Source organism: Ruegeria sp. HKCCD6157, assembly GCF_013110685.1.
Taxonomy (GTDB): domain Bacteria; phylum Pseudomonadota; class Alphaproteobacteria; order Rhodobacterales; family Rhodobacteraceae; genus Ruegeria.
Genome location: NZ_WVRB01000001.1, coordinates 626,991 through 740,298, shown reverse-complemented (window position 1 = coordinate 740,298; position 113,308 = coordinate 626,991). Strand labels below are relative to the sequence as shown.

The 113,308-nt window shown below is 59.1% G+C and carries 113 protein-coding genes, 2 tRNA genes and 1 other RNA gene (2 of these 116 only partly in view); 58 read left to right on the top strand and 58 right to left on the bottom strand.

The genetic code is table 11. The features are described from left to right. Together GS612_RS03385 and GS612_RS03380 are read right to left on the bottom strand one after the other, a co-directional pair. A protein-coding gene (locus GS612_RS03385) for an ABC transporter ATP-binding protein (RefSeq protein WP_152458702.1) crosses the window boundary here: on the bottom strand, positions 1-59 show its 5' end (the start). The gene continues 628 nt to the left of window position 1, outside the view; the window shows 59 of its 687 coding nt (coding positions 1-59); it begins with the start codon at positions 57-59; its stop codon lies off the left edge, out of view. Beyond that, positions 52-1,347 (bottom strand): lipoprotein-releasing ABC transporter permease subunit, encoded by a 1,296-nt coding sequence (locus GS612_RS03380; RefSeq protein WP_171639080.1) that lies wholly within the window; start codon positions 1,345-1,347, stop codon positions 52-54. Before GS612_RS03380 ends, GS612_RS03385 begins: the two co-directional genes overlap by 8 nt. 18 nt (positions 1,348-1,365) lie before the next feature. Between GS612_RS03380 and GS612_RS03375 the strand changes: the two genes are divergently transcribed. Further along, positions 1,366-1,686: a hypothetical protein gene (locus GS612_RS03375; RefSeq protein WP_171616038.1), complete on the top strand. Its 321-nt coding sequence runs from the start codon at positions 1,366-1,368 to the stop codon at positions 1,684-1,686. A 17-nt stretch (positions 1,687-1,703) separates the two neighbouring features. After that, on the top strand, positions 1,704-2,063 hold the full coding sequence (locus GS612_RS03370) for a hypothetical protein (RefSeq protein WP_152458705.1): 360 nt from the start codon (positions 1,704-1,706) through the stop codon (positions 2,061-2,063). A 116-nt stretch (positions 2,064-2,179) separates the two neighbouring features. Here GS612_RS03370 and proS read toward each other — a convergent pair whose 3' ends face one another. Continuing rightward, positions 2,180-3,520 carry a proline--tRNA ligase gene (gene proS, locus GS612_RS03365; protein WP_152458706.1) on the bottom strand — a complete coding sequence of 447 codons (1,341 nt, stop codon included), beginning with the start codon at positions 3,518-3,520 and terminating at the stop codon, positions 2,180-2,182. 71 nt (positions 3,521-3,591) lie between these two features. Next, complete coding sequence (locus tag GS612_RS03360; RefSeq protein ID WP_171639079.1) at positions 3,592-4,410, bottom strand: methyltransferase domain-containing protein; 819 nt, start codon at positions 4,408-4,410, stop codon at positions 3,592-3,594. A gap of 190 nt (positions 4,411-4,600) precedes the next feature. Between GS612_RS03360 and GS612_RS03355 the strand changes: the two genes are divergently transcribed. From GS612_RS03355 to GS612_RS03335, 5 genes are all read left to right on the top strand, one after another. Further along, on the top strand, positions 4,601-5,965 hold the full coding sequence (locus GS612_RS03355) for an FAD-dependent oxidoreductase (RefSeq protein ID WP_371809277.1): 1,365 nt from the start codon (positions 4,601-4,603) through the stop codon (positions 5,963-5,965). Further along, positions 5,965-6,939 carry an isopenicillin N synthase family oxygenase gene (locus GS612_RS03350; RefSeq protein ID WP_171639078.1) on the top strand — a complete coding sequence of 325 codons (975 nt, stop codon included), beginning with the start codon at positions 5,965-5,967 and terminating at the stop codon, positions 6,937-6,939. Before GS612_RS03355 ends, GS612_RS03350 begins: the two co-directional genes overlap by 1 nt. 89 nt (positions 6,940-7,028) lie before the next feature. Next, positions 7,029-8,102 (top strand): AI-2E family transporter, encoded by a 1,074-nt coding sequence (locus tag GS612_RS03345; RefSeq protein WP_152458709.1) that lies wholly within the window; start codon positions 7,029-7,031, stop codon positions 8,100-8,102. After that, the gene (locus tag GS612_RS03340; protein WP_171639077.1) at positions 8,103-8,792 is read left to right on the top strand and encodes a DnaA ATPase domain-containing protein; all 690 of its coding nucleotides are present in this window, start codon (positions 8,103-8,105) and stop codon (positions 8,790-8,792) included. It abuts the gene before it with no gap. 49 nt (positions 8,793-8,841) lie between these two features. Next, positions 8,842-10,386 (top strand): Ppx/GppA family phosphatase, encoded by a 1,545-nt coding sequence (locus tag GS612_RS03335; RefSeq protein WP_152458711.1) that lies wholly within the window; start codon positions 8,842-8,844, stop codon positions 10,384-10,386. Positions 10,387-10,398: 12 nt separating this feature from the next. Here the strand turns inward: GS612_RS03335 and GS612_RS03330 are convergent, their stop codons facing one another. The 6 genes from GS612_RS03330 to scpA form a co-directional block, all read right to left on the bottom strand. Continuing rightward, a complete protein-coding gene (locus GS612_RS03330; RefSeq protein ID WP_171231225.1) occupies positions 10,399-10,773 on the bottom strand; it encodes a hypothetical protein in 375 nt (124 codons plus the stop codon). A gap of 37 nt (positions 10,774-10,810) precedes the next feature. Continuing rightward, on the bottom strand, positions 10,811-11,812 hold the full coding sequence (locus tag GS612_RS03325) for an endonuclease/exonuclease/phosphatase family protein (protein ID WP_171232005.1): 1,002 nt from the start codon (positions 11,810-11,812) through the stop codon (positions 10,811-10,813). A gap of 4 nt (positions 11,813-11,816) precedes the next feature. Next, entirely contained in the window at positions 11,817-12,497 is a 681-nt protein-coding gene (locus tag GS612_RS03320) for a molecular chaperone DjiA (RefSeq protein WP_171639076.1), read from the bottom strand. 45 nt (positions 12,498-12,542) lie between these two features. Next, positions 12,543-13,031 (bottom strand): GNAT family N-acetyltransferase, encoded by a 489-nt coding sequence (locus GS612_RS03315; protein ID WP_171639075.1) that lies wholly within the window; start codon positions 13,029-13,031, stop codon positions 12,543-12,545. Then, a complete protein-coding gene (locus GS612_RS03310; RefSeq protein WP_171114825.1) occupies positions 13,028-13,630 on the bottom strand; it encodes a VOC family protein in 603 nt (200 codons plus the stop codon). The genes GS612_RS03315 and GS612_RS03310 overlap by 4 nt, the downstream gene beginning before the upstream one ends. A gap of 105 nt (positions 13,631-13,735) precedes the next feature. Beyond that, positions 13,736-15,862 (bottom strand): methylmalonyl-CoA mutase, encoded by a 2,127-nt coding sequence (scpA, locus tag GS612_RS03305; RefSeq protein ID WP_171227859.1) that lies wholly within the window; start codon positions 15,860-15,862, stop codon positions 13,736-13,738. Between the two features lie 168 nt (positions 15,863-16,030). Here scpA and GS612_RS03300 point away from each other — a divergent pair, with 168 nt between their 5' ends. Continuing rightward, complete coding sequence (locus tag GS612_RS03300) at positions 16,031-16,477, top strand: DUF4174 domain-containing protein (protein ID WP_152458718.1); 447 nt, start codon at positions 16,031-16,033, stop codon at positions 16,475-16,477. 76 nt (positions 16,478-16,553) lie between these two features. Here the strand turns inward: GS612_RS03300 and GS612_RS03295 are convergent, their stop codons facing one another. Next, positions 16,554-18,602 (bottom strand): acetyl/propionyl/methylcrotonyl-CoA carboxylase subunit alpha, encoded by a 2,049-nt coding sequence (locus GS612_RS03295; protein ID WP_171639074.1) that lies wholly within the window; start codon positions 18,600-18,602, stop codon positions 16,554-16,556. Between the two features lie 116 nt (positions 18,603-18,718). After that, complete coding sequence (locus GS612_RS03290; protein WP_170343657.1) at positions 18,719-18,922, bottom strand: hypothetical protein; 204 nt, start codon at positions 18,920-18,922, stop codon at positions 18,719-18,721. Between the two features lie 650 nt (positions 18,923-19,572). On the opposite strand from GS612_RS03290, the gene GS612_RS03285 reads away from it, so the two are divergent. Then, the gene (locus GS612_RS03285; protein WP_171639073.1) at positions 19,573-20,724 is read left to right on the top strand and encodes a DcaP family trimeric outer membrane transporter; all 1,152 of its coding nucleotides are present in this window, start codon (positions 19,573-19,575) and stop codon (positions 20,722-20,724) included. 86 nt (positions 20,725-20,810) lie between these two features. Here the strand turns inward: GS612_RS03285 and GS612_RS03280 are convergent, their stop codons facing one another. The 3 genes from GS612_RS03280 to GS612_RS03270 form a co-directional block, all read right to left on the bottom strand. After that, positions 20,811-21,164: a hypothetical protein gene (locus GS612_RS03280; protein WP_171639072.1), complete on the bottom strand. Its 354-nt coding sequence runs from the start codon at positions 21,162-21,164 to the stop codon at positions 20,811-20,813. A gap of 133 nt (positions 21,165-21,297) precedes the next feature. Then, positions 21,298-21,783, bottom strand: a complete 486-nt coding sequence (locus GS612_RS03275; protein WP_171167144.1) for a DUF6497 family protein — start codon at positions 21,781-21,783, stop codon at positions 21,298-21,300. 108 nt (positions 21,784-21,891) lie between these two features. Beyond that, complete coding sequence (locus GS612_RS03270; protein WP_171639071.1) at positions 21,892-23,424, bottom strand: acyl-CoA carboxylase subunit beta; 1,533 nt, start codon at positions 23,422-23,424, stop codon at positions 21,892-21,894. 183 nt (positions 23,425-23,607) lie between these two features. Here GS612_RS03270 and GS612_RS03265 point away from each other — a divergent pair, with 183 nt between their 5' ends. Next, a complete protein-coding gene (locus GS612_RS03265; protein ID WP_171639070.1) occupies positions 23,608-24,813 on the top strand; it encodes a multidrug effflux MFS transporter in 1,206 nt (401 codons plus the stop codon). A 63-nt stretch (positions 24,814-24,876) separates the two neighbouring features. Further along, on the top strand, positions 24,877-26,277 hold the full coding sequence (locus GS612_RS03260; RefSeq protein ID WP_171639069.1) for a short-chain fatty acyl-CoA regulator family protein: 1,401 nt from the start codon (positions 24,877-24,879) through the stop codon (positions 26,275-26,277). A 72-nt stretch (positions 26,278-26,349) separates the two neighbouring features. On the opposite strand, the gene GS612_RS03255 is transcribed toward GS612_RS03260, so the two are convergent. The 7 genes from GS612_RS03255 to GS612_RS03225 form a co-directional block, all read right to left on the bottom strand. Continuing rightward, positions 26,350-26,589 carry a YdcH family protein gene (locus tag GS612_RS03255; protein WP_152458727.1) on the bottom strand — a complete coding sequence of 80 codons (240 nt, stop codon included), beginning with the start codon at positions 26,587-26,589 and terminating at the stop codon, positions 26,350-26,352. A 100-nt stretch (positions 26,590-26,689) separates the two neighbouring features. Then, the gene (locus tag GS612_RS03250) at positions 26,690-27,337 is read right to left on the bottom strand and encodes a thermonuclease family protein (protein WP_171639068.1); all 648 of its coding nucleotides are present in this window, start codon (positions 27,335-27,337) and stop codon (positions 26,690-26,692) included. A gap of 55 nt (positions 27,338-27,392) precedes the next feature. Next, a complete protein-coding gene (gene betA, locus GS612_RS03245) occupies positions 27,393-29,051 on the bottom strand; it encodes a choline dehydrogenase (RefSeq protein WP_152458729.1) in 1,659 nt (552 codons plus the stop codon). 70 nt (positions 29,052-29,121) lie between these two features. Further along, positions 29,122-30,630: a choline-sulfatase gene (gene betC, locus GS612_RS03240; protein WP_171227851.1), complete on the bottom strand. Its 1,509-nt coding sequence runs from the start codon at positions 30,628-30,630 to the stop codon at positions 29,122-29,124. After that, the gene (gene betI, locus GS612_RS03235; protein ID WP_171231213.1) at positions 30,627-31,199 is read right to left on the bottom strand and encodes a transcriptional regulator BetI; all 573 of its coding nucleotides are present in this window, start codon (positions 31,197-31,199) and stop codon (positions 30,627-30,629) included. The genes betC and betI overlap by 4 nt, the downstream gene beginning before the upstream one ends. A gap of 87 nt (positions 31,200-31,286) precedes the next feature. Continuing rightward, a complete protein-coding gene (locus GS612_RS03230; protein ID WP_171639067.1) occupies positions 31,287-32,195 on the bottom strand; it encodes a DMT family transporter in 909 nt (302 codons plus the stop codon). Positions 32,196-32,235: 40 nt separating this feature from the next. Beyond that, positions 32,236-32,835 (bottom strand): LysE/ArgO family amino acid transporter, encoded by a 600-nt coding sequence (locus GS612_RS03225; RefSeq protein WP_171227848.1) that lies wholly within the window; start codon positions 32,833-32,835, stop codon positions 32,236-32,238. An 87-nt stretch (positions 32,836-32,922) separates the two neighbouring features. Between GS612_RS03225 and GS612_RS03220 the strand changes: the two genes are divergently transcribed. Both GS612_RS03220 and GS612_RS03215 read left to right on the top strand, forming a co-directional pair. Beyond that, positions 32,923-33,816 carry a LysR family transcriptional regulator ArgP gene (locus GS612_RS03220; protein ID WP_171639066.1) on the top strand — a complete coding sequence of 298 codons (894 nt, stop codon included), beginning with the start codon at positions 32,923-32,925 and terminating at the stop codon, positions 33,814-33,816. A gap of 26 nt (positions 33,817-33,842) precedes the next feature. Beyond that, positions 33,843-34,532 (top strand): nitroreductase family protein, encoded by a 690-nt coding sequence (locus tag GS612_RS03215; RefSeq protein ID WP_171639065.1) that lies wholly within the window; start codon positions 33,843-33,845, stop codon positions 34,530-34,532. Positions 34,533-34,543: 11 nt separating this feature from the next. Here the strand turns inward: GS612_RS03215 and GS612_RS03210 are convergent, their stop codons facing one another. Both GS612_RS03210 and GS612_RS03205 read right to left on the bottom strand, forming a co-directional pair. Next, positions 34,544-35,821 (bottom strand): permease, encoded by a 1,278-nt coding sequence (locus GS612_RS03210; protein ID WP_171639064.1) that lies wholly within the window; start codon positions 35,819-35,821, stop codon positions 34,544-34,546. A gap of 149 nt (positions 35,822-35,970) precedes the next feature. Continuing rightward, complete coding sequence (locus tag GS612_RS03205; protein WP_171639063.1) at positions 35,971-36,711, bottom strand: YebC/PmpR family DNA-binding transcriptional regulator; 741 nt, start codon at positions 36,709-36,711, stop codon at positions 35,971-35,973. Positions 36,712-36,821: 110 nt separating this feature from the next. On the opposite strand from GS612_RS03205, the gene GS612_RS03200 reads away from it, so the two are divergent. The 4 genes from GS612_RS03200 to GS612_RS03185 all read left to right on the top strand — a co-directional run bounded on the left by GS612_RS03200 (position 36,822) and on the right by GS612_RS03185 (position 41,948). Then, the gene (locus GS612_RS03200) at positions 36,822-38,594 is read left to right on the top strand and encodes an SLC13 family permease (RefSeq protein WP_171639062.1); all 1,773 of its coding nucleotides are present in this window, start codon (positions 36,822-36,824) and stop codon (positions 38,592-38,594) included. 16 nt (positions 38,595-38,610) lie between these two features. Continuing rightward, positions 38,611-39,345 carry a glutamine amidotransferase gene (locus GS612_RS03195; protein WP_171639061.1) on the top strand — a complete coding sequence of 245 codons (735 nt, stop codon included), beginning with the start codon at positions 38,611-38,613 and terminating at the stop codon, positions 39,343-39,345. 73 nt (positions 39,346-39,418) lie between these two features. After that, positions 39,419-40,276, top strand: a complete 858-nt coding sequence (locus GS612_RS03190) for a bile acid:sodium symporter family protein (RefSeq protein WP_152458740.1) — start codon at positions 39,419-39,421, stop codon at positions 40,274-40,276. A gap of 10 nt (positions 40,277-40,286) precedes the next feature. Next, entirely contained in the window at positions 40,287-41,948 is a 1,662-nt protein-coding gene (locus GS612_RS03185; RefSeq protein WP_171639060.1) for an FAD-binding dehydrogenase, read from the top strand. A gap of 13 nt (positions 41,949-41,961) precedes the next feature. Here the strand turns inward: GS612_RS03185 and GS612_RS03180 are convergent, their stop codons facing one another. The 3 genes from GS612_RS03180 to GS612_RS03170 all read right to left on the bottom strand — a co-directional run bounded on the left by GS612_RS03180 (position 41,962) and on the right by GS612_RS03170 (position 45,476). Then, positions 41,962-42,699 (bottom strand): YbaY family lipoprotein, encoded by a 738-nt coding sequence (locus GS612_RS03180; protein WP_253282401.1) that lies wholly within the window; start codon positions 42,697-42,699, stop codon positions 41,962-41,964. Between the two features lie 95 nt (positions 42,700-42,794). Next, a complete protein-coding gene (locus GS612_RS03175) occupies positions 42,795-44,573 on the bottom strand; it encodes an SLC13 family permease (protein WP_171231204.1) in 1,779 nt (592 codons plus the stop codon). Between the two features lie 87 nt (positions 44,574-44,660). Then, positions 44,661-45,476, bottom strand: coding sequence for a TIGR00282 family metallophosphoesterase (locus tag GS612_RS03170; RefSeq protein WP_171329562.1), 816 nt, complete (start codon positions 45,474-45,476; stop codon positions 44,661-44,663). Between the two features lie 133 nt (positions 45,477-45,609). Here GS612_RS03170 and GS612_RS03165 point away from each other — a divergent pair, with 133 nt between their 5' ends. Beyond that, complete coding sequence (locus GS612_RS03165; protein WP_224853568.1) at positions 45,610-45,837, top strand: DUF333 domain-containing protein; 228 nt, start codon at positions 45,610-45,612, stop codon at positions 45,835-45,837. A 3-nt stretch (positions 45,838-45,840) separates the two neighbouring features. Here the strand turns inward: GS612_RS03165 and GS612_RS03160 are convergent, their stop codons facing one another. Both GS612_RS03160 and mgtE read right to left on the bottom strand, forming a co-directional pair. Next, positions 45,841-46,398, bottom strand: a complete 558-nt coding sequence (locus GS612_RS03160) for a 5-formyltetrahydrofolate cyclo-ligase (protein WP_171639059.1) — start codon at positions 46,396-46,398, stop codon at positions 45,841-45,843. After that, on the bottom strand, positions 46,395-47,789 hold the full coding sequence (mgtE, locus tag GS612_RS03155; RefSeq protein WP_171227837.1) for a magnesium transporter: 1,395 nt from the start codon (positions 47,787-47,789) through the stop codon (positions 46,395-46,397). Before mgtE ends, GS612_RS03160 begins: the two co-directional genes overlap by 4 nt. A 135-nt stretch (positions 47,790-47,924) precedes the next feature. Here mgtE and guaD point away from each other — a divergent pair, with 135 nt between their 5' ends. Beyond that, the gene (gene guaD, locus GS612_RS03150) at positions 47,925-49,211 is read left to right on the top strand and encodes a guanine deaminase (protein ID WP_171639058.1); all 1,287 of its coding nucleotides are present in this window, start codon (positions 47,925-47,927) and stop codon (positions 49,209-49,211) included. On the opposite strand, the gene GS612_RS03145 is transcribed toward guaD, so the two are convergent. From GS612_RS03145 to GS612_RS03135, 3 genes are all read right to left on the bottom strand, one after another. Then, complete coding sequence (locus GS612_RS03145) at positions 49,208-50,542, bottom strand: 8-oxoguanine deaminase (protein WP_171639057.1); 1,335 nt, start codon at positions 50,540-50,542, stop codon at positions 49,208-49,210. The genes guaD and GS612_RS03145 overlap by 4 nt on opposite strands. A gap of 114 nt (positions 50,543-50,656) precedes the next feature. Next, positions 50,657-51,448 (bottom strand): histidinol-phosphatase, encoded by a 792-nt coding sequence (gene hisN, locus GS612_RS03140; RefSeq protein ID WP_171329555.1) that lies wholly within the window; start codon positions 51,446-51,448, stop codon positions 50,657-50,659. 40 nt (positions 51,449-51,488) lie between these two features. Beyond that, positions 51,489-51,860 (bottom strand): helix-turn-helix domain-containing protein, encoded by a 372-nt coding sequence (locus GS612_RS03135; protein ID WP_171227834.1) that lies wholly within the window; start codon positions 51,858-51,860, stop codon positions 51,489-51,491. A 339-nt stretch (positions 51,861-52,199) separates the two neighbouring features. Here GS612_RS03135 and GS612_RS03130 point away from each other — a divergent pair, with 339 nt between their 5' ends. Further along, the gene (locus GS612_RS03130; RefSeq protein ID WP_152458750.1) at positions 52,200-53,156 is read left to right on the top strand and encodes an NADPH:quinone oxidoreductase family protein; all 957 of its coding nucleotides are present in this window, start codon (positions 52,200-52,202) and stop codon (positions 53,154-53,156) included. A 6-nt stretch (positions 53,157-53,162) separates the two neighbouring features. Here the strand turns inward: GS612_RS03130 and GS612_RS03125 are convergent, their stop codons facing one another. Continuing rightward, positions 53,163-54,044 carry a LysR family transcriptional regulator gene (locus GS612_RS03125; RefSeq protein ID WP_171231199.1) on the bottom strand — a complete coding sequence of 294 codons (882 nt, stop codon included), beginning with the start codon at positions 54,042-54,044 and terminating at the stop codon, positions 53,163-53,165. A 124-nt stretch (positions 54,045-54,168) separates the two neighbouring features. Here GS612_RS03125 and GS612_RS03120 point away from each other — a divergent pair, with 124 nt between their 5' ends. After that, positions 54,169-54,378, top strand: a complete 210-nt coding sequence (locus tag GS612_RS03120) for a DUF1127 domain-containing protein (protein WP_171114765.1) — start codon at positions 54,169-54,171, stop codon at positions 54,376-54,378. A 184-nt stretch (positions 54,379-54,562) separates the two neighbouring features. Further along, on the top strand, positions 54,563-55,342 hold the full coding sequence (locus GS612_RS03115) for a Bax inhibitor-1/YccA family protein (RefSeq protein ID WP_171114763.1): 780 nt from the start codon (positions 54,563-54,565) through the stop codon (positions 55,340-55,342). Positions 55,343-55,478: 136 nt separating this feature from the next. On the opposite strand, the gene GS612_RS03110 is transcribed toward GS612_RS03115, so the two are convergent. Then, positions 55,479-55,985: a hypothetical protein gene (locus GS612_RS03110; RefSeq protein WP_171114761.1), complete on the bottom strand. Its 507-nt coding sequence runs from the start codon at positions 55,983-55,985 to the stop codon at positions 55,479-55,481. Here GS612_RS03110 and GS612_RS20620 point away from each other — a divergent pair. Beyond that, positions 55,984-56,118 (top strand): hypothetical protein, encoded by a 135-nt coding sequence (locus GS612_RS20620; protein ID WP_256367471.1) that lies wholly within the window; start codon positions 55,984-55,986, stop codon positions 56,116-56,118. The two genes, GS612_RS03110 and GS612_RS20620, sit on opposite strands and share 2 nt — an antisense overlap. 74 nt (positions 56,119-56,192) lie before the next feature. On the opposite strand, the gene rpmG is transcribed toward GS612_RS20620, so the two are convergent. Both rpmG and GS612_RS03100 read right to left on the bottom strand, forming a co-directional pair. Beyond that, on the bottom strand, positions 56,193-56,360 hold the full coding sequence (gene rpmG, locus GS612_RS03105) for a 50S ribosomal protein L33 (protein ID WP_037309480.1): 168 nt from the start codon (positions 56,358-56,360) through the stop codon (positions 56,193-56,195). A 127-nt stretch (positions 56,361-56,487) separates the two neighbouring features. Then, complete coding sequence (locus tag GS612_RS03100) at positions 56,488-57,195, bottom strand: DUF533 domain-containing protein (protein ID WP_171639056.1); 708 nt, start codon at positions 57,193-57,195, stop codon at positions 56,488-56,490. Between the two features lie 278 nt (positions 57,196-57,473). Between GS612_RS03100 and GS612_RS03095 the strand changes: the two genes are divergently transcribed. The 3 genes from GS612_RS03095 (at position 57,474) to GS612_RS03085 (ending at position 59,365) form a co-directional block, all read left to right on the top strand. Further along, positions 57,474-58,109, top strand: coding sequence for a DUF1326 domain-containing protein (locus GS612_RS03095; RefSeq protein WP_171639055.1), 636 nt, complete (start codon positions 57,474-57,476; stop codon positions 58,107-58,109). A 13-nt stretch (positions 58,110-58,122) separates the two neighbouring features. After that, a complete protein-coding gene (locus tag GS612_RS03090) occupies positions 58,123-58,965 on the top strand; it encodes a DUF2182 domain-containing protein (RefSeq protein WP_171639054.1) in 843 nt (280 codons plus the stop codon). Between the two features lie 67 nt (positions 58,966-59,032). Then, positions 59,033-59,365, top strand: a complete 333-nt coding sequence (locus tag GS612_RS03085) for a GYD domain-containing protein (protein ID WP_152458759.1) — start codon at positions 59,033-59,035, stop codon at positions 59,363-59,365. Positions 59,366-59,371: 6 nt separating this feature from the next. On the opposite strand, the gene rnpB is transcribed toward GS612_RS03085, so the two are convergent. The 5 genes from rnpB to gatC form a co-directional block, all read right to left on the bottom strand. Then, an RNA gene (gene rnpB, locus GS612_RS03080) (RNase P RNA component class A) lies at positions 59,372-59,771 on the bottom strand. 124 nt (positions 59,772-59,895) lie between these two features. After that, complete coding sequence (locus GS612_RS03075; RefSeq protein ID WP_253283897.1) at positions 59,896-60,606, bottom strand: N-acetylmuramoyl-L-alanine amidase; 711 nt, start codon at positions 60,604-60,606, stop codon at positions 59,896-59,898. Next, positions 60,557-61,261 (bottom strand): hypothetical protein, encoded by a 705-nt coding sequence (locus GS612_RS03070; protein WP_171639053.1) that lies wholly within the window; start codon positions 61,259-61,261, stop codon positions 60,557-60,559. Before GS612_RS03070 ends, GS612_RS03075 begins: the two co-directional genes overlap by 50 nt. Before the next feature lie 38 nt (positions 61,262-61,299). Further along, positions 61,300-62,787 (bottom strand): Asp-tRNA(Asn)/Glu-tRNA(Gln) amidotransferase subunit GatA, encoded by a 1,488-nt coding sequence (gene gatA, locus GS612_RS03065; RefSeq protein WP_171616090.1) that lies wholly within the window; start codon positions 62,785-62,787, stop codon positions 61,300-61,302. 3 nt (positions 62,788-62,790) lie between these two features. Continuing rightward, entirely contained in the window at positions 62,791-63,078 is a 288-nt protein-coding gene (gene gatC, locus GS612_RS03060; RefSeq protein WP_171092525.1) for an Asp-tRNA(Asn)/Glu-tRNA(Gln) amidotransferase subunit GatC, read from the bottom strand. A 228-nt stretch (positions 63,079-63,306) separates the two neighbouring features. Between gatC and GS612_RS03055 the strand changes: the two genes are divergently transcribed. Beyond that, positions 63,307-63,465, top strand: coding sequence for a hypothetical protein (locus tag GS612_RS03055; protein WP_171167089.1), 159 nt, complete (start codon positions 63,307-63,309; stop codon positions 63,463-63,465). A gap of 156 nt (positions 63,466-63,621) precedes the next feature. Then, entirely contained in the window at positions 63,622-64,185 is a 564-nt protein-coding gene (locus tag GS612_RS03050; protein ID WP_171639052.1) for a DUF4202 domain-containing protein, read from the top strand. A gap of 71 nt (positions 64,186-64,256) precedes the next feature. Here GS612_RS03050 and GS612_RS03045 read toward each other — a convergent pair whose 3' ends face one another. Continuing rightward, a complete protein-coding gene (locus tag GS612_RS03045) occupies positions 64,257-64,928 on the bottom strand; it encodes a ceramidase domain-containing protein (RefSeq protein WP_171639051.1) in 672 nt (223 codons plus the stop codon). Positions 64,929-64,988: 60 nt separating this feature from the next. Between GS612_RS03045 and GS612_RS03040 the strand changes: the two genes are divergently transcribed. Next, positions 64,989-65,681: a metal-dependent hydrolase gene (locus GS612_RS03040; protein ID WP_171639050.1), complete on the top strand. Its 693-nt coding sequence runs from the start codon at positions 64,989-64,991 to the stop codon at positions 65,679-65,681. Positions 65,682-65,696: 15 nt separating this feature from the next. Here the strand turns inward: GS612_RS03040 and GS612_RS03035 are convergent, their stop codons facing one another. After that, entirely contained in the window at positions 65,697-66,161 is a 465-nt protein-coding gene (locus GS612_RS03035) for a nucleoside deaminase (protein ID WP_171639049.1), read from the bottom strand. Between the two features lie 62 nt (positions 66,162-66,223). On the opposite strand from GS612_RS03035, the gene GS612_RS03030 reads away from it, so the two are divergent. The 15 genes from GS612_RS03030 to GS612_RS02960 all read left to right on the top strand — a co-directional run bounded on the left by GS612_RS03030 (position 66,224) and on the right by GS612_RS02960 (position 81,521). Next, a complete protein-coding gene (locus tag GS612_RS03030; protein WP_171639048.1) occupies positions 66,224-67,039 on the top strand; it encodes a pseudouridine synthase in 816 nt (271 codons plus the stop codon). Positions 67,040-67,214: 175 nt separating this feature from the next. Then, a complete protein-coding gene (locus tag GS612_RS03025; protein ID WP_171639047.1) occupies positions 67,215-68,129 on the top strand; it encodes a 5-bromo-4-chloroindolyl phosphate hydrolysis family protein in 915 nt (304 codons plus the stop codon). 29 nt (positions 68,130-68,158) lie between these two features. Continuing rightward, positions 68,159-69,349, top strand: coding sequence for a toxic anion resistance protein (locus tag GS612_RS03020; protein ID WP_171639046.1), 1,191 nt, complete (start codon positions 68,159-68,161; stop codon positions 69,347-69,349). Positions 69,350-69,398: 49 nt separating this feature from the next. Next, on the top strand, positions 69,399-70,319 hold the full coding sequence (locus tag GS612_RS03015) for a DUF2927 domain-containing protein (RefSeq protein ID WP_171639045.1): 921 nt from the start codon (positions 69,399-69,401) through the stop codon (positions 70,317-70,319). Positions 70,320-70,341: 22 nt separating this feature from the next. Next, a complete protein-coding gene (locus tag GS612_RS03010; protein ID WP_171639044.1) occupies positions 70,342-71,490 on the top strand; it encodes an SPFH domain-containing protein in 1,149 nt (382 codons plus the stop codon). Positions 71,491-71,499: 9 nt separating this feature from the next. Further along, positions 71,500-71,817: a CPCC family cysteine-rich protein gene (locus GS612_RS03005; protein WP_171639043.1), complete on the top strand. Its 318-nt coding sequence runs from the start codon at positions 71,500-71,502 to the stop codon at positions 71,815-71,817. A gap of 7 nt (positions 71,818-71,824) precedes the next feature. Then, complete coding sequence (locus GS612_RS03000; protein WP_171639042.1) at positions 71,825-72,940, top strand: TFIIB-type zinc finger domain-containing protein; 1,116 nt, start codon at positions 71,825-71,827, stop codon at positions 72,938-72,940. A gap of 99 nt (positions 72,941-73,039) precedes the next feature. Continuing rightward, positions 73,040-73,708 carry a nitroreductase family protein gene (locus GS612_RS02995; protein WP_171639041.1) on the top strand — a complete coding sequence of 223 codons (669 nt, stop codon included), beginning with the start codon at positions 73,040-73,042 and terminating at the stop codon, positions 73,706-73,708. A gap of 43 nt (positions 73,709-73,751) precedes the next feature. Continuing rightward, the gene (dtd, locus tag GS612_RS02990; protein WP_171639040.1) at positions 73,752-74,189 is read left to right on the top strand and encodes a D-aminoacyl-tRNA deacylase; all 438 of its coding nucleotides are present in this window, start codon (positions 73,752-73,754) and stop codon (positions 74,187-74,189) included. Then, entirely contained in the window at positions 74,189-75,292 is a 1,104-nt protein-coding gene (locus GS612_RS02985) for a DUF4147 domain-containing protein (RefSeq protein WP_171639039.1), read from the top strand. Before dtd ends, GS612_RS02985 begins: the two co-directional genes overlap by 1 nt. A gap of 236 nt (positions 75,293-75,528) precedes the next feature. After that, entirely contained in the window at positions 75,529-77,112 is a 1,584-nt protein-coding gene (locus tag GS612_RS02980) for an ABC transporter substrate-binding protein (RefSeq protein ID WP_171114721.1), read from the top strand. A 15-nt stretch (positions 77,113-77,127) separates the two neighbouring features. Then, positions 77,128-78,084, top strand: coding sequence for an ABC transporter permease (locus GS612_RS02975; RefSeq protein WP_152458791.1), 957 nt, complete (start codon positions 77,128-77,130; stop codon positions 78,082-78,084). Further along, on the top strand, positions 78,081-78,896 hold the full coding sequence (locus GS612_RS02970) for an ABC transporter permease (protein WP_152458793.1): 816 nt from the start codon (positions 78,081-78,083) through the stop codon (positions 78,894-78,896). Before GS612_RS02975 ends, GS612_RS02970 begins: the two co-directional genes overlap by 4 nt. Further along, positions 78,893-80,530: an ABC transporter ATP-binding protein gene (locus GS612_RS02965; RefSeq protein WP_152458795.1), complete on the top strand. Its 1,638-nt coding sequence runs from the start codon at positions 78,893-78,895 to the stop codon at positions 80,528-80,530. Before GS612_RS02970 ends, GS612_RS02965 begins: the two co-directional genes overlap by 4 nt. 154 nt (positions 80,531-80,684) lie before the next feature. Beyond that, the gene (locus tag GS612_RS02960; protein ID WP_171639038.1) at positions 80,685-81,521 is read left to right on the top strand and encodes an alkaline phosphatase family protein; all 837 of its coding nucleotides are present in this window, start codon (positions 80,685-80,687) and stop codon (positions 81,519-81,521) included. Between the two features lie 23 nt (positions 81,522-81,544). Here the strand turns inward: GS612_RS02960 and GS612_RS02955 are convergent, their stop codons facing one another. The 6 genes from GS612_RS02955 to GS612_RS02930 all read right to left on the bottom strand — a co-directional run bounded on the left by GS612_RS02955 (position 81,545) and on the right by GS612_RS02930 (position 88,422). Then, positions 81,545-82,348, bottom strand: coding sequence for a methyltransferase domain-containing protein (locus tag GS612_RS02955; protein ID WP_171639037.1), 804 nt, complete (start codon positions 82,346-82,348; stop codon positions 81,545-81,547). A 98-nt stretch (positions 82,349-82,446) separates the two neighbouring features. Next, complete coding sequence (locus tag GS612_RS02950) at positions 82,447-83,370, bottom strand: alpha/beta hydrolase (RefSeq protein ID WP_171639036.1); 924 nt, start codon at positions 83,368-83,370, stop codon at positions 82,447-82,449. A 12-nt stretch (positions 83,371-83,382) separates the two neighbouring features. Further along, positions 83,383-85,272: an acyl-CoA synthetase gene (locus GS612_RS02945; RefSeq protein ID WP_152458802.1), complete on the bottom strand. Its 1,890-nt coding sequence runs from the start codon at positions 85,270-85,272 to the stop codon at positions 83,383-83,385. 160 nt (positions 85,273-85,432) lie between these two features. After that, the gene (locus GS612_RS02940) at positions 85,433-87,253 is read right to left on the bottom strand and encodes an ABC transporter transmembrane domain-containing protein (protein ID WP_171329516.1); all 1,821 of its coding nucleotides are present in this window, start codon (positions 87,251-87,253) and stop codon (positions 85,433-85,435) included. A 129-nt stretch (positions 87,254-87,382) separates the two neighbouring features. Continuing rightward, positions 87,383-87,456, bottom strand: a tRNA-Gly gene (locus GS612_RS02935). A gap of 93 nt (positions 87,457-87,549) precedes the next feature. Beyond that, the gene (locus GS612_RS02930; RefSeq protein ID WP_171114706.1) at positions 87,550-88,422 is read right to left on the bottom strand and encodes a MurR/RpiR family transcriptional regulator; all 873 of its coding nucleotides are present in this window, start codon (positions 88,420-88,422) and stop codon (positions 87,550-87,552) included. A gap of 103 nt (positions 88,423-88,525) precedes the next feature. Between GS612_RS02930 and GS612_RS02925 the strand changes: the two genes are divergently transcribed. From GS612_RS02925 to GS612_RS02895, 7 genes are all read left to right on the top strand, one after another. Further along, entirely contained in the window at positions 88,526-89,311 is a 786-nt protein-coding gene (locus tag GS612_RS02925) for an N-formylglutamate amidohydrolase (RefSeq protein WP_253286091.1), read from the top strand. Between the two features lie 16 nt (positions 89,312-89,327). Then, the gene (locus GS612_RS02920) at positions 89,328-89,846 is read left to right on the top strand and encodes a TRAP transporter small permease subunit (protein ID WP_152458809.1); all 519 of its coding nucleotides are present in this window, start codon (positions 89,328-89,330) and stop codon (positions 89,844-89,846) included. Next, a complete protein-coding gene (locus GS612_RS02915; RefSeq protein WP_171205339.1) occupies positions 89,846-91,171 on the top strand; it encodes a TRAP transporter large permease subunit in 1,326 nt (441 codons plus the stop codon). The genes GS612_RS02920 and GS612_RS02915 overlap by 1 nt, the downstream gene beginning before the upstream one ends. A gap of 67 nt (positions 91,172-91,238) precedes the next feature. After that, positions 91,239-92,270 (top strand): TRAP transporter substrate-binding protein, encoded by a 1,032-nt coding sequence (locus tag GS612_RS02910; protein WP_171639034.1) that lies wholly within the window; start codon positions 91,239-91,241, stop codon positions 92,268-92,270. A 90-nt stretch (positions 92,271-92,360) separates the two neighbouring features. Beyond that, positions 92,361-93,713: a glutamine synthetase family protein gene (locus GS612_RS02905; protein ID WP_171639033.1), complete on the top strand. Its 1,353-nt coding sequence runs from the start codon at positions 92,361-92,363 to the stop codon at positions 93,711-93,713. A gap of 94 nt (positions 93,714-93,807) precedes the next feature. Further along, positions 93,808-95,190 (top strand): aldehyde dehydrogenase family protein, encoded by a 1,383-nt coding sequence (locus GS612_RS02900; protein WP_171639032.1) that lies wholly within the window; start codon positions 93,808-93,810, stop codon positions 95,188-95,190. A gap of 67 nt (positions 95,191-95,257) precedes the next feature. Further along, complete coding sequence (locus GS612_RS02895; protein ID WP_171639031.1) at positions 95,258-96,403, top strand: iron-containing alcohol dehydrogenase; 1,146 nt, start codon at positions 95,258-95,260, stop codon at positions 96,401-96,403. 60 nt (positions 96,404-96,463) lie between these two features. Here GS612_RS02895 and GS612_RS02890 read toward each other — a convergent pair whose 3' ends face one another. Both GS612_RS02890 and GS612_RS02885 read right to left on the bottom strand, forming a co-directional pair. Further along, on the bottom strand, positions 96,464-97,696 hold the full coding sequence (locus tag GS612_RS02890; RefSeq protein ID WP_171639030.1) for an HlyD family secretion protein: 1,233 nt from the start codon (positions 97,694-97,696) through the stop codon (positions 96,464-96,466). Next, a complete protein-coding gene (locus GS612_RS02885) occupies positions 97,693-98,121 on the bottom strand; it encodes a hypothetical protein (RefSeq protein WP_371809274.1) in 429 nt (142 codons plus the stop codon). The genes GS612_RS02890 and GS612_RS02885 overlap by 4 nt, the downstream gene beginning before the upstream one ends. A 162-nt stretch (positions 98,122-98,283) precedes the next feature. On the opposite strand from GS612_RS02885, the gene GS612_RS02880 reads away from it, so the two are divergent. The 3 genes from GS612_RS02880 to GS612_RS02870 all read left to right on the top strand — a co-directional run bounded on the left by GS612_RS02880 (position 98,284) and on the right by GS612_RS02870 (position 100,415). After that, positions 98,284-99,357: an FAD-binding oxidoreductase gene (locus GS612_RS02880; RefSeq protein WP_171639029.1), complete on the top strand. Its 1,074-nt coding sequence runs from the start codon at positions 98,284-98,286 to the stop codon at positions 99,355-99,357. Next, entirely contained in the window at positions 99,354-100,007 is a 654-nt protein-coding gene (locus GS612_RS02875; RefSeq protein WP_171639028.1) for a DUF938 domain-containing protein, read from the top strand. Before GS612_RS02880 ends, GS612_RS02875 begins: the two co-directional genes overlap by 4 nt. 72 nt (positions 100,008-100,079) lie before the next feature. After that, positions 100,080-100,415 (top strand): carboxymuconolactone decarboxylase family protein, encoded by a 336-nt coding sequence (locus GS612_RS02870; protein WP_171639027.1) that lies wholly within the window; start codon positions 100,080-100,082, stop codon positions 100,413-100,415. Positions 100,416-100,458: 43 nt separating this feature from the next. Here GS612_RS02870 and GS612_RS02865 read toward each other — a convergent pair whose 3' ends face one another. From GS612_RS02865 to GS612_RS02840, 6 genes are all read right to left on the bottom strand, one after another. After that, positions 100,459-102,966 carry an FAD-dependent oxidoreductase gene (locus GS612_RS02865; protein WP_171639026.1) on the bottom strand — a complete coding sequence of 836 codons (2,508 nt, stop codon included), beginning with the start codon at positions 102,964-102,966 and terminating at the stop codon, positions 100,459-100,461. A gap of 142 nt (positions 102,967-103,108) precedes the next feature. Next, on the bottom strand, positions 103,109-103,387 hold the full coding sequence (locus GS612_RS02860; RefSeq protein WP_171205332.1) for a hypothetical protein: 279 nt from the start codon (positions 103,385-103,387) through the stop codon (positions 103,109-103,111). 86 nt (positions 103,388-103,473) lie between these two features. Further along, the gene (locus tag GS612_RS02855) at positions 103,474-104,883 is read right to left on the bottom strand and encodes an FAD-binding oxidoreductase (RefSeq protein WP_152458830.1); all 1,410 of its coding nucleotides are present in this window, start codon (positions 104,881-104,883) and stop codon (positions 103,474-103,476) included. 93 nt (positions 104,884-104,976) lie between these two features. Next, positions 104,977-106,764, bottom strand: a complete 1,788-nt coding sequence (gene ggt / locus GS612_RS02850; protein WP_171639025.1) for a gamma-glutamyltransferase — start codon at positions 106,762-106,764, stop codon at positions 104,977-104,979. 110 nt (positions 106,765-106,874) lie between these two features. Beyond that, positions 106,875-107,264 (bottom strand): GFA family protein, encoded by a 390-nt coding sequence (locus tag GS612_RS02845; RefSeq protein ID WP_171639024.1) that lies wholly within the window; start codon positions 107,262-107,264, stop codon positions 106,875-106,877. A 20-nt stretch (positions 107,265-107,284) separates the two neighbouring features. After that, complete coding sequence (locus GS612_RS02840) at positions 107,285-108,271, bottom strand: D-glycerate dehydrogenase (protein WP_171228333.1); 987 nt, start codon at positions 108,269-108,271, stop codon at positions 107,285-107,287. A 198-nt stretch (positions 108,272-108,469) separates the two neighbouring features. Here GS612_RS02840 and GS612_RS02835 point away from each other — a divergent pair, with 198 nt between their 5' ends. The 4 genes from GS612_RS02835 to GS612_RS02820 all read left to right on the top strand — a co-directional run bounded on the left by GS612_RS02835 (position 108,470) and on the right by GS612_RS02820 (position 112,446). Next, positions 108,470-108,931 carry an SH3 domain-containing protein gene (locus tag GS612_RS02835; RefSeq protein WP_171329796.1) on the top strand — a complete coding sequence of 154 codons (462 nt, stop codon included), beginning with the start codon at positions 108,470-108,472 and terminating at the stop codon, positions 108,929-108,931. Positions 108,932-109,027: 96 nt separating this feature from the next. Next, on the top strand, positions 109,028-110,017 hold the full coding sequence (locus GS612_RS02830) for an NADPH:quinone reductase (protein ID WP_171639023.1): 990 nt from the start codon (positions 109,028-109,030) through the stop codon (positions 110,015-110,017). Between the two features lie 90 nt (positions 110,018-110,107). Beyond that, positions 110,108-110,182, top strand: a tRNA-Gln gene (locus tag GS612_RS02825). Between the two features lie 167 nt (positions 110,183-110,349). Further along, on the top strand, positions 110,350-112,446 hold the full coding sequence (locus GS612_RS02820; RefSeq protein WP_371809273.1) for a DUF6538 domain-containing protein: 2,097 nt from the start codon (positions 110,350-110,352) through the stop codon (positions 112,444-112,446). Between the two features lie 118 nt (positions 112,447-112,564). Here GS612_RS02820 and GS612_RS02815 read toward each other — a convergent pair whose 3' ends face one another. Further along, a protein-coding gene (locus GS612_RS02815; RefSeq protein WP_171639021.1) for a hypothetical protein crosses the window boundary here: on the bottom strand, positions 112,565-113,308 show its final stretch. It continues 1,017 nt past the right edge of the window; 744 of the gene's 1,761 nt are visible here — the last part of the coding sequence; its start codon lies beyond the right edge, outside the window — the gene reads right to left on this strand; the stop codon is at positions 112,565-112,567.

Below are 113,308 nucleotides of genomic sequence, written 5' to 3'. Positions count from 1 at the left end.
GGTTTGCCTTTCAGATAGGTCTTGGTCAGACCTTTCAGACGCAATGTGACATCATTCATAGCGCAACGCCTCGACCGGGTTCAGCCGCGCCGCTCGACGGGCAGGGAAATAGGTGACGACAAAGGACAGACCAAGCGACAGGCCGATCGCCTTGAGCACGTCGCTCAGATGCAGCTCGGCGGGCAAGGCATAGATGCCCCGGATCGACGGATCCCAGACGCCACCGCCCATCACGTAATTCACGAAGGAAAAGATCGGATCGATATAGATCGCAAAAAGGCATCCCAGGATGACCCCCATTGCCGTACCGATCAGTCCGGTAAAAGCGCCGCAGATGAAAAACACACGCAGAACCGACCCTTCGCTCAGGCCAATGGTGCGCAGGATGCCGATATCGCGCCCCTTGTTCTTGACCAGCATGATCAGGCCCGAAACAATATTCATCGCGGCGATCAGAACGAGGATCGAAAGGATGATGAACATCACGTTGTCTTCAACTTCCAACGCCCGCAGGAACCCACCGGATGCATCCTGCCAGGTCCATATCTGGCTGCGCTCGCCCGAGGCCTCGAGAATCGAAATCAGGATCGGGCCCAGGTCTTCGGGGTTGTCCACCATCACTTCGATTTCATCGGCCACACCTTCGCGATTGAAGAAACCCTGCGCCTGCGAAAACGGCATGTAGACGCGCGTGCGGTCGATGTCATAGCGCCCGGCCGAGAACACATAGACAACGCGATAGGCATTCACGCGGGGTGACGTACCAAAGGCGGTTTTGACGCCGTTGGGCGACGTCAACTTGACGACATCCCCGACCGTTGCCCCGATGCTGCGCGCCACGCCTGAACCAATTGCAATGACATCCTCACCCGTCTGGAATTCAGACAAGTCCCCCACAGCCTGCTCTGCCTGGGCAATTCCGGGCAGATAACGCAGATCGTCGGGTCGGATTCCAAACACTTCAACCCCGCTGCTGCGGTCGCGGTTGGTGATCAGCACCTGCCCCTTCACCAAAGGAGCCGCGCGTTGAACACCGGGCACTTGTGCGATCCGGGCCGCGCGCTCTTCGTAGTCGGCGATTGTGCGATCCACCCGCCCCTGCGCGTCAATCTCGCCTGACGAATAGACCGTTACATGCGCGTTGGCGCCCAGGATGGTGCCGACGAATTCGGAACGGAAGCCGGACCGGACCGCCAGTGTCGCGATCAGGGCAAACACTGCCAATGTGATCCCGATCAGAGAAATCCAGGTCATCACACTGACGCCGCCCTCGGCCCTGCGGGCCCGCAGATAACGCCATGCGATTTTCCATTCAAAAGGGGCAAAGGGCGGGGGTGTGTTGGCCATGCCTTCTCCGGGGTGTTCATGTTCGCGGGGACAGTTTCGGCATTTCACCCGATGGTCAAGCCGGTTGTCGCTTTGAACCCGTTCCTCAGCCTGAACGAGCCGAATCAATCCGGTTGCCCAGCACGGCGGCTGGGCCAAACGGATGACTTGGAAATCTGGTGCTACACCATGAGTTGTGAAGCGCATCACAGACAAACCGGTATTGTTTCATGTATGAAGTTAATCATCGCGCTTTGTGAGCTCCTGAATCGAAAAAGCAACAATGGGCGCGAAATTTTATTACTCTTTTTGATTATTTTCAGAAACTTTGTCACCCTGTATGTGGGGGAACACATTTAAGGAGCGGGGGTCGCTCAATGAATTTTCAAATTTCAACCAACGGTGCGGGGGTTATTCCGTCTCGCCAAGCATCAAAAGAACTGGATTGTGAAACAGCGGCGCTGCTGCGTGCGGCCATTCGGCCGATCTTTGCCAGCGCGGCAAGCTGGGGCAATCTGACGGATATTCTGAAAGACAAAGGGTACCGTCTGGTTTTCCGGCAAGGGCGTCTGTGTATCACGGATCGCACTACGGACGCGCGGGTTTGCGGATTGCGGTTTCTAGGTCTTGAGTTTCGCGACCTGGTCAACCGGCTGGGCCGTCCGATCGTGGTCGCACGCGGCGATGGCGCCAACGGAGATATCCTTGCAACGCGCCCGACGGCAGACCAAGACTGACGTCTCAACCGATCGAATTGGTCAGATCACATTTGGTGGCCAAGCCAATCGCATGGCCACCTTCGCGAAATGGATCTGTGTTGCGTGACAGCAAGACCCGTCACCGGTGACGGTGCTCAGGCAATCTGCTGGTAGATTTCAGCAACTTTGGTAACGGCCGCCTCGGGGCTCAGTTCCTCGCTTTCGCCGGTCCGGCGGCAAGTCAGTTCAACGACACCATTCTTCAGGCCACGCGGCCCGACCGTGATCCGCCAGGGCAGACCAATCAGATCCATGGTCGCAAACTTGCCCCCTGCCCGTTCATTGCGGTCATCATAAAGCGGCTCCAGCCCCAAGGCTGTCAGAGCATTGTAGATTTTGTCACAGGCCGCATCCGCTTCTTCATCGCCCTGCTTCAGGTTCACGATGCCGCAATGGAACGGGGTCACGCCCTCGGGCCAGATAATGCCTTTGTCGTCATGGCTGGCCTCAATGATCGCGCCGACCAGGCGGCTGACACCAATCCCGTGACTGCCCATATGCACCGGAACCGGTTTTCCATCCGGGCCCTGCACGGTGGCGCCCAGCGGCTCGGAATACTTCGTGCCGAAGTAGAAGATCTGTCCAACTTCGATACCACGCGCCACGCGGCGGCGTTCTTCGGGGATCTGATTGAACAGCGCCTCGTCATGCGTTTCATCCGTGCGCGCGTATTTCGAGGTGAACTCCTCCAAGATCGCCTGACACTGTTCGCGGCTGTCATAGTCAATCTCACGATCACCAAAGGTCAGATCGGTGACGGCGCTGTCATAGAAGACCTCGGATTCACCCGTGTCAGCCAGCACGAGGAACTCATGGGTGTCATCGCCGCCGATGGGCCCCGAATCCGCGCGCATCGGGATCGCCTGAAGGCCCATACGCTCGTAGGTACGCAGATAGCTGACAAGATGGCGATTATAGGCGTGCAGCGCATCTTCCTTGGTGAGGTCGAAGTTGTAGCCGTCCTTCATATAGAACTCGCGGCCCCGCATCACGCCGAAACGCGGGCGGATTTCGTCGCGGAATTTCCACTGGATCTGATAGAGGGTCAGCGGAAGGTCTTTGTAGCTGTTCACGTGGCCGCGGAAAATATCGGTCACCAGTTCTTCGGCCGTGGGCGTGAACAGCATGTCCCGGTCATGCCGGTCCTTCATGCGCAGCATTTCCTGCCCGTAATCGTCATAGCGGCCGGATTCGCGCCACAAATCCGCCGATTGGATGATGGGCATCTGGATCGCGATGTGACCGGCCCGGGCCTGTTCTTCATGGACAATGTTTTCCAGCTTGCGCAGCACTTTGAAACCCAGCGGCAGCCAGGAATATATCCCGGCAGAAGCCTGCTTGATCATCCCGGCACGCAGCATCAGCCGGTGGCTAACGATCTGGGCCTCGGACGGGTTTTCCTTGAGAACGGGCAGAAAGTAACGGCTGAGGCGCATGAACGATCCTATTTGTCTAGCGAAAGCCCGAATGCTCTACGCGATCCACAAAGGCTAGGCAAGGCGGCGCATCATTCAGGCTTGCGCAGCAAATAGGTGTAATAGTTGCACGAACCAAAGAACGTGCCTTCCCGCGCGGCTGCTTTCTGACCTTCGGCCCATTTCAAGGCGGTCTCGGCGTCGATCGCGCCTGCCTGAATGCACGGGCCGACATAGGCGTCGATCATGTTTCCGAAAAACGAGGTCTGGCCAGCCTCGGCCAGCAATTCCGGGATGAAACCGGCAACTTCCAGCCCCGTCTGCCGGGCCAGGAACGGAAGATGCCGCAGAACGAATGGATTGCCGACAACCGTCTGCAAGATTGCGTCCACCGCCATCGCGTTGGCGTCAGGGTCGCCAGCGCCGATCGTCAACGACGCATAGTCGCCATCGAAAATGGCGATCGTGCCGCCGGGCCGCGTCAGCCGCGCGGCTTCCTCCAGCATCGCCGCCGGGTCCGCCACATGGCTGATCACCGTATGCGCGATGACGATATCAAAGCTGCCTTGGCCGTCACCGGTGTTTCGGGAATCCGCAACCTCGTACCGAATGCGCCCCGCCAACCCCGCGGCATCCGTCTTTTCCATTGCTACCTTGATCAGTTCCGCCGCCAGATCCGACCCGACAATATCGCACTCCGGGCCGACCCGGTCAGCCAGCGCCCGCGTCACGACGCCCGTGCCACAGCCCAGATCGACAATGCGGCGGCACGAGGCCCAGTCGAGCCGGTCGAAATAGCGTTCGCGCATTTTCACGAAATCCGGCATTTCGCCGCGAAACTCCAGACGGTCCGCAACGACGCGAACCGTGTCTTCCCCCTGTTGATCCAGGCTCTGATAGATGTCGGGCATTGCTCCGTCCCCCTAGGCAGGGCGTCAGTATAGCACGTTTCGGCCCGGCACGTCGGCTCTCTGCGCTGGCGGACTGTGAACGCGACGCCCGGCAATGGCGCGGTTGCGACCCAAGGTCAGTCGGGTTTTTGATTGACCCGCCAATTGGGAGTTTCAATTGTGGCGGGAACACAAACACCAGGAGGCGCTGTTGCAGACAATTCAGGAACCCGCCCGGCAGATACCTGTCATCCACCAGACCGATATTCTGGTCGTGGGCTCTGGCCCGGCCGGGTTGGCAGCAGCGCTGGCAGCGGCCCGCGCAGGCGCAGACGTGTCGCTAGTTGACCGGTTCGGCTGTATGGGCGGCAACATCACTGCCGTCGGCGTCGAAGGATTCGCCTGGTACCGGCACGAGCAAACCGTCGAGGCCGGCGGCATCGGGATGGAGTTCGAAACCCGCGCCAAAGAGATGGGCGCGGCGGTGCCCGAAAGCCAGTCGCTCAGCTATGAACTGGACAGCGAAGGGTTCAAGCTGGTGGCGGACAAGCTGGTCGAAGAGGCGGGTGTTCATCCGATGCTGCACCGGCAATTCGTCGCCCCGATAATGGACGGCGACCGGATCACTGGCATCATCACCGAATCCAAGGCCGGGCGCGAGGCGATACTGGCCAAGGTGGTAATCGATGCCACCGGCGACGCCGATGTGGCCCATCGCGCGGGGGCCCCGACGCATAAAACACCTAGGGAGGACATGATGGCGGCCTCTGTCATGTTCCATCTGGCCGGGGTGGACAAGCGCGCCTTTATGGAAGGCGTCAAAGCCGATCCGCAGACCTACAAGGACTGGGGCGGCGGCGGTGAGTGGAACATCGAAACCAGCGGCAAAGAGGACGACATGTTCTCGCCCTTCGTGCACAAGCCCTTCCAGCAGGCCATCGACCAGGGGCTGATCCCGCCGCACCTGAACACCATTGCCGGCACCTGGGGCGCGATGCATGACACGGGCGAGCTGACCTACATGAACCTCATCCACCTGGCCGAGATCGACGGGACCGACCCCGACAGCCTGACACGTGGCGAGATCGAAGGCCGCCGCCAGACCATGCTGGCCATCGAGGCGCTGCGCCGGTTCATGCCGGGATGCGAAAACGCGCGGCTTCGGAATTTCGGGATGACCATCGGTATTCGCGACACCCGCAAGATCGATGCGGTATACAACATGACCGAAAACGACGTCCGCCATCAGGGCCGGTTCGAGGACACGATCGGCATCTATCCCGAATTCATCGACGGCTACGGCATTCTGATCCTGCCGACCACGGGGCGGTACATGCAGGTCCCCTACCGCTCGATGCTGCCCAGGGGCGTCAAGGGCCTGCTGGTCGCTGGGCGGTCGCATGGTGCGGACCGGGTGGCCCATGCCGCCACGCGCAACATGGCCTGCTGCGCCGTCATGGGCCAGGGCGCTGGCATTGCGGCGGCCGTGGCACTGAAAAGCAATCAGGGCCTGGACCAATTGAACCTGGCACCTGTTCACACGGAACTAGAGCGTCAGGGGGTCAGGATTCACTGATGGACAGGATTCCGACAATAGACATCTCGCCGCTGTCCGATCCCGGCAGCGAAGCCTTTGCCGCCACGGTACAAGGCATAATTGAGGCCTGCACAGGAATCGGGTTTCTGTCCATCACCGGGACAGGTGTGTCCCAGCAGACGGTGGATCAGGTCCGTCAGACCACACGAGAGATCTTTGCCATCAATGAAGCCCGCAAATGGGATCAGGCCATCACGCGCGAGAATTACCGCGGTTATATCCCGATGGGTTTTTTCACACCGAATGACGGATCCGGCAAAGCCGACAAATACGAGGGTTACAAGCTGCACCACGAGGTTGCCGCCACCGACCCCGTGCGCAGTGAATGTGCCCTGTACGGCCCAAATCTGTGGCCCGCCGAAGTTCCCCGCGCCAAAGAGGTCATCCTGGACTATTGGCGTCAATTGGATCAGGTCACTGATGTGTTGTTGGGCGCATTGGAATCCGGCCTGAACTTGACCCCTGGCATTTTGCGCGACGCGTTCCGCAACCCGATGACCAATATGACATTGCTGCACTATCCCCCGCAGGCCGCGGAAGAAGCGGGCTATGGCATCCATCCGCACAAGGATACGGACGCACTGACCATCATCGCGCCCGATCCGGTGGGCGGGCTCGAGGTGCAGACCCGCAGCGGCAAGTGGATTTCACCGGACTGCCCACTCGGTGGTTTCGTGGTGAATATCGGCGACATGCTGGAACTTTGGTCAGGCGGGCGATTGAAATCCACGCCACATCGGGTGGTCAACCGGTCGGGCAAGGAACGGTATTCTTTCCCTTATTTCGCCGTACCCCGCCATGACGTCATTGTTGAACCGTTGTTGCACGCCCTGTCCGGTTTCGACCGCCCGGCGGTTCATTGTGAGCACTGGTCGGCAGAAATCTGGCGCACCAACTGGCCCGATGAAGCCGCAGACGAAGACACCCCTGAACTGGGGACGTTGCACGATTGAAACGGGCAAAGCCCCTGCCCATGAAGCGCTTGCATCATGGGCTTTGATGCGCCAAGAACGCCTGCAAGGGCCTGAACAAGGGGATCACGATGGCTTTGCCGGTAAAGGATCAGCTGAGATACTGGGGCGTCGCCGCTGCGGTTTTTGTTTTGATCCTTTGGGCTTTGGGGGATGTCCTGCTGCCCTTCGTCATAGGCGGAGCAATTGCGTATTTCCTTGATCCCGTTGCGGATCGGCTGGAGCGGTTGGGCCTGTCGCGCATCGCAGCCACAGCCATCATCACCGTCATCGGGATTTTGGGGTTTATATTGGCGATCCTGATGGTCGTGCCCGCCCTGATTACTCAATTGCTGGATCTGATCGACGTTCTGCCTGACCTTTTCAAGCAATTGCGCGGGTTCATTGAAAAACAATTCCCGTCGCTGCTGGACCGGGAATCAAACACTCATCAGATGCTGGTGTCCTTCGGTGACATGCTGAAGTCCAAGACCGGGGATGTTCTGCAAACGGTTCTTGCCTCACTCGGGTCCGCGATAAACATTGTTGTCCTTCTGGTGATCGTGCCCGTCGTGGCCGTTTACCTGCTGCTGGACTGGGATCGCATGGTCGCTCGCATCGGAGAGCTCCTGCCGCGTGACCACGCCCCCACCATCAGGCGGCTGGCCGGTGAGATTGACGCCGTGCTGGCCTCTTTCGTACGCGGGATGGGAACGGTCTGCCTGATCCTGGGTACCTACTATGCCGTCGCGCTGATGCTTGCCGGTCTGCAATTCGGCCTGATCGTGGGGTTCATCGCGGGGCTGGTCACGTTCATCCCCTATCTGGGCGCCCTGATCGGAGGCTCGTTGGCCATCGGGCTGGCGCTGTTTCAGTTTTGGGGAGATTGGGCACATGTCGGACTGATCGCGGGGATCTTTGCCATCGGGCAGGTCACCGAGGGGAATTTCCTGACACCCAAACTGGTAGGCAGCTCTGTCGGGCTGCACCCGGTCTGGCTGCTGCTGGCGCTGTCGGTCTTTGGGGCCTTGTTCGGCTTTGTCGGCATGCTGATCGCCGTGCCCGTGGCCGCAGCATTGGGCGTGCTGGCCCGATTTGCCACATCGCTGTACCTGGACAGCCGACTTTATACCGGTCTTGAACGTCAGGATCAGGAAACCGAGTAAATGGCCCGACAACTCAGCTTTGATCTGCCCGCCAAAACTGCGCTCGGGCGAGAGGACTTTTTTGTGTCGCCTGCCAATGCCTTGGCCGTGGCGATGATCTCGGCAACATCCTGGCCGGGAAACAAGCTTGTTCTGACCGGCCCGGCCGGCGCAGGCAAAACCCATCTGGCGCATGTCTGGGCCGCGGAAACCGGCGGGCGCATCATTCAGGCTGCGGATTTGCGGTATGACGATGTGCCGGACCTGGCACGCAGGCCGATTGCCGTCGAAGACGTGCCCATGATCGCCGACGATGCCGACCAGCAGAAAACGCTGTTTCACCTGCACAATCTGGTTCTGGCCGAGGGGAACGCCCTGCTGATGACTGGTCGGCTTGCCCCGAAATTCTGGGAATTGCCACTGGCCGACCTGCAAAGCCGGGTCGAAGGCGCCCATCACGTGGCGCTGGATCCGCCAGACGATGCGTTGCTGGGTGCGGTTCTGGCCAAACTGTTCGTAGATCGGCAGCTGAACCCCGGCCCCGAGGTAATCGCCTATCTGGTCAAACACATGGATCGTCGATTTGAAACTGCGGCCGACGTAGTGGAGCAACTGGATCAATTGGCCCTTATGGAAAAGCGCGACATCACCCGTTCCCTGGCCGTGCGGGTTCTGAACATGAGCCCGTACGAGATCGAGACGGGTGATTGACCCGCACCCGCCAATTTCGCATCCTCACACAGCATTATCTGGAAGACACATGGATCAGACCGCTGCAACCGACATCCCTGATTGGGGGCCTTTCGGAAAGCCACTGTTCGACGAGCCTGGAACCCGGGCATTGTCGCGTGTCGGAGTTGTCGATGTCGGATCCAACTCGGTCCGGATGGTCATCTTTGACGGTGCGGCCCGATCGCCGGCCTATTTCTACAATGAAAAGGTCATGTGCGAATTGGGCGCGGGCCTGTCCGAGACCGGGCGACTGAACCCGCGTGGGCGCGAACGGGCACTGGCGGCGCTGCGACGGTTTCAGAATCTGGCGGTTGATCTGGAATTGCCGGGTTTGCATGTCGTGGCCACGGCAGCTGTGCGCGAGGCCAAGGACGGGCCGGATTTCTGCGATCAAGTCAAGGCAGAGACCGGGCTGCACGTGGAAGTCATCGACGGGGAAGAAGAAGCCCGTTTATCAGCTCAGGGAGTGCTGCTGGGATGGCCTGGAGCCTATGGCCTGATCTGCGACATCGGCGGGTCGTCGATGGAACTGGCCGAGATCGGAGACGGTCAGGTCGGCCGCCGCCTGACTTCGGCCCTCGGGCCGCTGAAACTGCGCGATATCAAGGGCGGACGGCGCGCACGCAAGGCCCATATCAAAAGCACGATGGAACAGCTGCGCGATCAAATGGGTCCGCAGCGGGATCGTCTGTTTCTGGTTGGCGGCAGCTGGCGGGCCTTTGCCCGGCTGGACATGCTGCGGCGGGGCTATCCGCTGAACGTGCTGCATGAATACCGGATGACGACAAAACAGGTTCGTGAAACGATCAAGTTCATTGAAAAGAACGATCATGAAAAGCTGCGCAGCCAGGCCGGTGTATCCAGCTCGCGGATGTCGCTCATCCCCTACGCGATGGATGTTCTGGCCCGGCTGATCCGAACGTTCAAACCGAAGGACATCGCCATATCCAGCTATGGGATCCGTGAGGGATTGCTGTATGAACAAATGTCGCAGGAGTTGCGCGACCGGGACCCGCTGATCGAAGCCAGCCTTTTTTCCGAATCCAAGGATGCCCGCCTGCCCGGATTTGGCCGAAACCTCTATGATTTCGTGATGCCGCTGTTCAAATCAGCGCCCCCCAGCAGCGTTCGACTGATCAAGGCTGCGTGCCTGCTGCACGATGTCAGCTGGCGTGCTCATCCCGATTACCGGGCCGAAGTCTGTTTCGACAACGTCACCCGCGCCAATCTGGGCGGTTTGAAGCATTCCGAACGTGTCTTTATCGGGCTGGCCTTGCAGCACCGGTATCGCAACAAACGCGAAGGCAACCGGTTTGCGCCCCTGTATGATCTGCTGGACGAAAAAGGCCAGAAAGACGCCGAGATTCTGGGCAAGGCCATGCGCTTTGGCGCGATGCTGTGGATGCACAATGACGCCAATATGGGGCGCCTGAAATTCTATCCCAAAAAGCGGGAGTTGGAGCTGTACCTGCCCGAAGCAGCAGCCCCTCTGTTCAGCGAAGTAGCCGAAGCGCGCCTGAATTCACTGGCGAACGCCCTGAAATCCGATACGCGCGTGATCATCAAGGGCTGACCCTCGATCCGATCAGATATCAGTTGCCCCTTCGGGCAATTCTTCACCTTCATTTTCAGGCTCTGGCGGATCCTCGGCCTGTTTCCTGCGGATGATGATATCGCCATTGGGCAAGATCTCGGGCGCTTCATAAGCGCTCCAATCCTTGATCTCGGCCCCCAGCTCGGCCAGTGCGGGGCCCATTTCCCGCAAGAACGACTGCATTGCCGGGCCAAACTCATCCGCAAGGCCCAGCAGATCATCCAGCGCCGGTTCCATTTCCTTGCGCAGACCTTCGAAAAACAGCTCGGCCCCCTGCTCCATCAGGGATTTGCTGTTGTCTTCCTGCGAAAGGGCGGGCGCGGCGATGCCGGCAGTGATCATGCTGATCAGCAAAACGTGTTTCATACCTAGAATATAGCGCCCCAGCCGCAGGCGTGAAAGGTCACAGGTCGATGTCCAGTGTGACCGGGAAATGATCCGACGCCGTCAGCAGCGCCTGTCGCAGGTCCGGTGCGGACCAACAGGCCGCGTCGCGAAACGGATGCCAAATGCGCCAAGCCGGGCGGTATGCACGCAGATCCTGGGTTATCATTATGTAATCCAGAAGAGCCTCGAGAAACCTGCCTTCTTCCGGGCGGGCAAAACGCGCCGTGGAAGGTATCGATCCCGGCCGAAAACCATGAGCCGTCACCGCGTGCGGGTCGAACAAACCTGCCTCCAGCAAAATCTCAACCGAAGAGCGGCCGAACAGATGCTCGAACTCATCCAGCCCGGGGCCGTCGTTCAGGTCTCCCAGCAGAATGACGGGTTCCTGGCTGGCAACGTGCATCTCGACCCGCCTGGCCAGCCAGACCGCCTGCGCCAGTTGCTTGCGGCGGTTGGCAATCGAGATCCGGATCGCCTCATCCCGCGACCCGGCCCCATGCGGAGCCTTGGATTTCAAATGAGCTCCGATCAGCCGGACGTCGTGGCCCGACTGCGTCGTCACCGCCAATTCCATCGGTGGTTTGGAAAACCGCACGACATCCTCGGTCGCATCAATATCCAGATCGATTCTGAACGCACCATCGAACCGGGGGGCCAAGGGGTCGTCGATGTCACCCTTGGGATCATGGCGCACGGTGAGAATGGTCCTGTCGTAGAGCAGCGCCAGCTCTTGATGGGTGTCGTTGGCAAACCCCATCACCGCGTCAGAGATGCGCAGATCGAACGCCTCGGCAAAGGTTTGCAGGGCCCGCACCGTGTTCTGGCGTTTGCCGGTGTTCGGAGCCTCGACAATCAATACCGCATCCGCGTCAATCGCGGTCAGCACTTTTGCAATCGCCTCGACCTGCTGCGCCTTCGTGACATCATGCCGACCGGACCAGGTGTCATCGACGATCAGATTGTCGTTTTGATCAAAAAGATTGGCAAACCATTCGATATTGTAGGTCGCCAGCCGCATCCTGTCAGGCCCGCGCGCCGTTGATCTCATCCCAGGCGCGGTTGATGTCGATCATCTTTTTCTCGGCCAGTCTGATCGCCTCTTCCGGGACACCGCGCGCCATCATGGCGTCCGGGTGCGTTTCGCGAACCAGTTTTCGCCAGACTTTGCGGATATCGGGCAAGGGCATGTCCTGCGGCACGCCCAGAACCGTGTAGGGATCTTTTGGCGCATCCGGCACGAACCGTGCCCGCAATGCTTTGAATTGAGCGTCGGACTGCCCGAAGATCTTGCTCACTTCCTCCAAGAACGCGTTCTCATTGGGGTGGTAGAACCCATCGGCCATGGCGATGTGAAACAGCCCCTCCATCAGGTCGCAAAGCGTGGTGCTGTCTTCGGCAAACATCCGGGCGATCTTGCGGGCATAATCCTGATACCCCGCCACATCCGTACGCGCCATGTTGAAGACCCGCGCAGCGTCTTCTTCGTCTTCGCGCGCGATCTGGAACACATCGCGGAAGGCGGTGACTTCATCTCGTGTCACCTGACCGTCTGCCTTGGCCATTTTTGCGCCCAGGGCAATCACCGCAATCGTGAACGCCACCGATCGTTCCGGCGGTGTTCGCAGCTTTTCAAAAACTGCGGCCAGGCTTTCGCCATGGGCCAGCGCGCTGAGCGCATCGGATATGCGGGTCCAGATCGACATGGGCGTACACTAGCGTCACAATTCGGGACTGTCAGGTGCGACAGATCATTCAGGTGAAAGAATTTTCTGCATCAGCACAAGATCCAGCCATTGACCCCATTTGAACCCTACTTCGGGCATGCGACCAACCTGCGAAAAGCCCAGCGCCGCGTGAAACGCCACGGCACCCGGATTGGCCGAGGAAATGCCAGCGACCAGCACATGCACCCCGTCGGTTCGTGCGGCCGCCTCAAGCGCTTGCATCAAAGCCCGCCCAACGCCTTTTCCGCGCGCATCCGGTGACAGCTGGATCGAGTGTTCGCGCGTCTGCGCGTATCCGGGGCCCGCACGAAACGGGGCATAGGTGGCAAAACCAACAACTTGCCCATCATGTTCGGCGACCAGGAAGCCGGTGCCCCGCGCCGTAATATCCTCGGTGATTTGCGTCGTGCTGCGCTCATCGGTCGTGAAGGTGATCAAGGACTCGCGGATGATCGCATTGGTGATCCTGGCGATTGCGGGCGCATCCGCCGCCATGGCCGGGCGAATGATCATTCCAGCACCCGGACCCCATGAGGTGTCTCGAACTCCGCCCTGAGCGCGGCCGGACCGGTGTCGAACACCACCTGATCCAATGCACCAAGATGTCTGGCCAGCGTCAACGCATCCGGGTGGTACACAACCAAGCGCCGCAGCCGACAGCCGCTGTTTTGCAGCATGTCGGCCGGGTGAAGATCGCCCTGCCATTCGATAAGTGCGGGAAACAGGTTGTCGAACGGCAAGCGCCCGGTTGGTGGAACCGCCATGCGCCACCGCAGCGCGCCCCGGGTCAGATCGATCGGTTGCCCGACACCATCGGGAAACAACGCAAGCGAGGCTTCGATATCCTCGACCCGGCAAATCCAGTTGGTCAGACGCGGGCTACCTTCGAAGCGGTCCAGATCGAACCACCGCGTTCTGCCCGGCGTTTGCGCCTGCGGGTCGATCGCGATCGCCTCCAGATAAAGCCCGTCCCTGAGGCCCAGCAACTTGTTGTACGTCCCGAACGTCTCGTGCTTGCCGCCGGGTTGCAGCGCAACGCCAAGCGCTTGTTCGATATGGGCAGATGCGTCTTCCAGCGTTTCACCCGCGACGGCCAGATGATCCAGTAACATATGCCACCTCCTGCAAGTTTACGGCCAGACCCTTGCGGATCTGGCCGTATGTTTTCGCCAAAGAGGCGCGATCACAAGATGTTTCGACGAAAAACCCGACCTTCGTCAGCCGCGCGCTTCGCTGATCAGGCGCAGGATGTCCTGAGCGGCCTCGGGAATGTTGGTGCCCGGGCCAAAGATGGCCTTGACCCCATGATCATAAAGGAACTGGTAATCCTGCTGCGGGATCACCCCGCCGCAGATCACGATGATGTCCTCGGCCCCGGCTTTTTTCAGCTCTTCCACCAGTTGCGGAGCCAATGTCTTGTGCCCTGCCGCCTGCGAGGAAATACCGACCACATGCACGTCATTGTCCACCGCGTCCTGCGCGGCCTCGGCCGGGGTCTGGAACAAGGGGCCAACGTCTACGTCAAACCCGATATCGGCGAACGCGGTGGCAATCACCTTGGCCCCACGGTCATGACCGTCCTGCCCCATCTTGACCACCAGCAGACGGGGGCGACGGCCTTCGGCCTCGGCGAATTCCTCGATGGATTTCTGGATCGCGGCAAAGCCTTCATCACCCTCATAGGCCGCGCCATAAACGCCGGCCAGGGTTTTCACTTCGGCGCGGTGGCGGCCGAATTCCTTTTCCATTGCCATGCTGATCTCTCCTACGGATGCGCGGGCGCGGGCGGCCTCGACCGCAGCAGCCAGCAGGTTTCCGCCCTCTTGGGCAGCCTTGGTCAAAGCGTCGAGCGCCTGTTGGCAAGCAGCCTCGTCACGGGTTGCACGGATACGTTCCAATCGCGCGACCTGAGCTTCTCGCACGGCCACATTGTCGACGTCCAGAATATCGATCGGATCTTCCTGTTCCTTGCGATATTTGTTAACCCCGACGATCACCTCTTCGCCGCGGTCGATCATGGCCTGGCGGCGCGCGGCGCTTTCCTCGATGCGCAGCTTGGGCATGCCGCTGGCCACGGCCTTGGTCATGCCGCCCATTTCCTCGACCTCTTCCATCAGGGCCCAGGCTTTTTCGATCAGCTCATTGGTCAGGCTTTCGATGTAATAAGACCCCGCCAGCGGGTCGACCACATCGGTCACGCCGGTCTCTTCCTGCAACACTAGCTGCGTGTTCCGGGCGATACGCGCCGAAAAGTCGGTGGGCAGCGCGATCGCTTCGTCCAGCGCATTTGTGTGCAACGATTGGGTCCCGCCCAGAACCGCGCTCATCGCCTCATAGGCGGTGCGGATCACGTTGTTGTAAGGGTCCTGTTCCTGCAACGAAACACCTGACGTCTGGCAGTGGGTGCGCAGCATTTTTGATCGTTCGGATTTCGCGCCGAACTCGGTCATGACCCGGTGCCACAGCGTGCGTGCGGCGCGCAGTTTGGCGATCTCCATGAAAAAGTTCATGCCGATGGCAAAGAAGAACGACAGCCGGCCTGCGAACTTGTCCACGTCCATCCCGGCCTGTGTCGCTGCACGGACATATTCGCGCCCGTCGGCCAGGGTATAGGCCAGCTCCTGCACCAGGTTCGCGCCGGCCTCTTGCATGTGATAGCCCGAGATCGAGATCGAGTTGAACTTGGGCATCTCGTTCGAGGTATACTCGATGATGTCCGAGATGATCCGCATCGAGGGCTCGGGCGGGTAGATATAGGTATTTCGCACCATGAATTCCTTCAGAATGTCGTTCTGAATGGTGCCGGACAGAACCGATTTGTCGTGCCCCTGTTCCTCTCCTGCCACGATGAAGTTCGCCAGAATCGGGATCACCGCGCCGTTCATGGTCATCGAGACCGAGACCTGATCCAACGGAATGCCGTCGAACAGGATTTTCATGTCCTCGACACTGTCGATGGCCACACCGGCCTTGCCCACGTCACCGACGACACGCGGGTGGTCGCTGTCATAGCCGCGGTGGGTGGCCAGATCGAAGGCGACCGAAACACCCTGCTGGCCCGCCGCCAGATTGCGGCGATAGAAGGCGTTGGATTCTTCGGCGGTCGAAAAGCCCGCATACTGACGGATCGTCCACGGACGCCCCGCATACATCGTGGCCTTCACACCGCGTGTAAACGGACCAAAGCCCGGCAGCGACCCCATATGCGGCAAACCGGCGGTGTCTTCCTGCGTATAGAGCGGTTTGACCGCAATGCCTTCCAGCGTCTCTTTGGTCAGGTCGTCCAGCGGACGTCCGCGCAGCTCTTTCTCGGCCAGCGCTTTCCAATCCTTGGTGTCGGTCATTTCGGTTTCCTCTTGTCAATTCGGATGGCGGCAGTCGAAAGCTTCCGCATTGAGGTCTTGCGCTTGGCCGTTTCATTCAGCCGCAAGCGCGACATTTTGAGTGTTTGGTACAAATCGTCGGTCGCAATCGGTGTCACAGAGGCTATATTCGAAGGAACAGGAGGCCACATGACACGCACGCTTGCCTTTGTTTTCTTGGCACTAATCCCGATGTCTGTCTGGGCGGCGGATGGCACGGCGACGACGGATGACAGTTTTGTCCGCCCGGTAGGTGACAGCGAACTCAGCGAGTTTCTTTGGGTCAACCGACCCATCGTGGTCTTTGCCGACACGCCAGCGGACCCGCGGTTCCAGCAACAGATCGACATGCTGCTCGAAGGCGAAGCCGCAATGCGTGAGCGTGACGTGGTGGTTCTGACCGATACCGACCCATCGGCGCGGTCTCCGATCCGGTCACAGCTGCGCCCGCGCGGGTTCCAGATGGTATTCGTCGACAAGGACGGCGTGGTCAAACTGCGCAAACCTTCTCCGTGGAGCGTGCGCGAGATTGGCCGGTCCATCGACAAGACCCCCCTGCGCGAACGCGAAATCCGCGATCGGCGCGAAGGCGGCTGACCGCTTTCGCCACCCCGAAAGACCCCGGCACAGAATGCCGGAGGCTTTGATAGGTATGGCAAAAGCGCGGTCATGATCACTCGAACTCGATGATCACTTCGTCCACGGCGAGGCTGTCGCCGGGGCCAGCATTGATCTTGGCAACGATACCCTTCTTCTCGGCGCGCAGGATGTTTTCCATCTTCATCGCCTCGATGGTGCACAGCGCCTGACCTTCCTGCACCTCTTGCCCCACTTCCACGTCGATCTTCACGACCAGACCGGGCATCGGGCACAGCAGCATTTTCGAGGTGTCGGGCGGCAGTTTTTCAGGCATCAGCCGCGCCAGTTCGGCCTGACGCGGGGTACGTATCTGCACCTTGAGATCCGCGCCGCGGTTACGGATGCGGAACCCGCCCGAGATCTTGCCCACCTTCATGACCAGCGGTGCGTCATCGACCGTCATGACGGCAAGCTGATCACCCGGTGTCCAATCACCCGTCACCCGCATTTCCTGACCGTCGTCAAACCTGATCGTGGCCCCATCCTGATCCGCGTTAACCTTGACAGGCCACTGGATTTCGCGCCCGAAGGAGACAACCCAATCGGTGCCGACCTTGCGTTCGTGATTGTCCATCCGACCCGACACGCGGGTCCGGCGAATTTCTGCGACGCGATGCATGGCTGCGCAGGACGCTGCAATCCGGCGCAGGTCTGCCTCGGCCAGTTCGACGCCCTCGAACCCGTCGGGGTATTCCTCGGCGATGAAGGCCGTGGTCATATCGCCGCTGATGAATTTCGGATGATCCATCACGGCGGACAGGAACGGCAGGTTGTGGCCAATGCCTTCAACCTCGAAACTGTCCAGCGCCACGCGCATCGCCTCGATCGCCTGATCACGGGTCGGAGCCCAAGTACACAGTTTGGCAATCATCGGGTCGTAATACATGCTGATCTCACCGCCCTCGTAGACGCCTGTGTCATTTCGAACAGCAACATCGCCTTCGGGCGCATCCCCCTGCCATTTGCCGTTGGCCAGCATCGGCCCGGATGCCGTCTCCTGAGGTGGGCGATACCGGGTCAGACGGCCAATCGAGGGCAGGAAGCCGCGATACGGATCCTCGGCGTACAGGCGGTTTTCGATCGCCCATCCGGTCAGTGTCACGTCGTCCTGCGTGATCGACAACTTTTCACCCGCAGCCACGCGGATCATCTGTTCGACCAGATCAACGCCGGTGATCAGTTCGGTAACAGGGTGTTCCACCTGCAAACGCGTGTTCATTTCCAGGAAATAGAAGTTCTTTTCACCGTCAACGATGAACTCTACCGTTCCCGCGCTGGAATAGCCCACGGCCTTGGCCAGGGCCACGGCCTGTTCCCCCATGGCTTTGCGTGTTGCTTCGTCCAGAAACGGCGACGGCGCCTCTTCCACGACTTTCTGGTTCCGGCGCTGGATCGAGCATTCGCGCTCGCCCAGGTAGATGCCGTTTCCATGGCTGTCACACAGAACCTGAATTTCGATGTGACGCGGTTGGGTCACGAATTTCTCGATGAAGATCCGATCATCCCCGAACGAGCTTGCGGCTTCGTTCTTTGACGACTGAAAGCCCTCGCGAGCCTCGCCGTCATTCCACGCGATCCGCATGCCCTTACCGCCACCGCCGGCGCTGGCCTTGATCATGACAGGATAGCCGATCTCGTTCGAGATTTTGACCGCCTCATCGGCGTCTTCGATCAGCCCCATGTATCCGGGAACCGTCGACACATTCGCGTCCTGTGCTATTTTCTTCGAGGTGATCTTGTCGCCCATCGCCTCGATCGCGCCTTTCGGGGGGCCGACGAAAACCACGCCTTCGGCTTCCAGCGCCTCGGCAAACTTGGCGTTTTCGGACAGGAAACCGTAACCGGGATGGACCGCCTGCGCGCCGCTCTGGCGGATGGCGTCCATCACCTTGTCGATCACGATATAGGACTGGTTTGCAGGTGGCGGGCCGATATGGATGGCTTCGTCCGCCATCGACACATGCAGCGCGTTCTTGTCCGCGTCCGAGAAAATGGCGACGGTGCCGATACCCATCTTGCGGGCGGTCTTGATAACCCGGCAGGCGATCTCGCCCCGGTTGGCGATCAGGATCTTATTGAACATGGAACGTCCTTTGGCTTGGTGTTCTGGAAACGCAAAACGCCGCCGCAGGGAACAATCCCCACGACGGCGTGATACGCGATGACGGGCGGGACGACACGCGCCCCGCAAAATATGCGTTAGTTACAGGTGTTCTGCGTTTTGCAGTACAGCACGTTGCCCGCCGCGCCGACGGCTGCGCCAAACAACGGGTCCGCGTTGAGGACCGCCGCCCCCACTGCCCCGGCACCTCCGCCGAGGATTGCCTGTTCGCCCGTGGTGTCTCCGCAGGCGGCCAGGCCAGCGCAGGTCGCCGCAGCAAGGATGAAGCGTGAGAATCGCATTGTATCTGCCCTTTTTGGTTTCTTGGTCCTTTTCGGGTCAGATGCGCGAAACACGCCCTGTTATTCAATATCAACGGGTGCGCAGGCGATTTTTGTGCGGGATTTTGCCTTTTTTTGTCCGATACAGGCAAAAAGAAAAACGCGGACAGGACTATGTGGGGAACACAAGCCTGCCCGCGCAAGGAAGGGGTACGGAATAGTAGGTGCATGTGCGGCGCAGGCAAAGTAGAGCCGCACGGCTTAACCAGTTTGCACAGCACAATATTGGCGGCAAACACAGTATTGTTTCCAATCGGGATTTCGGCTGGAATCTGCCCACACCCGGAAATGCCGCGCAACTTCGCGCCGATACCGGTTCGATACTGCTCGGGCGTTTGAGGCCTCTTTGCCGTCACAGTTTCGTGACAGATCAAGCCGCTTTCCGCGCGTTTCGCGGTTGCAGCATCACGACTCTCGGTCAGCGTTGGGCATACAGAACCGCTTTGCGCCAATGCGTTATCCAAGCGGCTCAAGACGTCGTGTTTCAGCGCAGTGAAAAACACACATTTGCTTGAAAAATCAACATCTTCACTTCCCATTCTCGTGATTTCCCAAGGTTTGGACCTCGTGAAACGGTCCGTGTGCACACTCGCACTCAAAGGAATACCCACATGACGAAGACTAGAAAAAAGGCACTCCTGCTTGCTGCCTCTGCGCTCAGTGTGACCAGCACGCTTGCATTTGCCCAGGATGCCCCAACCCAAGCCGAGCTGGATGCCTTGCGCGCCCGGGTCGAGGCGCTGGAATCCGCCAGTGCCGGCCCTGCCAACGGTGACTTCCGCATCGGCAACACCGTTCTGGACGTTTACGGATATGTAAAGGCCGACTTCTTCTACGATTTCGAGTTCGATCAGGGCGACACGGCGTTCGTGAATGTCATCGGGGAACCGTCGGCCGCGACCGATGGCACATTTGGTGCCACCGTCCGCCAATCGCGGATCGGTCTGCGCACCACCACCCCAAGCGGTATCGGCGATATCGGCGGACAACTGGAACTGGATCTGTTCGGTTCCGGCGGAACGGCCGAATTGCGTGTACGCCACGCCAATATCACCATCGGTGACAACTGGTTGATCGGACAGACCTGGACCAACTTCATGCCGCTGGACACCTACCCAACCTCGGTAGAATTCAACGGCCCCGTTGGTATCCCTTTCGCACGGGTTCCGCAGGTTCGCTATACCAACTCTTTCGGAACGAACACGTCCTTCGCCGTTTCGATCGAAGAGAATGTCGGCGGTTCGAATTCGGACGATCCGGTTTTGACCGCATCCGCCGAATACAATGACGGGACTTATGTCGCACGTTTGTCCGGCCTTTATGGCAAGGCGGAATCCGGCAATGTCGAAGTTGATCAGACCGGGTTCACGATATCCGGCTCGGTTCGCCCATGGCAGGGCGGCCTGTTCCAGGTCAACTATGTGAACGGCGAGGCACTCGGCCCTTACCTGATCGGCCTTGGTGATCCCATCGTGAACGGCCAGGCCAATGACGTGGATGGATACACCCTCGAATTCCGGCAGGATCTGAGCCCGAAATGGAATGTTGGCATTGCATACGGCAAAGAAGACTATGACCTGCCGACCTCGACCGGAACCCTGTCGTTTACCGAACTGGAAACGATCCACGTCAACGCTTTTTACAAGGCAACCGAGGATCTGACACTTAGCGCCGAGTACATCTATGGCGAACGGAACGACGCGCCGACCGGCAGAACCTTTGACGGAAACCGCGTTCAGCTGGCCGCTCAGTTGAACTTCTGATGCCGCACACGGATCCTGCCCGGTTTCGGGCAGGGTCATCCCGGAACCGGTCTTGAAGGGCTGATATGCGGCGGCTTGGATCACGATTAGCCTGTCCCGTCGATTACGTCGGGAAAGGACGCACGGGCGGCGTCCACATCGATTACCAGCATTGCGTCATAGCTGGCCGGATCAAAAGGATCTTCCGCCGGGATGACTTCGCGCCCGAAAAGCCAGCTGAGACGTCCGGCATCCAGATTGCCCCGCTCGAACGGCTGATCGCCGAAATGCGCCCAAAGGGCCTCCATGAAGGCGACATCGGCGCGTTTGTCCGCTGGTTTGCGATCCCGGAACCGTTCCCGCCGTGTCAGCGGCGTCACACCCTTGGGATTGGCGCGGCGAATAGTGAACTGAAAATCGGTGCCTGAAAGACGCCCCGGAAACCCGCGATGTTTCAGCATGGCGACACTCCACAGCTTTGTTTTGTAGACAAAAATAGTTCGAACCCGAACTTGGATGGGATCATGTTGCGCACCTCCAAAGCCGCACCGTTGGTCTGAGAAGCTTTGACGTCATGACAGCGTAAGTTCATGGTCAAAGCCCTTCCCAGATACACCGGGACTGCTCCAGCCGGTAGGCTTCAAAATACTGTGTCGCGTCCGGAGCGGTGTCGCCAAATTCCACCGGGCGATCAGACAGGGAAATGACAACTCTGGATGGCTGCAATTCGTGCAGAGCCACATAAGGAACGGCTAGAACCTGGCACAGATGCTCCATATCCTTGGACGCCACGTCATAGCCGATCCGTCCCACTGACGCTCCGATCTTCGGGGCGACAAATCGAAAGCGCACCCAAAGTTCACCGGGGTTGTTGTCCAGCAGGACATCGCTCAGATGCACCGGCTGACCGGACGGCACCGGCAACGAACTGTCTGTCTGGGCAAAAACCGGAGCGCCGAGCGCGCACAAGACCAGACATATGGCACGATCCCGGACCCACCGAAGGCAGGCTCCTCCTTCCGGGATCGCGCGCGCAGTGCTTTTGGCCTGCGCGGTTCTATGTCTGACGGGTCGGATCATTCAACTATTTGTCGCTTTTTGTCAATTCCGCCGCAATTTTGAGCATTTTCGCTAAAAATCGGACTGCCAGTGCCAACAACCGGGGCGGACAACGCCGCCCCGAATGGGTCAAAGCGGAATATTGTCGTGCTTTTTCCAAGGGTTCTTCAGCTGTTTGCCGCGCAAACTGGCAAAGGCCCTGGACACGCGCCGGCGGGTCGAATGCGGCATGATCACCTCGTCGACGAAGCCGCGTTCGGCCGCGACAAAGGGGTTTGCAAACCGATCTTCGTAATCGGCGACATGCTGTGCGGTCTTTTCCGCATCATGCAGATCTGCCCGATGAATAATCTCGGTTGCACCCTTGGCACCCATCACCGCGATTTCGGCTGTCGGCCAGGCATAGTTGAAATCGCCGCGCAGATGTTTGGACGCCATAACAACATAGGCACCGCCATACGCCTTGCGCGTGATCACCGTGACCTTGGGCACGGTCGCCTCGCCATATGCATAAAGCAGCTTTGCGCCGTGCTTGATCACGCCGCTATATTCCTGCTGTGTGCCCGGCAGAAAGCCCGGAACATCGACAAGCGTCAGGATCGGAATTTCGAAACAGTCGCAGAACCGCACGAACCGCGCCGCCTTGCGTGAACTGTCAATATCCAAACATCCCGCCAAAACCATCGGTTGGTTCGCTACGACACCAACGGTCTGACCTTCCAGCCGAATAAAGCCGGTGATGATGTTCTTGGCGAAATCTTCCTGAGTTTCGTAGAAATCGCCTTCATCGGCTATTTTTGTGATGAGTTCCTTCATGTCATAGGGCGTGTTTGGATTGTCCGGAACCAGAGTGTCCAGCGAATCCTCGATCCGGTGAGGGTCATCAAAGAACGGACGCACCGGAGGTTTCTCGCGGTTGTTGAGCGGCAGGAAGTCCACCAGACGGCGCACTTCTGCCAATGCTTCCACATCGTTTTCGAACGCGGCGTCGGCGACCGAGGATTTCTTGGTGTGGGTCGAGGCGCCACCCAGTTCTTCGGCCGTTACAACCTCGTTGGTAACCGTTTTGACCACGTCGGGGCCCGTCACGAACATGTAAGACGTGTCTTTGACCATAAAAATGAAGTCAGTCATCGCGGGGCTGTAAACCGCTCCGCCAGCGCATGGGCCCATGATTACGCTGATCTGCGGAACCACGCCCGAGGCCGTGATGTTGCGCTGAAACACTTCGGCATACCCGGCCAGCGAAGCCACGCCTTCCTGGATTCGTGCACCGCCCGAGTCGTTGATACCGACAATCGGCGCTCCGTTTTGCACCGCCATATCCATGATCTTGCAGATTTTCTGGGCATGCGTCTCGGACAGCGACCCACCAAAGACCGTAAAGTCCTGGCTGAACACATAGACCATGCGGCCGTTGATGGTGCCCCAGCCCGTGACAACGCCATCACCCGCAGGTTTTTGTTTTTCCATTCCGAATTCGGAGCATCGATGACTGACGAACATGTCGAATTCTTCAAAGCTGCCCTCATCCAGCAGCAACTCGATCCGCTCTCGCGCTGTCAGCTTTCCGCGCGCATGCTGGGCATCGATCCGCCTCTGCCCGCCGCCCAGTCGTGCGTCGTTGCGGCGGTTTTCCAACTCGGAAAGGATGTCTTTCATGACGATTATCCCCTGTAAAATTTGCCGGGACCCTACCCCTTTGCGCCTCTCATCCAAAGCTCTTTTCGGCAAATTTGCAAATATTCAGCAACAACAATCTGGATAACTGTAAACTTGCAAAGTCTCTCGTTGAGATAACTGGATGGCTGGCAATCCAGAATTCCATCACTATACATGTGAACCATGCAGTTCAGCTCTCGCGCGGTTCGCCGCACACCACCCACATTGGCGACACTTGTATTGCTCGCGGGCTTGTCTGCGCTGAGCATGAACCTGTTTCTGCCGAGCCTGCCGAACATGGCAGCGTATTTCGGCGCCGATTACAAGGTCATGCAGTTGTCGATCGCGTTGTATCTTCTGGTCAATGCCGTTCTGCAAATCCTCATCGGGCCGCTCGCAGACAAGGCTGGTCGCAGGCCTGTTCTGCTGTGGGGGATCGGCTTGTTCCTGCTGGCCACGCTTGGATGCATCTATGCGCCCAACGTTGAAATCTTTCTGGCGTTCAGAATGTGCCAGGCGGTCGTGGTTGTCGGCATGGTCCTCAGCCGGGCTGCGGTAAGGGATATGTACGATCAGGACCAGGCGGCATCGATGATCGGATACGTGACAATGGGTATGGCCGTTGTCCCGATGATCGGCCCGGCGATTGGCGGGCTGCTGGAGGAAAGCTTTGGCTGGAAAGCGAATTTCTGGCTGCCTTTCGCCCTGGGTGCCTTGACGCTTGCCTTGACCTTCGCGGATTTTGGCGAAACGTCAGCCAAAAGCGGCAAGACCCTTGTTCAGCAGTTCAAGGAATACCCTGAACTTCTGACCTCGCCACGGTTCTGGGGCTATTCACTGTCCTGCGCGTTGTCTTCGGGCACGTTCTTTGCCTATCTCGGTGGTGCGCCCTTTATTGGAACCGAACTGTTCGGATTAAGCGCGGCACAGGTCGGCATATATTTCGGCGCCCCCGCAGTGGGCTATTTTGTTGGCAACTTTCTGAGCGGTCGCTTTTCCGTACAGATTGGCATCAACCGGATGGTGCTGTGGGGCAGCCTGCTGAACGCCTTGGGCGTTGCGCTTTCGGCATCCTTGTTCCTCACAGGTCTGGGCACCGCACTCAGCTTTTTCAGCTTGATGACCTTTGTGGGCGTCGGAAACGGCATGGCCATTCCCAATGCCACCTCCGGCGCATTGTCCGTTCGTCCGCATCTGGCCGCGACCGCCTCGGGGTTGAGCGGCGCAATCATGCTGGGCGGCGGCGCGGGCCTGAGCGCGTTGGCAGGCACCCTGCTGACCCGGGAAACCGGCGCCATGCCCTTGTTCTGGCTGATGCTCACCTCCGCAGTTCTGGCGATTTTCGCAATTGGATCCGTCATTCGGCGAGAGCGTCAATTGGGACTGTAACGCCTTGCCCTGAAAACTTTGCAAAGTTAATCTGCCAAAACAGAAAACTTGCAAAGGCACCTCATGGCCACCCAAAAGCTCTATGCCGGCGCGAAGCTGCGTGAAATGCGCACGCGACTGGCCCTGACACAACGCGAATTCGCTGCGAAACTGGGTGTTTCACTCCCTTACCTGAACCAGATGGAGAACAACAACCGGCCGATCTCGACCACGGTTGTGTTGGCTCTGGCACAAGAATTCGGCATGGATGTCACCGAGCTCAGCACCGGCGACAGCGAGCGACTTGTGTCAGATATGCGCGAAGCTTTGGCCGACCCGGTTTTTGCGGATATTCTGCCGCCACTTGCCGATTTACGCCTGACGGCATCAAACGCCCCGGCATTGGCCCGCGCATTTATCGAGCTGCACAAAACCTACCGGCAAACGCATGAACGCCTCGCCTCACTGGACGAAGCCCTGGGGCGAGAAGACGCCCGAATGCAGGCCAGCCCCTGGGAAGAGGTGCGGGACTTCTTCCATTATTGCGACAACTACATCGACGCCGTGGACCGGGCGGCAGAGCTGTTCGCCAATCGCGCCGAAAACCCGGGCAGTATCCGGCAGGCCGCTTTGAACAGCCTGACTGAGCGTGGCATTCAAGTGATGTTCTCTGACATCGCCCCTTTGCGCACCTATGACGCCGAAAGCAAAATCCTGCGCCTGTCCTCCCGCTCGACTCCACAAACGCAAGTGTTTCAACTGCTGTTGCAGGTCGCATTGATCAGTCAGGACAAGCTGCTGGAAGCGACACTGGATTTTGCCAAGTTCCAAAGCGACGAGGCGCGGTCCATCGCCAAGATCGGCCTTGCCAATTACTTCGCCGGCGCTTCCTTGATGCCCTATTCCGCATTCCTGACCGCCGCTCAGGAAGAGCGCCACGATCTGGAGCTGCTCAGCAACCGGTTCGGCGCATCGATCGAGCAGGTTGCGCATAGACTGTCGACGCTGCAACGCCCCGGTGCAAAAGGTATCCCGTTCTTTTTCGTCCGCGTGGATCAGGCCGGAACGATCACGAAACGGCACTCGGCCACGCGTCTGCAATTTGCACGGTTCGGTGGCGCCTGCCCCCTTTGGAACGTGCATCGGGCCTTTGAAACGCCGGGCCATTTCCTTCGGCAACTGGCAGAAACGCCGGATGGTGTGCGTTACATCTCGCTGGCTCGGGATGTGTCGAAATCAGGTGGTTCATTCGGCGCACCGGTCAGGCGGTACGCAATTGCGCTGGGGTGCGAGGTGCGCCACGCCCCGGCGCTTGTCTATGCCGACAACCTCGACATAAACAACGCCAGCGCTTACGAGCCCATCGGCATTTCCTGCCGCATCTGCGAGCGGCAAAACTGCCATCAGCGTTCAGTCCCGCCGCTGGAACGCCGTCTCAGCATCGACACCCATACGCGCGGCACCCTGCCCTACGAAGTCACCTGATTTCGCATGCCCAAAACTCTACCGGGAGAGCCCCGACCCGGGCCGGGGCAGCGAGCGCCCCGGCACTGGCGTTCAGGCCTTGGACAAAATCGCCCAGATTTCGTCTTTCAGCGCTGCCCGCTTCTTGCGCAAATCAACTTCGGCCAGGTCTTCCATGGGTTCGACGTTGGTTTCAGCCCGATGCACAACGCGATTGACCTCGTGATACTCATCAGCCAGACGGGCAAAATGCGCGTCCGTTTGCTTGAGCTGGCTCATCAGTTCAACCTTGTCCGGAAACTCTTCGGCCAGTTCATGCGGGGTGTGGGACATGTCTGTTCGCTCCTTCATATGTCGTTGCATATCAGTGGTAGAAGCGTGACGCGGCGCCCTCTTTGACGCGGATCAATTTCATACAGGAAAAATTCAGAATTCAGCGCCGCGCAGCACGCCAACCCGCAGCACGTGCTTCGGCAGCAGAGCAGAACCATCGCTCGCCCCTGGCTGCACTGACCCGGGTCTTGGCATAGTACCTCTGGCCCGGTTCGTGAAAGATCCTTTCGCCCTTTGACGAAACATTTCCTTTGATAAGGCATGTTTCAGAGGATTTCGGTTTCTTGCGTGCCCTGTGCACCCAAGGCACCTGTATCTGTGTCTTGTGCAATCCCCTGTTTCCAATCCTCGCGACCTGTTCGGCACCTGCATACGTGTCCGAATATTTGCGGTACGCAAAGGCCAAGCCCTGCTCTACAATCCGGGTGGCGACGTCTTCGCGTTCCACGCTGCACCGAGCAACGATGCGACCGTAGCGATCCCGATCCACCGGAACACAAGTGGTCATCCGTCCCTGAAACTGTTCCCGAACCATATGAGTGGCCCACGTCCCGCATGGCCAGCTTGATCCGTCGGAATCCTGACAGGTCTGATCCAGTTCGGGCGCATCGATACCGTGCAGCCGCACCCGAACACCACCGACATTCCAGGTGTCCGCATCGATTACGTGAACCCGACCTGCAAGTTGCTCTGCGGCATGGGTCAGACCTGGAAGCAGAAGAACAAAGGCTAAACAAATCCTTAACATGCCCCCGATATGCGCGGTATTTCACGCGCATTCAACCGGGGGCCGTTTGGAAAGGTTAACGTTGAGCGGTTGCCCAGTTGGGGTGAATCCACGGACGATCATTGGCCTTCGGCAACGGATCTTTGCCCAAGAGCGAATCCGACACTTTTTCACCCACCATGATAGACGGCGCATTCAGGTTGCCGTTGGTGATCTGCGGAAAGACTGAACTGTCCGCAACGCGCAACCCGTCCACGCCGATGACACGGCCTTGGGGGTCGACTACCGCATTCTTGTCATCCGCGCGCCCCATCCGGCACGTACCGCAGGGGTGATAGGCGCTTTCCGCATGCTCCGCGATAAAGGCGTTCAGTTCTTCTTCCGTTTGGACAGCGGAACCGGGCTGAATTTCCTTGCCCGCAAAGGGCTTGAAGGCGGCTTGCCCAAAGATTTCGCGGGTCAGCCGGATACAGGTGCGGAAATCCTCCCAATCCTTTTCATGGCTCATGTAGTTGAACTTGATCACCGGCGCGTCTGCGGCTTGGGCTGAGCGCAATGTGACCGTCCCGCGTGACGGCGACCGCATCGGGCCGACATGCGCCTGGAACCCGTGCCCCTCGGCGGCGGCCTGCCCATCATAGCGCACGGCAATTGGCAGGAAGTGGTATTGAATGTCGGGATATTCCACGCCCGGTTTCGACCGGATGAACGCCGCGCTTTCGAACTGGTTCGATGCGCCCAATCCCGTTTTGGTAAACAGCCATTGCGCCCCGATCAGGCCCTTGCTGAACAGGTTCCAGTGCTTGTAGAGCGTGATCGGTTGCAGCGACGCCTGTTGGATATAAAGCTCCAGATGGTCCTGCAGGTTGGCACCAACCCCCGGGCGATCCGCCACGACGTCGATCCCATGCTCGGCCAGATGCGCCGCTGGGCCGATACCGGACAACATCAGCAGTTTGGGTGAATTGATCGACGATGCAGCAAGAACGACTTCGCGCCGGGCCTTGATGACCTCTTTCCTACCGCCGCGGATCAGTTCGACCCCTGTGGCGCGGCCGTTTTCCATGACAACCCGAGACGCAAGACCGCGCACGATATCGCAATTGTCGCGCTTGAGCGCGGGTTTCAGATAGGCATTCGCCGCAGACCAGCGCCGCCCTTTCCAGACGGTCTGTTCCATCGGGCCAAAGCCTTCCTGCTTTTCACCGTTGTAGTCGCCCGTGACTTCGTAACCGGCCTGCTGACCGGCGTCCACAAAGGCCTGAAACAACGGGTTCTCGCGCGGGCCGCGCGACACGTGCAACGGACCGTCAGTGCCGCGCCATGCCGGATCGCCCCCATGGCCGCCGTCGTGCCAGGTTTCCATCCGTTTGTAATAAGGCAAAACATCCGCGTAAGACCAACCGTCAGCCCCCATCTCGGCCCAGGTATCGAAATCGCGCGCGTGGCCGCGAACATAGACCATGCCATTGATCGAGGACGACCCGCCGATCACCTTGCCGCGCGGACAGGCCAGGCGACGGTTGTTCAGGTGCGGCTCGGGCTCGGACTGATAGCCCCAGTCATAGCGCGACATGTTCATCGGATAGCTCAGCGCCGCCGGCATCTGAATGAACGGCCCCATGTCGGTGCCGCCGTGTTCGATCACCAGAACCGAGGCCCCGGCCTCGCTCAGACGATATGCCATTGCGCAGCCTGCGGACCCTGCGCCGACGATGACAAAATCTGCTTCCATTTCCACAACTCCTGCCCCGCCGAGAAGGTTGGATGCCTCCGGCGGGAGTATTTTCGAAAAGATGAAGAGGTTATTCGCCGCGCGGGAACCGGGCGCTTTCCTCGACGATGTTCAGATCCATGTGATTGCGCATGTAGCGTTCCGATGCTTTTTGCAGCGGCTGATAATCCCACGGGTAGTAGCCGCCTTGCCGCAGCGCTTCGTACACAACCCAACGCCGCGCCTGGCTGGCACGGACTTCGGCATCGAAGCGATCCAGATCCCAACGGGCCTCGGATTTGGCACGCAGTGTTTGCAACGTGCCTGCGTGTTCGGGGCTGTCTGCCAGATTGTTCAGTTCGTGCGGGTCGGCCTCAAGATCAAACAACTGATCAGGGTCCAGCGCACAGCGGTTGTATTTCCACTTGCCATATCGCAGCGAGACCAGCGGCGCGTAGGATGCCTCGGCCGCGTATTCCATGGCCACCGGTGTGGTTCGTTCTTCGCCCAGTGCCAACGGCACGAGGTTTTCGCCATCGGTCCAGGGGGCGATCTCGGCCATGTCTACGCCGGCCAGCGCCCCCAGGGTCGGCGTTACGTCTATTGTCGATACCGGAGCATCTATCCGGCCGGCGGGCAGATCAGGCGAGGCGATCATCAGCGGCACACGCGCCGAGCCTTCGTAGAAGTTCATCTTGAACCACAACCCGCGTTCGCCTAGCATGTCGCCGTGATCCGAAACGAACAGGATGATCGCCTCTTGCCGGGTGGTTTCCAGCACTTCGAGGATTTCGCCGATCTTGTCGTCCAGATAGGAAATATTGGCGAAATAGGCGCGACGCGACTTGCGGATATCTTCTTGGGTAATGTCGAAACTGCGCCAATCATTGGCATCGAAGATGCGCTTGGCGTGGGGGTCCTGATTGTCATAACCCAGATCGGCGACCTCGGGCAGCAGATGTGCGCAATCTTCGTAAAGGTCCCAGTATTTGCGGCGGGCAACATACGGGTCATGAGGGTGCGTGAAGCTGACGGTCACGCACCACGGGCGGTCATCCTTGCCGCGCGCCAGATCATAGAGCTTGGCCTTGGCGTTATAGGCGACCTCGTCGTCATATTCCATCTGGTTGGAAATCTCGGCAACGCCCGCGCCAGTGACGGACCCCATGTTGTGATACCACCAGTCGATGCGCTCACCCGGCTTGCGGTAATCCGGAGTCCAGCCGAAATCGGCCGGGTAGATGTCGGTGGTCAGGCGGTCTTCGAACCCGTGCAGCTGATCGGGACCGACGAAATGCATCTTGCCCGACAGGCAGGTATAATAGCCCGCGCGGCGCAGGTGATGTGCATATGTGGGGATATCGCTGCGAAACTCGGCCGCGTTGTCATAGACGCCGGTGCGCGACGGCAATTGACCGGACATGAAGCTGGCCCGCCCGGGCGCGCACAAGGGCGACGCCGTGTAAGCGTTGGCAAATCGGGTTGACCGTTCCGCCAGTTTCTTCAGGTTCGGAGCGTGAAGCCAATCAGCGGGACCGTCTGGAAAGAGAGTCCCGTTGAGCTGATCCACCATCAGGATCAGAATGTTCGGTTTTGTCATTTTTCAGCCTCGAGCAGAGTGTTGAGCACACGCATCGCGTGGTTCACGGCCAGTTGCGGTTCTTCAGGGGCGCTGAGTGCGGCGCGGATGTATAGACCATCAATCAGAGCAACCATGTTCTCGGCCGCCTCTTGCGGGTCGGCCAACTTGTGCCGCAGGGCGTGGGTCAGATTGGATTTGATGCGGGCCTGATAGATCTGCCACAGGCGCAGGGCATCATCATTGGTCTGAGCCAGCACGTAGAAGGTCATCCAAGCCGCGATCACATCGGGTGTGAAACAAGAAGGCGCAAAACACGCCCTGACGATCGCCTGCGCCCTTTCGTCCGCCGCAGCCGCTTTCAATTCGCCCCTTGCTTCTTCGCCGAAGTCCGACAGGATCCGGCGCATGGCGGCCAGAAAGATCTGATCCTTGCCGCCGAAATAGTGGTGCGCCAGCGCGCTGGACATGCCGGCACGTTTGGCAATCTGACTGACTGTTACATCAAGGGATTTCTTCAAGCCCAGCTCAGCGATTGTTGCGCGAACAATCGCATCCCGGCGGATTGGCTCCATTCCGACTTTTGGCATCGTTCTCCCCTTGAGCAGGCGTCACGGGACCACGCTAGGGGGTTTTTATTGACTCGTCAATTAATGAAAAATCAGAGAGCGATGTCATTACAGCTTCGGCGCAATACTCGGAGGCGTCAAGTCCTTGCGGTTCAACACGAATTCGCGCCATGAAATAAAGCTTACGGCGGCAAGGATCAGCGTGCCGCCCGCGACAACCCAAACGTCAACGCTTTCATGGAAAACCGCGGCGCCCAGGATCGTGGCCCATATCAACTGAAGAAACGTCACCGGCTGCGTGACGGCCACTGGCGCCGCCTGAAGCGCCAGGGTCATGAAATAGTGCCCGGCGGTCGCAAAGCTGGCCACCAGAAAAAGAACCCCGATATCCCGCAGGCTTGGCTGCGTCCAAACGGCGATCGCAAAGGGTATCAAGGCAATGGTCACCCAGATCGACAGATGTGCCACAACGACGGCGGGCGGTACGTCACGCACCAGAATTTTGGCTAATAAATACGACCCCCCAAGGGTCAGGGCCGTTCCCAGCATGGCCAGATGGCCTGATGACACTTCGCGAAACCCGGGCCGCAGGATGATCAGGACGCCAATCAGAGCGACCAGAATCGCCGCAATCCGGCGAAAGGCCAGCTTTTCGCCCAAAAACAGGGCCGCCCCCAGTGTGACGTAAACCGGTGTCATGTAATTCATGGCTGTAACTTCGGCCAGTGGGATCTGTGTCATCGCAAAGAACCAGAGCATGACCGCAACCGCATGCACGATGCCTCGCAGACCGAACAGCGTCAGTAGGCGGGGGGTCAGATGCGTCGCCATGATCGACCGCATGGCCGGCAACAGAAACACCAACCCCAGCACATATCGCAGAAAGGCGGCCTGGATGGAATTCATCGATGTGCCCAGCGACTTCACCAGCGCGGTCATCACAACAAAGGACAAGCCGGCGGCGAACATCCAGAACATGCCGGCAAGCGGACGGGACGATACGGTGGGTGAAGTCATGTTCAAGGTTGAACACCGAAACCCGGCCGGGAACAACCCTTCACATGGTAACAAGTTTCAGCGCGATACCCAACATGACCACGCCAATCCCTGCATCCAACACCTGCCACGCCCTGGGGCGCGCAAAAACAGGCGACAGGATGCTTGCCCCATAGCCAAGCGAAAAGAAGAATACAAAGCTGGATGTCATCGCACCGAGGGCGAAACCAAGCCGGTCGTCATATTGGGCCGAGATCGAACCGATCAGCACAACCGTATCCAGATATACATGCGGGTTCAGCCAGGTGAACGCGAAAACCGTCAGCAGCGCAGCCTTGAGGCTGGTTCGCTTGCCGTTGCCGATTTCCATCACCGAACCACCCAGCCAGGACGACCGGAGACTGCGCAGGCCATACCAAATCAGGAATGCCGCCCCACCGTATCGCATCACGGTTTCGAACCAGGGTGCGGCCTGTGCCAGTGTGCCAAAACCTGCCACGCCTGCTCCGATCAGGATGGCATCAGACACCGCGCAGGTCAGGCACAGAAAAAACACATGCTCGCGGCGCAGGCCCTGCCTCAGAATAAAGGCGTTCTGCGCCCCGATGGCGAGGATCAGGCTGAAACCCAGCGCGAAACCGGCGATCACGGATGTAGGCATGGTACCTCCTGCGTTGCCATTGCGTTGACTAATGGTCGCGATACGATCTATCAAATTAAAGATGTTGCCCTCAGTTAAGTTTTGCTAATGCTACTGGACCCTCACCAATTGGCCGCTTTGTCAGCAATCCTGCGCCATGGCAGCTTTGATGCGGCGGCGGCGGAACTGGCTGTAACCCCTTCGGCGATATCCCAGCGGATAAAAGCGCTGGAGGATCGCGTGGGCGCCTCGCTCATCCATCGGGGAACCCCTTGCACCGGAACGCCAGCCGGGCAGCGCATCGCACGTTACGCCGAAGATGTCGGTTTGCTGGAAGCGCAGCTGGCTCGGGAATTGACTCTGGTACAAGAACCCGGGTCCGCACGGGTTCGCGTTGCGGTACCCGCCGACATTCTGGCCACCTGGTTCATTGACGCGATGGCGCAGGTGCCCGACATGCTGTTCGACCTTGTGATCGACGATCAGGATCATTCGGCAGACTGGCTGAGGCGCGGCGAGGTCAGCGCCGCCGTCACCGTCGGCGGACAAACAGTGAGCGGTTGCGACGCGATTGCGCTGGGCGTGTTGAGATATCTGCCCACCGCCAGCCCGAAATTTGTCAACACCTGGTTCAAGAACGGCGTGACCGAGGAAACCCTCGGCAAAGCGCCTTGCCTTGTCTTCAACAGGAAGGACGGTCTGCAAGAAGCGTGGATCGCAAATCACACCGGCAAACATCTGTCACCGCCTTTCCACTTCCTGCCATCTTCGCAAGGGTTCGTTGATGCCGCAATCGCCGGGATTGGCTGGGGCATGAACCCCGCAGCCCTTGCGCAAGACGCCATGGAGCGTGGGCTGCTGAGCCAGATCGTTCCCGATGCGCCACTGGACATCGCGCTCAGCTGGCAGGTCGGGCGGGTTCTTGCCCCGGCGCTCAAACCCCTTACACAAGCGGTCCAGCATGCTGCGCAACGGGTTTTGCTACCGTCACAAGTCAAATAGTCCGACTCATTCGATTGGAGGAACCAATGTTCTCGCGCGACACCCTCAGTTGTGACCCCATTCCCCTGCCCGACCGATGCGAGATCAGTGATGCTGACATGCAGGACGCGGCTGTGGCTTTCTTTGAAAAGATGCGGCGGCCTCATACCGTTCGGGATTTCTCTACGCGCCCGGTGGCTCGTGATGTGATCGAAACCTGCCTGCGCACCGCGGGAACGGCCCCGTCAGGTGCAAACCACCAGCCCTGGCATTTTACTGCCGTCTCGGACCCCAAGCTGAAACTGCGCATCCGCGAGGAAGCCGAAGAAGAAGAGCGTCACTTTTACGCGGGAGGGGCTGGCGATGAATGGATCAAGGCTCTGGAACCCATCGGGACCAATGCGGTCAAGGAACATCTGACCGTCGCCCCGTGGCTGATCGTGGTCTTTGCCCAACGCTGGGGGCAATTCGAAGACGGGACGCGGTACAAGAATTACTACGTGCCGGAAAGTGTGAACATTGCCACCGGCTTTCTGCTGGCGGCATTGCATCACGCCGGTCTCAGCACGTTGACACATACCCCGAACCCGATGCGGTTTCTGACCGATGCGCTGGGTCGGCCCGCTTCAGAGAAACCGACAATGATCATAGCAGTTGGACATCCCTCGGAAACCGCGACCGTGCCGTCCGTTGCAAAGCTGAAAAAGCCCTTGGACGAGATTTCTTCCTTTTTCTGAGCGGAGCCGCATCAGCCCTGTGTGCCAGAGGCGTCCTTTCGGTCCGGCAACATTGTCAGGTAGCATGTCACGCAGGCCACCAGGCTGGCTGCGACTATGAACGCGACGGCCAATACAACCTCGTGCATATGGGCGACTGCGGCCAAGGCCGCCGAAAGCAGCACCGCCAACAAACGGGTAAAAGACTTGATCGCGGCTGATCCCTGAACGCGCTGTTCCTTGGGCGCGACGTCCAGGAAATAGAGCTTGCGCGCGCTGCTGATCCCGGTCACCGCAACGGTGACGACAAACAGCGCGATCGCGTGCAGATGCACATCGTGATCGATACCCAAGTAGTGAAATGCCAGAAGTACACCGCCGGTTGCGGCCACCATCAGTGTCCCGACCACCATGACGGCACGATGAGACTTCATGTTCACGACCTGCCACAAAGGCCCGGACACAAGATAGCCCGAAGCAGATGAAACAATCATCGCGGTCAGTCCCCTGGCCGAGCTGTGATGCGCTTCGGCCGCGATCAGCGCGAAGAACGGGACAGAGAGCGAAACAGCCACCAAAAGCATTCGCATGACCATGTAACGCCGAAACCACGAGTATTCGAACATGCCAAGAATACCCTGTGCATTGGCCTTGAACGACAGCTTTGCTTTGGGTCCGGTCTTGTTTGCCGGCTCCGCCGAGCGGGCATTCTCTGTCATGGCCAGCATCAAAAGCCCTGACAGCATGAAAAACGCAACCGATACGCCGATCATGGTTGAATGGCGCGAAAAAGGTGGGTTTTCCTTGGTGATCTGATGCACCAGCATGGCAAGACCGATGGCACACAGGCCTCCGCCCCCAAGTTGCAGGTAATGCAGGACCATGCGCGAACGCGAGTGGACATGATCGCCCAGCAGATCGGTGAACATCAGGTTCTGCACCTCGTCCACAAGACCGATCACGAAAAAGACCGCCACGAAAACCACTGCGATCAACGGAACGACCCCGGTCGCGGCGGCCACCATTGCCAGGACCAGACAGGATCCGATGATCGCTTCGGTCAGAGCGATTGCGCGTTTCTTTTGCGATTTCGCCGCGACGGATTGCGCCAGAAAGAAATCGGAAATCATGCTGCCAATCATTCGCACCGAAACCAGCGCGCCCGCCACGAACATCGGCAGTTCGAATGACACGGCCAGAAACGGCAAAACCACCGATGGGCTGCCCAGAGTCCACGCGACCTGAGACACGATACTCTGCCCAGCAAGAACCGGCACGTTTCGCTTGGCCTTTTCAGCAGTCGCATCCATCGTGGATCTTTCGGTGGCGTTGTCTCGGAAATTCCGGGTTTTTCCAGCCTATGCGTTTCGAAGGGTTCAGCCAACAACTCTTCGAAACTGTCCGAAAACGAAAAAACCCGGCGGTTGAGCCGGGTTTCGCCGTCAAGATCCGCAACAGCTCAGAGCTGTGCCATCACCTCATCCGAGGCCTCGAAATTGGTCGTGACGCGCTGTACGTCGTCATCGTCTTCCAGCGCTTCCACCAGTTTCATCAGCTTTTGCATGTCTTCCAGACCCAGCTCGGTCGTGGTGGTCGGCTTCCAGACCAATTTGGTGGATTCCGATTCACCCAGCGCAGCTTCCAACGCGTTCGAAACGTCGTTCAGATCCGTATCCGCACACCAGATGATGTGGCCATCCTCTGAACTTTCGACATCTTCCGCGCCGGCCTCGATGGCGGCTTCGAATATGGTGTCTGCGTCACCCGCCGTTGCCGGGTAAATCACTTCGCCCTTGCGCTCGAACATGAACCCGACCGAGCCCGTCTCGCCCAGATTTCCGCCGTTCTTGGAAAAGGTCGAACGCACGGTCGACGCGGTGCGGTTGCGGTTGTCCGTCATGGTTTCAACGATCACGGCCACGCCGTTGGGGCCATAGCCCTCATAGCGGATTTCTTCGTAATCGTCGCCTTCACCGGCAGTGGACTTTTTGATCGCGCGGTCAATCACATCCTTGGGAACCGAGTTCGACTTGGCCTCTTTCACGGCCAGACGCAAGCGCGGGTTCTTGTCGGGATCGGGGTCACCCATCTTGGCGGCAACGGTGATCTCTTTCGACAGTTTGGAAAACAGTTTGGACCGCGCGGCGTCCTGACGCCCCTTGCGGTGCTGGATGTTGGCCCATTTTGAGTGGCCTGCCATAATGCGTCCTCGTCATCGTGATTGCGTGTTCGGCGCTCATATAGACGTTTGCAGGGGGCAGGATCAAGAGAGCGGCTTGCGACGGCTTCACCGGCTAGTATGGTGACGACATGACGACAGACCAGATCATTCTTTTTGCGCTTTTCATCACCGTCTTCGGAATGCTGCTGTGGGGCCGGTTTCGATACGACCTCGTGGCCTTTGCCGCGCTGATGATTGGCGTTGTGCTGGGCGTCGTGCCCGTGGATGGTGCCTTTGCCGGGTTCGGCCATCCTGCGACCATAATCGTGGCGCTGGTTTTGGTGGTTTCCGCCGGTTTGGTCCGATCAGGCGCAGTGTTCCTGATCACCCGCACGCTGGTTGATGCCTCGCGGGGTCTGGGCGCGCATATCGCCTTGATGGGCGGGATCGGCGCGGTTCTGTCGGCCTTCATGAACAACGTGGCGGCGCTGGCGTTGCTGATGCCCGTGGACATCCAGACCGCACGCAAGGCCGGACGATCGGTGGGCCTGTCGCTGATGCCGCTGAGCTTTGCCACCATTCTGGGGGGGATGGCGACGCTGATCGGGACCCCACCGAACATCATCATAGCGTCGATCCGGGCCGAAACACTGGGCGAGCCGTTTCACATGTTCGATTTTGCCCCGGTCGGTGGGTTGGCCGCAATCACCGGTCTTGCCTTTGTCGCACTGGTGGGCTGGCGCCTGATCCCCAATCGCGGACCGCAGGCCGAGACATCGGAAACCTTGGCCGAATACATCGCCGAGCTGACCGTTCCCCCGGAATCCGCCCATATCGGCAAACGGGTCAGTGAACTTTATGAGTTGGCCGAGAAATCGGACGTGGCCATCATCGGTTTAATCCGGGATGGCAAGCGTCGCTATGGCCGGTCGGCGCACGCCGTTTTGCAGGAAGGTGACGCGCTGGTTCTGGAAGCCCGACCCGAGGCGCTGGACGAGTTTCGCGCGGCGCTCAATCTCGACTTCTCGGACACGCGCCGGCAGGAATTGCTGACGGCCGAGGGTGACGGGCTGGAAGTGATTGAAGTCGTCGTGCCGGAAAGCGCGCGCATCACAGGTCGCACCGCACAAGGGCTTGGGCTGGCCTGGCGGCAAAGCACCGTTCTGATGGGCATCTCACGCCAGGGGCGCAGGATTACCGAACAGGTCCGCAAGACCGAGGTGGAACCGGGCGATATTCTGCTGCTGCTCTGCCCCCGCGACCGCGCTGCGGATGTCACGGAATGGCTAGGTTGCCTGCCCCTTGCCGGACGCGGGCTGAACGTTACTGCAAACGACAAGGCATGGCTGGCCATCGGTCTGTTTGCCGCCGCTGTTTTAGCCGCAAGTGTTGGGTTGATCTATCTGCCCATTGCTTTGGGGCTGGTCGTGATTGCTTATGTGCTGACCAAGATCATGCCGATCACCGACATTTACAATCACATCGAATGGCCGGTGGTCGTACTGCTGGGGTCTATGATCCCTCTGGGCAGTGCCTTGGAGACCTCGGGCGGCACCGAACTGATCGCAAACGCCCTGATCCAGCTGACCGATGGTCTGCCCGCCTGGGCCATTCTGACCGTATTGATGGTTGTCACGATGACTTTGTCGGACGTGTTGAACAACACCGCCACCGCCATTGTCGCCGCGCCGGTCGGGATACAAATGGCGCGCACGCTCGAGGTGTCACCCGACCCGTTCCTGATGACCGTGGCCGTTGCGGCCTCGGCTGCGTTCCTGACCCCCATCGGGCACAAGAACAACACGCTGGTTCTGGGGCCCGGAGGCTATCGATTCGGAGATTACTGGCGCATGGGATTGCCGCTGGAAGTGCTGATCATAGCCGTTTCTGTTCCCGCCATTCTTGTGTTCTGGCCGCTGTGACGGGTAAAGGCTGCGTATGAAACCGTTTTTGATCCTGCAACTGCGCCCCGAAACAGATGCGTCCGATGCCGAATATGCCTCGATCCTGAACCGGAGCGGGTTGTCTCCTGAACAGACGCATCGCATCCGTTTGGATTGCGACGACCTGCCAGAAGGGTTGGATGTCACGGACTATGCCGGTATCATCGTAGGCGGCGGACCGGGATGCGTCAGTGACGACCCGGCGACCAAATCCCCGCTGGATGCCCGGATCGAGGCTGCGATCATGGGGTTGATGCCGCAGATCATCGCACAAGATCACCCGTTCATGGGCTGCTGCTATGGCCTTGGCATTCTGGCGGCGTATCTGGGCGGCGACGTCAGCAAGGCCCGGTATGGCGAACCCGTTGGGCCATCCACGTGCCATTTGACCCCGGAAGGGCAGCGGGATCCGTTGACCGCCGGGTTGGAACCAACCTTCGACGCTTTCGTTGGCCACAAGGAAGCGGTTCAGGCTCTGCCGAAAGGATGCGTTCACCTTGTCGCGTCAGACCCCTGCCCGTTCCAGATGATCCGTTGGGGGCAGAACGTATACGCCACGCAGTTCCACCCCGAAGCCGACGCCAGGGATTTTGAACAGCGCATCAATATCTACAAGAATCACGGCTATTTCCCGCCTGAAGACGCGCAAAAACTGATCGACCACTGCCATTCGGCCGATGTCACGCAGCCGGGCGAGATCCTGCGCCGGTTCGTCCGACGACACGAATGACCCAACGGCGCGGTTGCCTGCGCCTTGCCCCCTCGCATAGGCTGATCTGACGCAACTTTGGGAGGAGTTGTCCTTGGATTTGCTTTTGAATGTCGGCTTGCCGGTGTCGCTTGCCATTATCATGTTGTCTCTTGGCATCGGGCTGGAGGTGGCAGACTTCCGTCGTGTCCTGAGCCGGCGACGCGCCTTTGCCATCGGGGCGGCAAGCCAGATTGTTCTCTTGCCAGTCGCGGCCTTCGTGACGGTCACAATCTTTGCATTGCCCCCCGAGATCGCGGTTGGTTTCATGCTGCTCAGTTTTTGCCCGGGCGGCGTAACCAGCAACATCCTCTCCAAGCTCGCCAAAGCCGATGTCGCACTTTCGGTCAGCCTGACCGCCGTGATCAGCCTTTTGTCGATGGTGACCGTGCCAATACTGGCCGCGTGGTCGATCGCGCATTTCATGGGCGACGAAGCCCCCGAGGTTTCGATCACCGGGCTGGCTGTTGCATTGTTTCTGATAACAACGCTTCCCGTGGGCATCGGGGTCGGAGTTCGCAACTTTGCAACAGGGTTTGCAAACCGCGTAGAGCCGGGATTGTCGACGCTCGCGACCGTTTTGTTCGTGCTGATCGTTGCCGCGGCACTGGCCGGGAACTGGCAATTGTTCGTCGACAATCTTGGCATCATGGGCGCAGGCTTGATTTCTTTGAATATCGCCCTGCTGTTCATCGGGCTGGGACTGGCGCGGATATCAAACCTGTCCTGGAATGAGTGCAAGACGATCTCGATCGAAACCGGAATTCAAAACTCCACGCTGGGCATTACACTGGCGGCGCTGATCACGAATACCGAAAGCGGGTTCAGCCCGCTGGCCCTGCCCTCGGCGGTTTATGGCATTACGATGTACGCCGTGGTTCTGCCGTTTCTTGTCTGGTTCCGCAGGCGCTGAAAGGACCGTTATGACAAACAACACTGCTGATGCGATCGTAATCGGTGCTGGTCTGGCCGGATTGGCCACCGCAGCCGAACTGGGCGACCGAGGCAAAAAGGTAATATTACTCGATCAGGAACCAGAAGGTTTTCTGGGCGGTCAGGCCTTCTGGAGCCTGGGTGGCCTGTTCATGGTCGACACGCCGGAACAACGTCGCATGGGTATCCGCGACAGCCACGATCTGGCATTGCGCGACTGGATGGGAAGCGCGCAGTTTGACCGCGAAGTAGACACCTGGCCCCGCAAATGGGCCGAGGCCTATATCGAGTTCGCCGCCGGTGAAATGCGCCCCTGGCTGCATGACATGGGCCTGCGCTGGTTTCCGGTCGTGGGCTGGGCTGAACGTGGCGGGTCTTATGCAAACGGGCATGGCAATTCCGTCCCGCGCTTTCACATCACCTGGGGCACCGGACCCGGCGTGCTGGAACACTTCATCCGTCGGGTCCGCGCCCATGTCAGCGCCGGTCTGATCCAGCTGAAGTTCCGCCATCAGGTCAGCCATATCATCATGCAGAACGGCGAGGCCAAGGGCGTCTCGGGCGAGGTTCTGGCCGATGACGCGGCCCCGCGCGGCGCCAAGACCAACCGTGACGAGGTGGGCGAGTTCGAGGTCTATGCACCGTCGGTCATCGTCACCTCGGGCGGGATTGGTGGCAATTTCGAAATGGTGCGCCAGAATTGGCCCCGCGACCGCCTGGGCGAACCGCCCAAGGACATGGTGGCGGGTGTGCCCTTCCATGTGGATGGTCGGATGATCGCCATCAGCGAAAAGGCCGGTGGCCATGTCATCAACGGCGACCGCATGTGGCATTACACCGAAGGCGTGCGCAACTGGGATCCGATCTGGCCCGACCATGGCATTCGCATCCTGCCCGGCCCCAGCTCGATGTGGTTCGACGCGCGCGGAAACCGGTTGCAGCCCCCCTGCCTGCCCGGGTTCGACACGCTGGGCACCCTGCGCGAAATCCTGAACACCGGCTATGAATACAGTTGGTTCGTCCTGACACAGAAGGTCATCAAGAAAGAATTCGCCCTGTCCGGGTCTGAACAGAACCCCGATTTCACGTCAGGCAGCTGGAAGGAAGTGATCCGGCAGCGCATCCTGTCGGGGTCGAAAGCCACCGGACCGGTCGAGGCGTTCAAGGAAAAGGGCGAGGATTTCGTCGTCGCCAACACGTTGACCGAACTGGTGAGCGGCATGAACCATCTGGGCGGGGGTCTGATCGACGAGGCGCATCTGCGCGCCCAGATCGAAGCACGGGATTCACAGGTGGACAATCCGTTCTCAAAAGATGCGCAGATGATGGCGATCCTGGCGGCGCGCAACTATCGCGGCGACAAGCTGATCCGCACCGCCAAACCGCACAAGTTCCTGGACCCCAGGAATGGCCCGCTGATCGCGGTCAAGCTGCACGTGCTGACCCGCAAGACACTGGGCGGTTTGCAGACCAATCTGGACAGTCAGATGATTGGCACCGATGGTCAGGTTGTGCCGGGCCTGTTCGCGGCCGGCGAAGTCGCCGGATTCGGTGGCGGTGGTTATCACGGTTACAACGCGCTTGAGGGAACCTTCCTGGGCGGCTGCATCTTTTCGGGTCGCAACGCCGGGCGATCGAGGGCCATCGCGTGACAGCCCTGCCCTATTACTTGCGCATCATTTTGATCACCGGCTCACCCTGAGCATCCAGCAAGGCCAGCGCGTTGCCTTGCATCGCGAAGGTCGTGACACTTTGCATCGCCTTGAGAAACTGCCGCTCGACCTCATCCATCGGGGGTGGGCAAGCCATGAGCGTTGCTGCCATATTGTCGGGGAACGCAATCCGATTGTCAGAAATCTCGGCCTGGCCACTGAACCGGTTGCAACCGCCGCTGCCTGAAAATGCCCCGCCCTGCCCAAAAGCAAGTTCAGGTCGTTTCTCTGTCTCGACAGCCGCACCATTGAGGCCCGAAGCGACCCATTCGGTGTTTTCCAGCATCGCGGCACCTTGGTGTTGCACCTGTATCATCAGCAGGTCAGCAGAATTCTCGGCCCCATGTGTCAGTACCGGATAAACGGTATCGGTGGTGAACAACAGCTTTTGCCCCTGCATGACCGAAGCACGCACGGCGTATCTGCGCCCGTCCTGAATCAATGCGTCATCATAAGTCAGTTCGAACTGCGCCGGCACACCGGTCAGGGCATATCTCTGCGCGGCAAGCGTTTCGGCCGGCGCATCCGCCAATGAGATATCCTGAAGCTCGACGAACAAGGTCGTGTCAGGCGGAAGCGCAATACGCTCTCGGTAGGTTGCTGTTCCCTCGACGGTTCCGGCAAGCGATGCGCCGCTCAAAACGGTGGCGAAAGCAACCGCAGGAAACATGGTGCGGCCGAATGTCAGCATGGCAGTACCCCTTAAAGTAATATTTCTACAAAAGATTGCTGTTCATCCGACATTTACAAGTACACCGCGGATAAAGCGGCAAATCTGTGCCGATGTCATAACGGCCAGATCAACGGGATCAGCAGAGACGCCAACAATCCGACCGTCAGGTTCAGCGGCACACCCACCTTCATGAAGTCGGTGAACCTGTAGCCTCCGGGGCCATAGACCATCATGTTCGTCTGGTATCCGATCGGAGTAGCAAAAGATGCCGAAGCCGCCACCATGACCGCGACGACCAGTGGGCGCGGATCTATTCCGACCGCCTGCGCCAAACCGATGGCGATCGGGGTGACCACAACCGCCACGGCGTTGTTGGAAACCAGTTCCGTCAGAACCGAGGTCAGCAGGTAAATCGCCCAGATAATGAGGAATGGCGGCAAGACACTGAGCCCCGGCGCAACGGCCTCGACGATCAGAGAAACCGCGCCCGAGCTGTCAAGCGCAGCCCCTATGCCCAGCATCGCGAAGATCAACGCCAACAGGCGACCTTCCACAAAAGAAAACGCCTCATCCGCATCGATACAGCGGGTCAGCAGAACCACGGCGCAGGCCACGATCGACAACAACAGGATGGGAGCAATGCCCAGCGCGGCAAGGGCAACAATCCCTACAAGTGCCCCAATCGCAATCGGCGCATGGCTGCGACGGAAGGCACGAGCCGATGGCTGGGTGACGTCCACCATGTCCATTTCCGCCGCCAGCCGCTGGATATCCGCCGGGGCACCTTCCAAAAGCAGCGTATCCCCTACCCTGACCACCAAGTCATCCAGCTGACGGCCGATATTCTGGTTGCGACGGTGCACCGCCAGGACGTAAACTCCATAACGACGCCGAAGCCGCATCATCCCAAGGGTCCGACCCACCAGACGGCATCCGGGCGTGATCAACACCTCAACCGTCTTGGTTTCAACGGCCGATACCTGATCCACACGTTTGAGTTCCCTGTTGCGCTGAAGGCTCAGAAGTTCGGTCATCTCGGTGCGTAGAACCACCCGGTCGCCGACCTTAAGTTCGACGCCTTTCAGGTTGCGCCGCAACGACTCATCCCCCCGGATGACATCGATCAGGCGCACGCCGGGGCGTTTGAACAACTGCACGCCGGTCACTTCGCGCCCGATCAGGTTGCTGTCCGGCGGAATGACGGCCTCGGTAAAGAACTTCATCTTGGACCGATCACTGAGCAGCGACGCCATGCTGTCCCGCTCGGGCAACAGTTTGGGCGCGATGAACCGCAAATAGATCATGCCGTAGATCACCAGCGCAATCCCCAGCGGCGTGACTTCGAAAATCGTAAAGGGTTTCATCCCCTGCGCGCGGGCCACACCATCGACCAGCAGGTTGGTAGACGTGCCGATCAATGTCAGCGTGCCGCCCAGAATAGCCGCATAACTCAGCGGAATCAGCAATTTGGACGCGGGAACATTCAGGGTGCGGGCGATTTGCACAAAGACCGGTATCATCACCACGACCACTGGCGTATTCGAAACCACCGCCGAGGCCAGCACGACAAACCCCATGAGCAATGCGATGGCGATACGCGGATTCACCTGAGCCTGCTTTTGCGCGGTCGAGGTGAACGAATCCAGGGCTCCGGTCCGCACCAAAGCACCCATGATGATGAACATCGCGGCAATCGTCCAGGGTGCCGGGTTGGACAGAACTGCAAGCGCGTTTTGATAGGGCAGAATGCCGGTTACAAGCATCAGTGAGACACCGCCAATGGCCACGACCTCGGTCGGATAAACCTCGCGCAGGAACATGATGAACATGCCCGCAACGATGACCAGCGCCAGAACCGCGCTTCCTGTGTCTGTCAGTGAAAGGAAATTCATTCGTGGTATTCTGTCCGAACCCGGGCCCAAGCGCCTGATGACATGCAGTTTCACGCATTGCGCTCGACAGAGCAAGCCTGACGATGACTATTCGGGCCCGGCTTGTTCCAGGCGCCCTCCGACGCGCACCATACGCACGGTTTTAGCCTGTCCGTCACGATCATCGGTTTCCACGAACACGCCGCTCAGTGTGGCCTCGCCGTTTGCAGGAGTAAAGCGCGCCTTGGGCATGCCGGTGATGAACCGTCGCATGGGCTCCTGCTTGTCCATGCCGATGACCGAATCGTAATCTCCGCACATGCCCGCATCGGTCAAATACGCGGTGCCACCCGGCAGAATCTGGGAATCCGCCGTCGGGACATGGGTATGCGTTCCCACCACAAGGCTTGCACGTTTGTCGCAGTAGTGCCCCATCGCCATCTTTTCGGACGTGGCCTCGCAATGCATGTCCACGATGATCGCCTGCGCCTGCCCGCCTCTGGGATGAGATTTCAGGATCGGTTCGATAGCCGAGAACGGATCGTCGAACGGGCGTTTCATAAAGACCTGACCCAGCACCTGAACCACCAGAACCTTGCGCCCCCCCGGCGCCGTGAACAGCCGATGACCCCGCCCCGGCGCGCCTTTGGCGAAATTGACGGGTCGTATGATGCGCTGTTCCTTCTCGATGAATTGCAGCATGTCTTTCTGGTCGAACGCATGATCGCCCAGCGTCAGGCAATCCGCTCCGGCGTCGAGCAACAGCCTGGCGTGATCTCCGCTCAGCCCCATGCCGTTCGACGCGTTTTCGCCATTGACCACGACAAAATCCAGCCGCCATTCGTCGCGCAGGCGCGGCAAATGCTGCTGAACGGCAGCGCGTCCCGCGCGCCCCATGACATCACCAAGAAACAGAATCCTCATGATCCGGGTCGTAGGGGCTGTACTGGGCAATAACAAGGCGGAAGCGTGAAATTAACGGCAGACTTGGGGGTTGAAATCAAATTCTGCCGTGGCAATGTTTCGATACGTCTCTTGAATACAGAAGGAATTCTGCGTGAAGTCGTCAATTGTTCTGACCGGCTGCCTTTTGGCTGCAACTGCTGCCGCTGCCGAAGGCACCAAGACATCCATGCCCAATCCCGCCGCGACCTTTTGCATTGAAAACGACGGGACCTACCAGCTTCGTAAAAACGAAGACGGCAGTGTCTATGGCGTCTGCATCCTGAAGGACGGCACCGAGGTGGATGCCTGGGACTATTTGCGCAGCCATTTCGAACAGTAGCAGCTAGAAGGTCAGCACGCGGCTTTCCGTGACAACCATATCCAGCGGTTGGTCGGTTGGCTCGAGCGGCAGGTCCGCAGCCTCTTGCGCATCAAAAGCATACCCGATGGCAAGCGTCGGGCGTTTGGCGCGCAAGCCTTCCAGCGTTCGGTCATAAAACCCGCCGCCATACCCCAGGCGACCACCATTTGCGTCGAAGGCGACCAGCGGCACGATCAGAATTTCGGGGTCGAAATAGTCATCCACCTGGGGCACTTTTGCACCGAACGGGCCATCCTTGAGCACACCGTCCGGCGTCCAGCGAGAGAACTTCAGCGGCTGACCGGCTGCCTGGATGACAGGCACACCCACCGGGCCATAAGCCGATGCTTCGGCCATCGCGGGCACCGGGTCGATCTCGGTCCGGATCGGCATGTATCCTGACAGGGGCACGCCGCGATGTCCTGCCAGAACCTCGGACAAGCGCCCGGCTGCACCCGGCAGGCGGGCATCAAACGCGGCCTTGCGGCGGGCAAAGGCCGCTTTGCGCGCTGCGGCTTTGATTTCAGTCAGATCGGTCACAGTAGCACCACGCTGGCAAGCCCAAGAAATATGAAGAAACCCATGACATCCGTCGTGGTTGTCACAAAGGTTCCCGATGCCAGCGCAGGGTCGATGCCCAAGCGGTCCAGCAAGACAGGTACTACCGTACCTGCGAACCCGGCGATGATCATATTCACGACCAAGGCCGCCCCGATCACGACACCCAGCAGCGGGGAATCGAACCACAGCATCCCCACGGTCCCCAACACGATGGCAAAACAGAGCCCGTTCAACATCCCCACCAGCAGTTCCCGCCTGATCACACGCATCACGTTTGAATTTGTCAGGTCGCGCGTCGCCAGCGCACGCACCGCCACGGTGAGCGATTGTGTTCCCGCATTGCCCCCCATTGACGCAACGATCGGCATCAGGATGGCCAGCGCGACCAGTTGATCAATCGCCGCCTCGAATTGCGAAATCACCAAAGAAGCACAGATCGCCGTGCACAGGTTCACAGCCAACCAGGGCAACCTTCGCCGGCTGGTTGCCGCCACACTGTCGGACAACGAGCTTTCGTCGCCTACGCCGGCAAGACGCAGGATGTCCTCTTCGTGTTCTTCATCCAGAACGACCATCGCGTCGTCAATGGTGATGACACCGACCAAACGGCCATCCGCATCCACCACCGGGGCCGAGATCAGGTGATACTGGTTGAAGGCATAAGCCACGTCTTCCTCATCCTGATCGACGGGGATGATGTGAAACTCTTCTTCTGCCAGATCAATCAGCGGCACTTCACGCCGCGCCGCCATAAGCTTGCCCAACGTCACCTGAGCAACCGGTTTCAGGCGCGGATCGACCAGAACGACGTGATAGAACTGTTCGGGCAAATCATCATTGGCGCGCATGAAGTCGATGGCTTGCCCAACGCTCCAATGTTCGGGCGCCATGACGACTTCCCGCTGCATGAGACGACCGGCCGAGTTCTCGGGGTAGGACAGTGCCTGCTCGGCTGCGATCCTTTCGGAATCCTCCAATGCATCCAGAATGGTTTCCTGCTGCGGTTCCTCGAGGTCTTCCAGCAGGTCAACGACATCGTCGCTTTCCATCTCGCGCACAGCTTCGGCCAGAACATCCGGGTTCAGAAGCGAGATCACCTCTTCACGAACCGATTCATCCAGTTCAGACAGGATGTCGCCGTCGAACTCTTTGTCGTACAGGCGGATCAGGCGCGCCCGGTCAAACGGATTGATCTGTTCAAGAAGGTCTGCAATGTCGGCCGAGTGCAGCGGCTCCATCAACTCAACCAGCTTGTCGCGGTCGTCTATATCCACCGCGTACAGGATCGCCGCAACTGCCTTGGGGTCCAACGCATAGGCGTCTTCATCCCGGGGCTGATCGTGTCCGGCTTCGTCTCTGCCTGTCGTCATGCTCTGCCCCTTTTTGCGATTGGCCCCTAAATAGAAGAAGCAGCTACCGGAAAACAATGACAATGCGCCGATTTACCCACTTCTTTCGTCCGCCTATGCTGGTGTGCGGTTCCAAACAGGTGGAGAACAGGGAAAATGGCGCAAAAGACGCTTTTGAAGGGGCGTGTTCTGAGTTTCACAGGATCACCCTTCGACGGAGAGCCGACCGAGGCGACCCGGCTGGACGAAGCGGTCGTGATCGAACACGGGCGAATTGCAGAGGTCGGCACCGCCGATGCGCTGAAAAAAGCCCATCCTGACGCAGTCACGAAGGATCACGGAACGCGCCTGATCATGGCTGGGTTCGTCGATCCGCATGTGCATTATCCACAGACGGCGATGATCGCCAGCTGGGGCAAACGGCTGATCGACTGGCTGAACACCTACACCTTCCCGGAAGAGATGAAGTTCGGCGATTTCGACTATGCGACCAAGATCGCCAATCGGTATCTGGACCTGACGACCGCCCACGGCACCACGACCATGTGCAGTTTTTGCACGATTCACCCTGAAAGCGTGGATGCCTTTTTCACCGCGGCGCAACAGCGTGGGCAGCGTGTCGTCGCCGGCAAGACCTGCATGGACCGGAACGCGCCCGAAGGTCTGCGCGACACCGCGCAGACGGCTTATGACCAATCCGCCGCCCTGCTGGAAAAATGGCATCGCGTCGACCGCTTGTCCTATGCGATCACGCCGCGCTTTTCACCGACTTCAACCCCGGAACAGCTCGAGGCCATGGGCGCGCTTTGGGCCGAGCATCCCCATTGTCTTATGCAAACCCACCTGAGCGAGCAAACGGATGAAATCGAATGGGTTCGATCGCTGTTCCATGATGCAAGGGATTATCTGGATACCTACGAGAAATTCGGCCTGTTGGGCCAGAACGGCCTGTATGGCCATGTCATCCATCTGGAAGACCGGGAACGGGATCGGCTGCGCGAGGTCGATGCTTCTTTGATCCATTGCCCCACGTCGAACACCTTCATCGGATCAGGATTGTTTGACATGAACGGGCTGATCCATGATGGCCACCGGATCGGTCTGGCCACGGATACCGGCGGCGGGTCCAGCTTTTCGATGCTGCGCACCATGGCCGCCGCCTATGAGATCGGCCAATTGCGCGGCCGTCCCCTGCATCCGGCGCAATTGCTGTGGTTGGGCACGGTCGGATCGGCCCGAAGCCTGCGTATGGACGACTGCATCGGCAACATCGCTCAGGGGATGGAGGCGGATCTGGTCGTGATCGACCTCGCCTCGACCCCCGCCATCGCCCAGCGCGAGGCCCATGCAGAAGACGTTTGGGAAGCGATCTTCCCAACCATCATGATGGGCGATGATCGCGCCGTGGCAGAGGTCTGGATCGGCGGACAGCAGGCGACTTAGGCCTGCAACGCCCGGGCAAGCGTGTTCTGGCGTTCGATCACGCGGGGCAGGTCGATGGTCGTTATGTGCCCGTCACGTACGATCTGGCGGCCTTCGACGAACAGGTGTTTCACAGACATCGGCCCCGCCAGAAGCAGCGCCGCCGGATCCCAACTGCCCGCGCTTTCGATGCAGCGGGTATCCCACACCGCTATATCGGCACGTTTTCCGGGCATCAGCCGTCCACAATCGGGACGTCCCAACACATCCGCTCCGCCGCGCGTCGCGATCTCAAGCGCTTCGCGGGCCGACATGGCATCTGCACCATTGGCGACCCGTTGCAGCAACATGGCCTGGCGCGCCTCAAGCATGAGGTTGCCATTGTCATTGCTGGCCGATCCATCCGCGCCGAGGCCAACCTTGACACCCGCATCGCGCATCGCCCGCACCGGTGCGATACCCGATCCGAGGCGGCAATTCGAACAGGGGCAATGGGCCACGCCTGTTTCCGAGCGCGAGAACAGATCAATCTCGGCCCCGTCCAACTTGACGCAATGGGCGTGCCAGACATCCGGGCCGGTCCAGCCCAGTTCCTCGGCATATTGGCCCGGGCGGCAGCCGAATTGCGCCTGCGAATAGGCGATATCCTCATCATTCTCGGCCAGATGGGTATGCAGCATCACGCCCTTGTCCCGCGCCAGCAACGCCGCATCGCGCATCAGATCCCGGCTGACGGAAAACGGTGAACACGGGGCAAGGCCAACGCGGCACATGGACCCCTCCGACGGGTCGTGAAACGCATCCACGACACGTACCATGTCGTCCAGAATAGCGGCCTCTTTTTCCACCAGATGGTCCGGCGGCAGGCCCCCGTCGGTCTCGCCGATGCTCATCGCGCCGCGTGTCGGATGAAACCGCATCCCCAGCTCGGACGCGGCCGCGATCGTATCCTCAAGCCGCGCGCCGTTGGGATAGAGGTAAAGGTGATCGGAACTGAGCGTGCACCCCGACAGCGCCAGTTCGGCCAAACCGATCTGGGCTGAGGTGAACATTTCCTCCGGCCCGAAACGCGACCAGATCGGATAGAGCGTTTGCAGCCACCCAAACAGCAACGCATCCTGCCCGCCCGGCACCGCCCTTGTCAGGGTTTGGTAAAGATGATGGTGGGTATTCACCAGGCCGGGCGTCACCAGACAGCCCGAAACATCATGCACCTCACCCTGTGTTTCCAGTCCCTGCCCGATCCGGGCAATCTGCCCGTCGCGGACCAAAATATCGGCCTTGGACAATTCCTGCCGGGACTCGTCCATCGTCAGGATCAGATCAGCATTCTTGAGTAGGATTTCCGTCATATCGCGCTCCTGCATCTGCCCGTCTCATGCAAGAAGTGCGTCGGCCGGTGGAAAACGGGCGCAAGAACCGGCCATCACCGGTTTAGTTGCCTTTGATGCGCCGGGCAACAGAATTCAGAATTGGCGGAGTATCTCAAGCGCTGCGGCGTGAAGGTCAGCGTTTGCAGCAGCCAGCGCCCGGCCGCCTTGATGTGCGGGGCCGCCCTGCCAATCGGTCACGATACCGCCGGCCGCCTGAATAACGGCAATCGGCGCTTGGATATCATAGGAGTTCAAGCCCGCCTCGATCACCAAATCCGCCTGCCCGGCAGCCAGAAGCGCATAGGCATAGCAATCCATTCCATAGCGCGTCAGCTGCACCTGCTCGGACACCGCCTGAAACCCTGCGCGGTCCTTCGGGGTTCCAACTTCGGGGAACGTGGTAAACAAGGTCGCCTGATCCAGCGCCCTGGTATCGCGCGTTCGCATTCTTCTGGTGCCCTGCGGACCGGTCATGTGAGCACCGGAAGACGATCCGACAAAGCGCTCTCCGATGTACGGCTGGTCGATCACACCCATAAAAGGCCCGTCCTGATCACTCAGCGCAATCAGAACACCCCAGGTTGGCGTGCCGCTGATAAACCCTCGGGTCCCATCGATGGGGTCCAGTACCCAGGTGCGGCCACTGGTGCCCGTATGCGCGCCGAACTCCTCGCCCAGCACACCGTCATCCGGGCGCCGCCGCGCCAGAACGTCCCGCATCGCCTGTTCAGCCGCACGATCCGCCACTGTGACCGGGTCGAACCCGTCGGCCAGCTTGTTCGCGGTTTCCAGATTTGTTTGACGAAAAAAGGGAAGTATGGCCTCACGCGCAGCTTCGGCCATTTCTTCGGCAATTTCGATATCGCTCTGTGTCGTCGGTTGCATGACCCTGAGGTGCGAGCAATCCGCGACAAAGTCAAGTCAGTCAGGCAACGTCGCTGAGAACCCGCGCCAGCTCGAACAGGCGGCGACGCTGGTTTTCCGGAATCGCATAGTAAGAGCGCACCAGATCCAAAGCCTCTTTGTCACCCATCAGGTCGGCAGGGACGGATTTCTTGTCCGTATCGCCTTTTTGGGCTTCTTCCAGACCTTCGAAGAAAAAGCTGACCGGAACATCCAGCGCCTCGGCGATGTCCCACAGGCGGGATGCGCTGATTCGGTTGGCACCGGTCTCATATTTCTGGATTTGCTGAAACTTGATACCAACTTGCTGCGCCAACTGCTGCTGGGTCATCCCAATCAGCCAGCGGCGATGCCGAACGCGCTTGCCCACATGGACATCGACGTGATGAGTCATTGGTATTCTCCTATACTACACAAACATCTGCACGGGATTTTGCGACGTCCGATATCGCAGTTTTAGAGAGCTCCCCTTAACCGCTCCCTAATACGGACTGTACCGCCCCCCGTTTACAGCACTGATTGTTTATAATGCCGGTTTTGAGATTTTTTTCAAGCTGGTTGAGTCGAATGCCCCTGACAGGGATTTGTGGTTGTATTACCCAAAGCCTTTACAGAACCATATTCCTGCAACTGAATCCTCCTTCAAAATCGGGGGCCTTTTGCACCCACGCAGCAAACGGATTGACTTTTCTGACGGCACACGCGCCTATGTCGGAAACTCTTGAGGAACAATATGCGGGCCTATTGCATTCCATCCGACGGGGCGTCTGCCCAGCTTTGTGACGTGAAAATACCCGAGCCGGGCGAAGGCCAGGTGCGGGTCGCGATAAAAGCTTGCGGCCTGAATTTCGCCGATCTGCTGATGCAGACGGGGGCGTATCAGGACACGCCACCTGCCCCATTCACCCTGGGCATGGAGATCGCCGGTATCGTGGAGACAGTCGGGCCCGGCGTTTCAACGCTCAGCCCAGGCGACCGGATCGCAGTCTATTCCGGTCAGGGTGGGTTGGCCGAGTACGGTGTATTCGACGCGGATCGTGCGATCGTGCTGCCGGACGACACCGGATTCGAAGACGCCGCCGCCATCCAGATCGCTTATGCCACCAGTCACATGGCCCTTGATCACAGGGCACGCCTGCAACCGGGTGAAACCCTTCTGGTCACCGGCGCAGCGGGAGGTGTCGGCCTGACTGCCGTCGAAATCGGCAAGCTCATGGGCGCCACGGTCATCGCGCAGGCGCGCGGCGAGAACAAGCTTGCCGTTGCCCGTGCCGCTGGTGCCGATCATCTGATCGATGCTTCCGAAGACCTGCGCGAGCGGGTCAAATCGCTGGGTGGCGCGGATGTCGTCTATGACGTCATCGGCGGGGATGTGTTCAAGGCCGCGTTCAGGGCCACCAATCCCGAAGGGCGTTTGCTGCCCATCGGATTCGCCGGGGGCGACATCCCGCAGATTCCGGCCAATCATCTGCTGGTCAAAAACCTGACCGTGATCGGGGTGTATATCGGCGGCTATCTGAAATTCCGCCCCGAAGCTGTGCGCAACAGTTTTGACACCCTATTCAAGTGGCATTCAGAGGGCAGGATAAAACCGCACATCAGTCACGTCCTGCCCCTTGAAGATGTCGCGCATGCAATGCAGTTGCTGAAAGAGCGAAAATCCACGGGCAAGATCGTGATCACGCCTTGATCGCGATCATCCAACCACGGCCCGCAACTGGGTACCGCCCAGCAATCTGAAGTTCTGACGCACCAACTGTGCCAGAGCTTCGACAACCGCATCCCGGCCCTGCTCGCCACCGTAGAGGTTGATCATATGCGCAGGTAAATCCGGCAGAGCCCCAGCCGAGTCGATCTGTTCAAGATGTGCGGCCTCGGTTCCGTCCAGCATTGCGTGAACCGCAAGATCGGCACTGACCGTGGCTTCTATGGTACGGTCGTTTTCGGTTTCCACGGACAGCTCCCACGGTATTCCGGCCGCATCCAGCGCCGATATGACCTGCGGTCTGAACAAGCAGCGCCGCCCCAGTGCCAGAGGCAACGGGCGCTTGCGCCATGCAGACCCGCCCGGCGCGCCGATCCAGCGCAACGGCAGCTCTGCGATGGTCTCTGCACCAGCGGCCGAAGACGGTTCGGTCGTCAGGATCACATCACATTCGCCCCGCTTGTACATGTCTTTCAATTGCAGTGAATAGGACGACACCAACTGCACCCTGACGCGGGGAAAATCTGCGTTGAACCGTTGCAGGACCCGGGGAATCGCGGGGTAGACGATGTCATGGGGAACGCCCAGAACCACTTCGCCCTCAAAGGCCTGATCGGTGAGTTTTGAGATTACCTCGTCATTCAGGGCAATCATGCGGCGCGCGTAGGCCAGCAGCTGCTCACCGGATGCGGTCAGAGCAATTGTCCTGCCGCTTCGGTCCAGCAACTCCAGGCCCAGCAGCTCCTCCAGCCGCTTGAGTTGCATGGACACCGCAGACTGCGTCAGGTGCAGAAATCCGGCGGCACGGGTCACACCGCCCTGATCCGCCACCGCCACGAAAGACCGCAGGGTTGTAATGTCCAGATTTCGCATCTTCACGATTCCTTATGCGTTCCATCAAAAATATTCGTTTTTAAAATGTGTCACACTCACCCATATCAATCAAGGAAATTGATATCAGCCAGTAAAACCATCGAGAATACAGAAAGGACAAGTTATGACGCAACTCGCAATCCATAATCCTTGCAAACCGGCCAAACGTTCCTTGGTGTCCCTGATCTCTCAAGCGTTCGAACTGTCCAGACAGCGGCGAAATCTGGCACAACTGGATGCTGCCGTGCTGGACGATATCGGAGTCACCCGCGAGGAAGCATCCGCAGAAGCAAAACGCTTTTTCTGGGATGCACCTCAATTCTGGAAAAGGTGACTATGACTCTCATATTTTTATGGCGATGGGCGACCTTGAGTCGCCTGTTGGCATTTTTGTTGCGTCTTTTATTCGGTTTTCGCCCGGAATCTCTTGAAACACAGCCCCTTGTTGCCGATATTTAGATGGAAAACCGCCCCGCTCTGCCGGGGCGCTCTAACTTGACGACTAGGGAGACCCTTTGATGGCACAATTCGACACGATCCGGACGGCATCCGGCGCGCGCGCCGCCGAGATTGATCAGGGCCTGCGCGCCCACATGAACAAAGTCTACGGCACCATGTCCGTCGGCATGCTGATCACGGCACTGGCGGCATGGGCTATTGCCGGTCTGGCAGTAACCAGCGATCCAAGCAACGCGGTTGCTCAGATCGGCGCTGACCGCTATCTGACGAGCTTGGGCGGCGCGCTGTTCCTGTCGCCGCTGAAATGGGTGGTCATGTTCGCTCCGCTGGCCTTCATCTTGTTTGGATGGGGTGCCCTGATGCGCCGTGGCTCAGCCGCGACAGTTCAGCTTGGCTTCTTCGTCTTTGCCGCCGTGATGGGCATCTCGATGAGCTCGATCTTTCTGGTCTTCACGCCCTACTCGATTACCCAGACCTTCCTGGTGACGTCGATCGCCTTTGCTGGCCTCAGCCTGTATGGCTACACCACAAAGCGGAACCTCAGCGGAATGGGCACTTTCCTGATGATGGGTGTGATCGGTCTGCTGGTTGCGATGATCATCAACCTGTTCCTGCAATCCGGCGTGATGATGCTGGCCATCTCGGCCATCGGCATCCTGATCTTTGCCGGTCTGACCGCGTTCTATACGCAGGACATCAAGAACACTTACGTCGCCCACGCTGCACATGGCGATCAGGAATGGCTGGACAAAGCCGCCTTCGACGGCGCGCTGAGCCTGTATATCTCGTTCCTGAACATGTTCCAGTTCCTGCTGATGTTCATGGGTCAGCAAGAATAAGCCTTGCCGACAACCGAATTGGTTCAGGGCCGGTCCACGACCGGCCCTTTTCTTTTGCGCGACGGATTTCTTTTGCCCGGAAATGAAAAACCCCGCCGTCGAGGCGGGGCTTTGAGATACTGGAACGTAATCGGGATCAGCTACAGTTCAGCGGTATGGCGAAGCCGGAACTTTTCTCGGAGGTTCCTTTGCGGAATACACCGCCAGCTGGCAGACAGCCGGTAAAACGCTCTGTTTCTTCCGCAAAGCCTACACCGATCGAATTGTCGACCTTCACACTGTTCGAACTCGTGCGCAGCACACCAAATATGGTGCCGTTGACACTGACAGTGCTGAGGAACAAGTTTGTGTCGCTTCCTTGCAGTTGAACAGCCGTGTTTGGCGTCTGCCCGCCATTGTCTATTGCAACCGAAGCCACCTTGGACGGCTCAACCTCATCACTCAAAAGCGTGACTGTCCGCAGTTCCGCCAGCTCTGCCGGAACGTTGGTCGCGTCTGGCAGAAAGGCGACGGCACCGGGTACGTCGGAAATCGTGCGCGGTTCGCCATCGATTCCAGTAAACCCGACACCTTCGCGGTTAAACGGGTCTTCACAGGCCGCTAGGGTCAGAACGGCAATTGTGGATAACAAGATTTTTTTCATGGCGGTCAACATTTTGTGGCGGTTTGCTGAAGCGTACTTGCAGGTTCCCACAAAAAGCAAGCCGCAGGGGATGCGATTGTCCCAAACGCTGATGCGCCACTGCAACGGACTGCCGCAGCTTGCCATCCGCTGAAATCAGGAAACCGGAACTGAAAAAGGGCTCTGTACAACAGAGCCCTTTTTCGGAATTCCAAATGGAATGGCAGATTACTTGATCTTGCCTTCCTTGTACTCGACATGCTTGCGAACGACCGGGTCGTATTTACGAATGGTCATTTTCTCAGTCATGGTACGCGCGTTCTTCTTGGTCACATAGAAGTGGCCCGTGCCCGCGGTCGAGTTCAGACGGATCTTGATTGTCGTCGGCTTCGCCATGGTTATCTCCTGCGTCCGAAAAGGCAGGGGCCTTTCGGTTGAATTCCTATGAGCGTGCGCTTTTACGCGCTGCACCGCCTATGTCAAGGCCAATCGGATCATACAGGCACAGGAATCTGGTGCAGGTTCAACTAGGCAGGGTTGGCGCGCCCATATACGTGTGAATCTGGTCTCTTTCCGCGTCGGAAAGACCCAGAGCGGTGGACAATTGCCGCAGGTATGATGCCTCGCGCGCGTTGTCCAGACGGATCGCAGCCAGGGAAGTTGCATAGATCTGCGTCTTGAGCGGCGCACCAGAATCAGCCGCCAATCCCATGACGTCAATCGGTGCGTTCAGCTGCTCTTGCACGAATGCGCGCTCTTCCTCGCTGACATCATCGCCCAATTTACCCAGGATGATTTCCTTTTCCTGTTCATCCAGTTCACCATCTGCCTTGGCAGCCTGAATCATTGCGCGCAGCATGAGTTTTGCCTGCTCTTCCATCGCTGCACCCGCGGGCGTGCCGCCGAACACGGTTTCCATCATGTCACCTGTGTGTTGATTGGCAGTTTTGGCGGCCCCTTGCATGGCGTTCAACAACCCACCCAAACCAGCGGCTCCGGCTGTGCTGCCGCCAACCCCCATCTTGCTCATCATGTCCTGCAAGCCTGACGCGCCACCGGGCAGGCCAAATTGTTCTGCCATTTTGCCCAGCTGATCCGCGCCAAAACCACCGCCGGCACCCTGCATCATGTCTTGCAGCCCAGCCATGCCGCCCATCTTCTGATATTTTTCCATACCCTTGGCCGCAGCAAAACCAATGGCCACGGACGCCAGTGTTTTCATAAAGCTCATAATCAACCTCCCATATCTTCAAATTGGTTCCGAAAGTCTAACAGCCGAATGCAATCCCGAATACCGTGCTCAACCTGAACGCGACCGGCCCATAGCCCGGCACATGATAAAGCCCAAAGATGGCATGTAATTTGCGGTCTTGTTTGTACATATCACGGATTCGTGATAGGTTCGCCCATCCAAGAAGCCGAATTCAGGCTCGAAGGCCGAGGCAGCGTGAATGGGTTCAACCCGCAACGAGCAGAGTTGTTTTATGCGACTTTTCTTGGGGGGCTATCATGACAGAATGGGCTATTCAGGCCGAAGAACTGGCCAATTGCAATTGCAACTTTGGTTGCCCGTGTCAGTTCAGCGTACTTCCGTCACACGGCAATTGCGAGGCGGTTGTGGTCTTTGACATTCAAAGCGGTCACTACGGTGACACTGATCTGGGCGGTCTTCGGGCGGCAGGTGTCTATCATTGGCCGGGACCAATTCATGAAGGTAACGGTCAGATGCAGCTGATCATTGATGAAAACGCAACAGCTGAACAGCGTGCCGCGTTGCAAGCGATCATGACCGGTCAGGATACGGATGAAATGGCCACGTTCTGGTATGTCTTCAGCGCCATGGCGCCTTTGAAACATGAAACCCTGTTTGTTCCGATTGAACTGGACTGGAACCGCGAAGAACGCAGCGGATACGCCAAGGCTGCCGGAGTTTTCGATGTTGAGGTCAATCCGATCCCTCATATCGTATCGGGCGCACCTCACCGCGCGTCGATACAGTTGCCGAACGGCTTTGAATACCGCCATGCCGAAGCGGCATCGGGCAGTGCGACTACGACGGGTGGTCAAATCAAGCTGACCCTTGACGCAACCCATGCTCATCTGGCGCATCTGAACATCTCGGGCCATGGCGTCTTGGGCGCATAAGCAGAGAACACCCATGACCAAACAGAACGCATCGCCCCGGGGCGGGACGGTTGAGTGGTTGCTGAGACAGGACAGCGCGATTGTTCTGGGAAGCGTTCTTCTGATCATCCTCGGTGCAACCTGGTACACGATAGCTGGCGTCGGGATGAACATGTCCGCGGTCGAGATGACCCGGATGGCCGGCCCTGTCGGAGACCCCATGCAAATGGGCCCGGCAGCAGCGTGGAGCGCAAGCTATGCCTTGCTGATTTTTCTGATGTGGTGGGTCATGATGATCGCCATGATGACCCCAAGCGCTGCGCCTGCCGTTCTTCTGTTCATCGCGGTCAAGCGGACAGGGCCTGAAAAGCATCGGACGGTTGCGTTCAGCCTGTGGTTTTTATCCGGCTATCTAGTGGCCTGGGTGGCGTTCAGCCTGATTGCAACCGCATTGCAATGGGGGTTGGAACAAATCGGGTTGTCCGACGGGCCGATGATGACGATCAGCTCGGGCGTCTTCGCAGGAAGCGTTCTGCTGGCGGCTGGCGCCTATCAGTTTTCAGCTTTGAAAAACGCATGCCTGCGCCACTGTCAGAGCCCCGCACGTTTCCTGGCCGATCACAACCGACCCGGAACATTCGGTGCTTTCCGCACCGGTATCCTGCACGGCACGTATTGTCTGGGGTGCTGCTGGGCACTGATGCTGCTGCTTTTCGTCGGGGGGATCATGAACCTCTACTGGATTGTCGGAATTGCCGCCTATGTTGCGCTGGAAAAACTATTGCCCGGGGCCCGGTGGCTTGTGTCGGTGACAGGTTTTGCGCTGATCGGCGCTGGCCTTTGGTTCATCACGGCGCCGATGTTTTCCGGCCCCTGATTTTGAACGGCCCCGGGGTCGGCTGACTTGAAGACCCAAAAACGATTTGACGCAACAGGAGGTATCAATGCCCATTTTCATTACTTACGCATCTTACTCGCAAGCCGGTGTCAAAGGCATGTTGCAAAAGCCCGAGAACCGCACCGGTCCGGTGAAAGCTCTGCTGGAAAAAGTAGGCGGCAGGCTGCTGTCCTTCTACATGACGACCGGCAGCAACGACGTGGTTGTGATCAGCGAAGCCCCAGATGGGACAGACGCCGTGGCCGTTGGAATGGCTGTCGCCGCGTCGGGTGCAGTGACGAACATCGAAACCGTTCGCGCCTGGACCGCAGACGAGTTCACGTCGATAACAGAGAAAGCGGCGGCGCTGACCGGTTCCTACACGCCGCCCGGAGGATAGGCGAATACGCGCGGAGGGCCTGTAAGCCGGATCTTGTTCCGGGGTTGCCCCCTTCGATGACCATTCCTCTAGGCCGTGCATTGCTGCGCGGCTCAAGCTGCCAACCCGGTCCCTCTCGGCCAAGACGTGCCTAGCGGCGGTATCGGCTTGCGCCGACCGGCCCGCGCGGGGACCCTATTTGGCATTGCTCCCGGTGGGGCTTGCCGTGCCGCCCCTGTTGCCAGGGGCGCGGTGGGCTCTTACCCCACCGTTTCACCCTTACCCTGAACCAAAGTTCCGGGCGGTCTGATTTCTGTGGCGCTTTCCGTCGGGTTACCCCGCCCGGGCGTTACCCGGCACCGTTGTCTTGTGGAGTCCGGACTTTCCTCTCGGGCCTTGCGACCCCAGCGGCCATCCGACCCTCCGCGCGTGGGTTGGGTAGGCTCTGCGGTCGGCGGCGTCAAGGGTGGATGGTTCAGAGAAGGGGCCAGCCCCTTCTTGGCCTGCGGCCAATTCAACCCCGGGATATTTTCAGCCAGATGAAGGGCGGATCAGGAGTGCGGGATCAACGGTGCAAGGTCGGCTTGCTGCAAAGGCCCCCTGCCCCATGGGCGGTATCGAAGGCGGACGGCATGCAACAGCGTATCATCGTCTACATCAGCGCTGAAACCAGCAGCCTGAGCCAGATTTCGGAACTGGCCCTTTGATGCAGTTTGCGGACCAGCGGCATATCCGCGGGGCGTGGCCAGCAAGTTGCGCTCGAGCCGCAACCAGTCAAATCGCGGACCGGGGTCAAATTTGCGCCCAGGCGCCATGTCCGAATGGCCGATAACACCGTTTGGCAAGATGGCCCAACGGTGCATTATCTGGCGCAACAGCTGTTCCAGCCGATGCATCTGGGGTTCGGGGAACGGATGCTTGCCGGCGTTGTCCAGCTCGATGCCTATGGAACGAGAGTTGATGTCGGTCTGACCGTGCCATTCTCCGGCACCCGCGTGCCAGGCCCGGTCTTCTTCGCGCACCATCTGCCACAGCGTGCCATCATTGCCGATCAGGTAATGGGCCGAGACCTCGGCCTTTGGGTCGCACAGACGATCCAAAGCCGCCTGAGCGCTGTCCATCGCCGTGTAATGGATCACGATCAAGGATGGTGTCAGACCATCTCGGCGCTCACCAAAATTGGGTGACGGATGCCAGATCGGGTTCAGGGGGTCAGTTGCTGACGGCACTGCGGAACGGGCTCGGGTCCCAGCCACACGCATAGCCATCCCCATCCGGGTCCAGACCTTTGCGGTCGCGCTGGGGGCCGCCATTGGACAGAAACTCGATCTGAGCCTGATCAGGGGATGGGAATTGCGCGCAGTTCCTCTGAGCCTTGGCCTGAAGGTTGAAACCGGACCGGCTGTAAAGTTGCACACCTACCGGATTGGACGTGCTCAGCGCGTATTGCACAATGTTTGTCTGGCCGCTCGCCGTGCGCTCGGGCACTGCCGTCGGGGCCACGAGTTCATACGTCTGGCGGTTCTGCTCGATCCGGGCGGCGTCGGATTCGATGCTGCGGCGTTCGGACACGGCGGCAAAATCCTGTTCATCCGAAATCGCGCCAGTGTTCGCCACGGGAACCGCCGTAACCGCGGCTGGGTTTTGGCCAGATGTGCTGGCCAATGCCGCCGCGGCCTGGTTAGCGATATCCGCGTTTTCACCCGTGGCAACAGGCGCCGTACCCGGGGCGCCCAGCGGTTGTTGTGAAACTTCGACCGGGGCCAGCAGAGGGTTGCCGGCCACGCCCTGACCTGCCAATTGAGCCTCGCGCTGGGCCTGGTATTCAGGCGTGTTGAAACCCGTGCTGGTCAGCGGCGCGACATCCGTGCACGCAGCTGCCAGTGCAAGAGCGGGGACCAAAAGCAAAACGCGCATTGTTTGGCTCCGTGTCTAGTGCTTCAGTTGCCCGAGGCTTACCACCATTTCCCGGGCTTGGCCACAAAACCGGCCGCGTTTTCCAGCGCATAGGCGGTATTGAGCAGGTCGCCTTCTTCCCAGGGACGCCCGATCAGCTGCAATCCCAGCGGAAGACCTTGTGTGTCCAGCCCTGCGGGGACCGAGATACCGGGCAGTCCCGCCAGGTTCACGGTCACGGTGAAGACATCGTTCAAATACATTTGAACAGGATCTGCTTCGGTCATTTCGCCCAGACCGAAGGCCGCCGATGGGGTTGCCGGGGTCAGGATGGCGTCGACACCGGCCGCGAACACGTCTTCGAAGTCTTTCTTGATCAGCGTGCGCACCTTGCGGGCACGGTTGTAGTAGGCGTCGTAGAAACCAGCCGACAGAACATAGGTGCCGACCATGACCCGGCGCTGCACTTCGTGGCCAAAGCCCTCGGCGCGGGTCTTTTCGTACATCTCGGTGATGCCATCCCCTTGCGCCAACTGTGCACGATGCCCATAGCGGACACCGTCATAGCGGGCGAGGTTCGAAGACGCCTCGGCCGGGGCGATCACATAGTAGGCCGGCAGCGCATATTTGGTGTGCGGCAGCGAGATATCGACGATCTCGGCCCCCGCATCCTTCAGCATCGCGGCACCATCGGCCCAGAGCTTTTCGATCTCGGCGGGCATGCCGTCCATGCGGTATTCCTTGGGGATACCGATCTTCTTGCCCTTGATATCTCCGGTCAGCATCGCTTCGAAATTCGGGACGGCCAGGTCCGCACTGGTCGAATCCTTGGCGTCATGGCCGCACATGGTTTCCAGCATGATCGCGGCGTCGCGGACGTTCTTGGTCATCGGACCAGCCTGATCCAGCGAGGACGCAAACGCCACAATGCCCCAGCGCGAGCAACGACCATAGGTCGGCTTGATGCCGGTGATCCCGACAAAAGCCGCGGGCTGCCGGATGGAACCGCCGGTATCGGTACCCGTTGCTGCAAGGCACAGATCGGCAGCAACGGCGGCCGCAGATCCGCCCGACGAACCGCCCGGCGTCAGCTGCGCATCATCGTTGCCACGACGCCACGGGCTGACCGCGTTGCCATAGACCGATGTTTCGTTGGACGAGCCCATGGCGAATTCGTCCATGTTCAGCTTGCCCAGCATCACCGCGCCTGCGTCGGCCAGTTGCTGTGACACGGTGGATTCGTATTCCGGCTTGAAGCCTTCAAGAATGCCCGACGCGGCTTGCGACGGCACGCCCTTGGTGCAGAACAGGTCCTTGATGCCGATCGGCAGGCCACACATTGACGGAGCGTCCCCACCCTTGATCCGTTCATCCGCGGCCTTGGCGCGCTCCATCGCGATCTCGGGCGTCTTGTGGACGAATGCGTTCAGCGCATCTGCTTCATCAATGGCTTTCAAGCAGGCTTCTGTCAGCTCAACAGAGGTGACGTCGCCGGCTCGCAACGCGTCGCGGGCCTCGGCCAGGCCCAATTTGTTCAGATCGCTCATGTCTTACTCCACCACTTTGGGGACTGCGAAGAACCCTTCGCGGGCGTCGGGGGCGTTGGCCAGAACCTTGTCCTGCTGATTGCCATCGGTGACTTCGTCCTGACGGCGCTTGAGGCGCATGGGTGTGACCGAAACCATCGGCTCGACACCTTCCACGTCCACTTCGTTCAGCTGTTCGATGAACCCAAGGATGGTGTTGAACTCGGATGCCAGCGCCGGCAGCGCGTCATCCTCGACCTTGATCCGGGCCAGTTTGGCCACTTTGGCGGCGGTGCTTTGGTCAATCGACATCGGCTTCCCTCATCTATGTTAGGGGGCGTTTACCCGTCTGAAGCGGCAGTCGCAAGACCGGGCTGCCTTGGGCAGGTCCGAGTTTGGAACTCCCCCCTTTTCTGAGGCTATTCAAAACTGAATGGCTGGTATGCAAAAAAGTAAACCGAATAGTTCATTATCGATCTTGAAAACTAAACTGTACTGTTCACTTTATTTATGCGACATAACGCAAACCGGAGAAAAAACATGAAACCCCTGATAACAGCCGCAGTCTTGTCCGCCACGATTTTGGCCGCACCGGCCATGGCTTTGGGTATCGACACAAGCAACCTGACACGCACGTTGACCTTCCCGTCCCCTATCACGGAACCGGTCACGCAGGATCAGGTCAAACCTGCCAAGTAACGCGCAGGTCCAAGCCGGGTCAGATATCCCCTCTCTGACCCGGCTGTTTTGCATTTTCGAGGATGCACATCCCAGAGCAAGCCGCTAGCATGACGTCGAATACAGAACAGAACTGCGCCAAGGTTTCGTAGTTCAGGCAAGCCAGTGGAGCAGATGATGAGCGCGCAAAAACAAGCGGTTCTGGACGCAATCGACGCAGCCAATGCAAATGACCCCAACCAAGACGAGGGCCGCCCCGCGGCGCTGTTGTATGGCGAACGCATGAGTGCCGAGCTGGGCCGCCTGTTTCCGGACGTTTCTGACGCCCTTCAAATCGCCGCGCGCGGGCAGCATGTGGAACGTTGGAAACTTGCCCGCAGTGAATATCCCGAAGGCCGGGTTGGATATCTGTCATGGCGCAAGGCGCAGGGCGAACACCATGCCGACGTGGTCATGGGGTTGATGACCCGCGAAGGTTACGATTCAGAACAGGTCGAGGCCGCAGGGCGCATGTTGCGCAAACAGGGCATCAAGCGGGACGCGGAAGTGCAGGCGTTGGAAGACGTGATCTGCTTTGTGTTTCTGAAATGGTATTTCCAGCCCTTTGCCGCAAAACACTCGGCCGAGAAAATCCAGAGCATCGTTGAAAAAACCGCCCGCAAGATGTCGTCCGAAGGCCGCGCTCGGGTGTTGAACGAATTTGATCTGCCCGACCATCTGGCCGCAGCCTTTCAGAACTAGAATCGGACCACGGCGGTTTCGTTGACCTCCTTGTCACGAGGCTCGGAGGACACAAGCGATCCTCCCGCGCCTCAAGACGCCGGGCCTTTGCAGAAACGGCCCCTGACAAGAGCTGCGCGATACACCTCGATCATCCATCCCAGCATTATGGCATTCAGGATGTGCCACATGAAATGCGTCCCCATTGGCCATTGCCCGCAAATAGGCAAATCCAGCGCACGGAACGTGATCGATAGAATCAGGATCAGGGCCCCGAGCGTCATCCCTCTGGCCAAGTTCGGATCATTGCCCCGCAGCAGGAACGCGTAGATCAGGATCAACAAAGGGACCGGCGCATAAGCCGCCGACCCACCAATCCCCGGCACAAGCTGGAACAGGGGCGCAACGGCCGCCGCATAGGGAAGATACAGAATTGTACCGCAGATCGCCATTCCGGACGACATGCGACAGATGTCGCGGTTCACCGCAAATATATAGACCAATATGAACAGCAGGATCGGCGCCACATCCGCCAAAGCAGCCCAAACCCGGGCATGGGTGTGAAACAGATAGCTTCCGACCCCGATCATGGCCAAAATCACGACCAGACCCTTGGCCAGCGGCATGTCCTGATCGCGCACGCGCCGCCACATGATCCATGCGGCAATCAGAAAAGCAGCGTTCGTGATCGCATTGATCGGCTCGGCCCAATAGTCCGCCGACACGCGTTCGCAATAGCCATCAATTTCTCGAATCCAGTCCATGGAATTTTACATAGCCGATGCTAGGCTGCTGCCAAGAGACCTTATGGGAGGAAAACCGGAATGAACATTATCTGGCTGGGCCATGGCAGTTTTCGCATTGAAACTCAGGGGCAGGTTCTGTTGATCGACCCGTGGCTGACCGGCAACCCGGTCTTGCCCGAAGATCGGCATGATGCCGTGCTGGAAGGGGCGACCCACATTCTTTTGACCCACACGCATTTTGACCACGTGGCCGATGTACTTCCCCTGGCAAAGCACCTGAAAATCCCCGTTGTCGGACAATATGACCTGATGGGATACTGGAGCGAAGCGGAAGGCATTGAGACCATCGGTTTCAACAAAGGCGGCACCGTCGACCTGAACGGCGTCATGGTGACAATGGTACCGGCCTCTCACAGCTCGACTTTTTCAACACCGGACGGTCTGCGCACCGGCGGCAGTGAAGTCGGCTTCATGATCGCGGCCGAGGGGCGTATGCTCTACGTCTCGGGCGATACCGACATCATGGCCGACATGGAATGGATGGGGGATTACTACAAGCCCGATATCGGCATCCTTTCGGCCGGCGGGCATTTCACCATGGATATGAAAGCCGCCGCCTATGCCGCGAAACGGTACTTTGACTTCAAGACGGTCATCCCATGTCACTACAAGACGTTCCCCATTCTGGAACAATGCGCACAGGCATTGATCGACGGGTTGCCCGGGGTCGACGTGATCGAACCTGAGGTTATGAAAGCCATCACCCTCTGACGACAGAGCAGCGCGTCAGCCCGGCTTGTCCTGGCGGCGCGCTTCGAAGAAGGCCTTCAAAAGCGCGGCAGCCTCTTCGCCTGCAATCCCGTCATAGACTTCGGGCACGTGATGCGCCTGTGCATGCGAAAACACGCGCGCGCCATGCGCCACGCCCCCGGATTTGGGGTCTGCCGCACCGTAATAGATCCGCCGGATGCGCGCGGCCGCCAAGGCCGCGGCGCACATCGCGCAAGGCTCCAACGTGACGTAGAGATCATGATCCGGCAGCCGTTCAGAGCCCGCCTGCGCACAGGCTGCACGCAAGGCCATGATTTCCGCATGGGCCGTGGGGTCATTCAACTCGCGCGTCCGATTTCCGGCCGCGGCCACGACCGTTCCGTCCGGTCCGACGACAACGGCCCCCACGGGCACCTCGCCGCGGTCAGCGGCTGCGCGCGCCTCGGTCAAGGCCTGTTGCATATGCGATTTGAACACCATGCCCCCTGACTGCCGCAGAAACCCGCCTTTCGCAAGCGCCCGGGATGGGGTATGGCCCTGACATGAACAAGACCCCACCCCCCGGCGATCGGATCGCCAAAGTCCTGGCCCGCGCTGGCGTAGCATCCCGGCGCGAGGCTGAACGCATGATAGAAGCGGGCCGCGTGGCAGTGAATGGCAAGACCATCGACAGCCCCGCCCTGAACGTGACCGCGAAAGACAAGATCGCAGTCGACGGCAGGCCGGTCTCGGAACCGGAACCGTCGCGTCTGTGGCTGTATCACAAGCCCGCCGGGTTGGTGACGACGACCCGCGACGAAAAAGGACGAGAGACAATATTCGACAAGCTGCCCGACGACATGCCACGGGTGATGAGCGTCGGTCGGTTGGATCTGAATTCCGAAGGATTGCTGCTGTTGACCAACGATGGCGGCATCAAGCGCAAGCTGGAACTGCCCTCGACCGGGTGGTTGCGGAAGTACCGCGTGCGGGTGAACGGTCGCCCGAAGGACGAAGATTTCGAACCGCTGCGCAAGGGGCTGGTGATCGAGGGAGAACGGTTCCAGCCAATGACCGTCACATTGGATCGCCAGCAGGGCGCAAATGCCTGGCTGACGATCGGCTTGCGCGAAGGCAAAAACCGCGAAATCCGCCGCGCGATGGAAGATATCGGTTTTACCGTGAATCGTCTGTTGCGGGTGTCCTACGGCCCCTTCCAGCTTGGGACGTTGAAACAGGGCGAGGTCGAAGAAGTCCGTCGCCGGGTGATGCGCGACCAGCTGGGGCTGGACGCCGAAGACAAACCGGGCAAACCGCCCGAACGCCCGTCACGGCCCAAAAGAAAACGGCCTCTGGTCGGCAAGAATCCCCGTAAGTGATGTGGGTTCGGCAACCTTCCCCCTAGCGCTAAGCCCGCGCATACCCTAAATTTTCAGTGAAAGCTGCTATTTGGGGGGCGTGATGTCCGGAAGCGGAGTGCAAAAACTGGCCTACGCTGTGCTGTTGGTGCTGTTGTTTGGCGTCTGCACTGGTTTGCTCGGAGGTCTGTAAGCCATGGCAAAGCGGTTCGGCGGAAAATACAGCCCACAGGGGGATGAATCGGAAAACACCCCACATCCGAGGGGTCAGTTTGACGGCGCACGGGTCGAGCCCGCTGGCGCACGTGCGAATATTCTGTTTCTACCCGCCATTCCTTTGGTGTTTCTGTCCCTGAACGACGGCGCGATTGGCATGACACTGGGGCTGGTCGCCGCTGGTTTTCTGACGGCGGCCGCATTCTTGCTGCGAGAAGGTCTGAGAGCAGAAGCCGCGTACAATGCCCGCAAAACCGCTCGACGTCCTGCTTTTCCGCGGAAGATATTTGCCAGTGTTCTCACCGGCCTTGGTGCTGGCCTTGCGTCTTACAGGTCCGAGTTTCTGGACGCTGAAGCGGCAGCGCAGGTCAGCCTGTTGGCCCCCGTGCTGTTTGGCGTCGCTGCGACCGTTCTGCATTCTGTCTCATTCGGGCTTGATCCGATGAAGAACAAGGGCATGGAGGGGGTCGACACCTTTCAGCAAGACCGCGTGGCGCGCGTGGTCGATGATGCCGAGAAACACTTGTCGGAAATGACAGATGCCATAAAACGCGCGGGCGATCGACGTGTCGAAGCCCGGGTCGAGCGATTTCAGGACACCGCACGTGACCTGTTTCGCACGGTCGAGGAAGACCCTCGCGATCTGGCCGGTGCCAGAAAATATCTGACTGTGTATCTACAGGGCGCGCGTGATGCGACTGTCAAATTTGCTGATATCTATGCGCGCACCCGCGACGCGCAGGCACTGGCCGACTATTCCGCCCTTCTGGACGATCTGGAACAGAATTTTGCCGCGCGTACGCGGAAAATGCTATTGGATGACCGCAGTGATCTGACGGTCGAAATCGACGTGTTGCGTGAAAGATTGCAGCGCGAAGGCGTCCGGCTGGACTGACCGGCCATATTTGAGCGAGGAACATCCCCATGTCCGAAGAGATCAAGAACAAGGCGGTTCAGGCCGAAACTCTGGTACAGGAAGTCACCGCGGTTGCCCTGCCCGAACCGCAGGCCGAGATCGTGCCGCTGGAGGAAGCCGACGAACCCGTCAGTGCCGAAATCCGCAAGCGGATGGATGAAATCGACATGGGCAACACCAATTCGATTGTCGCATTCGGCTCGTCCGCGCAGGCCGAGTTGCAGGAGATCAGCCAGGCCATGCTTGCGGATGTGCGCAACAAGGATGTCGGCCCGGCCGGTGACAGCCTGCGCAATATCGTGACCACGATCCGCGGTTTCTCGGTCAGTGAACTTGACGTGCGGCGCGAGCGCAGCTGGTGGGAGAAACTCTTGGGCAGGGCTGCACCGTTTGCAAAATTCACAGCGCAATACGAAGAGGTTCAGGGCCAGATCGATCGCATTACCGACGATCTTCTGGGGCATGAACATACGCTGCTCAAGGATATCAAATCTCTGGATCTGCTGTATGAAAAGACCTTGGGCTTTTATGACGAACTGGCGCTGTACATCGCTGCGGGCGAAGAGAAGCTGACCGAGCTGGACAGCCACGACATCCCTGAAAAGGAAGCCGAAGTTCAGGCCGCTCCGGAAGACCAGCAAGTGATGAAAGCACAGGAACTGCGTGACATGCGCGCGGCGCGAGACGACCTTGAACGCCGGGTTCATGACCTGAAACTGACACGACAGGTCACGATGCAGTCCCTGCCGTCGATCCGTTTGGTTCAGGAAAACGACAAATCGCTGGTCACCAAGATCAACTCGACACTGGTGAACACGGTCCCGTTGTGGGAAACGCAGCTGGCCCAGGCGGTTACGATACAACGCAGTGCCGAAGCCGCCGCCGCGGTGCGGGATGCCAACGACCTGACGAACGAGCTTTTGACTTCGAATGCGGCCAACCTGCGCGAATCGAACAAGATGATCCGCCAAGAGATGGAGCGCGGCGTGTTCGACATCGAAGCGGTCAAGCAGGCCAATGCCGACCTGATTGGCACCATCAACGAAAGCCTTGCCATTGCCGACGAGGGCAAGGCCAAACGCGCCGCAGCCGAAGCTGAGTTGCAGAAGATGGAAAAGGAACTGCGCGACACTTTGGCGGCCGCCAAAGCGCGCCGCGACGGAACCGGCGACACTGCCGGTACGGCGGTTCCCGGCTGAGGGCGGGATCGGCGTGCGGGCCTTCGGTTACTTGAAAGGGACCTTGGGGATGGTATCGCTTTTGGCTCTGGCCAATTGCGACGAGACCCTGACGTCATCCGTTGTTCCGCAACCTCGCCCGACACCCGTACCCGTGGCAGCCAATGCCTATGTGCCGCCGTCGGCCGCAAGCCAGGATCTGGCGCGTTTTTATCAGCGGGTTGAACGGGATTTGCTGGTGCGGGGGCTTTTGCGCACCGATGGGGGTGGCCCGGACACCCCCTATGATGCCGACGATCTGGCGCGGAATTTCGAAGCGATTGCGTTCTACAGCGAGTATCCGACGCAAAGCGTCTCGGTTGGCTCGCGTCAGACGGACGGGCAACTCAGCCGATGGTCCGGCTCTGTCCGCATACAGACCGAGTTCGGGCCCTCCGTGCTTCCTTCTGCACGGCAGAAAGATGCAGATCAGGTGCGGTCCTTTGCCACCCGACTGGCCAGATTGACCGATCATCCGGTTTCCGTCGTCTCTCGCAACGCCAATTTCCATGTCTTTTTTGCAGGCAAGGATGACAGCGCCTATGTCGTGTCCCGCCTGAAGCAGCTGATCCCGAATATCAGTCAGGACTCGCTGAATCTGGTGGCCAATCCACGTGCTAATTTCGACTGTCTGGTGTTTGCATCGGCAACGACTTCATCACCACACAGATACGTACGTGCCGTATCCCTCATTCGGGCGGAATTGACGGATCTGGGTCGCCAAAGCTGCATTCACGAAGAAATTGCTCAGGGTCTTGGTTTGTCCAATGACAGCCCGACAGCGCGACCTTCGATTTTCAACGATGATGACGAATTTGCCTTGCTGACCAGTCACGACGAAAAGCTGCTGACGATGTTGTATGACCCACGCTTGCAGCCCGGCGTAAGCGTTGATGAAGCGCGACCCATTGTACGAATAATCGCACATGAATTGATGGGTCAGCCGCTCTGACCCCGATGACAGGAGAACCCAGATGGGAATTTTCGATTTTCTGACCGGAGAATTTATTGATGTCATTCATTGGGTGGACGACACCCGTGACACGATGGTCTGGCGGTTCGAGCGCGAAGGCCACGAGATCAAGTATGGCGCCAAGCTGACCGTGCGCGAAGGCCAGGCGGCCGTATTCGTGCACGAAGGCCAGCTGGCCGACGTGTTCACGCCGGGCCTCTACATGCTTGAAACCAACAACATGCCGATCATGACGACGCTGCAACATTGGGATCACGGGTTCCAGTCGCCGTTCAAGTCCGAGATCTATTTCGTCAACACGACCCGGTTCAACGACCTGAAATGGGGCACCAAGAACCCGATCATGCTGCGCGACCCCGAATTCGGCCCCACCCGGATCCGCGCCTATGGCACCTACACGATCCGGGTGAAGGACCCGGCCAAATTTCTGGTCGAGATCGTGGGCACCGATGGCGAATTCACCATGGACGAGATCAGCTTTCAGATCCGCAACATCATCGTGCAGGAATTCAGCCGGGTGATCGCGGGCTCGGGCATTCCGGTTCTGGACATGGCCGCCAACACCGCCGATCTGGGCAAGCTGATCGCAGCCGAGGTTTCGCCCGTGCTGGACGGTTATGGGCTGGAGATGCCGGAATTCTACATCGAAAACATCTCGTTGCCGCCGGCGGTCGAGGCGGCGCTGGACAAGCGCACCTCGATGGGGCTGGCGGGCGATCTGGGCAAGTTCACCCAGTATTCCGCGGCCGAGGCGATGACGGCAGCAGCCAGTTCGCAAAGCGGTGGCGGCGGCATGGGTGCCGGCCTTGGCATGGGCATGGGCATGGCGATGGCGAACCAGATGTCGAACATGGCAGCGGGTCAGCCGTCAGGCCCGTGGGGCGCGCCCGCGCCCGCTGCCCCGCAACCGGCCGCGCAAGTGGCCCCGCCGCCTCCGCCGCCGGTCGAGCATGTGTGGCACATCGCGGTGGACGGTCAGACCAGCGGCCCGTTCTCGAAGGCCAAGATGGGCCGCATGGCCAGTGAGGGCGAGATTACGCGGGACACTTTCGTGTGGACGCCCGGTCAGGACGGCTGGAAGAAGGCCGGTGAGGTGCAGGAGCTGGCGCAGCTGTTCACGATCCTGCCGCCTCCACCGCCCGGCGCCTGAGGGCAGCGCATGGCCGGCCTTGGTAAGCGCTCGAAAAAGAGCAGACGCAAAACGCGCCCCGAACCGCATTTCGTCTGCCCCTGCTGCGACTATGTCACCCTTTCGGAACGTGGAAAGTACCTGATCTGCCCGATCTGCTTCTGGGAGGACGAGGACGTCTACTATGACACCAACCCGCGAGAGCCCTCGGCGGCCAATCACGGCCTGACGCTGGCCGAGGGGCGCCACAATTTCAGAACGATCGGGGCCTGCGAGGCCGCGATGCTGCCGCATGTCCTGCCCGAGGAAGACCGCGCGGACTATCTCTACTTCCCCCTCAAGAACTGAGCGTATCATGACGGATGCCCCTGCCCCATCGCCTGATTTCACGGAACATCGTTTCCCGTGTGACCAGTGCGGCGCGGATTATCGGTTCGATCCGAAATCCGGCACGCTGATCTGCGATCACTGTGGCCATTCCGAACCGATCGGTGCAGGCCCCTGGGGCGGCGCCAGCCTGCGCGAGCTGGATTTCGACGCGGCCATCGCCGACCGCCTGCCTGACAGCGAAATCGAAGAGACGCGGGTTCTGTCCTGCCCGAACTGTGCAGCGCAGGTTGAATTTGATCCCGACACCCATGCTGCGGAATGTCCGTTCTGCGCCACCCCGGTCGTGACGGACACCGGGGTGAACCGGCATATCAAACCGAAAGGCGTTCTGCCCTTTGCGCTGGACGAACGCGCCGCCCACAAAGCCATGAGCGACTGGCTGGGAAGGTTGTGGTTCGCGCCGAACGGGTTGAAGGATTATGCCCGCAAGGGCCGCAGGATGCAGGGCATCTATGTGCCCTACTGGACCTTCGACGCCGATACGAAGTCGGCCTATCGCGGAGAGCGCGGCACAGTCTACTATGAAACCCGCACCGTCATGCGGGATGGCAAACGGGTGCAACAACAGGTGCCCAAGGTCCGCTGGACGCCCAAGTCGGGCCGGGTGGCGCGGTTTTTCGACGACGTGCTGGTGTTGGCCTCAAGGTCCCTGCCCAAGGCTTACACGGATGCTCTGGAGCCTTGGGATCTCCCGGCTCTGGAACCTTACCAGCCAGAGTACCTCGCCGGTTTTCGGGCCGAGGCCTATACGGTCGAGCTGAAAGATGGATATGCCGAAGCACGCGCATATATGGCCCGCGTGATCGAGCGGGACGTGCGATTTGATATTGGAGGCGACAGGCAACGCATCCATGCAGTGGACACCGATGTGCGCGATGTCACGTTCAAACATATCCTGCTGCCGGTCTGGTTGGCGGCGTACAAGTATCGTGGTCAGACCTATCGTTTCGTGGTGAACGGCCGGACCGGCCGGGTTCAGGGAGAGCGCCCTTGGTCGGCAATCAAGATCACGATCGCCGTTGTGCTTGGCCTGCTGGTTGCCGCAGGCATCGGATACCTGATGGCGACCGGACAGCAATGACCTTCAGGAGCCCCAGCTGAAATCTGTGCGGCGGAACCCCTTGAACATCCCCGGCTTCTCACCCATCCTGCCGCCGGCTGCCCCGGAGGAGAAGACGACGTGACCCTGGCCGACCTGAACACGCTTCTGACCGCGCGCCATTCCTGCCGCGCCTTTCGGCCCGACCCGGTGCCACGTGGTGACATCGAACAGATCGTGGCCAGCGCGTCCCGGGTGCCAAGCTGGTGCAATGCGCAACCTTGGCAATTGGTCATCACCAGCAAAGACGAAACCGACAGGTTCCGCGACGCGATGTCAAACGAAGCCAGGAACGGCACGCCGGCCCCCGATCTTCCTTTTCCCGTTTCCTACTCCGGCGTGTATCAAGACCGGCGCCGGACGTGCGGCTGGGCGCTTTACAACGCGGTTGGCATAGAACGGGGGGACCGCGAAGGTTCGGCGCAGCAAATGATGCAGAACTTCGCCCTCTTTGGCGCACCACATTGTGCCATCATCTCAAGCCCGGCAGAGCTGGGACCTTATGGTGCAATGGATTGCGGCGGCTTTGTCACGGCTTTTGCGCTCGCCGCTCAGGCATTGGGCGTGGCAACCATCCCGCAAGCGGCATTGGCGGCGTACAGCCCTTTTTTGCATCAGTATTTTCAGATCCCCGATGACCGGCTGATCCTGTGCGCAATTTCCTTTGGCTATTCGGATATAGATCATCCTGCAAACAGCTTCCGTACGGAACGCGCGGCATTGGGTGACTTTGTGGACTGGCGCGGCTAAACCGTCGCTCAGGCAGGCTCAACGTTTCGGGGGGAGGAACCAAGTGCGCGCATTGCTGCAAAGGGTGACACAGGCCAAAGTGTCGGTCGAAGGCACCGTCATCGGCAAAACTGGCCCCGGGCTCATGATTCTTGTCTGCGCCATGCAGGGCGACAGCAAGGCACAGGCGGAAAAACTGGCCGAGAAAACCGCGAAACTGCGGATTTTCAAGGATGACGCCGGCAAGATGAACCGCTCGCTTCTGGATGTTGAAGGCTCTGCTTTGGTGGTCAGCCAGTTCACACTGGCGGCGGACACCTCCAGCGGCAATCGCCCCGGATTTTCAAACGCGGCCCCGCCCGAGCTGGGAGAGCAGTTGTACAAGGTCTTCGCAGAGCACCTTGCCGCGCAGGGCGTCGCCGTGGAAACCGGCCAGTTCGGCGCGGATATGGCGGTTGAGCTTGTAAATGACGGGCCGGTCACGATCTGGGTGGAGAATTGATGAATATTGAAAAGCAAGCTGTCAGGTTGTGGCAGGCCGGTGTTGATGCCGTCGGCGGGTATGAGGCCACCCTGGCCGCCTTGCCTGATGTCCCGAAACCAGACCGTATTCTGGCCGTGGGCAAACCCGCCGCAGCCATGGCGCGGGCTGCGCTGGAACATTTCGGCGCCATCCCCACGCTTGTGGTCACCAAAGACGGGCATGGCCACGACCTGCCGGCCGGGGTCGAGGTGATCGAAGCATCACACCCCGTTCCGGACGACCGCAGCCTGGCGGGCGGACGGGCCCTGCGCCTGGCCATGGAACAGATGGGGCCCGGATCACATGTGCTGCTGCTGGTCTCGGGCGGCGCGTCATCCCTGGCCGAGGACCTGCTTCCCGGAACTTCGCTGGCGGATCTCGAGGCGTTGAACCGTGAGCTGCTGTCGAAGGGGCTGGATATCCGCGCAATGAATGCCGAGCGGCGCAAGCTGTCGCGCATCAAGGGCGGCGGCCTGCTGTCCCATTTCGCCGGAGACCGCGCCACCGTTCTGGCGATTTCGGATGTGCCCGGAGACGATCTGAACGTCATCGGATCGGGAATCGGAGCATTGCCCGACACTCATTCCTTTGCCGCCAGCACCCGGATCGTCGCTTCGAACGCGCATGCCCGCAATGCCGCCGCCAAAGCAGCGGAAACAATGGGGCTGAGGGTTTTGACCAATGATGAGGCCCTGCACGACGACTATTTGCAGGTCGCGGCGCGTCTTGGGCCCATGCTGCGCGGAATGGAAAAGGGCGTGATGATCTTTGGCGGAGAACCGACCGTGGTCTTGCCTGATCACCCGGGACGTGGCGGTAGAAATCAGGCCCTTGCGCTTGCTTTGGCAAAAGAGATCGCGGGACAAACGGATCTTGCGGTGATTGTGGGCGGCACCGACGGCACGGATGGCCCGACAAATGCGGCGGGTGGAATCATAACCGGAGCAACCTGGGGTGAGGGCGCCGAACGCGCCCTTCGCAAAGCCGATAGCGGGTCTTTCCTGGAAAAAGTCCAAGGCCTGCTGACAACCGGGCCAACCGGCACCAATGTCATGGATCTGGTTGTCGCGATACGTGGATGAATTGACGCTTATCATGCCGCTTTGGCCCGCAATCGACCAGAAACTACCCGAAAATGCAGAATGTATCTGAACACCCACTCAGCAATTGCCGCACACTGGGCAACAAAGCGAAGGCTTCGGCCCTCGGCATTTAGGAGAAATAACCTTGCCCGGTTCGCGGAAATAAGCCAACGTTGACTCATGCGTCAACAAAAAGCCCCCCAAGGGGCTGGAACCACTCAATAGGGAGACACTCAATGAATGAACAAATAACGCATATGGCCGGTCAGGTCACAGCCGGGAAGATGACTCGCCGCGAATTCATGGGGAAAGCCGCGGCCCTGGGTGTTTCGGCGGCGGTGGCCAGCACGATGTTCGCAGACGCAGCACGCGCGGCAGGCCCGAAAAAAGGCGGTGACCTGAAGCTGGGCTTGCAAGGCGGTGAGTCAACAAACTCTTTGGATCCAGCGACTTATGCAAGTTCGGTTCCATACATGAACGGGCGCCACTTTGGCGACGGCTTGGTCGAAGTTGCTGCCGACGGAACAATCGAACCCAGGTTAGCCGAAAGCGTCGAAGGCAGCGCGGATGCCAAGGTTTGGACGTTCAAACTGCGTCAGGGCGTCGAATTCCACAACGGCAAAACCATGACCAGCGAGGACGTGCTGAAGACAATGCAGCGCCACTCGAACGAAGACTCCAAGTCTGGTGCCCTTGGTATCATGAAGGGCATCGAGTCAATGAAAGCCGATGGCGACAATTTCCAGGTCACTCTGTCCGAGCCAAACGCTGACCTTCCGTACCTGATGGCCGACTACCACCTGATCATCCAGCCCGATGGCGGCATGGACAATCCCGGAGCAGGTATCGGAACCGGACCATACAAAGTGGAAGTAGACGAACCCGGTGTGCGTCACTTGTTTACAAAGTTTGCGAACTATTGGAATGATGACGGTCATTTTGACAGCGTCGAAAATATCGTAATCAATGACGCAACTGCGCGTACCGCAGCACTACAATCAGGACAGGTTCAACTGATCAACCGAGTAGAACCAAAAGTCGCCGATCTTCTCGGCCGGGCCCCAAACCTGACGGTCCATTCCACGCCCGGACGTGGCCACTATGTCTTTGTTATGCATGTGGATACTGCACCTTTTGACAATCACGATCTGAGGATGGCGCTGAAATACGCAATCAATCGCGAGGAAATGGTAGATAAGATTCTGCGTGGATATGGTTCGGTCGGGAACGATATGCCGATTAACGCAGCCTATCCTCTGTTTGATGAAACAATTCCTCAACGCGAGTTCGACCTTGAAAAGGCGGCAGAACACTACAAGAAGTCGGGACATGACGGATCGCCCATCGTTCTTCGGACATCCGACGTCGCGTTCCCAGGGGCGGTGGATGCGGCAGCTCTATTCCAGCAAACAGCCGCCCAAGCTGGTATTACCCTCGATATCAAGCGTGAACCCGGTGACGGCTATTGGAATGAAATCTGGAACGTTCAGCCGTTCTGCGCATCATATTGGAGTGGACGTCCTGTCCAGGATCAGATGTACGCCACGACCTACCTTTCCAGCTCAGACTGGAACGATACGCGCTTCAAGGTTCCAGCTTTTGATGATCTCTTGTTTGCGGCTCGTGCTGAATTGGATCCCGCAAAACGCAAGGAGCTATACTCGCAGATGGGTATGATGATCAGGGATGATGGCGGCTTGATTTGCCCGATGTTTAACGACAGTGTCGAGGGCATGAGCAACCTGTTGGATGGATGGGAATCGAACCCGGGGCTTGAGTTGATGAATGGCCAAGTTTCGCGTCAATTGTGGTTCGTCTGATACGGGCTTCGGATAATGCATCCTATCATAAAACTGGTTTCCCAGCGCCTCGCGCTGGGAATTCTATTGCTTTTCGGCGCTTCGGCCTTGATTTTTGGCCTGACCGAAGCTCTTCCCGGAGACGCCGCGCAAGCCGTCCTGGGGCAGTCCGCAACCCCCGAGGCCTTGGCCAACCTTCGCGAAGAAATGGGCCTGAACCGCCCAGCCCTGACCCGTTATTTTGAATGGCTGGGCGGCATCGTTCAGGGCGACCTTGGCCAATCGCTGACCAACAAGCTTGATATTGCCGAGAGCATCGGAAAACGCCTCGGGAACACGTTGTTCCTGGCTTGTGTCGCGGCAATCGTATCCGTCCCGCTTGCGATCTTTCTGGGTCTTCTGGCTGTCCGGTTCCGCAATCGCTGGCCCGACAAACTGATTTCCGCCGTCACGCTGACAACGGTTTCCATCCCCGAGTTCCTGATCGGCTACGTCGTGATCTACTACATCTCAGTCAAGCTGGGATGGTTTTCCTCGCTTGCGATGATCAACGACTCGATGTCGTTCTGGCAAAAACTGAACGCGATTGCGCTGCCGGCCTTCGTTCTGACACTGGTGGTCCTGGCGCAGATGATGCGGATGACCCGCGCTGCAATTCTGAACCTCATGCAATCAGCCTATATCGAAACGGCCGAACTCAAGGGTCTGAGCACGTTTCAGGTCATTGCGCGGCATGCCTTTCCCAACGCAATTTCGCCCATCGTGAACGTTGTCATGCTGAACCTCGCCTACCTCGTTGTTGGCGTCGTCGTGGTCGAAGTCGTGTTCGTCTATCCCGGCATGGGGCAGTACCTTGTGGACGCCGTGACCAAACGTGACGTGCCGGTTGTTCTGGCCTGCGGCGTGGTGTTCGCGGCTGTTTACATCGGCCTGAACATGGTCGCGGATATCGTCTCGATCCTCGCCAACCCAAGACTGAGGCATCCGAAATGAAAAACATCCCGATTTCGGCACTGATTGGCCTCATATTCACCGGCGCCTATTTCTTCGTGGCCATTGCTGCCCCGTTGATCGCGCCTTACGGGATGGCGGAAGTGGTCGGCGATGTATGGGAGCCGGCCAGCGCCGAACACCTGCTGGGCACCGACAATATCGGCCGCGACCTGCTGACCCGCATGATCTATGGCGGTCGCACGACGATCTTCATTGCCGCCGCAGCAACATTGCTCAGCTTCTTGACCGGCACATCGCTTGGTCTTCTGGCCGCCGTTCTGGGCGGTTGGGCGGATCAGGCGCTTAGCCGGACGGTCGATCTGATCATGTCGATCCCTACCCTGATCCTTGCGCTGGTCATTCTGGCCATCGTTCCGGTCACCGTCCCAATCCTGATCCTTGTCATGGGTCTTCTGGATGCGACACGTCCCTATCGCCTCTCGCGGTCCGTCGCCGTGGACATCAACGTGATGGACTATGTCGAAGCCGCCAAACTGCGTGGTGAGGGGCGGACATGGATCATCTTCCGGGAAATCCTGCCGAACGCATTGTCACCGCTGGTGGCCGAGTTCGGCCTGCGGTTCATTTTCATGGTGCTGTTCATCTCTACCCTGTCCTTCCTGGGTCTCGGCGTTCAACCGCCGCTGGCCGACTGGGGTGGCATCGTGAAGGAAAACAAGGACGGCATCGTGTATGGCATTGGCGCGGCCCTGTACCCCGCGGTGGCCATCGCGACGCTCGCGATCTCGGTCAACCTTGTGGCTGACTGGATCCTGAACCGAACCACATCGTTGAAAGGAGGTCGGGGATGAGTGATACCCTTCTCAAGGTCCGTGACCTCAAGATCGGTGCGACCGTTTACCCACCGGGTGAGAAACCCCATGACATCGAAATCGTGCACGGGGTCAGCTTTGACCTCGAGCGCGGCAAAGTATTGGGTCTGATTGGTGAATCCGGCGCTGGGAAATCCACCATCGGTCTTGCCTCGATGGCCTATGGCCGGGGTGGCGTCGAAATCACCGGCGGTGAGGTCTGGGTCAACGGGCGCGACATTCTGAAATCATCGCATGGCGATATCCGGAATCTGCGCGGGGGTGAGGTTGCCTATGTCTCGCAATCTGCCGCCGCGTCGTTCAACCCGGCCAAGAAGATCATGGATCAGGTTGTCGAAGCGGCTGTCGAGCACAAGAAGTTTTCGCGCAAAGAGGCCGAGGCCCGCGCGCGTGAGCTGTTCGCAAAGCTGGGTTTGCCCGACCCTGACAACATCGGCAACCGTTATCCGCACCAGGTTTCGGGCGGTCAGTTGCAGCGTTGCATGACTGCATTGGCACTGTGTCCTGAGCCCGATCTGGTGGTGTTCGACGAACCGACCACGGCGCTGGATGTTACCACCCAGATCGATGTTCTTATGGCGATCAAGGATGCCATACGCGATACCGGCGTTGCCGCTTTGTACATCACGCATGACCTGGCGGTTGTTGCGCAGGTCAGCGACGATATCATGGTTCTGCGGATGGGTGACACAGTCGAATACGGCAGCACCGATCAGATCATCAACAACCCGCAGGAAGAATATACTCAGGCTTTGGTCTCGGTGCGTTCGATCGAGCACGAAGAAAAGCAGCCCACACCGGAACCACTGCTTACCGTTGACGGGATCACCGCGCGCTACAAGGGACTGAACTTCGACGTGCTGCACAACGTCAATGTCGAGCTTCATCCGGGGCAGACGCTGGCGGTCGTGGGCGAATCCGGTTCGGGCAAATCCACGCTGGCCCGGGTGATCACCGGCCTGTTGCCGCCGCGCGATGGCGAGATCCGTTTTGCCGGTCGCACGCTGTCGCCGGACCTTGCGGGGCGTTCTCGCGAGGATCTGCGCGAGTTGCAGATGATCTATCAGATGGCAGACGTGGCAATGAACCCACGCCAGACCGTCGGCACCATCATCGGCCGCCCGTTGGAGTTCTATTTCAACATGCGTGGCGCTGAAAAGCGCAAGCGGATCATCGAGCTGTTGGATGAGATTGAGTTGGGCGAAAAGTTCATCGACCGCTATCCTGCGGAACTGTCCGGAGGTCAGAAACAGCGGGTCTGTATCGCCCGGTCACTGGCAGCCAAGCCCAAGATGATCATCTGTGACGAGGTCACTTCGGCTCTGGATCCGCTGGTGGCAGACGGGATCCTCAAGCTGCTGCTGGATCTGCAAAAGATCGAAGATGTGGCCTATCTGTTCATCACCCATGATCTGGCGACGGTCCGCGCGATCAGCGACAGCATCGCGGTGATGTATCAGGGTCGCGTGGCCCGTTATGGCTCGAAGAGCCAGGTGCTGAGCCCGCCCTTCGACGATTATACCGACCTGCTGCTCAGTTCGGTGCCTGAAATGCATCTGGGCTGGCTGGAAGAGGTTGTCGCCCATCGCAAGATGGAAAGCGCCGGCAACTGATCCGGTTCGTGACATTTCGATGAAGGTTTGAAATCCCGGCACCTTGTTTGAAGACAGGTGTCGGGATTTTGCTATTGGGGGCGCAAAGTGGCAGCCCGAGGACGTCAAATCTCTTAGGGTCGCCGGAACGCAATGTCTCTCAAAGGGCCTCGACATGGACCGCAAGCTACTTCTCATCATTCTGGACGGTGTCCCCTATCGCAACTTTCGTCGCCTGTTCGGCAATCTCGAAGGCTGGGTCGACAGCGGAGACGCACGGCTTTGGAAACTGCGCGCGGTGCTGCCTTCGACATCGGCCAGTTGCTATGCGTCGATCCACACCGGCGTTACACCGCAAGAGCATGGCTGTACCGGAAATGGAAATGTCTTCCGGCTGAGCCACAAGGACGTGTTCAGCCAGGTGCGTGAAGCCGGCGGCGTGACCGGGGCGGTGACACACAGCTATTGGTCGCAGTTCTTCAACCGTCATCCCTTCGATTACGTCCGCGACATCGAATATGACGAACCCGAAAGCGCGACGATCAACCATGGCCGTTTTCACAGCATGACGGGCTATGGCAAAGCCAATCAGATGACGCCATCCGATGTCGACCTGTATGCCACTCTGACCAATCTGTGCCTTCGTTTCGGGCTGGACTATGGCATTCTGCACACCTGCACGCTGGACAGTATGGGACACCGTTTCTTCCACGATTGTGAAGAAATGGATCACGCTTGCTTTGTCGCCGACGAGATGCTGGCCCCTTTCATCCCCCGCTGGCGCCAGTTGGGATATGAAGTGATCGTCACCGCGGATCACGGCCAGGACGAGCGTGGGCACCACGGCGGGCGCGGCCCGCTGCAACAGGAAACGGCGCTGTATTATTTCGGCGACGCCGAAGGACCGGACTCCGAGACCGTCATAAGCCAATTGCAATTGGCCCCGACCATCCTGAGCCGAATGGGCGCCCCCATTGCAGAGACAATGAAGGCCGAACCGTTTCTGCGGTAACACGCAAGCAGCTTCGGGGCCGCTCATGCGGCCTTCGCAGCCACCACTGTCGCAAACACCTGATATCCGTAAAGGGACCCGTTTCGAGCACGTCTTTCGTGCTCGGCCACAAGCCCCTCTGCCAGTTCTTTTCCGATATCACCCCGCTCGTACATTTGCTTGGTGGTCAGGTCGACCCAAGGCAACATCTGCTCGGGTGTCGAGACAACTCTGCTTTGCACGTCAAAATGTTGCACGGAAAGTCCGGCATCGGAAATCATTGACCTGAGTTTTGCGACGACAAAAGGATCGGTCACAAACTCGCGTACAAATTCCTTTGCACACATATCCAGAGGATCATTCGGAAAGGCACTGAAGGTCGCTTTTGAGAAATCAGCGTCACAGACGATCAAGATCCCATCGGGTTTCAGCACTCTGAAGGCCTCGGCAACCAACGATTTGGGGTCTTCTACATGCGTGAGCACCGTGTGCATGATAACCGCATCGACGGCATCATCCTCCAGCGGAAGCGCGGCACCGTCGGCAACCTTGAAAGTCAGGTTCGAATACTCCTTGGCCCGCGTGTTGGCTTCCGAGACAAATCCTTTCGAAGGTTCGAAACCTATGACCTTCGCCGGGTGGCAGTGTGATGCGATGCGACGTGTGACGGCGCCTGCACCGGCGCCAACTTCAACAACCGTCGATGCATCCGTCAGGTTCAGGTGACCCAGATACGCGGCCACGATCCGCTCCATCGTCGGGTCCGCTTGCCGCTGGTCCATCGAATCCGCAAACAGCTTGATGAATTCAGGCCCTGCGGCATCGACGTTCTGAAAGGGGTCGGCCATAAGGTAAGATCTCCTCGGAAAATTCGAGTGAGCTTACCACAGCCAGCCGGTTTTCGGCATGCAGGCCCCAAAAGGACCAGAGCCTTCAATTCACTGCATCAGTCGTAGGACCAGATCCCCTGCCCCAGCGCTTCTATCGCAACCGAGATACGCTCAAAACTGTCGGCCGCACGTTTCACCGCGGTTCGTGCGCGCAGATACCCGTGCACAAGACCGAATTCATTGATCCAGTGGGCCTGCCCGCCCGCCGCATTGATCCGACTGCAATAAACTTGCCCGTCGTCACGCAGCGGATCGCAATCAGCCGTTACAACCACGGTCGGCGGCAGGTTTGAAAAGTCACTGTCCTGCAATGGCGCATAGGTCGGATCGCCCTGGGGCGGATCGCCCGCGCATCGGACGGTTTCATAGAACCTGATTTCGTCCAACGTCAGCAAGGGGGCCTGGGCATGTTCCTGGTAGGACCCCTGACTGCGGTCCCCTCCGAGGCCCGGATAGATCAGCACCTGCCCCAGAATCCCGTCCAAACGCCCGCGCGCGTAATGGGATACGGCAGCAGCCAGATTTCCACCCGCGCTGTCACCGGCCAAAATCAAAGGGTCTCCGAATTCATTTGCGGCCCAGTTCGCAGCGCTCCAACAGTCATCAAACTGTGCCGGGTGCACATGTTCAGGGCACAGCCGGTAATCGACGGCGACGACCCGGTACCCGGTTTGGGTGCATAATTCAGCGCAAACATCGTCGTGACTTTCCAGACCACCAACAACGAAACCGCCACCATGAAAATAGATGACGGTTCGGGTTGGTTGCCCGGCAGAGTAAATTCGAACCGGAACACCATCGGCCGCCCGGTCCTGAGTTTCAACGCCAGCCGGGCGTGGTTGGCGAAAGTCCTGACACATGGTGTCATAGACACGGCGCTGATCCTCGATCGACAGCTCGACCGCGTCATCGGGATAGCTTTCTGACGTGCGACGTATGAACGCCCAGGTTTCTTCGTCGATCAGGCGTTCATAGTCCATTGTCCCTCCGGCTTATTCAGACCACTCCCATGGCCGGGTGTATACGCCCAGCACTTTTGCAACATCGTCTTCCGAAGATCCGTTCGCGTCAAGCTGCGCAACGAGGCCGCGTTTCTTGTCATCAATGACGGAAACCACCCGCGCCGCCAAACCGGCATCCTCGAGGGCGCCGTTGTAGATACGAGTGATGGCCTGTTTCCGAAGTTCAGGCTTGAACACCTTGCCAACGGCCGTTTTGGGCAGCTCATCCAGAATGGTCATGTGCTTGGGTTGCGCCGCACGTTCATGCACGTGAACCTTGCAGTAATCCATCAGCTCTTTTTCGGTGACAGACGCGCCCTCGACCAGTTCGACAAAGGCGCAGGGAACTTCACCGGAATGCGCATCCGGCTGGCCGATGGCACCGGCAAAAGCGACGGCCTCGTGACCCAGCAAAGCCTCTTCGATCTCGGCAGGGTCGATGTTGTGACCGCCACGAATGATCAGGTCCTTCGCGCGACCGGTGATCCATAGATACCCATCTTCGTCGAAGCGCCCCAGATCGCCCGTGCGCAGGTACTTGTCGAAGTGATACAGGTTAACGTTTTTGTCGGCCTCGGTATAGGTATTGCCCGCATAGACACCAGGGTTCGAGATGCAGATCTCACCGATTTGATCAGTGTCGCACTCGGTCGGTCCGTCTGGCCCATCCTGCAAGATCTTGACGTCTGTATAGGGGAACGGAATACCGATCGATCCGATCTTTTTCTCACCATCCACCGGGTTGCACGAAACCAGACATGTGGCCTCTGTCAGACCGTACCCTTCGACAATGGTGACGCCGGTCGCTTCTTCAAAGCGGCGGAACAGTTCCACCGGCAGCGGGGCCGAGCCCGAGAAGGCCGTTTTTACGCTTGAGATATCGGCATCGACAGGGCGCTGCATCTTGGCTGAAATCGCGGTTGGCACGGTGATGATGAAGCTCACCTTCCAACGCTCGATCAGCTTCCAGAAATTGTCGAACACCCCGTCGCCGCGATATCCCTGTGGCGTCGGGAAAACCACATGGGCACCGGATGATACGGCCGCCATCACAATCACATGCACCGCAAAAACGTGGAACATGGGCAGCGGGCACATGATGACGTCGTTTTCGTCAAACAGAAGCGTGTTCCCCAACCAGCCGTTGTAGATCAGGCCGGAATACTTGTGCTGCGCCACCTTCGGCATACCCGTGGTACCGCCGGTATGGAAATAACAGGCGACACGATCTTCCTTGCTGTCTTCAAACGTCAGCGTCGTCGGTTGCTTGGCCAGTTCCGTGTGGAAGTTCTTGTAATCCGCATGGGCAAGCTTTTCCTTGTCGCCCATCTTGGGGCGCAGAAACGGCACCAGCCATGATTTGGGCGGGGTCAGATACCGGTTCAGATCGATTTCCAGAATGGTATTGACCTTGGGTGCGTGGCGCACCGCCTCTTCGACCTTCTGCGCGACATCTGTTTTTGGGAAAGATTTCAGCGTCACCACGACCTTGGCGCCGGTCTCGCGCAGGATCGCGGCAATCTGTTCCGGTTCAAGCAAGGGGTTGATCGGATTCACGATCCCCGCAACTGCACCACCCATCATCGTGACCAGTGTCTCGTTGCAGTTGGGCAGCACATAAGCGACCACGTCCTTTTCACCCACACCCAGCGAGCGGAACAGGTTCGCCGCCTGGTTGACCTGAGCCAGAAGTTGCGACCAGGTCAGGGTCTCGGCCTTGTCCTTCGGGCCCGAGAACAGTTGGAAGCTCATGGCATTGTGGTTGGGGAACTTCCCTGCGGTGCGCGACAAAAGCTGATGGAAGGTGACGGGCAAATCCCGATCCTCCCACGGCATTTCCTGTTCCATACGCTTCTTGTCTTCCAAACCCACAAAGGCCATGTGGTTCCTCCCGTATTATTCTCCCGCGTTTTGCGCGGGCTTGTTATTCGCAACCAAGATGGAAGCAAAACGAACCTCGCGCAAGCGAGGCCTTAGCCTTCAGGGGGAGTAAAATGTAGAATGACGCTACGGCGAATTCGCAAGTGCCGGAGCGTCACTCTTATTCTGCGGCGACACCATCGGTGAACTGCAACCGGGCAAGGCGTGCATACAGCCCGTCCTGAGACACCAGATCCTCGTGACTGCCTTGTGCAACGATGCGGCCTTCCTCTAGCACGATGATGCGGTCCGCTTTCTTAACGGTCGCCAATCTGTGCGCGACGATCAGGGTCGTGCGCCCGGCACGCATCTTGTCCACCGCGCCCTGCACTGCGCGTTCGCTTTCCGCATCCAGCGCTGAAGTCGCCTCGTCCAGCAGCAGAACCGGCGCGTCGCGCAGGATTGCGCGGGCAATGGCAATACGCTGCTTCTGCCCGCCAGACAGCATGACACCGCGTTCGCCGACAAAGCTGTCATATCCTTGGGGCAAGGCCGCAATAAAATCATGCGCGGCAGCGGCCCGGGCGGCGGCCTCGACTTCAGCATCCGAGGCATCCAGACGGCCAAAGCGGATGTTTTCCCGCGCGGATGCAGCAAAGATCACAGGATCCTGAGGCACCAGAGCCATGTGGCGGCGGAAATCTGACCGGTTGATGTCGCGCAGATCAAGACCGTCCAGCGTCACGCGGCCCGAGTTCGGATCATAGAACCGCTGGATCAGTTGGATCACGGTTGTTTTTCCTGCCCCGGATGGCCCGACGAATGCGACCGTCTCGCCTGGCTTCACCAGAAGTGACAGATGATCCAATGCAACCGTATCGGGCCGCGCGGGATAGCGGAAGCTGACATCTTCAAACCGGATTTCGCCCTGAATGTTCTTGGGAAGCGCTTTGGGATTGGCAGGGTCGGTCACGGTATCTTCTGCATGCAGCAGCTCGACCAGACGTTCGGTGGCCCCTGCGGCACGCTGAAGTTCGCTCCAGATTTCGGACAGGGCCGCGACCGAGCCCGCCATGATGATCGAATAGATGACGAACTGGATCAGAACGCCTTCGGTCATCACGCCATTTCGTACGTCATTGGCACCCATCCACAGAACGCCCACGATGCCCGAGAAAACCAGGAAGATCACGATCACCGTCAGCACCGCGCGGGTCTGTATGCGGCGCAGCGAGACGCTGTAAGATGTCTCGGTCATCTCACTGAACTGCTGGCGGCTGGCCTGTTCATGAGAAAATGCCTGAACGGTCTGTACCGCGCCCAATGCCTCACCCGCGTTGCCGGACGAGGCCGCGATCCAGTCCTGATTCTCGCGGCTGATCACGCGCAGACGGCGACCAAGTACAAGGATCGGCACGATGACCACCGGGATCAGCAACAATACCAGCCCGGTCAGCTTGGCGGATGTCAGCAGCATCAGAACCAGCCCACCGACGAACATCAGTATGTTTCGCAGGGCAATGGACACGGACGAGCCGAGAACAGATTGGATCAGCGTCGTGTCAGTGGTGATCCGGCTCAGCACCTCACCGGTCATGATTCGCTCATAGAATTCCGGGCTCATACCGATGACCCGATCAAACACCGCCTTGCGGATATCGGCCACTACCCGTTCGCCCAGACGGGTCACAAGCGCATACCGAATACCGGTGCCCACGGCCAGAACGGCAGCGATGACCAGCGCGGCCAGAAAATACCAATCCAGAAGCTCTCCATCCTGAATTCGGAAATTGTCGACCACGCGCCGCACCGCCAATGGCAGCGTCAGGGTCATGCTGGCCGTCAGAATCAACGCCAGCGTCGCGCCGATCATCAGGAATTTGTAGGGTTTCATGAACGGCCAAAGCGAGGCCAGAACCCCAATCTTCTTTGAACGGGCGCGTTCCTCGGAGGCTCCGGGCGCGGCGGTATGCGTTGGCTTGCTGGCGGCTTGTCTTGCCATGTCTGGCCCTTGTATCCTGAACCGTACTGAGTGACCGCTTTCTTGGAGGTAGCGGCAGGTATGGTCAAGCATCACAACCGCAATCGGCAGGTCGAAAGGGCCATTTGACGCAGAATTTCAGGGAAGGCGTGGAGCGGGTAGACGGAATCGAACCGACATAGCCTGCTTGGAAGGCAGGGGCTTTACCATTAAGCTATACCCGCAAATGGTTTGCGCTGGTTAAGTCATGCTTTCGGGATCGTCAAGCCGGAAGTGGCAAATTTAGTGGCGCAATTTTTCCGACACTGCTCGGCCCGTCAGTCCTGATTGCGAAATATCCGGGTCGAGGAAAAGAACCGCTCCAGTTCTTCGATCCGCTCCTTGCTTTCTTCCCAACGCGCCTCCTGCACTTCGGCAATCAGCGTTTCCGAGATCAACTGCAAGGCAATGGTCGAATCCCAACTGGATGGCGCCTCGACCAATGCGTGGAATGAATAATTGGCGGTCTTTCCGATCGGCGAACCCCATTGATCCGTAAACAGAACAACGGTGACGCCGCGGCCCGAGGCAACCTGTGCCAGCTTCTCCAGATGCGCCTCGTAACGGCGGATGTCGAAGATCACCAGAACGGATGATTCATCCATATCCAGAAGGTATTGCGGCCAGACATTCGCCGAATTGCCCAGCATCGTGACGTTGGGCCGGATGATCTGCATGTGATTGAACAGATAATCCGCATTTGACCGCGTGATGCGGCCACCAACGACGTAAAGATGGCGCTCTGTCTCGGCCAAAAGACGCGCGACGGCATCGAACATCTCTTTGTCCAGACGTTCCAGCGTGTGGCGCATGTTGGTCCATACCGCCTGGGCAAAACGCGTTGTCGGATGTTCTGCCTCATCATCCACAACCCAGGCGTCCCGTTTTGAGATCGGCTTTTTGATCTGCGCCGCAACCTCTTCGCGCAGCGCATCCTGCAAGTCGGGGAACCCGTCAAACCCAAGCTTGCGCGCCATGCGAATGACGGTCGGGGTCGAAACTTGCGCCGCAGCGGCCAGCTTGGTGATCGATTGCAAACCGGCCATCGGATAATCCTGCAACAGGACCGAGGCCAATTGACGTTCAGACCGTGTCAGATCGTCCAGCTCATCCTGAATCCTCTGTTTGACAAGTTTGGCAACGGTGGCCATCGGCGCCCTCGTTTCTTGAATTTGTTACAGAATATGTTCGTTTGAAATTTTGTCTACAGAAATTTTCTTGACAGGTGAGAAGTTGCTGTAACAAATGCTACCTATGCGTCACGAGACCGAGTCATCATTGCTTTTGCCGACCGAAGCCCCGGCAGCCCGCGTGCTCAATGCGCACGGTCGCACGCCTGCCGTGCTGATATGCGAACATGCAAGCCGGTTTATTCCGGCCGCGCTGGATGGACTGGGGCTGGATGAGGCGGCGGCCAGCTCTCACGCGGCCTGGGACATCGGCGCGCTGGACCTGTCGGTGGAGCTGATGGGCGCTTTGGATGCGCCGCTGGTCCACTCGCGCGTCAGTCGCCTTGTTTATGACTGCAACCGCCCGCCCGAACGCGAAGATGCCATGCCGCAAGTCAGCGAAGTGTTTTCCATTCCCGGCAACATGAACCTGACAGATGCTCAGCGCGCCCAGCGGGTTCGCGACGTGTATGAACCTTTCAAAACGCTGGTTTCATCCACTTTGGACGAACGGCCTGAACCTCCGGTTGTCATCACGATCCACAGCTTCACGCCCGTCTACAAGGGAACCCCCCGAACGGTAGAGCTGGGGATTCTTCATGACGAAGACGACCGCGCCGCGCAGCTGATGCTGAGCCACGCGGAAAGCTCGGGATTGCGCGTGGCTTTGAACGAACCTTACTCGGCGACGGATGGCGTCACGCACACGTTGCGCGAACACGCGGTCCGGCGCGGGCTTCCAAATGTCATGATCGAAGTCCGAAACGATCTGATCGACACAGCAGAAGGCGTAAACCGCATTGCGGGATTGCTTACGCCAATTCTGCAATCGGTCATCCAAGACTTATCGCACGCAGAGGCGAAACCATGAGAGCAGAGGTATCGGGATGAATTTCATGCGGGGATATGTGGCGGTCATTGACCGCACGAACCGCTGGATCGGACGCTTCGTCATGTACGGCATCTTCGTCATGATGGGCATCCTGCTCTGGTCCTCGATTTCAAAAACCTTTTTCCTGCCATCGCTGTGGACCCTGGAAATGGCCCAGTTCGCAATGGTCGCCTACTACATTCTGGGCGGACCCTATTCGATCCAGATGGGATCCAACGTCCGCATGGACCTTCTGTACGGCGAATGGTCCGACCGTCGTCGCGCGTGGACGGATGCGATCACCGTCCTTTTCCTGATCATCTACCTGGGCGTGATGATCTACGGCGGATACGACTCGCTGAGCTATTCGCTGCAATATGGCGAACGCAGCCCGACCGCGTGGCGTCCATACCTGTGGCCAATCAAGGTCATCATGGTCGTGGGCCTGTTCCTGATGTTGCTTCAGGCGATCTCGGAACTGTTCAAAGATATTCTGCGCCTCAGGGGCGATGACATCCCGCGCGAGGTGATCTGATGTCGTACGAATTGATCGCCATCCTGATGTTTTCGACCATGATGCTGATGCTGCTGACCGGGCAGCGCGTTTTTGGCGCGATTGGTTTTGTCGCCGTGATGGCCGCCCTGTTTCTGTGGGGGGATCGCGGCGGCTATGACATTGGCTTTTCGGCCGCCATGAAGCTGATGAAATGGTATCCGCTGCTGACCCTGCCGATGTTCATCTTCATGGGCTACGTTCTGGCCGAGTCAAAAATTGCAGACGATCTGTACAAGATGTTCCACGTCTGGATGGGCGGCCTGAACGGTGGGCTCGCAATCGGCACGATCGGTCTTATGGTGCTGATTTCGGCCATGAACGGGCTGAGTGTCGCGGGCATGGCCATCGGCGCGACCATTGCGCTGCCGGAACTGCTGAAACGTGGCTATGACAAGAAAATGGTGACCGGTGTGATACAAGCCGGATCGTCATTGGGCATCCTTGTGCCGCCCTCCGTCGTGCTGGTTCTTTACGCGATGATCGCGCGCCAGCCTGTCGGGCAGCTCTGGCTTGCAGGGCTGCTTCCCGGGCTGATGATGGCCGCCATGTTCATCCTTTACATCGTGATCCGCTGCCGCATCAACCCGGCCTTGGGGCCCGCCTTGTCAGCCGAGGAGCGCGACGTGCCCATGGCAGAGAAACTGCGCCTGTTGCGTGCGGGCCTGCTGCCCTTGGGCATTTTCGCCGCGATGATGGTGCCCTTCGTCAACGGCTGGACCTCGCTGGTCGAAAGCTCGGCCATCGGAGCGTTGACGGCGTTCGCCGCGGCCATCCTCAAGGGCCGTATGACACGTGAGGTTTTCGAGACGTCTGTACGGTCAACGCTGGGCATCACCTGTATGTTCATGTGGATCATCCTGGCTGCGCTTGCCTTTGGCGCTGTTTTCGACGGTTTGGGCGCCGTTCGGGCAATCGAGAACCTGTTTACCGAACGGCTGGGCCTCAACCCATGGGTGATCCTGATCTTGATGCAGCTCAGCTTTATTCTGATGGGCACGTTTCTGGACGATACGGCCATGCTGGTGATCGTCGCGCCTTTGTACGTGCCGCTCGTGGGTGCATTGGGGTTCGACCTGATCTGGTATGGGGTTCTGTACACGATCACCACCCAGATCGCCTATATGACGCCGCCCTTCGGCTACAACCTGTTCCTGATGCGCGCGATGGCGCCGCCAGAGATATCGCTGCGCGACATTTACGGTTCGATCCTGCCCTTCGTGATGGTGATGACACTGGCGCTGGCGATCATCATGACGTTCCCGCAGATCGCACTGTGGCTGCCTGAATACATCTACAACAAATGATCCCGGATCAAACCGGGGCTTCGCGGGCAATCCCCGCACAATCGAAACTGACCAACGGAGAGAGAGAATGACGAACAGACGTACATTTCTGAAAGGTGCTGCGGCCGCTCCCGCCGCTGCTCTGGCGACGCCTGCACTGGCGCAATCGACCATCAGATGGCGGATGCAGACCTATGCCGGCCCGGCGCTGGCCGAACACGTGATCGACCCGGCCATCAAGATGTTCAACACGATCGCCGGTGACCGGATGCAGATCGAGCTGTTCTATGCCGACCAGCTGGTTCCCACGGGCGAGCTGTTCCGCGCCATGCAGCGCGGCACGATTGATGCCGTGCAGTCGGATGATGACTCGATGGCGTCGCCCACCGAGGTCACCGTGTTCGGCGGCTATTTCCCCTTTGCCTCGCGCTACTCGCTGGACGTGCCGGTTCTGTTCAACCAGTACGGGCTGAACGAGATCTGGGACGAGGAATACTCGAAAGTCGGCGTCAAGCACATCTCGGCCGGTGCCTGGGATCCGTGCCACTTTGCAACGAAGGAACCGATCAACAGCCTGGCGGACCTTCAGGGCAAACGTGTGTTTACCTTCCCGACCGCGGGCCGCTTCCTGTCTCAGTTCGGCGTTGTGCCGGTCACCCTGCCCTGGGAAGACATCGAAGTTGCGGTTCAAACCGGCGAGCTGGACGGCATCGCGTGGTCCGGTATCACCGAAGACTACACAGTCGGCTGGGCGGATGTGACCAACTACTTCCTGACCAACAACATCTCGGGTGCCTGGGCCGGTTCGTTCTTTGCCAACATGGACCGCTGGAACGAGCTGCCCGAAGATTTGCAGACCCTGTTCCGCGTCTGCACCGATCAGTCCCACTATTATCGTCAATGGTGGTACTGGGGCGGTGAAGCCAGCCTGCGCGTCAACGGAGACAAGATGCAGCTGACGTCGATTCCGGACGAAGAATGGGCAACCGTCGAAGCTGCGGCCGTTGCCTTCTGGGACGAGATCGCAGCCGAATCTGAAACCAAGGCGAAGGTTGTTGAAATCTTCAAACAGTACAACGCCGACATGCTCAAGGCTGGACGGCCCTACCGCTACGGCTAAGACTTGGCCAAGCGACCCGCCCCTTGCATGGGGGCGGGTCTGACTGAACGAATGGCCGATGAAGGATTTCGGCAAAGACAAAGGTGGCACATGCTCACGTTCGAACATCTTAAAACGCAGGTATCCGAAGGTTCGGTTGATACGGTTCTGGTCTGCATGGTGGACATGCAGGGCCGGTTGATGGGCAAACGCTTTCACGCGGGCCATTTCGTGGCAGGCGCATGGGAAGAGACCCATTGCTGCAACTACCTGCTGGCCACCGATCTGGAGATGGCGACACCCGATGGCTATGCCTCGACCAGTTGGGAACGGGGTTATGGCGATTATGTCATGAAACCTGACCTCAGCACCCTGCGCCCGGTGCCGTGGCTTGAAGGCACGGTGATGGTGATGTGTGACGTGCTGGATCATCACACGCACGAGGAAGTGCTGCACGCGCCGCGCTCAATCCTGAAAAAACAGGTCAGCCGTTTGAAAGCCATGGGCTATGACGCCATGACGGCGACCGAGCTTGAGTTTTTCCTGTTTGAGAAAAGCTTTGACCAGATCCGCAAGGAAGGTTTCCGGGATTTGGAGCCGATCTCGGGCTATAACGAAGACTATCATATCCTTCAGACCACCAAGGAAGAGCATGTGATGCGTCCGATCCGCAACCATCTGTGGGATGCGGGCATTCCGGTTGAGAACTCCAAAGGTGAGGCCGAGACCGGGCAGGAAGAGCTGAACATCAAATACGCACCCGCGATGGAAACAGCCGAGTATCATTCGATCGCCAAGAACGCTGTGAAGGAGATCGCGTGGCAACATGGTCACGCAGCGACGTTCCTGCCGAAATGGCACCACGAGAAAGTTGGTAGCTCGTCCCATGTGCACCAGTCACTATGGGCGGATGGACAGCCTGCCTTCTATGACGCCGGGGACGATCTAGGCATGTCGGCGCTGATGAAAAGCTATATGGCTGGGCTGCTGAAATATGCCCCTGATTACACCTATTTCATGGCACCTTACATCAACAGTTACAAACGCTTCATGAAAGGCACCTTCGCGCCAACGCGGATCATCTGGTCCGTGGACAACCGCACCGCCGGGTTCCGCCTGTGCGGTGACGGTACCAAGGCCGTACGCGTCGAGTGCCGAATTCCGGGCTCGGATATGAACCCCTATCTGGCGATGGCTGGCATGCTGGCGGCAGGGATCGCGGGCATCGAGGAAGGGCTGGATCTGCAACCGCCGACCAAGGGCGACGTTTACCAAGGTGAGACTGCGATGATCCCGGGCAACCTTCGCGCCGCGCGGGATGCGCTGCACGGATCGGTCATGTTGCGCGCGGCCATGGGAGATGACGTCGTCGACCACTATACCCGTGCCGCGGAGGTCGAGATCGAGGAGTTCGAACGCGTGGTCACGGATTGGGAAATCGCCCGCGGATTCGAGCGGGCGTAAGGTCGGGACGCGCTGGGGGCTCTGCCCCCAGACCCCCGGGATATTTTGGGCCAGATGAAGCAGGGATCCTGTTTCTTTCGGAAATGGAGTGAAAATGGGGCGGATGTTGAAATGTGTCTCGCCGATCGATGGATCGGTTTATGCCGAACGTGAAGTGTTGTCGCGAGAGGCCGCGTTCGGGGCCGCGGCGCGTGCTCGGGCTGCTCAGGCGGAATGGGCAGCTCGTCCGTTGCAGGAGCGGATCGATCTTGTGATGGCGGGTGTGGCCGCCGTTGGCGCCATGAACGATGAGATCGTGCCGGAACTGGCCCATATGATGGGTCGCCCAGTGCGTTATGGCGGCGAGTTCGGTGGATTCAACGAACGTGCCAGCCATATGGCGGAGATTGCCGAGACGTCCCTGGCAGATATCGCCGTCGGCGAAGACGAAACGTTCAAACGCTACATCAAGCGCATTCCTAATGGGGTGGTCTTTGTGGTGGCGCCCTGGAACTATCCCTACATGACGGCGATCAACACGGTCGCACCGGCGCTTATCGCGGGCAACACGGTCGTCCTGAAACACGCGACACAGACGTTGCTGGTGGGCGAGCGCATGGCAAAGGCGTTCCATTCGGCAGGTGTGCCCGAGGACGTATTCCAGAATGTGTTCCTGAGCCACGACGTGACCAACGACCTGATCGCGGGCAATGCATTTGATTTCGTGAACTTCACCGGATCAGTCGGCGGCGGTCAGGCGATGGAACGTGCCGCGGCGGGCACGTTTACCGGCGTCGGCACCGAGCTGGGCGGCAAGGATCCCGGCTATGTGATGGATGACGCCGACCTGGATGCCGCGGTCGACACGCTGATTGACGGTGCGATGTTCAATTCGGGCCAATGTTGTTGCGGAATCGAGCGGATCTATGTTCACGAGAGCCTTTATGACGACTTTGTCGCCAAGGCGGTGGACATCGTGAAGGGTTACAAGCTGGGCAACCCGCTGGATGCCGAGACAACGATTGGCCCGATGGCCAATGTGCGGTTTGCCGATGAGGTACGAGCGCAGATCGCCGAGGCGGTTGCAGCCGGTGCAGTCGCGCATATCGACACCTTTGCTGAAGACGACGGTGGCGCGTACCTGACACCGCAAATCCTGACCAATGTCACTCATGACATGCGCGTGATGCGGGACGAAAGCTTTGGGCCCGTGGTGGGCATCATGAAAGTGTCCTCGGACGAGGAGGCCATCGCATTGATGAATGACAGTGAGTTTGGCCTGACTGCCAGCCTGTGGACCCGCGATGTGGATCGTGCGGCGCGGGTGGGTGACCGGATCGAAACGGGGACCGTGTTCATGAACCGCGCCGATTATCTGGACCCCGGCCTGTGCTGGACGGGCTGCAAGAATACCGGGCGCGGCGGCGGTCTGTCCGTCATCGGATATCACAACCTGACACGTCCCAAATCCTACCACCTCAAAAAGGTAACGGGCTAAGGACGACGGCCTGCTTCGGACCCACCCCCTCGCCGAAGCAGGCCTTATTTTGCAAAGGAAACCTGACATGACACTTGTTGGAAACTGGTCCTATCCGACCGCCATCAAATTCGGAGCCGGGCGCATCAGGGAGTTGCCCGAAGCCTGCGCCGCCACCGGAATGAAGAAACCACTGCTGGTCACGGACAAGGGGCTGGCCGATCTGCCCATCACCAGCGCGACACTGGATATCATGGAAGCCGCCGGACTGGGCCGCGGCCTGTTCAGCGATGTGGACCCCAACCCGAATGAAAAGAACCTTGAAGCCGGAGTTGCGGCCTATAACGCGGGTGGCCATGACGGGGTGATCGCCTTTGGCGGCGGCTCTGGGCTGGATCTGGGCAAGATGGTCGCTTTCATGGCCGGTCAGACGCGCCCCGTTTGGGATTTCGAGGATATCGGCGACTGGTGGACACGAGCCGATGCCAACGCGATCGCGCCAATCATTGCCGTTCCGACCACCGCAGGGACAGGATCGGAAGTGGGCCGCGCGAGCGTCATCACCAATTCCGAGACCCATGCCAAGAAGATCATCTTTCATCCCAAGGTTCTGCCGACCGTGGTGATTTGCGACCCGGAGCTGACCGTCGGGATGCCCAAGTTCATCACGGCAGGAACAGGCCTGGACGCCTTCGCGCATTGCGTCGAAGCCTTCTCGAGCCCGCATTATCACCCGATGAGCCAGGGCATCGCGCTGGAGGGTATGCGACTGGTGAAAGAGTATTTGCCACGTGCCTATGCAGACGGCACCGATATCGAGGCCCGCGCCCAGATGATGAGCGCCGCTGCCATGGGCGCAACGGCTTTCCAGAAGGGCCTTGGCGCGATCCACGCGATGAGCCACCCAATTGGCGCGGTATTCAACACCCATCACGGCACCACGAACGCGGTCTGCATGCCCGCTGTGCTGGACTTCAACGCCCCGGCCATTGCAGATCGGTTCCAGCAAGCTGCGGCATATCTGGGCATCGACGGCGGCTTCGATGGTTTCCGCGCCTTCGTGCAGAATTTCAACGACAGCCTTGGCATCCCCCGCACATTGTCCGACCTGGGTGTGACCGAAGCTTCTATCCCAGAGCTTGTCGAAGGGGCGATCATCGACCCGTCATGCGGCGGCAACCCGATTGAGTTGACGAAAGACAACCTGACGCAGCTGTTCAAAGCAGCGCTGTAAGAAACCAAAGGGCCCGGCGAAACTTGCCGGGCCCTTTGCGTTCGGATTGCCAAGATCAGATCAATGCCCGGTCAAAACCAGAGTGTTCACCGGCATCAGGATCAAACGCAGGCGCAGACCCGCGGCATGCACCACGCCGATCGTGTCGACCACGTGCAGGAAGGCCGCCTCCCAAAAGCCCAGATCCTCGTGCTCCAACCGCTCGTGGTTGTCTGTGTAGACATTGGCCAGACAATTGCTGCCCGGCGGAATGTCATCGGCCATACCTTTGTACAGCGGCTCCATATAGACCAGAATCGAGCCCGGATTGTTGTTGCTCTGCACGTCCCGCAATTCGTCCGATGGGCGGATCTGGCCAGACGGGATGACATCCTGCACCTCGACCACCACGGTGGGGATCACGGTGAATGGCTTTGTCATGCAGCCCAATTCACCAATCATGCCCGGCTTGATCACCTGGGCAGAAAGCTGGCTGAAAGCAGCCTGAAAACGATCATGCCCTGTGTGCGATGGCACAAGAATGCCCGCGGGGCGCAACAACGGGCTTACGTAGTCACCGACCTGAAGGCCGAACTGTTCGACCCGCCCTGTGACGCCTGCGGTGATCACCGTTTTGTCCAACTCGGTCTGTGCAGCATCCAGTTGCGCAATGGCACTGGCCAGCTGCGCGGGGATCAGTTCTTCGATCTGCTGCTCAACCGCGGCACGTTTGGATTCCGCTGCAAGAACCTGGGCCTCCCGCTCGGCGACAAGGTTTTCCAGCCTCTCAATCTCGGCCAGCCTTACGGCGCTTGAACCTTCGTCGCGCAAGGTCGTGTTGCGTTCAAGATCCTCCAGAGACTGCGCAAGGGCTGCCTTGGCACCTGCAATTCCAGCTTCTGCCTCGGCCAAATCGGTTTCCGCAACCTTAAGCGAGGCCTGCACCTGTGCAATCTGCGCATTTGCCGCCTGAACCTGGGCGGTCTGGCTGAAATCCTCGATCCGGAAAATCGGTTGACCCGCAGTTACCAGTTCGTTGTTCTTGACGAAAACCTCGGAAACACGGCCGCCCAATTGCGGCAGAATGGTCACCGTCCGGAAATAGGATGCCGCGGTTTTGCTGGCCGGATGAAAGTAAAACAGCGTGGTGATCACGGTCAGCGCCAGAATGGCACAGGTGGTCAAACCCCAGCGCAGTTCGTACCACATGGTGAACAAGGTAATCTCGTGACCGATCCGCTTGCCCTGTACAAAACGGCGGAACAGATAGTCGGGCAGCACCGTTATCAGGGCGCAGAGCATGGTCTCGATCATGTGGATTGCTCCTGCGCATCGCTGGGTCCAGGTTCTGGCGCAGCCGGCACCGTTGTTTCAGGCACTGGTTCCGGAACAGGTGACCGACCCAGAGAACGAATGGCATCGGCAATGTTTCGAAGCGGGGTGGCAAAATCCGGGAACTGGAACCCTGCGACCAATATTGCAGCAACCCAGAAAAGCCCATTATGTGTAAACAACGCCAGCAGCGCCAGAATACCCACCAACTGAAATTGCGGGTGATTGTTTTCGTGGGCCATTTTTTCAGGAACCGAATGCAGCGTCAGGTATCCGACACCGATCAGCACCACCAGAACGACGAAAAAAACGACCATGGCGGAGAAAAGGTAATCGCTTCCGTCAGCTGCGACAACATATCCTGGAATATGCCCTGTGGCCATTGGATGAAGGTCTGCTGCGGTCACCTTACCCTCCTGTATAATTTGATACTTCTTTGACCGGGTTGAAGCACAATTTCAAGGCTGCTTATAGTCCGGAAACTCAAACGCGTGGCGAACGAGGAGCTTTGGCGCCAGCATGAAACTCAAGGAACCTGTAGCGTCTCTGCTCAGGATGGATCGCAAGTCATGATTGATTTCCTGATAATCGGAGGCGGCATCGCCGGGCTGAGCGCCGGTGCGCGCCTGTCGCAGCACGGAACCGTGATGGTTCTGGAAGCGGAAGACGCCCTGGGCTATCACGCGTCGGGCCGGTCAGCGGCCTTGTTCGAAGAAAGCTATGGACCGCCTTCGGTCGTCGCACTGAACAAAGCGGGGGCTGCCTTTCTTCATACGCAGAATGGCGGTTACCTGACCCCGCGCGGATTGATGCTGGTCGGAGCAATTGACCAGCCCGACATGTTCGAAGCCGATTGCGCCGATCTGAACATGGTGAAAATACCGATGGATCAGGCGATATCGCGCGTTCCGATCCTGAACCCGGACAAGGTCGGGTTTGCAGCCATCAGCGAAGCGGCCTTTGACATCGATACGGATCGCCTGTTGCAGGATTTCGCCCGGACCATCCGGCGAAACGGGGGAACGGTTTCGACGAAAAGCAGAGTCACCGGCATTCGAAAAGAAAAACACTGGGCGGTTGAGGCCGGTGAGATCTTTGAAGCCCGCACTCTGATCAACGCAGCCGGGGCCTGGGTGGATGAGGTTGCACAGCTTGCAGGGCTGCCCGGTATCAGCATCACACCTCGCCGTCGGTCAATGGCGCGTCTTCCCGCCCCCGGAGGGCATGACGTTTCTGTCTGGCCGATGATGCTGGGCGCCGGCGAAACATGGTACGCCAAACCGGATGCGGGCAAGCTGCTGGTCTCACCATCCGAAGCTGATCCGGTTCCGCCACAGGATGCTTATGCCGATGATATGGTGCTGGCAGAGGGTCTGGCACGGTATGAGGAGCTGATGACCGAGCCTGTCACAAGAGTTGAAACGAATTGGGCGGGCTTGCGAAGTTTTGCCCCGGACGGGACCTTGGTGCTTGGGCGCGACCCGCTGGACCCTTCGTTTGTCTGGTGTGGCGGTCAGGGCGGGTATGGTTTTCAAACCTCACCGGCGGCCTCGCAGCTTTTGTGCGATCTTGTTGTCGGAAACACACCCGAACTGGAACCTGACATAGTAGGCATGTTGACCCCTGACAGGCTGGAACGATGATCAAACGCAGCCTCCCCTCGTCTGCAAGCGTCGCCACTGCGTCTGAAGATGGCAAGCTGGTGGCCCCGGCAGCATCCCGGAACACCGACGCCCTGTGTGCAGTGTTGCAAGAATGGGGCCCGTCCCAAGGCCAGGCATTGGAAATCGCAAGCGGGACTGGTCAGCATGTCAGGGCCTTCGCCGAAATGCTGCCCGGGCTGACCTGGCAGCCTTCGGAAGTTGACCCTGAGCGACGCGTGAGTATCGATGCCTATACCCGCAACCTACCCAATGTCGCGCGGGTCGCAGAACTGGATGCAACGCTTTCGGGCTGGCACAGGCGGTTTTGCGACCAGGATCTGATCGTTCTGATCAACTTGATTCACTTGATCAGTTGGCAGGAAACCAGAACCATCATTTCAGAAGTCGCACAATCCCTGTCACCAAAGGGGCGGTTCATCTTGTACGGTCCGTTCAAACGCTCGGGCCAACTCATCAGTGACGGGGATGTCCGCTTTCACGAGGCTTTGATCCAGCAAGCCCCCGAAATCGGCTACAAAAACGACGCGGACATTCTGGACCTGCTCGAAAACGTCGGCCTGCTCGCGTTGGCCTCGGTCGAAATGCCTGCCAACAATCTTGCATTCATTGCCGAACGCCCTGACGTCTGATCGAGATCAAAGTCAAACAGTCGCAACCCACTTCATATTCCAGTTGCTAGATATGAAGAAGGGCACTCAGCAATGGCATGGCAAGAAAAACTCTCGGCAACACGAAAGAGTTTGCGAAACCTGAACGGATCCATTCCCGACACGACACGCGCATTCGGAGCGCTTGGCAAAGCCGTCAAAGAGGGCGGGACGCTCGACTACAAGACCAAGGAACTCATTGCGTTGGGCATGTCAGTCACCGTGCGATGCGAACCCTGCATCACCCTGCACACCGAAGCTTTGATCAAGGCCGGTGCGACACGGGAAGAAGTGTCCGACGTGTTGGCCATGGCGATCCAGATGGGCGGCGGCCCAGCCATGATGTACGCGGCCAAGGCGCTGGAATGCTTCGACGAACTGTCTGGATGACAAAAAAGAAAAGGCCCCGAAGGTTTTCGGGGCCTTTCTTCGATCAACCGTCCTTGCGGATGGTTTCGTTTTTCGGGTCGTAGGGGCTGTCGCAGGTCACGACCGCATCCCACAGCTTGTCCTGCATCTTGACCTTCAGCTTTGTGCCTTCGACCGCCAGCTCGGGCTTCACATAGCCCATGCCGATAGATTTCTCGAAGGCCACGGAATACCCGCCCGAGGTCAATCGACCCACGCGTTCACCTTCCGGTGTGTACAGTGCCTCGCGGCCCCATGGGTCGGCATCCTCCGGTCCGTCGATCAGCAGGGTACAGCATTTCACGCGCACGCCGGTCTCTTCCAGCTTGGCCTTGCCGTAAAAGTCTTTCGACAAATCGACAAAGCGCGGCAGGTCGGCCTCCAGCGGGGTCGCGTCGCGGCCCAGTTCGGTGCCAAAGGCGCGATAGGATTTCTCCTGACGCAGCCAGTTCTGGGCGCGGGCACCGACCAGCTTCATGCCATGCTTCTCGCCGGCTTCTTCAAGCAGGTCGAACAGGTAGTTCTGCATCTCGATCGGGTGGTGCAGTTCCCAGCCCAGCTCGCCGGTATAGGCCACGCGGATCGCGTTGACCGGGCACATGCCCAGTTCGATCTGACGCGCCGACAGCCACGGGAAGCGCTTGTTCGACATGGCGGTTTCCGGATCGGCGTCCTTGATGACCTCTTTCAGAACGTCACGCGACTTGGGTCCGGCTATGGCGAAGACGCCCCATTGCGTGGTCACGTCCTGGATTTCGATATATCCGAACTCCTCCATCTTGTCCTCGGCCGCCTTGCGCAGATAGTCGGCGTCGTACTCGGTCCAGGCTCCGGCAGAGACGAGGTAGTAGTTGTTCTCGCCATTGCGGACGATGGTGTATTCGGTGCGGGTGGTGCCGTGCGAGGTCAGCGCATAGGTCAGATTGATGCGGCCGACCTTGGGCAGCTTGTTGCAGGTGAACCAATCCAGGAACTGGGTGGCACCGGGGCCTTTGACGACGTGCTTGGTGAAGGCCGACGCGTCGATCAGGCCAACGCCTTCGCGGATCGCCTTGGCTTCTTCGACGGCGTATTGCCACCAGCCGCCACGACGGAACGACCGGCTTTCCTTGTCGAAGTTCTCGGGCGCATCGACGGGGCCGAAATAGTTCGGACGTTCCCAGCCATTGACCCAGCCGAACTGGGCACCGCGTGCTTTCTGCCGATCATATGCGGGAACGGTCCGCAGCGGGCGGCAGGCTTCACGCTCTTCGTCGGGGTGGTGCAGGATGTAGACGTGCTCATAGCACTCTTCGTTCTTGCGGGCCGCGAATTCGGTTGTCATCCAGTTGGACGAGTACCGTTTGGGGTCCAGCGAGGCCATATCGATCTCGGCTTCGCCATCGACCATCATCTGCGCCAGATAGTAGCCCGTGCCGCCTGCCGCGGTGATGCCAAAGCTGAAACCTTCGGCCAGCCACATGTTGCGCAGGCCCGGCGCAGGGCCGACCAGCGGGTTGCCGTCAGGCGTATAACAGATCGGGCCGTTGAAGTCGTCTTTCAGACCGGATTCAGCACAGGACGGCACGCGCTCGGCCATGGCCATGTACTGATCCGCGATCCGATCCAGATCCAGCGGGAACAGATCCGCGCGGAAGCTGTCCGGCACACCGTGTTCAAACCGTGCGGGGGCGCCATGTTCATAGATACCCAGAATCCAGCCGCCGCGTTCTTCACGGGCGTAGGATTCATTGTCCGCGTCGCGCACGACGGGGTGTTCGGGGTTGCCCGCTTCACGCCATTTGACCAACTCCGGGTCTTTGTCCATGACGATGAACGTATGCTCGACCGGGATCGCCGGCATCTTGATGCCCAGCATCTTGGCGGTGCGCTGTGCGTGGTTGCCCGATGCAGTGACAACATGTTCGGCAGTGATCACGACCTTTTCGTCGCTTTCGACAAGGTTGCCGCCTTTTTCCACCATTTTGGTGCAGGTGACTTCCCAATGGGTGCCGTTCCAGTGGAAGGCATCCGCCTGCATCTTGCGCACGATCTCGACACCACGCTGACGGGCCCCCTTGGCCATCGCCTGCGTCACGTCCGCCGGGTTAATGTAGCCGTCCTCGGTGTGGTAGATCGCGCCTTTCAGATCCGATGTCTCGATCAGCGGCCAACGCTCCTTGATCTGCTCGGGGGTCAGCCACTCATAGGCAACATCGCAGGTTTCGGCGGTGGAGGCGTAGAGCATGTACTCGTCCATGCGCTCCTGCGTCTGTGCCATGCGCAGGTTGCCGACGACGGCAAAGCCCGCGTTCAGCCCGGTTTCTTCTTCCAGCGTCTTGTAGAAGTCGACCGAGTACTTGTGGATGTGCGTTGTCGCATAGGACATGTTGAACAATGGCAGCAGACCAGCCGCGTGCCAGGTGGACCCGGACGTCAGCTCGTCCCGTTCGATCAACATCACATCATTCCAGCCCGCTTTGGCCAGATGATAGGCAATCGAGGTCCCAACGGCGCCGCCGCCAACAACCAGTGCTTTGACTTGGGTTTTCATAACCGGGCGTCTCCCCTTGAAATCAGTTGACACCATATGGCGCACTTGAGGGGGATCGCGCGACATTCATCCGACCAGTGATATGAAAAAAACGACCCGATCATCAAATGCGGGTCGCAGATCGGACATGAAACCCGTGATCTCAACCGCTGGAGCGACAGCGCTTGCTTGTCCCGATCGTGGTGCAGACAAGTTTCCGAACTTCCTCTGACGGTGTCTTCGCCGCGGGGTCCTCGGACTGTGAAGGTTGCGCATCTGCTTCAAGCCGACTTTCCGAAATCCCGACACGCGCGGATACCGAGGCAACATAACCTTTGAAGCCCAGCCCGTTTTCGGATGCCTTGGCCTGCTGATAATAGTCCAGCCCAACAATGGCGACCCCGCAGATCGCTGCAAACCCTGCCAGATATTTTGCGCTCATCTCGACCACCTGTTCCTAACCGAGTCGGTGAGACCAGAACATGTGGACGATTTGAAGGCGCAATGCGGGCCAGAACGCGAAAACCGCTAGGATTGGCCCGCCAAAACCTTGCCGGGATTCATGATGTTCTCGGGGTCCAAAGCAGCCTTGATTGCGGCCATATACTGCGTGGCGGCGCCCAGCTCCTTGATAAGGTATGGCCGTTTGCCCTGACCGATTCCGTGTTCACCTGTGCAGGTGCCTTCCATTGAAATTGCCAGGTCGTTCAACCATCCGACAAACTCTTCGGCTTTGGCAACTTCTTCGGTGTTCTGCATATCGATCAAAATAAGCGTGTGAAAGTTCCCATCCCCCACATGCCCCACAATTGGCGCGAGCAAGCCAAGATCAGCTGCCTTCTGCTGAGTGCCGGTCACACATTCCGCCAGGCGCGAGATCGGCACGCAGACATCCGTTGAAATACCACGCGCGCCGGGGCGCAGTTGCAGACACGCCCAATACATATCATGGCGCGCCTGCCAAAGCTTGTTCCGTTCTTCGGTGGTCGAGGTCGCAGCAAAATCCGTACCGCCGAACTCCTCGGCGATCTGGCCAAAGGTTTCAGCCTGTTCCGCCGCACCGCTTTCAGAGCCATGGAATTCAAGCAGCAGCAACGGCGTTTCCGGAAGACTCAGCCCGGAATAGGCGTTTGCCGCCTGAACCGACATTTCATCCAGCAACTCTATTCGGGCGACCGGAATGCCATACTGAATGGTCATCATCACCGCGCGGCACGCGGCATCGACCGAAGGAAAGGAACACCTGGCCGAGCTGATCGCTTCGGGGATGCCCTGCAAGCGCAGAGTCAGCTCGGTGATGATACCCAACGTGCCTTCCGCCCCAATCAGAAGGCGTGCCAGATCATACCCGGCCGATGACTTCTTGGCCCGGTGACCGGTACGGATGATCTGGCCGTCCGGCATGACCGCCTCGAGGCTGAGAACGTTGTCGCGCATCGTTCCGTATCGCACCGCATTGGTGCCCGAAGCGCGGGTCGCGGCCATACCGCCCAGCGACGCATTCGCCCCCGGGTCAATCGGAAAGAACAAACCCTGATCCCGCAAATGAGTATTCAGCGCCTCGCGCGTGACGCCGGGCTGCACGACACAATCCAGATCTTCGGCGTGGACAGCCAGCACCTTGTCCATCTGCATCAGATCGACCGAGATCCCCCCCGCTGGCGCATTCACATGCCCTTCCAGCGACGTTCCCGTGCCAAAGGGAATCACCGGCACCCGGTGCGCGGCACAGGTTTTGACGATTTCCGACACGTCCTGCGTAGTATGCGGGAAAACCACGGCATCCGGGCTCTGGTTTTCGATCCAGGTCGTGGTGTGCCCGTGCTGTTCACGAATCGCGGCACCCGTTTGCAACCTGTCGCCAAAACGTTGTTTCAGAACGCCTATGACGGTTTCGATACCTGTTTCATTCCGAGGCAAAGCGGTCGCTTGCACCATCGTCATCCTCCCCTGTCCCGGCACGTTGCGGGCCGTTCAGTCCATGACTAAAGGGCTCGTCAAGTGCGGGCAATCCCCACAAATACCAAGGCCCTATTCGCCCAGCGCAATACCTTCGCGACGGGGGTCGGCACCACCGCTCAGCCCGTCGCCGATTTCGATGGCGTGAAGGCCAGATGTCAGGTCACGCGGGTTTACCTCAAACCCAAACTGGGTCAGCCCGTCGGAAAAGCCTTCGGCAGATGTGCCGACCTCGACATCATATGTTCCGAAACGATTGACAAGATGCGGCAGCGACACGGCTTGTTGCACATCCATGCCCCAGTCGGCCCATGCGATGATCGATTTGGCCACATAGCCGATGATCCGACTGCCACCCGGCGAGCCAATCGCCAGAACCGGCGCGCCATCCTGCATCACGATGGTCGGGCTCATGGACGAACGCGGGCGTTTTCCGGGCTCCAGCCGGTTGGCGATCGGCACACCATCGCTGTGGGTCTTGAACGAAAAATCCGTCAGTTCGTTGTTCAGAAGGAACCCGTTCGTCATTAGGCGTGAGCCAAAGCCGTTTTCGATGGTCGTGGTCATCGACAACACGTTGCCATAGCTGTCTACAATCGAGATATGCGAGGTCGAAGGCAGCTCCAGCGACACATCATCCGCCCAGTTCAGCGCGTGGTCGAATTCCGGCTGACCGGGCCCGACATCTGCCAGCGCGCCTTCGGTGTTCAGCAATTCTGCTCGTTGCGACAGGTAGGCCGGATCAACCAGCCCTTTGGTCGGCATGGGCACGAAATCGTTGTCAGCCATGTACCGGCCGCGGTCCGCAAAGGCGAGGCGCGAAGCGTCCCCGATCAACCGCCAGGCCTCGGCGCTTTCCGGCCCCATGGCCGCCAGATCATAGCCGTTCAGCATCCCCAGAATTTGCCCCACGGTCAGCGCACCCGACGACGGCGGGCCCATGCCGCAGACTTCATAGGCGCGGTATTCCGCGCAAACCGGTTCGCGCTCGATCACCTGATACAGCGCAAGATCCGCACCGGACAGAACACCGGGATTGCCCGGAGCATTGCGAACCGTGCGCACGATGTCTGCCGCAATCTCACCGCCATAGAAACCGGCCGCCCCGTCACTGGCCAACACACGCAGCGTTTCGGCATAAGCTGGGTTCATCAGGCGCTGCCCCTGTTGCAGCGGCGCGCCCCCCGGCAGGAAATATTCAGCGGTTTCCGGGAAGCGCGACAGGCGCTCGGCATCGTTTTCAACAAGGCTGGCCAGACGCGGGGACACCAGGAACCCTTCATCCGCCAACCGGATTCCATCGGCAAACAATCCGGGCCACGAGGAACGCCCCCAGCGGCGATGCGCCTCTTCCAGCAAGGCAGGTGTGCCCGGCGTCCCCACGGACAGCCCACCGACAACCGCATCGAAGAATTTCAGCGGCTCACCGTTTTCGTCCTGAAACAGGGTCGGTGTGGCCGCCAGCGGCGCCGTTTCTCGCCCGTCCAGAGTTGTCATCTGACCGGTCGCTGCATCGTACCAGACCAGAAACGCACCGCCGCCCAAGCCCGAGGATTGCGGTTCGACCAGGCCCAGCACGACCTGCACCGCCACCATGGCGTCTGCGGCAGACCCTCCTGCGCGCAATACTCTGGCGCCGGCCTCCACCGCCAGCGGGTTGGCCGCGGCAACCATCCAGTTCTGGGACGTGACCGGAACGCCATCCAGTTTGGCCTCGAGCGCCGCGATGACCTCGTCGGTCATGGCCTGTACCTGCCCTTCCGTCGCCGTTTCGGGTGCAACGGCATCGGCCGCTTCCTGAGCGAACCCCGGAGCTGCAAAACAAAATGCAGAAAACAGTAGAACTGAAACACGTCTCATCTGATCAAATCCTCCAATACATCCCTGACTATCAAAATTGCGCGCCGAACACGCTCTGAACAAGTCCAAGCTGCACGCCATCAACACATGGCCGACGTCCGCAGCACGCGTTAAGGCTTTGCGTCGCCTACCAATCGATCCTGATCATAGTGGGTCATACCGCGGAACTCGGGCAACCACGCTTCACGCCGGGAGACCCAGCTTTCATTTGTTGGCGTCAACTGATCTGGCGCATCAAGGCATCCCAGATGCACCTCCACTTCGGTTCCGCTGCGCGCAAAGACTGGAGAGCCGCAGCCGGGGCAAAAATACCTGTCAGCATAACCACGCGCTTCGCCGGAAACCTCTATTCTGTCGTCCGGGAAAACGGCCGCCGCATAGAACACCGCGCCATGATGCTTGCGGCAGTCCAGACAGTGACAGATTCCGACCCGCAATGGACGACCCGAAGCCCTGATGCGCAGATTTCCACAACGGCACCCTCCTTCATAGACGTCCATTCCTGCTCCTTTCCAGAGCGCTAGAGCATCGCCGGCACAACCTGATCCGGCGGGCGGTGGCCGTCTTCGAAGGTCTTGATGTTGATGATGACCTTCTCGCCCATCTCCACCCGGCCCTCGATCGTGGCTGATCCCATATGAGGCAACAAAACCACATTGGGCAGCTGCCGCAGGCGCGGGTTCACGTCAGTGCCCTGTTCGTAGACATCCAGACCCGCCCCCGCAATTTCACCTGCGCGGATCATCCGGGTCAGGGCGTTTTCGTCCACGACTTCACCACGTGACGTGTTGACGATCACTGCCGAAGGTTTCATCAGTTTCAGACGACGTGCGTTCATCAGATGGAAGGTCGACGGCGTTGAGGGGCAATTGACCGAGATCACATCCATCCGCGCGACCATCTGATCGAGGCTTTCCCAATATGTTGCCTCCAGCTCCTGCTCGGTCTCGGGGCGCAGCCTGCGACGGTTGTGATAATGGACCTGCATTCCAAACGCGTTCGCACGCCGCGCCACCGCCTGCCCGATCCGGCCCATGCCCAGAATGCCCAGACGACGACCTCCGATACGGCCTCCCAGAAAGGCGGTGGGCGCCCAGCCGGACCAATCTCCCTGCTGCATCACGCTCAGACCTTCGGGAATACGTCGGGTAACCGCCAGAATCAGGGCCATGGTCATATCGGCGGTGTCATCGGTCAGAACCCCAGGCGTGTTCGACACCAGAATCCCACGCTGGCGCGCGGTGGACACGTCAATATTGTCGACACCGGCACCGTAATTGGCGATGAGCTTAAGCCTTTCGCCCGCCTGCCCCAGCAGACCGCCATCAATCGCATCGGTTACCGTAGGCACCAGGACATCGGCGTCCTGCACTGCGGCCACCAGTTCTTCACGCGTCATCGGAGTGTCATCGTCGCGCAAGCGCACATCAAACAACTCGCTCAAACGTGTTTCGACCGCTTCGGGCAACCGTCGCGTAACGACAACACTCAAACGTTCTCTTGGCACCTCGGCCCTCCCACTGCTTTGCAAACGGACGCGCGCCATGGCATCGTGGCGCAGGATAAGGCGGGGCACAAGAACCCCTTTGGCATTGAGTCGACCTTTTTTCGGAACCGGATCAACAGGCACAAGAGCAGGCAGTCAGTGAGTGGTATTCGACCGGTAAATCGCCGCTGTCTGGCGGCACTACCCGTATTTCTGATCATGTTCGGCGCATGGGCTGCTCATGCCGACGTGAAACGTGGGCCGGTCACCAACCTCCCCCTGCCCCGTTATGTCTCGATGAAAGCAGCAGAAGGCAACGTGCGGCGCGGACCTTCTTTGACACATCGAATCGACTGGGTGTTCAAACGGCGCGGAATGCCGCTTCAGGTCACTGCCGAATACGGCAACTGGCGACGGGTTCAGGACCGCGACGGCGCTGGAGGCTGGGTTCACTACGCCCTGTTGTCGGGTGTTCGGACAGTACTGATTGAATCCGAAATGCTGCCTGTCTATGCCCGACCCGATCCGACCTCACCCGTGAATGCGCATTTCGAATCCGGGGTCGTGGCCCGACTGGGAACCTGTTCGCTGGACTGGTGCCGGATCACCGCCGGCGGGTATCGGGGTTGGACCTTGAAGTCGAACCTTTGGGGGGTCGACCCGTCCGAGATTCGCGAATAACCACTGGGCCGACCTGCCCCCGCGTTGCGGACACGCGACAAGGTGTTTGAGTTTCCCGCCGTTATGCTGTGAAACTCGACCAAAACGGAGGCGATCATGCGCGCAGTTACATATTCCACCTTCGGAGACCCCGCCGATGTCCTGCGGATACAGGACCTCCCTCCGGTCCCGCCGGGTCCGGGCGAGGTCACGGTAGAGCTGTCCTTTTCCGGGGTGAACCCTTCCGACGTCAAAGCCCGCGCCGGGACCAGACCGGGCGTGACAGAACCCCCATTCCCCCTGATCATCCCGCACAGTGACGGCTCCGGTGTGATCTCGGCCGTTGGCGACGGAGTTTCCGCATCTCGGATCGGTCAGCGCGTGTGGATCTGGAACGGGCAATGGCAACGCCCTTTCGGCACCGCCGCCAGCCACATCACCCTTCCCGATGCCCAGGCTGTGGCTCTGCCGGATGCAGTGTCGTTGCGGACCGGCGCGATTCTGGGCATTCCCGGTCTTACCGCCTGCCACGCGGTGTTTTCAGGCGGCCGTCCCGATGGGCAAACGATCTTGATACATGGTGGCGCGGGCACCGTCGGCTTTCTGGCCGTTCAGCTTGCCAAATGGGCAGGCGCGCGCGTGATCGCGACGGCCAGCCCTCGCAACTTTGACCGGGTCCGGGAAGCCGGCGCTGATATCGTGATTGATTACGCCAGCGAGGATATTTCCTCCGAAATTCTCGATGCAAATGAAGGAAAGACAATCGGCCGAATCATCGACGTCGAATTCGGCCGGAATATTCAAACAAACGCCGCGGTCATTGCCGAGAATGGTCGCATCAACGCCTATGGCTCTGCCCAAGACATGACCCCCGTGTTTCCGTTCGGACCGATGATGTTCAAAGCCATGACGCTTGAGACCATTTTGATTTATCTTCTTCCGCCGGATCTTCGTGCCAATGCCGTGAAGACCCTTCACAAGGCCTTGAAGGGTCGCGCTTTGACCTGCCCTGTTCAAAAGGTCTTTGCACTGGAAGAATGCGCGTCTGCGCATGCAATGGTGCAGGATGGAAACCGGACCGGAGCCGTGTTGATCGACACCAAATGACCGCCCTGAAAAAAATCTGTTCAACCTGAGTTTTTTTGACAAAACGCTCTTGATCCCTGCCAACAACAATCGTAGACAGCCGCTCACCGTTGGGGTGTAGCCAAGTGGTAAGGCAGCGGTTTTTGGTACCGTGTATCGTAGGTTCGAATCCTACCACCCCAGCCATCTTCCCGGAAAAGTCGTTTAAAAGCAGTCACCTGAACCAATTCACTCAGTAGAGCTTAGGACTTGGTTACACAGCTGGTTACACACGAGGTTACACAACCTCCTGACGACCGGCCTGATGACGGATCTGACAGCATTCCTGGCAGTGACCCAGAATCGAGGTCACGATGCACGGCACTCTTTACCTGACGCGGCGGCGCGGGATTTATTTCTTTCGCAGGCGGATTCCCAAGTTATCCACATGTTTGCCGCCGGTCATGGTGTCCTTGGGGACGACGGATCGAAACGCGGCTCATAGATCCTGTGTGCAACTGACCGCACACATGGATCGAATGCTCGAAAACAACGCTCATCTCACGCTGCCAGAAGTCGATGTTCGGGCCTTCTTCAAGGCCGAACTCCGCGCCTATCTCGACGAGTTGCGAAATGCGCGGATGATCGAGCGAATGGATGGATCCCTGACGACGGAACGCGCGCGCCACCATCGCCTCGAAGCGTTTGTTCTTCGCAGTCTTGTCGAGGACGGCCTGCGAGAGGAGATGCCAACGGAACGGCTGCTTCAACTTCCGATCGATGAGCGTCCGATTGCAGCGCGTATCCAGGCAACCAAATTCAGGGAATTCATTTCACCGGCTTTCAATCAGAGCGTTCAAGAACGCGCGGCTCAATTGAAGCGCCCCGAACATCTTTCACAGCACGAAAAGCTGCGTCTTCGCTGGGCCGCCGTGGAAGCCCGCATGGCAGCGCACGACGCCGTGCAAGCCGCGCCACTTCATTCAAGCGCGGCCGCCTGCAGCGCAGCTGCAGCAATGCTGCAGGCTTTGGTCGATGGAACCGACAGGCCCATTCACCCGACACCGGCCGAAGATGCCCTTGGCAACAGAAGCACAACCCAATCCAAGGAGGAGCCAACGGTTGCGCTTGGCACGTCGGCATCATGCCAAGCTGAACTACGCCATCCGGCGGCCCCTGCGCTCACGCCCGGTGCTTCGTTGATCCAAGGTCGCATCACGGCAGGTTCGATCGCACATCAACGCGATCAGGCACTCCAACAACCGGAGGAAGCGCTGTTTTCAGGCGAAGCCAAAGAGGTCAGGGTCGAACGGACTTTCGGGCATGATCTCTTCGGCGTTGCAGTTCGGATGACACGAAAAAAGAAATGCAATGCTGAGACCAAGAACCAGCACCTCAAGTCCGTCACGCTATTCGTTTACATCACTGGCATTCAGTTGGTGACCGATATTCGGCCCCATCACCTGGAAATCTTTGCCAACGCATTGGCGAAAACGATGCCGAAATACTATTGGAAATCTCCACGCCAGCGGGGCTTGACCTTCAAAGAACTTCTTGATGAAGCAAAGACCATTGCCGACGACAAGATTGGACTCGAGGCCGGAACCATCGAGCGACACCTCACGACGATCAAATCGGTCGTAGAGCATGCCGAATACGAAGGAACTCCGGTATTCGGAACGCCAAAGGTCGCAAACCTCGTTCCGGAGGACGATCGAACGGATGCGGAAAAGACCGCGGTATTCACCGTTCCCGACATCCGGAGGCTCTTTGCCCACCCACTTTGGACAGGGTGCAAGAATTTCCGGGACAGACACAAACCTGGCACCAAGCTGTTCAAGGATCATCATTACTGGATCAATCTGCTGCTCGCTCACACCGGAGCACGTCGCGCCGAGATCGCAGGTCTCTTGGTCACCGATGTCCTTGAAGAAGCTGGAATTCCTTACATCTACATTCGCGCCAACCACCTGCGCGGCCTCAAGAATAAGCACAGCAAACGTCGGATCCCGATTCATCCGGAATTGATCGAATTGGGCTTTCTCGAATTCGTTGCGACAATCAAGTCGAAACAGCAATTTGTTGTGTTTCCGGCAGCGGTCCCGGCAAAAATCCGTGATGCGTGCCTTGATCCTCACGCACCGCCACCTCCATACGATCCGAAGTTCGGTGACAATCTCGATCATGTTATGCGCGAGTGTCTTTCACGCAGCCTTGACAGCAACCCCTTGAGATACAGCACCAAAAGCCTGCGCCACTACGTCAATGACACCTTGATCAACGCCCGCGGAAAAGACGGCCTGACCTTGCTTGTCAGCGACATTGATCGCCGCGATCTTCTCGGGCACAAGCAGATCGACGTGAACACTGGCACCTATCGCCGGGAAGAAAAGCCCCTGGGGCCGCTCTACGCCGCTGTGCAACTCCTGCCAAGGCTCATCTCCGGCATCGGCCTTGGAGACTCGGCGTAGAGAGACGGCAACGGTCTTGGACGCTGTCTTGGCGGTGTCTCGCGCGCTGAAGACCTGATCGTCGCAGATTTGCCTCCCGGAAAGCAAAACAGGCAAGTCGTAAAGGTAACGAAATCGCTCACGGACCAGGCTGATCCGTGCTGACTTGAGCAGTCGCCTCTCCGGAGCGGATGGGAATATACTCCGCTAAAGCGTCAACCAGTGCGCCGACCCTCTCAGGATCACCGACACCTTTCACGGTTCCATCCGAACAGATTTGGATCATGGCGTCGGCGATGCGGATTTTCAGCCTGCCGTCCTGATCCATTGCCAGTGCAGCTGGCTTCCCGGGAAAAGCTCCCCGGGCAGCACGCACGATCAGACCGATCAGTCGTCCTCGTGAAAGGCCGGATGTCCCAAGGTCTGACAGATCCACTCGATGGATGACAGCATCCGCTGCTGGTTCTCCTCCACGTTTTCCAGCCGGGTGCTCATGGCCTCGAAAGCGGAAAGCCCCGGGCGCAGCGCCTCCAGGTTTTCGGTCTGCCGCTCCATCGCGACCCTGATCCGCCCGATCTCGGAAAGAAGCTCGTTGATCCGCGCCGAGCTCTGAGCGTCCGCGCCGCGGCCGAGAACCTGGCGGAGCAGGTCGCACAGTTCTTCCATCAGGGCCTCCATCGAGGCGGGTTTGGTCGTATTCGGCATTCAGTTTCTCCAATCTATTTGCCAGTGAGTTGAAGGGGGCCACGGGGACGGCCGACAAGTACTGCAGGATTCGAGCTTCGGCCATCATGACGCCGAGCGCCTTGGCCATGGCCGAGAGGTAGACCTGAAGCTTCACCCGCAGGGGCATGCCCGCCGAGGGCACAGCACTGCTTGGGCC

Bases quoted from the DNA above. Each gene is read 5' to 3' on its own strand.
- GS612_RS03380 (WP_171639080.1), bottom strand. From the start codon at position 1,347: ATGGCCAACACACCCCCGCCCTTTGCCCCTTTTGAATGGAAAATCGCA.
- GS612_RS03375 (WP_171616038.1), top strand. From the start codon at position 1,366: ATGTTCGCGGGGACAGTTTCGGCATTTCACCCGATGGTCAAGCCGGTT.
- GS612_RS03370 (WP_152458705.1), top strand. From the start codon at position 1,704: ATGAATTTTCAAATTTCAACCAACGGTGCGGGGGTTATTCCGTCTCGC.
- proS (WP_152458706.1), bottom strand. From the start codon at position 3,520: ATGCGCCTCAGCCGTTACTTTCTGCCCGTTCTCAAGGAAAACCCGTCC.
- GS612_RS03360 (WP_171639079.1), bottom strand. From the start codon at position 4,410: ATGCCCGACATCTATCAGAGCCTGGATCAACAGGGGGAAGACACGGTT.
- GS612_RS03350 (WP_171639078.1), top strand. From the start codon at position 5,965: ATGGACAGGATTCCGACAATAGACATCTCGCCGCTGTCCGATCCCGGC.
- GS612_RS03345 (WP_152458709.1), top strand. From the start codon at position 7,029: ATGGCTTTGCCGGTAAAGGATCAGCTGAGATACTGGGGCGTCGCCGCT.
- GS612_RS03340 (WP_171639077.1), top strand. From the start codon at position 8,103: ATGGCCCGACAACTCAGCTTTGATCTGCCCGCCAAAACTGCGCTCGGG.
- GS612_RS03335 (WP_152458711.1), top strand. From the start codon at position 8,842: ATGGATCAGACCGCTGCAACCGACATCCCTGATTGGGGGCCTTTCGGA.
- GS612_RS03330 (WP_171231225.1), bottom strand. From the start codon at position 10,773: ATGAAACACGTTTTGCTGATCAGCATGATCACTGCCGGCATCGCCGCG.
- GS612_RS03325 (WP_171232005.1), bottom strand. From the start codon at position 11,812: ATGCGGCTGGCGACCTACAATATCGAATGGTTTGCCAATCTTTTTGAT.
- GS612_RS03320 (WP_171639076.1), bottom strand. From the start codon at position 12,497: ATGTCGATCTGGACCCGCATATCCGATGCGCTCAGCGCGCTGGCCCAT.
- GS612_RS03315 (WP_171639075.1), bottom strand. From the start codon at position 13,031: ATGATCATTCGCCCGGCCATGGCGGCGGATGCGCCCGCAATCGCCAGG.
- GS612_RS03310 (WP_171114825.1), bottom strand. From the start codon at position 13,630: ATGTTACTGGATCATCTGGCCGTCGCGGGTGAAACGCTGGAAGACGCA.
- scpA (WP_171227859.1), bottom strand. From the start codon at position 15,862: ATGACCGACACCAAGGATTGGAAAGCGCTGGCCGAGAAAGAGCTGCGC.
- GS612_RS03300 (WP_152458718.1), top strand. From the start codon at position 16,031: ATGACACGCACGCTTGCCTTTGTTTTCTTGGCACTAATCCCGATGTCT.
- GS612_RS03295 (WP_171639074.1), bottom strand. From the start codon at position 18,602: ATGTTCAATAAGATCCTGATCGCCAACCGGGGCGAGATCGCCTGCCGG.
- GS612_RS03290 (WP_170343657.1), bottom strand. From the start codon at position 18,922: ATGCGATTCTCACGCTTCATCCTTGCTGCGGCGACCTGCGCTGGCCTG.
- GS612_RS03285 (WP_171639073.1), top strand. From the start codon at position 19,573: ATGACGAAGACTAGAAAAAAGGCACTCCTGCTTGCTGCCTCTGCGCTC.
- GS612_RS03280 (WP_171639072.1), bottom strand. From the start codon at position 21,164: ATGCTGAAACATCGCGGGTTTCCGGGGCGTCTTTCAGGCACCGATTTT.
- GS612_RS03275 (WP_171167144.1), bottom strand. From the start codon at position 21,783: ATGATCCGACCCGTCAGACATAGAACCGCGCAGGCCAAAAGCACTGCG.
- GS612_RS03270 (WP_171639071.1), bottom strand. From the start codon at position 23,424: ATGAAAGACATCCTTTCCGAGTTGGAAAACCGCCGCAACGACGCACGA.
- GS612_RS03265 (WP_171639070.1), top strand. From the start codon at position 23,608: ATGCAGTTCAGCTCTCGCGCGGTTCGCCGCACACCACCCACATTGGCG.
- GS612_RS03260 (WP_171639069.1), top strand. From the start codon at position 24,877: ATGGCCACCCAAAAGCTCTATGCCGGCGCGAAGCTGCGTGAAATGCGC.
- GS612_RS03255 (WP_152458727.1), bottom strand. From the start codon at position 26,589: ATGTCCCACACCCCGCATGAACTGGCCGAAGAGTTTCCGGACAAGGTT.
- GS612_RS03250 (WP_171639068.1), bottom strand. From the start codon at position 27,337: ATGTTAAGGATTTGTTTAGCCTTTGTTCTTCTGCTTCCAGGTCTGACC.
- betA (WP_152458729.1), bottom strand. From the start codon at position 29,051: ATGGAAGCAGATTTTGTCATCGTCGGCGCAGGGTCCGCAGGCTGCGCA.
- betC (WP_171227851.1), bottom strand. From the start codon at position 30,630: ATGACAAAACCGAACATTCTGATCCTGATGGTGGATCAGCTCAACGGG.
- betI (WP_171231213.1), bottom strand. From the start codon at position 31,199: ATGCCAAAAGTCGGAATGGAGCCAATCCGCCGGGATGCGATTGTTCGC.
- GS612_RS03230 (WP_171639067.1), bottom strand. From the start codon at position 32,195: ATGACTTCACCCACCGTATCGTCCCGTCCGCTTGCCGGCATGTTCTGG.
- GS612_RS03225 (WP_171227848.1), bottom strand. From the start codon at position 32,835: ATGCCTACATCCGTGATCGCCGGTTTCGCGCTGGGTTTCAGCCTGATC.
- GS612_RS03220 (WP_171639066.1), top strand. From the start codon at position 32,923: ATGCTACTGGACCCTCACCAATTGGCCGCTTTGTCAGCAATCCTGCGC.
- GS612_RS03215 (WP_171639065.1), top strand. From the start codon at position 33,843: ATGTTCTCGCGCGACACCCTCAGTTGTGACCCCATTCCCCTGCCCGAC.
- GS612_RS03210 (WP_171639064.1), bottom strand. From the start codon at position 35,821: ATGGATGCGACTGCTGAAAAGGCCAAGCGAAACGTGCCGGTTCTTGCT.
- GS612_RS03205 (WP_171639063.1), bottom strand. From the start codon at position 36,711: ATGGCAGGCCACTCAAAATGGGCCAACATCCAGCACCGCAAGGGGCGT.
- GS612_RS03200 (WP_171639062.1), top strand. From the start codon at position 36,822: ATGACGACAGACCAGATCATTCTTTTTGCGCTTTTCATCACCGTCTTC.
- GS612_RS03195 (WP_171639061.1), top strand. From the start codon at position 38,611: ATGAAACCGTTTTTGATCCTGCAACTGCGCCCCGAAACAGATGCGTCC.
- GS612_RS03185 (WP_171639060.1), top strand. From the start codon at position 40,287: ATGACAAACAACACTGCTGATGCGATCGTAATCGGTGCTGGTCTGGCC.
- GS612_RS03180 (WP_253282401.1), bottom strand. From the start codon at position 42,699: ATGCTGACATTCGGCCGCACCATGTTTCCTGCGGTTGCTTTCGCCACC.
- GS612_RS03175 (WP_171231204.1), bottom strand. From the start codon at position 44,573: ATGAATTTCCTTTCACTGACAGACACAGGAAGCGCGGTTCTGGCGCTG.
- GS612_RS03170 (WP_171329562.1), bottom strand. From the start codon at position 45,476: ATGAGGATTCTGTTTCTTGGTGATGTCATGGGGCGCGCGGGACGCGCT.
- mgtE (WP_171227837.1), bottom strand. From the start codon at position 47,789: ATGACGACAGGCAGAGACGAAGCCGGACACGATCAGCCCCGGGATGAA.
- guaD (WP_171639058.1), top strand. From the start codon at position 47,925: ATGGCGCAAAAGACGCTTTTGAAGGGGCGTGTTCTGAGTTTCACAGGA.
- GS612_RS03145 (WP_171639057.1), bottom strand. From the start codon at position 50,542: ATGACGGAAATCCTACTCAAGAATGCTGATCTGATCCTGACGATGGAC.
- hisN (WP_171329555.1), bottom strand. From the start codon at position 51,448: ATGCAACCGACGACACAGAGCGATATCGAAATTGCCGAAGAAATGGCC.
- GS612_RS03135 (WP_171227834.1), bottom strand. From the start codon at position 51,860: ATGACTCATCACGTCGATGTCCATGTGGGCAAGCGCGTTCGGCATCGC.
- GS612_RS03130 (WP_152458750.1), top strand. From the start codon at position 52,200: ATGCGGGCCTATTGCATTCCATCCGACGGGGCGTCTGCCCAGCTTTGT.
- GS612_RS03125 (WP_171231199.1), bottom strand. From the start codon at position 54,044: ATGCGAAATCTGGACATTACAACCCTGCGGTCTTTCGTGGCGGTGGCG.
- GS612_RS03120 (WP_171114765.1), top strand. From the start codon at position 54,169: ATGACGCAACTCGCAATCCATAATCCTTGCAAACCGGCCAAACGTTCC.
- GS612_RS03115 (WP_171114763.1), top strand. From the start codon at position 54,563: ATGGCACAATTCGACACGATCCGGACGGCATCCGGCGCGCGCGCCGCC.
- GS612_RS20620 (WP_256367471.1), top strand. From the start codon at position 55,984: ATGGCGGTCAACATTTTGTGGCGGTTTGCTGAAGCGTACTTGCAGGTT.
- GS612_RS03110 (WP_171114761.1), bottom strand. From the start codon at position 55,985: ATGAAAAAAATCTTGTTATCCACAATTGCCGTTCTGACCCTAGCGGCC.
- rpmG (WP_037309480.1), bottom strand. From the start codon at position 56,360: ATGGCGAAGCCGACGACAATCAAGATCCGTCTGAACTCGACCGCGGGC.
- GS612_RS03100 (WP_171639056.1), bottom strand. From the start codon at position 57,195: ATGAGCTTTATGAAAACACTGGCGTCCGTGGCCATTGGTTTTGCTGCG.
- GS612_RS03095 (WP_171639055.1), top strand. From the start codon at position 57,474: ATGACAGAATGGGCTATTCAGGCCGAAGAACTGGCCAATTGCAATTGC.
- GS612_RS03090 (WP_171639054.1), top strand. From the start codon at position 58,123: ATGACCAAACAGAACGCATCGCCCCGGGGCGGGACGGTTGAGTGGTTG.
- GS612_RS03085 (WP_152458759.1), top strand. From the start codon at position 59,033: ATGCCCATTTTCATTACTTACGCATCTTACTCGCAAGCCGGTGTCAAA.
- GS612_RS03075 (WP_253283897.1), bottom strand. From the start codon at position 60,606: ATGCGTGTGGCTGGGACCCGAGCCCGTTCCGCAGTGCCGTCAGCAACT.
- GS612_RS03070 (WP_171639053.1), bottom strand. From the start codon at position 61,261: ATGCGCGTTTTGCTTTTGGTCCCCGCTCTTGCACTGGCAGCTGCGTGC.
- gatA (WP_171616090.1), bottom strand. From the start codon at position 62,787: ATGAGCGATCTGAACAAATTGGGCCTGGCCGAGGCCCGCGACGCGTTG.
- gatC (WP_171092525.1), bottom strand. From the start codon at position 63,078: ATGTCGATTGACCAAAGCACCGCCGCCAAAGTGGCCAAACTGGCCCGG.
- GS612_RS03055 (WP_171167089.1), top strand. From the start codon at position 63,307: ATGAAACCCCTGATAACAGCCGCAGTCTTGTCCGCCACGATTTTGGCC.
- GS612_RS03050 (WP_171639052.1), top strand. From the start codon at position 63,622: ATGAGCGCGCAAAAACAAGCGGTTCTGGACGCAATCGACGCAGCCAAT.
- GS612_RS03045 (WP_171639051.1), bottom strand. From the start codon at position 64,928: ATGGACTGGATTCGAGAAATTGATGGCTATTGCGAACGCGTGTCGGCG.
- GS612_RS03040 (WP_171639050.1), top strand. From the start codon at position 64,989: ATGAACATTATCTGGCTGGGCCATGGCAGTTTTCGCATTGAAACTCAG.
- GS612_RS03035 (WP_171639049.1), bottom strand. From the start codon at position 66,161: ATGGTGTTCAAATCGCATATGCAACAGGCCTTGACCGAGGCGCGCGCA.
- GS612_RS03030 (WP_171639048.1), top strand. From the start codon at position 66,224: ATGAACAAGACCCCACCCCCCGGCGATCGGATCGCCAAAGTCCTGGCC.
- GS612_RS03025 (WP_171639047.1), top strand. From the start codon at position 67,215: ATGGCAAAGCGGTTCGGCGGAAAATACAGCCCACAGGGGGATGAATCG.
- GS612_RS03020 (WP_171639046.1), top strand. From the start codon at position 68,159: ATGTCCGAAGAGATCAAGAACAAGGCGGTTCAGGCCGAAACTCTGGTA.
- GS612_RS03015 (WP_171639045.1), top strand. From the start codon at position 69,399: ATGGTATCGCTTTTGGCTCTGGCCAATTGCGACGAGACCCTGACGTCA.
- GS612_RS03010 (WP_171639044.1), top strand. From the start codon at position 70,342: ATGGGAATTTTCGATTTTCTGACCGGAGAATTTATTGATGTCATTCAT.
- GS612_RS03005 (WP_171639043.1), top strand. From the start codon at position 71,500: ATGGCCGGCCTTGGTAAGCGCTCGAAAAAGAGCAGACGCAAAACGCGC.
- GS612_RS03000 (WP_171639042.1), top strand. From the start codon at position 71,825: ATGACGGATGCCCCTGCCCCATCGCCTGATTTCACGGAACATCGTTTC.
- GS612_RS02985 (WP_171639039.1), top strand. From the start codon at position 74,189: ATGAATATTGAAAAGCAAGCTGTCAGGTTGTGGCAGGCCGGTGTTGAT.
- GS612_RS02980 (WP_171114721.1), top strand. From the start codon at position 75,529: ATGAATGAACAAATAACGCATATGGCCGGTCAGGTCACAGCCGGGAAG.
- GS612_RS02975 (WP_152458791.1), top strand. From the start codon at position 77,128: ATGCATCCTATCATAAAACTGGTTTCCCAGCGCCTCGCGCTGGGAATT.
- GS612_RS02970 (WP_152458793.1), top strand. From the start codon at position 78,081: ATGAAAAACATCCCGATTTCGGCACTGATTGGCCTCATATTCACCGGC.
- GS612_RS02965 (WP_152458795.1), top strand. From the start codon at position 78,893: ATGAGTGATACCCTTCTCAAGGTCCGTGACCTCAAGATCGGTGCGACC.
- GS612_RS02960 (WP_171639038.1), top strand. From the start codon at position 80,685: ATGGACCGCAAGCTACTTCTCATCATTCTGGACGGTGTCCCCTATCGC.
- GS612_RS02955 (WP_171639037.1), bottom strand. From the start codon at position 82,348: ATGGCCGACCCCTTTCAGAACGTCGATGCCGCAGGGCCTGAATTCATC.
- GS612_RS02950 (WP_171639036.1), bottom strand. From the start codon at position 83,370: ATGGACTATGAACGCCTGATCGACGAAGAAACCTGGGCGTTCATACGT.
- GS612_RS02945 (WP_152458802.1), bottom strand. From the start codon at position 85,272: ATGGCCTTTGTGGGTTTGGAAGACAAGAAGCGTATGGAACAGGAAATG.
- GS612_RS02940 (WP_171329516.1), bottom strand. From the start codon at position 87,253: ATGGCAAGACAAGCCGCCAGCAAGCCAACGCATACCGCCGCGCCCGGA.
- GS612_RS02930 (WP_171114706.1), bottom strand. From the start codon at position 88,422: ATGGCCACCGTTGCCAAACTTGTCAAACAGAGGATTCAGGATGAGCTG.
- GS612_RS02925 (WP_253286091.1), top strand. From the start codon at position 88,526: ATGCGTCACGAGACCGAGTCATCATTGCTTTTGCCGACCGAAGCCCCG.
- GS612_RS02920 (WP_152458809.1), top strand. From the start codon at position 89,328: ATGAATTTCATGCGGGGATATGTGGCGGTCATTGACCGCACGAACCGC.
- GS612_RS02915 (WP_171205339.1), top strand. From the start codon at position 89,846: ATGTCGTACGAATTGATCGCCATCCTGATGTTTTCGACCATGATGCTG.
- GS612_RS02910 (WP_171639034.1), top strand. From the start codon at position 91,239: ATGACGAACAGACGTACATTTCTGAAAGGTGCTGCGGCCGCTCCCGCC.
- GS612_RS02905 (WP_171639033.1), top strand. From the start codon at position 92,361: ATGCTCACGTTCGAACATCTTAAAACGCAGGTATCCGAAGGTTCGGTT.
- GS612_RS02900 (WP_171639032.1), top strand. From the start codon at position 93,808: ATGGGGCGGATGTTGAAATGTGTCTCGCCGATCGATGGATCGGTTTAT.
- GS612_RS02895 (WP_171639031.1), top strand. From the start codon at position 95,258: ATGACACTTGTTGGAAACTGGTCCTATCCGACCGCCATCAAATTCGGA.
- GS612_RS02890 (WP_171639030.1), bottom strand. From the start codon at position 97,696: ATGATCGAGACCATGCTCTGCGCCCTGATAACGGTGCTGCCCGACTAT.
- GS612_RS02880 (WP_171639029.1), top strand. From the start codon at position 98,284: ATGATTGATTTCCTGATAATCGGAGGCGGCATCGCCGGGCTGAGCGCC.
- GS612_RS02875 (WP_171639028.1), top strand. From the start codon at position 99,354: ATGATCAAACGCAGCCTCCCCTCGTCTGCAAGCGTCGCCACTGCGTCT.
- GS612_RS02870 (WP_171639027.1), top strand. From the start codon at position 100,080: ATGGCATGGCAAGAAAAACTCTCGGCAACACGAAAGAGTTTGCGAAAC.
- GS612_RS02865 (WP_171639026.1), bottom strand. From the start codon at position 102,966: ATGAAAACCCAAGTCAAAGCACTGGTTGTTGGCGGCGGCGCCGTTGGG.
- GS612_RS02860 (WP_171205332.1), bottom strand. From the start codon at position 103,387: ATGAGCGCAAAATATCTGGCAGGGTTTGCAGCGATCTGCGGGGTCGCC.
- GS612_RS02855 (WP_152458830.1), bottom strand. From the start codon at position 104,883: ATGGTGCAAGCGACCGCTTTGCCTCGGAATGAAACAGGTATCGAAACC.
- ggt (WP_171639025.1), bottom strand. From the start codon at position 106,764: ATGAGACGTGTTTCAGTTCTACTGTTTTCTGCATTTTGTTTTGCAGCT.
- GS612_RS02845 (WP_171639024.1), bottom strand. From the start codon at position 107,264: ATGGACGTCTATGAAGGAGGGTGCCGTTGTGGAAATCTGCGCATCAGG.
- GS612_RS02835 (WP_171329796.1), top strand. From the start codon at position 108,470: ATGTTCGGCGCATGGGCTGCTCATGCCGACGTGAAACGTGGGCCGGTC.
- GS612_RS02830 (WP_171639023.1), top strand. From the start codon at position 109,028: ATGCGCGCAGTTACATATTCCACCTTCGGAGACCCCGCCGATGTCCTG.
- GS612_RS02820 (WP_371809273.1), top strand. From the start codon at position 110,350: ATGCACGGCACTCTTTACCTGACGCGGCGGCGCGGGATTTATTTCTTT.